The 113,523-nt window shown below is 63.2% G+C and carries 103 protein-coding genes, 1 tRNA gene, 1 pseudogene and 1 riboswitch (2 of these 106 cut by a window edge); of the genes and pseudogenes, 59 read left to right on the forward strand and 46 right to left on the reverse strand.

Annotation, left to right across the window (positions count from 1 at the left end; genetic code table 11):
• From nusA to NKK52_RS28805, 9 genes are all read left to right on the forward strand, one after another.
• Positions 1 to 265, forward strand: the final stretch of a protein-coding gene (gene nusA / locus NKK52_RS28765) for a transcription termination factor NusA (protein WP_023669555.1). It extends 1,331 nt beyond the left edge of the window; the window shows 265 of its 1,596 coding nt (coding positions 1,332-1,596); its start codon lies beyond the left edge, outside the window; the stop codon is at positions 263 to 265.
• 38 nt (positions 266 to 303) lie between these two features.
• Positions 304 to 954: an RNA-binding protein gene (locus NKK52_RS28770; protein WP_023669556.1), complete on the forward strand. Its 651-nt coding sequence runs from the start codon at positions 304 to 306 to the stop codon at positions 952 to 954.
• Positions 951 to 3,515 (forward strand): translation initiation factor IF-2, encoded by a 2,565-nt coding sequence (gene infB, locus NKK52_RS28775; RefSeq protein WP_023669557.1) that lies wholly within the window; start codon positions 951 to 953, stop codon positions 3,513 to 3,515. Before NKK52_RS28770 ends, infB begins: the two co-directional genes overlap by 4 nt.
• 161 nt (positions 3,516 to 3,676) lie before the next feature.
• Positions 3,677 to 4,096, forward strand: coding sequence for a 30S ribosome-binding factor RbfA (gene rbfA, locus NKK52_RS28780; RefSeq protein WP_023669558.1), 420 nt, complete (start codon positions 3,677 to 3,679; stop codon positions 4,094 to 4,096).
• Positions 4,096 to 5,067 (forward strand): tRNA pseudouridine(55) synthase TruB, encoded by a 972-nt coding sequence (gene truB / locus NKK52_RS28785; RefSeq protein WP_023682007.1) that lies wholly within the window; start codon positions 4,096 to 4,098, stop codon positions 5,065 to 5,067. Before rbfA ends, truB begins: the two co-directional genes overlap by 1 nt.
• A gap of 44 nt (positions 5,068 to 5,111) precedes the next feature.
• Positions 5,112 to 6,206: a magnesium/cobalt transporter CorA gene (corA, locus tag NKK52_RS28790; protein ID WP_023682006.1), complete on the forward strand. Its 1,095-nt coding sequence runs from the start codon at positions 5,112 to 5,114 to the stop codon at positions 6,204 to 6,206.
• Between the two features lie 95 nt (positions 6,207 to 6,301).
• Positions 6,302 to 6,676, forward strand: coding sequence for a 30S ribosomal protein S15 (gene rpsO, locus NKK52_RS28795; RefSeq protein WP_280790898.1), 375 nt, complete (start codon positions 6,302 to 6,304; stop codon positions 6,674 to 6,676).
• 278 nt (positions 6,677 to 6,954) lie between these two features.
• Positions 6,955 to 9,102 carry a polyribonucleotide nucleotidyltransferase gene (pnp, locus tag NKK52_RS28800; RefSeq protein ID WP_023682005.1) on the forward strand — a complete coding sequence of 716 codons (2,148 nt, stop codon included), beginning with the start codon at positions 6,955 to 6,957 and terminating at the stop codon, positions 9,100 to 9,102.
• Between the two features lie 85 nt (positions 9,103 to 9,187).
• Complete coding sequence (locus tag NKK52_RS28805; RefSeq protein WP_023715304.1) at positions 9,188 to 10,201, forward strand: class I SAM-dependent methyltransferase; 1,014 nt, start codon at positions 9,188 to 9,190, stop codon at positions 10,199 to 10,201.
• A 16-nt stretch (positions 10,202 to 10,217) separates the two neighbouring features.
• Here the strand turns inward: NKK52_RS28805 and NKK52_RS28810 are convergent, their stop codons facing one another.
• From NKK52_RS28810 to fabA, 4 genes are all read right to left on the reverse strand, one after another.
• Positions 10,218 to 11,771 carry a putative bifunctional diguanylate cyclase/phosphodiesterase gene (locus NKK52_RS28810; protein ID WP_023669563.1) on the reverse strand — a complete coding sequence of 518 codons (1,554 nt, stop codon included), beginning with the start codon at positions 11,769 to 11,771 and terminating at the stop codon, positions 10,218 to 10,220.
• A gap of 183 nt (positions 11,772 to 11,954) precedes the next feature.
• Entirely contained in the window at positions 11,955 to 12,767 is an 813-nt protein-coding gene (gene fabI, locus NKK52_RS28815) for an enoyl-ACP reductase FabI (protein ID WP_023669564.1), read from the reverse strand.
• A gap of 33 nt (positions 12,768 to 12,800) precedes the next feature.
• Positions 12,801 to 14,021 carry a beta-ketoacyl-ACP synthase I gene (fabB, locus tag NKK52_RS28820; RefSeq protein ID WP_023682004.1) on the reverse strand — a complete coding sequence of 407 codons (1,221 nt, stop codon included), beginning with the start codon at positions 14,019 to 14,021 and terminating at the stop codon, positions 12,801 to 12,803.
• A gap of 122 nt (positions 14,022 to 14,143) precedes the next feature.
• The gene (gene fabA / locus NKK52_RS28825) at positions 14,144 to 14,659 is read right to left on the reverse strand and encodes a 3-hydroxyacyl-[acyl-carrier-protein] dehydratase FabA (protein WP_023669566.1); all 516 of its coding nucleotides are present in this window, start codon (positions 14,657 to 14,659) and stop codon (positions 14,144 to 14,146) included.
• Between the two features lie 343 nt (positions 14,660 to 15,002).
• On the opposite strand from fabA, the gene irrA reads away from it, so the two are divergent.
• Positions 15,003 to 15,434 carry an iron response transcriptional regulator IrrA gene (irrA, locus tag NKK52_RS28830; RefSeq protein WP_031193300.1) on the forward strand — a complete coding sequence of 144 codons (432 nt, stop codon included), beginning with the start codon at positions 15,003 to 15,005 and terminating at the stop codon, positions 15,432 to 15,434.
• Positions 15,435 to 15,444: 10 nt separating this feature from the next.
• Positions 15,445 to 15,804, forward strand: coding sequence for a DUF4260 domain-containing protein (locus NKK52_RS28835; protein ID WP_023682003.1), 360 nt, complete (start codon positions 15,445 to 15,447; stop codon positions 15,802 to 15,804).
• A 13-nt stretch (positions 15,805 to 15,817) separates the two neighbouring features.
• Here the strand turns inward: NKK52_RS28835 and NKK52_RS28840 are convergent, their stop codons facing one another.
• The gene (locus NKK52_RS28840) at positions 15,818 to 16,375 is read right to left on the reverse strand and encodes an SH3 domain-containing protein (protein ID WP_023669569.1); all 558 of its coding nucleotides are present in this window, start codon (positions 16,373 to 16,375) and stop codon (positions 15,818 to 15,820) included.
• Positions 16,376 to 16,532: 157 nt separating this feature from the next.
• On the opposite strand from NKK52_RS28840, the gene NKK52_RS28845 reads away from it, so the two are divergent.
• On the forward strand, positions 16,533 to 17,534 hold the full coding sequence (locus NKK52_RS28845; RefSeq protein WP_023682002.1) for a 2-hydroxyacid dehydrogenase: 1,002 nt from the start codon (positions 16,533 to 16,535) through the stop codon (positions 17,532 to 17,534).
• Between the two features lie 12 nt (positions 17,535 to 17,546).
• Here NKK52_RS28845 and NKK52_RS28850 read toward each other — a convergent pair whose 3' ends face one another.
• The 7 genes from NKK52_RS28850 to dnaA form a co-directional block, all read right to left on the reverse strand.
• Positions 17,547 to 17,960, reverse strand: a complete 414-nt coding sequence (locus NKK52_RS28850; protein ID WP_023682001.1) for an aconitase X swivel domain-containing protein — start codon at positions 17,958 to 17,960, stop codon at positions 17,547 to 17,549.
• Entirely contained in the window at positions 17,957 to 19,210 is a 1,254-nt protein-coding gene (locus NKK52_RS28855) for an aconitase X (RefSeq protein ID WP_023682000.1), read from the reverse strand. Before NKK52_RS28855 ends, NKK52_RS28850 begins: the two co-directional genes overlap by 4 nt.
• Positions 19,207 to 19,695, reverse strand: a complete 489-nt coding sequence (locus NKK52_RS28860) for a GNAT family N-acetyltransferase (protein WP_023681999.1) — start codon at positions 19,693 to 19,695, stop codon at positions 19,207 to 19,209. Before NKK52_RS28860 ends, NKK52_RS28855 begins: the two co-directional genes overlap by 4 nt.
• Before the next feature lie 4 nt (positions 19,696 to 19,699).
• Positions 19,700 to 20,455, reverse strand: a complete 756-nt coding sequence (locus NKK52_RS28865) for a molybdopterin-synthase adenylyltransferase MoeB (protein ID WP_023681998.1) — start codon at positions 20,453 to 20,455, stop codon at positions 19,700 to 19,702.
• A gap of 31 nt (positions 20,456 to 20,486) precedes the next feature.
• Positions 20,487 to 21,632, reverse strand: coding sequence for a DNA replication/repair protein RecF (gene recF / locus NKK52_RS28870; RefSeq protein WP_023681997.1), 1,146 nt, complete (start codon positions 21,630 to 21,632; stop codon positions 20,487 to 20,489).
• A 62-nt stretch (positions 21,633 to 21,694) separates the two neighbouring features.
• On the reverse strand, positions 21,695 to 22,813 hold the full coding sequence (gene dnaN, locus NKK52_RS28875) for a DNA polymerase III subunit beta (protein ID WP_023669575.1): 1,119 nt from the start codon (positions 22,811 to 22,813) through the stop codon (positions 21,695 to 21,697).
• Positions 22,814 to 23,090: 277 nt separating this feature from the next.
• Positions 23,091 to 24,566, reverse strand: coding sequence for a chromosomal replication initiator protein DnaA (gene dnaA, locus NKK52_RS28880; protein WP_023681996.1), 1,476 nt, complete (start codon positions 24,564 to 24,566; stop codon positions 23,091 to 23,093).
• Between the two features lie 677 nt (positions 24,567 to 25,243).
• Between dnaA and NKK52_RS28885 the strand changes: the two genes are divergently transcribed.
• Positions 25,244 to 25,459, forward strand: coding sequence for a hypothetical protein (locus NKK52_RS28885; protein ID WP_155923752.1), 216 nt, complete (start codon positions 25,244 to 25,246; stop codon positions 25,457 to 25,459).
• Between the two features lie 26 nt (positions 25,460 to 25,485).
• Here the strand turns inward: NKK52_RS28885 and rpsT are convergent, their stop codons facing one another.
• The 4 genes from rpsT to NKK52_RS28905 form a co-directional block, all read right to left on the reverse strand.
• Positions 25,486 to 25,752 carry a 30S ribosomal protein S20 gene (gene rpsT, locus NKK52_RS28890; protein ID WP_023681995.1) on the reverse strand — a complete coding sequence of 89 codons (267 nt, stop codon included), beginning with the start codon at positions 25,750 to 25,752 and terminating at the stop codon, positions 25,486 to 25,488.
• 159 nt (positions 25,753 to 25,911) lie between these two features.
• A complete protein-coding gene (locus NKK52_RS28895) occupies positions 25,912 to 26,685 on the reverse strand; it encodes an enoyl-CoA hydratase (RefSeq protein WP_023681994.1) in 774 nt (257 codons plus the stop codon).
• A gap of 40 nt (positions 26,686 to 26,725) precedes the next feature.
• The gene (gene mutM, locus NKK52_RS28900; RefSeq protein WP_023681993.1) at positions 26,726 to 27,616 is read right to left on the reverse strand and encodes a bifunctional DNA-formamidopyrimidine glycosylase/DNA-(apurinic or apyrimidinic site) lyase; all 891 of its coding nucleotides are present in this window, start codon (positions 27,614 to 27,616) and stop codon (positions 26,726 to 26,728) included.
• Positions 27,609 to 28,847: a phosphopentomutase gene (locus NKK52_RS28905; protein ID WP_023681992.1), complete on the reverse strand. Its 1,239-nt coding sequence runs from the start codon at positions 28,845 to 28,847 to the stop codon at positions 27,609 to 27,611. Before NKK52_RS28905 ends, mutM begins: the two co-directional genes overlap by 8 nt.
• A gap of 175 nt (positions 28,848 to 29,022) precedes the next feature.
• On the opposite strand from NKK52_RS28905, the gene NKK52_RS28910 reads away from it, so the two are divergent.
• Positions 29,023 to 29,976 (forward strand): PhnD/SsuA/transferrin family substrate-binding protein, encoded by a 954-nt coding sequence (locus tag NKK52_RS28910; RefSeq protein ID WP_023681991.1) that lies wholly within the window; start codon positions 29,023 to 29,025, stop codon positions 29,974 to 29,976.
• 28 nt (positions 29,977 to 30,004) lie between these two features.
• On the opposite strand, the gene NKK52_RS28915 is transcribed toward NKK52_RS28910, so the two are convergent.
• From NKK52_RS28915 to NKK52_RS28925, 3 genes are all read right to left on the reverse strand, one after another.
• Positions 30,005 to 30,640 carry a TadE/TadG family type IV pilus assembly protein gene (locus NKK52_RS28915; protein ID WP_023681990.1) on the reverse strand — a complete coding sequence of 212 codons (636 nt, stop codon included), beginning with the start codon at positions 30,638 to 30,640 and terminating at the stop codon, positions 30,005 to 30,007.
• Positions 30,641 to 30,670: 30 nt separating this feature from the next.
• A complete protein-coding gene (locus NKK52_RS28920) occupies positions 30,671 to 31,288 on the reverse strand; it encodes a TadE/TadG family type IV pilus assembly protein (RefSeq protein WP_050587055.1) in 618 nt (205 codons plus the stop codon).
• A 153-nt stretch (positions 31,289 to 31,441) separates the two neighbouring features.
• On the reverse strand, positions 31,442 to 31,864 hold the full coding sequence (locus NKK52_RS28925; protein ID WP_023681988.1) for a pilus assembly protein N-terminal domain-containing protein: 423 nt from the start codon (positions 31,862 to 31,864) through the stop codon (positions 31,442 to 31,444).
• A gap of 347 nt (positions 31,865 to 32,211) precedes the next feature.
• Between NKK52_RS28925 and NKK52_RS28930 the strand changes: the two genes are divergently transcribed.
• From NKK52_RS28930 to NKK52_RS28970, 9 genes are all read left to right on the forward strand, one after another.
• Positions 32,212 to 32,382, forward strand: coding sequence for a Flp family type IVb pilin (locus NKK52_RS28930; protein ID WP_023681987.1), 171 nt, complete (start codon positions 32,212 to 32,214; stop codon positions 32,380 to 32,382).
• Positions 32,383 to 32,531: 149 nt separating this feature from the next.
• A complete protein-coding gene (locus tag NKK52_RS28935) occupies positions 32,532 to 33,050 on the forward strand; it encodes an A24 family peptidase (RefSeq protein ID WP_023681986.1) in 519 nt (172 codons plus the stop codon).
• 205 nt (positions 33,051 to 33,255) lie between these two features.
• Positions 33,256 to 34,068 (forward strand): Flp pilus assembly protein CpaB, encoded by an 813-nt coding sequence (gene cpaB / locus NKK52_RS28940; RefSeq protein WP_023681985.1) that lies wholly within the window; start codon positions 33,256 to 33,258, stop codon positions 34,066 to 34,068.
• Positions 34,065 to 35,597 carry a type II and III secretion system protein family protein gene (locus tag NKK52_RS28945; protein WP_023681984.1) on the forward strand — a complete coding sequence of 511 codons (1,533 nt, stop codon included), beginning with the start codon at positions 34,065 to 34,067 and terminating at the stop codon, positions 35,595 to 35,597. The genes cpaB and NKK52_RS28945 overlap by 4 nt, the downstream gene beginning before the upstream one ends.
• A gap of 14 nt (positions 35,598 to 35,611) precedes the next feature.
• On the forward strand, positions 35,612 to 36,349 hold the full coding sequence (locus tag NKK52_RS28950; protein WP_023681983.1) for a CpaD family pilus assembly protein: 738 nt from the start codon (positions 35,612 to 35,614) through the stop codon (positions 36,347 to 36,349).
• 54 nt (positions 36,350 to 36,403) lie between these two features.
• Entirely contained in the window at positions 36,404 to 37,687 is a 1,284-nt protein-coding gene (locus NKK52_RS28955) for a CpaE/TadZ family protein (protein WP_023681982.1), read from the forward strand.
• A gap of 29 nt (positions 37,688 to 37,716) precedes the next feature.
• Positions 37,717 to 39,222, forward strand: coding sequence for a TadA family conjugal transfer-associated ATPase (locus NKK52_RS28960; RefSeq protein ID WP_023681981.1), 1,506 nt, complete (start codon positions 37,717 to 37,719; stop codon positions 39,220 to 39,222).
• A gap of 28 nt (positions 39,223 to 39,250) precedes the next feature.
• A complete protein-coding gene (locus tag NKK52_RS28965; RefSeq protein ID WP_023681980.1) occupies positions 39,251 to 40,264 on the forward strand; it encodes a type II secretion system F family protein in 1,014 nt (337 codons plus the stop codon).
• A gap of 39 nt (positions 40,265 to 40,303) precedes the next feature.
• A complete protein-coding gene (locus NKK52_RS28970; protein ID WP_023681979.1) occupies positions 40,304 to 41,320 on the forward strand; it encodes a type II secretion system F family protein in 1,017 nt (338 codons plus the stop codon).
• 113 nt (positions 41,321 to 41,433) lie between these two features.
• On the opposite strand, the gene NKK52_RS28975 is transcribed toward NKK52_RS28970, so the two are convergent.
• Entirely contained in the window at positions 41,434 to 42,255 is an 822-nt protein-coding gene (locus NKK52_RS28975; RefSeq protein WP_023681978.1) for a tetratricopeptide repeat protein, read from the reverse strand.
• Between the two features lie 237 nt (positions 42,256 to 42,492).
• On the opposite strand from NKK52_RS28975, the gene NKK52_RS28980 reads away from it, so the two are divergent.
• The 3 genes from NKK52_RS28980 to NKK52_RS28990 all read left to right on the forward strand — a co-directional run bounded on the left by NKK52_RS28980 (position 42,493) and on the right by NKK52_RS28990 (position 45,164).
• Positions 42,493 to 43,854, forward strand: coding sequence for a leucyl aminopeptidase family protein (locus tag NKK52_RS28980; RefSeq protein WP_023681977.1), 1,362 nt, complete (start codon positions 42,493 to 42,495; stop codon positions 43,852 to 43,854).
• A gap of 69 nt (positions 43,855 to 43,923) precedes the next feature.
• Positions 43,924 to 44,274, forward strand: coding sequence for a MarR family winged helix-turn-helix transcriptional regulator (locus NKK52_RS28985; protein WP_023669596.1), 351 nt, complete (start codon positions 43,924 to 43,926; stop codon positions 44,272 to 44,274).
• 29 nt (positions 44,275 to 44,303) lie between these two features.
• A complete protein-coding gene (locus NKK52_RS28990; RefSeq protein WP_023681976.1) occupies positions 44,304 to 45,164 on the forward strand; it encodes a C40 family peptidase in 861 nt (286 codons plus the stop codon).
• A gap of 141 nt (positions 45,165 to 45,305) precedes the next feature.
• On the opposite strand, the gene NKK52_RS28995 is transcribed toward NKK52_RS28990, so the two are convergent.
• On the reverse strand, positions 45,306 to 45,500 hold the full coding sequence (locus tag NKK52_RS28995) for a hypothetical protein (protein ID WP_245260071.1): 195 nt from the start codon (positions 45,498 to 45,500) through the stop codon (positions 45,306 to 45,308).
• Here NKK52_RS28995 and NKK52_RS29000 point away from each other — a divergent pair.
• A complete protein-coding gene (locus tag NKK52_RS29000; protein WP_245263045.1) occupies positions 45,408 to 47,912 on the forward strand; it encodes a ligase-associated DNA damage response DEXH box helicase in 2,505 nt (834 codons plus the stop codon). The genes NKK52_RS28995 and NKK52_RS29000 overlap by 93 nt on opposite strands.
• Complete coding sequence (gene pdeM, locus NKK52_RS29005; RefSeq protein WP_023681974.1) at positions 47,909 to 48,625, forward strand: ligase-associated DNA damage response endonuclease PdeM; 717 nt, start codon at positions 47,909 to 47,911, stop codon at positions 48,623 to 48,625. The genes NKK52_RS29000 and pdeM overlap by 4 nt, the downstream gene beginning before the upstream one ends.
• A 4-nt stretch (positions 48,626 to 48,629) precedes the next feature.
• Here the strand turns inward: pdeM and NKK52_RS29010 are convergent, their stop codons facing one another.
• On the reverse strand, positions 48,630 to 49,601 hold the full coding sequence (locus NKK52_RS29010; protein WP_023681973.1) for a quinone oxidoreductase family protein: 972 nt from the start codon (positions 49,599 to 49,601) through the stop codon (positions 48,630 to 48,632).
• A gap of 94 nt (positions 49,602 to 49,695) precedes the next feature.
• Here NKK52_RS29010 and NKK52_RS29015 point away from each other — a divergent pair, with 94 nt between their 5' ends.
• Entirely contained in the window at positions 49,696 to 50,574 is an 879-nt protein-coding gene (locus NKK52_RS29015; protein WP_023681972.1) for a LysR substrate-binding domain-containing protein, read from the forward strand.
• Between the two features lie 12 nt (positions 50,575 to 50,586).
• Here the strand turns inward: NKK52_RS29015 and NKK52_RS29020 are convergent, their stop codons facing one another.
• Genes NKK52_RS29020 through NKK52_RS29035 form a run of 4 tightly spaced genes read right to left on the reverse strand, consistent with a single transcriptional unit; the run spans position 50,587 to position 55,510 of the window.
• Positions 50,587 to 51,522 (reverse strand): dimethyl sulfoxide reductase anchor subunit family protein, encoded by a 936-nt coding sequence (locus NKK52_RS29020; RefSeq protein WP_023681971.1) that lies wholly within the window; start codon positions 51,520 to 51,522, stop codon positions 50,587 to 50,589.
• A 3-nt stretch (positions 51,523 to 51,525) separates the two neighbouring features.
• Positions 51,526 to 52,254 carry a 4Fe-4S dicluster domain-containing protein gene (locus NKK52_RS29025; RefSeq protein WP_023681970.1) on the reverse strand — a complete coding sequence of 243 codons (729 nt, stop codon included), beginning with the start codon at positions 52,252 to 52,254 and terminating at the stop codon, positions 51,526 to 51,528.
• Positions 52,251 to 55,181, reverse strand: coding sequence for a molybdopterin oxidoreductase family protein (locus NKK52_RS29030; protein WP_023681969.1), 2,931 nt, complete (start codon positions 55,179 to 55,181; stop codon positions 52,251 to 52,253). The genes NKK52_RS29025 and NKK52_RS29030 overlap by 4 nt, the downstream gene beginning before the upstream one ends.
• Positions 55,178 to 55,510 carry a hypothetical protein gene (locus NKK52_RS29035; protein WP_198031477.1) on the reverse strand — a complete coding sequence of 111 codons (333 nt, stop codon included), beginning with the start codon at positions 55,508 to 55,510 and terminating at the stop codon, positions 55,178 to 55,180. Before NKK52_RS29035 ends, NKK52_RS29030 begins: the two co-directional genes overlap by 4 nt.
• On the opposite strand from NKK52_RS29035, the gene NKK52_RS29040 reads away from it, so the two are divergent.
• A complete protein-coding gene (locus NKK52_RS29040; RefSeq protein WP_023681968.1) occupies positions 55,460 to 56,368 on the forward strand; it encodes a LysR substrate-binding domain-containing protein in 909 nt (302 codons plus the stop codon). The two genes, NKK52_RS29035 and NKK52_RS29040, sit on opposite strands and share 51 nt — an antisense overlap.
• Here the strand turns inward: NKK52_RS29040 and NKK52_RS29045 are convergent.
• The 4 genes from NKK52_RS29045 to NKK52_RS29060 all read right to left on the reverse strand — a co-directional run bounded on the left by NKK52_RS29045 (position 56,361) and on the right by NKK52_RS29060 (position 63,712).
• Complete coding sequence (locus tag NKK52_RS29045; protein ID WP_023681967.1) at positions 56,361 to 57,617, reverse strand: Hsp70 family protein; 1,257 nt, start codon at positions 57,615 to 57,617, stop codon at positions 56,361 to 56,363. The genes NKK52_RS29040 and NKK52_RS29045 overlap by 8 nt on opposite strands.
• Positions 57,618 to 57,793: 176 nt before the next feature.
• The gene (locus NKK52_RS29050) at positions 57,794 to 58,585 is read right to left on the reverse strand and encodes a TIGR02186 family protein (protein WP_023681966.1); all 792 of its coding nucleotides are present in this window, start codon (positions 58,583 to 58,585) and stop codon (positions 57,794 to 57,796) included.
• Positions 58,585 to 59,508, reverse strand: coding sequence for a sulfite exporter TauE/SafE family protein (locus tag NKK52_RS29055; RefSeq protein WP_023669608.1), 924 nt, complete (start codon positions 59,506 to 59,508; stop codon positions 58,585 to 58,587). Before NKK52_RS29055 ends, NKK52_RS29050 begins: the two co-directional genes overlap by 1 nt.
• A 193-nt stretch (positions 59,509 to 59,701) precedes the next feature.
• Positions 59,702 to 63,712, reverse strand: a complete 4,011-nt coding sequence (locus NKK52_RS29060; RefSeq protein WP_023681965.1) for a peptidoglycan-binding protein — start codon at positions 63,710 to 63,712, stop codon at positions 59,702 to 59,704.
• 479 nt (positions 63,713 to 64,191) lie between these two features.
• On the opposite strand from NKK52_RS29060, the gene NKK52_RS29065 reads away from it, so the two are divergent.
• From NKK52_RS29065 to NKK52_RS29095, 8 genes and pseudogenes are all read left to right on the forward strand, one after another.
• Positions 64,192 to 64,650: a MerR family transcriptional regulator gene (locus NKK52_RS29065; protein ID WP_023681964.1), complete on the forward strand. Its 459-nt coding sequence runs from the start codon at positions 64,192 to 64,194 to the stop codon at positions 64,648 to 64,650.
• A gap of 274 nt (positions 64,651 to 64,924) precedes the next feature.
• Complete coding sequence (locus NKK52_RS29070) at positions 64,925 to 66,733, forward strand: acyl-CoA dehydrogenase (RefSeq protein ID WP_023681963.1); 1,809 nt, start codon at positions 64,925 to 64,927, stop codon at positions 66,731 to 66,733.
• A 232-nt stretch (positions 66,734 to 66,965) separates the two neighbouring features.
• Entirely contained in the window at positions 66,966 to 68,135 is a 1,170-nt protein-coding gene (locus tag NKK52_RS29075; RefSeq protein ID WP_023681961.1) for an acyl-CoA dehydrogenase family protein, read from the forward strand.
• Positions 68,136 to 68,166: 31 nt separating this feature from the next.
• The gene (locus NKK52_RS29080) at positions 68,167 to 69,375 is read left to right on the forward strand and encodes an acetyl-CoA C-acetyltransferase (RefSeq protein ID WP_023669613.1); all 1,209 of its coding nucleotides are present in this window, start codon (positions 68,167 to 68,169) and stop codon (positions 69,373 to 69,375) included.
• Positions 69,376 to 69,398: 23 nt separating this feature from the next.
• Positions 69,399 to 71,618: a 3-hydroxyacyl-CoA dehydrogenase NAD-binding domain-containing protein gene (locus NKK52_RS29085; RefSeq protein WP_023681960.1), complete on the forward strand. Its 2,220-nt coding sequence runs from the start codon at positions 69,399 to 69,401 to the stop codon at positions 71,616 to 71,618.
• Positions 71,619 to 71,629: 11 nt separating this feature from the next.
• Positions 71,630 to 71,790, forward strand: a pseudogene (locus NKK52_RS32275) (thioesterase family protein); the annotation flags it as partial.
• A gap of 304 nt (positions 71,791 to 72,094) precedes the next feature.
• The gene (locus tag NKK52_RS29090; protein WP_023681959.1) at positions 72,095 to 72,745 is read left to right on the forward strand and encodes a S24 family peptidase; all 651 of its coding nucleotides are present in this window, start codon (positions 72,095 to 72,097) and stop codon (positions 72,743 to 72,745) included.
• 8 nt (positions 72,746 to 72,753) lie between these two features.
• Positions 72,754 to 73,626 carry a thermonuclease family protein gene (locus NKK52_RS29095; RefSeq protein WP_023681958.1) on the forward strand — a complete coding sequence of 291 codons (873 nt, stop codon included), beginning with the start codon at positions 72,754 to 72,756 and terminating at the stop codon, positions 73,624 to 73,626.
• Here NKK52_RS29095 and NKK52_RS29100 read toward each other — a convergent pair.
• Positions 73,589 to 75,238: a lysine--tRNA ligase gene (locus tag NKK52_RS29100; RefSeq protein ID WP_023681957.1), complete on the reverse strand. Its 1,650-nt coding sequence runs from the start codon at positions 75,236 to 75,238 to the stop codon at positions 73,589 to 73,591. The genes NKK52_RS29095 and NKK52_RS29100 overlap by 38 nt on opposite strands.
• 156 nt (positions 75,239 to 75,394) lie before the next feature.
• Between NKK52_RS29100 and NKK52_RS29105 the strand changes: the two genes are divergently transcribed.
• Positions 75,395 to 75,808 carry a tellurite resistance TerB family protein gene (locus NKK52_RS29105; RefSeq protein ID WP_023681956.1) on the forward strand — a complete coding sequence of 138 codons (414 nt, stop codon included), beginning with the start codon at positions 75,395 to 75,397 and terminating at the stop codon, positions 75,806 to 75,808.
• 59 nt (positions 75,809 to 75,867) lie between these two features.
• Here the strand turns inward: NKK52_RS29105 and NKK52_RS29110 are convergent, their stop codons facing one another.
• Positions 75,868 to 76,683: an ABC transporter substrate-binding protein gene (locus tag NKK52_RS29110; RefSeq protein ID WP_050586840.1), complete on the reverse strand. Its 816-nt coding sequence runs from the start codon at positions 76,681 to 76,683 to the stop codon at positions 75,868 to 75,870.
• Positions 76,684 to 76,979: 296 nt separating this feature from the next.
• Between NKK52_RS29110 and NKK52_RS29115 the strand changes: the two genes are divergently transcribed.
• Together NKK52_RS29115 and NKK52_RS29120 are read left to right on the forward strand one after the other, a co-directional pair.
• Positions 76,980 to 77,711, forward strand: a complete 732-nt coding sequence (locus NKK52_RS29115) for a helix-turn-helix transcriptional regulator (protein WP_023669621.1) — start codon at positions 76,980 to 76,982, stop codon at positions 77,709 to 77,711.
• A 275-nt stretch (positions 77,712 to 77,986) separates the two neighbouring features.
• A complete protein-coding gene (locus tag NKK52_RS29120; protein WP_023681954.1) occupies positions 77,987 to 78,625 on the forward strand; it encodes an acyl-homoserine-lactone synthase in 639 nt (212 codons plus the stop codon).
• Positions 78,626 to 78,826: 201 nt separating this feature from the next.
• On the opposite strand, the gene ppk2 is transcribed toward NKK52_RS29120, so the two are convergent.
• Positions 78,827 to 79,732, reverse strand: coding sequence for a polyphosphate kinase 2 (gene ppk2, locus NKK52_RS29125; RefSeq protein WP_023681953.1), 906 nt, complete (start codon positions 79,730 to 79,732; stop codon positions 78,827 to 78,829).
• A gap of 102 nt (positions 79,733 to 79,834) precedes the next feature.
• On the opposite strand from ppk2, the gene NKK52_RS29130 reads away from it, so the two are divergent.
• The 3 genes from NKK52_RS29130 (at position 79,835) to NKK52_RS29140 (ending at position 83,041) form a co-directional block, all read left to right on the forward strand.
• The gene (locus NKK52_RS29130) at positions 79,835 to 81,100 is read left to right on the forward strand and encodes an ATP-binding protein (RefSeq protein WP_023681952.1); all 1,266 of its coding nucleotides are present in this window, start codon (positions 79,835 to 79,837) and stop codon (positions 81,098 to 81,100) included.
• Positions 81,101 to 81,215: 115 nt separating this feature from the next.
• Positions 81,216 to 81,938, forward strand: a complete 723-nt coding sequence (gene phoU / locus NKK52_RS29135) for a phosphate signaling complex protein PhoU (RefSeq protein WP_023681951.1) — start codon at positions 81,216 to 81,218, stop codon at positions 81,936 to 81,938.
• Between the two features lie 95 nt (positions 81,939 to 82,033).
• A complete protein-coding gene (locus NKK52_RS29140) occupies positions 82,034 to 83,041 on the forward strand; it encodes a magnesium and cobalt transport protein CorA (RefSeq protein WP_023669626.1) in 1,008 nt (335 codons plus the stop codon).
• Positions 83,042 to 83,166: 125 nt separating this feature from the next.
• On the opposite strand, the gene NKK52_RS29145 is transcribed toward NKK52_RS29140, so the two are convergent.
• Complete coding sequence (locus NKK52_RS29145) at positions 83,167 to 83,685, reverse strand: GcrA family cell cycle regulator (RefSeq protein WP_023669627.1); 519 nt, start codon at positions 83,683 to 83,685, stop codon at positions 83,167 to 83,169.
• Positions 83,686 to 84,043: 358 nt separating this feature from the next.
• Between NKK52_RS29145 and NKK52_RS29150 the strand changes: the two genes are divergently transcribed.
• The 3 genes from NKK52_RS29150 (at position 84,044) to NKK52_RS29160 (ending at position 87,313) form a co-directional block, all read left to right on the forward strand.
• A complete protein-coding gene (locus NKK52_RS29150) occupies positions 84,044 to 85,243 on the forward strand; it encodes an aspartate aminotransferase family protein (RefSeq protein ID WP_023681950.1) in 1,200 nt (399 codons plus the stop codon).
• 18 nt (positions 85,244 to 85,261) lie between these two features.
• Positions 85,262 to 86,173, forward strand: a complete 912-nt coding sequence (argF, locus tag NKK52_RS29155) for an ornithine carbamoyltransferase (protein WP_023681949.1) — start codon at positions 85,262 to 85,264, stop codon at positions 86,171 to 86,173.
• 108 nt (positions 86,174 to 86,281) lie between these two features.
• On the forward strand, positions 86,282 to 87,313 hold the full coding sequence (locus tag NKK52_RS29160) for an Hsp33 family molecular chaperone (protein ID WP_031195623.1): 1,032 nt from the start codon (positions 86,282 to 86,284) through the stop codon (positions 87,311 to 87,313).
• Between the two features lie 186 nt (positions 87,314 to 87,499).
• Here the strand turns inward: NKK52_RS29160 and apaG are convergent, their stop codons facing one another.
• Positions 87,500 to 87,892, reverse strand: a complete 393-nt coding sequence (gene apaG, locus NKK52_RS29165) for a Co2+/Mg2+ efflux facilitator ApaG/CorD (RefSeq protein ID WP_023681948.1) — start codon at positions 87,890 to 87,892, stop codon at positions 87,500 to 87,502.
• 220 nt (positions 87,893 to 88,112) lie between these two features.
• On the opposite strand from apaG, the gene NKK52_RS29170 reads away from it, so the two are divergent.
• Positions 88,113 to 89,264, forward strand: a complete 1,152-nt coding sequence (locus NKK52_RS29170; RefSeq protein ID WP_023681947.1) for a ceramide glucosyltransferase — start codon at positions 88,113 to 88,115, stop codon at positions 89,262 to 89,264.
• An 11-nt stretch (positions 89,265 to 89,275) separates the two neighbouring features.
• On the opposite strand, the gene NKK52_RS29175 is transcribed toward NKK52_RS29170, so the two are convergent.
• Positions 89,276 to 90,466, reverse strand: a complete 1,191-nt coding sequence (locus NKK52_RS29175) for an O-succinylhomoserine sulfhydrylase (protein ID WP_023669633.1) — start codon at positions 90,464 to 90,466, stop codon at positions 89,276 to 89,278.
• Positions 90,467 to 90,523: 57 nt separating this feature from the next.
• Positions 90,524 to 90,601, reverse strand: a riboswitch (SAM riboswitch).
• A 140-nt stretch (positions 90,602 to 90,741) separates the two neighbouring features.
• Between NKK52_RS29175 and NKK52_RS29180 the strand changes: the two genes are divergently transcribed.
• Both NKK52_RS29180 and NKK52_RS29185 read left to right on the forward strand, forming a co-directional pair.
• The gene (locus NKK52_RS29180; protein ID WP_023681946.1) at positions 90,742 to 91,836 is read left to right on the forward strand and encodes a 2'-deoxycytidine 5'-triphosphate deaminase; all 1,095 of its coding nucleotides are present in this window, start codon (positions 90,742 to 90,744) and stop codon (positions 91,834 to 91,836) included.
• A 100-nt stretch (positions 91,837 to 91,936) separates the two neighbouring features.
• Positions 91,937 to 92,707, forward strand: a complete 771-nt coding sequence (locus NKK52_RS29185) for an ABC transporter substrate-binding protein (RefSeq protein ID WP_023681945.1) — start codon at positions 91,937 to 91,939, stop codon at positions 92,705 to 92,707.
• A 46-nt stretch (positions 92,708 to 92,753) separates the two neighbouring features.
• On the opposite strand, the gene araD1 is transcribed toward NKK52_RS29185, so the two are convergent.
• From araD1 to chvE, 4 genes are all read right to left on the reverse strand, one after another.
• Positions 92,754 to 93,749 carry an AraD1 family protein gene (gene araD1, locus NKK52_RS29190; protein ID WP_023669636.1) on the reverse strand — a complete coding sequence of 332 codons (996 nt, stop codon included), beginning with the start codon at positions 93,747 to 93,749 and terminating at the stop codon, positions 92,754 to 92,756.
• A gap of 203 nt (positions 93,750 to 93,952) precedes the next feature.
• Complete coding sequence (mmsB, locus tag NKK52_RS29195) at positions 93,953 to 95,239, reverse strand: multiple monosaccharide ABC transporter permease (protein ID WP_023669637.1); 1,287 nt, start codon at positions 95,237 to 95,239, stop codon at positions 93,953 to 93,955.
• Entirely contained in the window at positions 95,236 to 96,768 is a 1,533-nt protein-coding gene (gene mmsA, locus NKK52_RS29200) for a multiple monosaccharide ABC transporter ATP-binding protein (RefSeq protein ID WP_031203726.1), read from the reverse strand. The genes mmsB and mmsA overlap by 4 nt, the downstream gene beginning before the upstream one ends.
• Positions 96,769 to 96,920: 152 nt before the next feature.
• The gene (gene chvE, locus NKK52_RS29205; RefSeq protein WP_023681943.1) at positions 96,921 to 97,991 is read right to left on the reverse strand and encodes a multiple monosaccharide ABC transporter substrate-binding protein; all 1,071 of its coding nucleotides are present in this window, start codon (positions 97,989 to 97,991) and stop codon (positions 96,921 to 96,923) included.
• A gap of 288 nt (positions 97,992 to 98,279) precedes the next feature.
• Between chvE and NKK52_RS29210 the strand changes: the two genes are divergently transcribed.
• Complete coding sequence (locus NKK52_RS29210; RefSeq protein WP_023681942.1) at positions 98,280 to 99,287, forward strand: LysR family transcriptional regulator; 1,008 nt, start codon at positions 98,280 to 98,282, stop codon at positions 99,285 to 99,287.
• Between the two features lie 4 nt (positions 99,288 to 99,291).
• Here the strand turns inward: NKK52_RS29210 and NKK52_RS29215 are convergent.
• Positions 99,292 to 99,365: transfer RNA gene (locus tag NKK52_RS29215), tRNA-Gly, on the reverse strand.
• Between the two features lie 180 nt (positions 99,366 to 99,545).
• Between NKK52_RS29215 and NKK52_RS29220 the strand changes: the two genes are divergently transcribed.
• On the forward strand, positions 99,546 to 99,809 hold the full coding sequence (locus NKK52_RS29220; protein ID WP_023681941.1) for a DUF6460 domain-containing protein: 264 nt from the start codon (positions 99,546 to 99,548) through the stop codon (positions 99,807 to 99,809).
• A gap of 67 nt (positions 99,810 to 99,876) precedes the next feature.
• Here the strand turns inward: NKK52_RS29220 and NKK52_RS29225 are convergent, their stop codons facing one another.
• Positions 99,877 to 100,779 carry a histone deacetylase family protein gene (locus NKK52_RS29225; RefSeq protein ID WP_023681940.1) on the reverse strand — a complete coding sequence of 301 codons (903 nt, stop codon included), beginning with the start codon at positions 100,777 to 100,779 and terminating at the stop codon, positions 99,877 to 99,879.
• A gap of 217 nt (positions 100,780 to 100,996) precedes the next feature.
• Here NKK52_RS29225 and NKK52_RS29230 point away from each other — a divergent pair, with 217 nt between their 5' ends.
• Entirely contained in the window at positions 100,997 to 102,334 is a 1,338-nt protein-coding gene (locus NKK52_RS29230) for an MATE family efflux transporter (protein WP_023681939.1), read from the forward strand.
• Here NKK52_RS29230 and NKK52_RS29235 read toward each other — a convergent pair.
• Together NKK52_RS29235 and NKK52_RS29240 are read right to left on the reverse strand one after the other, a co-directional pair.
• Complete coding sequence (locus tag NKK52_RS29235) at positions 102,331 to 103,407, reverse strand: quinone-dependent dihydroorotate dehydrogenase (protein ID WP_023681938.1); 1,077 nt, start codon at positions 103,405 to 103,407, stop codon at positions 102,331 to 102,333. The genes NKK52_RS29230 and NKK52_RS29235 overlap by 4 nt on opposite strands.
• Positions 103,404 to 103,754, reverse strand: a complete 351-nt coding sequence (locus NKK52_RS29240; RefSeq protein WP_023681937.1) for a DUF952 domain-containing protein — start codon at positions 103,752 to 103,754, stop codon at positions 103,404 to 103,406. Before NKK52_RS29240 ends, NKK52_RS29235 begins: the two co-directional genes overlap by 4 nt.
• A gap of 105 nt (positions 103,755 to 103,859) precedes the next feature.
• Between NKK52_RS29240 and NKK52_RS29245 the strand changes: the two genes are divergently transcribed.
• A complete protein-coding gene (locus tag NKK52_RS29245) occupies positions 103,860 to 104,288 on the forward strand; it encodes a hypothetical protein (RefSeq protein WP_023681936.1) in 429 nt (142 codons plus the stop codon).
• A 118-nt stretch (positions 104,289 to 104,406) separates the two neighbouring features.
• Positions 104,407 to 105,066, forward strand: a complete 660-nt coding sequence (locus tag NKK52_RS29250) for a response regulator transcription factor (RefSeq protein WP_023681935.1) — start codon at positions 104,407 to 104,409, stop codon at positions 105,064 to 105,066.
• Between the two features lie 104 nt (positions 105,067 to 105,170).
• Here NKK52_RS29250 and NKK52_RS29255 read toward each other — a convergent pair whose 3' ends face one another.
• The gene (locus NKK52_RS29255) at positions 105,171 to 108,674 is read right to left on the reverse strand and encodes a PAS domain-containing hybrid sensor histidine kinase/response regulator (RefSeq protein WP_023681934.1); all 3,504 of its coding nucleotides are present in this window, start codon (positions 108,672 to 108,674) and stop codon (positions 105,171 to 105,173) included.
• Positions 108,675 to 108,925: 251 nt separating this feature from the next.
• Here NKK52_RS29255 and mscL point away from each other — a divergent pair, with 251 nt between their 5' ends.
• Both mscL and NKK52_RS29265 read left to right on the forward strand, forming a co-directional pair.
• Entirely contained in the window at positions 108,926 to 109,345 is a 420-nt protein-coding gene (mscL, locus tag NKK52_RS29260) for a large conductance mechanosensitive channel protein MscL (protein ID WP_023681933.1), read from the forward strand.
• A gap of 158 nt (positions 109,346 to 109,503) precedes the next feature.
• Entirely contained in the window at positions 109,504 to 110,670 is a 1,167-nt protein-coding gene (locus tag NKK52_RS29265) for a pyridoxal phosphate-dependent aminotransferase (protein ID WP_023681932.1), read from the forward strand.
• An 18-nt stretch (positions 110,671 to 110,688) separates the two neighbouring features.
• Here the strand turns inward: NKK52_RS29265 and hemA are convergent, their stop codons facing one another.
• Positions 110,689 to 111,966: a 5-aminolevulinate synthase gene (gene hemA, locus NKK52_RS29270; RefSeq protein ID WP_023681931.1), complete on the reverse strand. Its 1,278-nt coding sequence runs from the start codon at positions 111,964 to 111,966 to the stop codon at positions 110,689 to 110,691.
• A 279-nt stretch (positions 111,967 to 112,245) separates the two neighbouring features.
• Here hemA and galE point away from each other — a divergent pair, with 279 nt between their 5' ends.
• Together galE and NKK52_RS29280 are read left to right on the forward strand one after the other, a co-directional pair.
• Entirely contained in the window at positions 112,246 to 113,241 is a 996-nt protein-coding gene (gene galE, locus NKK52_RS29275) for a UDP-glucose 4-epimerase GalE (RefSeq protein ID WP_023669652.1), read from the forward strand.
• Positions 113,242 to 113,338: 97 nt separating this feature from the next.
• Positions 113,339 to 113,523 carry the beginning of a D-amino acid dehydrogenase gene (locus NKK52_RS29280; protein WP_023681930.1) on the forward strand. The gene runs 1,066 nt beyond the window's last position, so 185 of the gene's 1,251 nt are visible here — the first part of the coding sequence; it begins with the start codon at positions 113,339 to 113,341; its stop codon lies off the right edge, out of view.

A 113,523-nucleotide genomic window follows, 5' to 3' on the forward strand; every position in this document is an offset into this window, starting at 1 on the left:
CACCACCGCCATGATGGTGACGCTCGGCGAGGATGGCGTGAAGACGATCGAGGATTTCGCCGGCTATGCCGCCGACGACCTGACCGGCTGGAAGGAACGCAAGGACGGCGAGACCAAGGTATTCCCGGGTGTGCTCGCCAATCACGGCGTGTCGCGCGCCGACGCCGAGCAGATGGTTCTGGCAGCCCGCCTCAAGGCCGGCTGGATCACCGAAGACGAGCTTGCAGCCGAACAGGTCCCGGCTGACGAAGCCGTTGGTGCGTGAGGTGAAACCGCATCGCACACAACCCGCCCCAGGACGAGATGAACGATCGCACCTGCATCGTCACGCGCAAGCAAGCCGAGCCGGATGAGCTGATCCGTTTCGTCGTCGGCCCGGATTCGGCCGTCGTTCCTGACCTGAAGAGAAATCTGCCCGGCCGTGGTTGTTGGGTGAGCGCCGACCGCCTACATATCGACAAGGCGGCGGCGAAGAACCTGTTTGCCCGCGCCTTCAAGGCGCAGGTCGTCGTGCCGCCCGATCTCGGCGGCATGGTCGACGGACTGCTTGCACGATCCGCTTTGGGTATGCTTGGCCTTGCCCGCAAGGCTGGCTCGATCGCACTCGGCGCAACCAAGGTCGAGAGCGCGGTGCGCTCGGGGTTGGCGCTTTTCGTGCTCCACGCGACCGAGGCATCCGACGATGGCGTGCGCAAGATCAGTCAGGCGCGGCGGGCAACTGTCCACCTCGGCGGGCCTGCAGTCCTTGCCTACAAACTTTTCTCCGAGGCCGAGTTGAGCTTGGCATTGGGGGGTACAAATGTGATACATGCTGCCGTTCTCGCGGGAGACGCGGGCAAGGCGGTTGAGAGGCGCATGGTTGCGCTCGACCGATATCGGGGCGGAACCCCCGACGATCTGGCAATGCTTGCGGCCGTTGCTGACGAAGATGATGCTGCAGAGGATATGGAATGAGCGATACGAAATCGGGCGACGACAAGACGTTGAGTGTTACACCGAAGAAGACCTTGACGCTGAAGCGCCCCGGTACCGAGCAGAGCGTCGTGCGCCAGAATTTCTCGCATGGCCGCACCAAGCAGGTCCAGGTCGAGATCAAGAAGCGCAAATTCTCCATGCCCGGCGACAAGCCGGAGCCGGTGGCTGCACCCGTATTTACGCCCAAGCCCGCGGTTGTGGCAGCCCCCGTCGTGCAGGAAGCGCCCAAGGCGCCGCCTCCGCCGCCGCCGGCCGAACGCGGCGGCATGGTGCTGAACGAACTGTCGCGCAATGAAATGGAAGCGCGCCGCAGGGCGCTCGAAGGCTCCAAGGTTCGCGACGTCGAGGACCGCCAACGCGCCATCGAAGAGGCCAAGCGCCGCAACGAGGATGAGGAACGCCGCAAGCGCGAGCGCGAGGAATCCGCGCGCCGTCAGGCCGAGGAAGAAGCCCGCCTGCAGACCGAGGCCGAGTCCCGCCGCCGCGCCGAGGAAGAAGCGCGCCGCCGCGCGCCGCAGGCTGCCGAGCTTGTGGCATCGGACGACGAGGAAGAGGTCAAGCCGAAGCGCACCGCCGCCGGCGCCCCGGTACGCCGTCCGGTTACGCCCGAAGTGGCGCGCCCGGCCAAGCCGACCAAGGCCGAGGAAGACCGTCGTCGCGGCAAGCTGACCCTCAACACGGCGCTTTCCGACGAGGACGCGCGCGCCCGCTCGCTGTCGTCGATGCGTCGCCGCCAGGAAAAATTCAAGCGCGCGATGCATAATGAGCCGCGCGAGAAGGTTATGCGCGAAGTGATCCTGCCTGAAACCATCACCATCCAGGAACTGGCGCAGCGCATGTCCGAGCGCGCTGTCGATGTGGTCAAGTACTTCATGAAGCAGGGCCAGATCCTGAAGCCGGGCGACATCATCGACGCCGACACGGCCGAGCTGGTCGCCACCGAATTCGGCCACACGGTCCGCCGCGTCGCCGAGTCCGACATCGAGGAAGGCCTGTTCAACATTGCCGACAATGCCGAGGACCTGGTGTCGCGGCCGCCTGTCGTGACCATCATGGGCCATGTCGACCACGGCAAGACCTCGCTGCTCGACGCCATCCGCAATGCCAATGTCGTCTCCGGCGAAGCCGGCGGCATCACCCAGCATATCGGCGCCTACCAGGTCGAGAAGAACGGTCAGAAGATCACCTTCATCGACACGCCCGGTCACGCCGCCTTCACGGCGATGCGCGCCCGCGGCGCTCAGGCGACCGACATCGCCATCCTGGTGGTGGCGGCCGACGACAGCGTCATGCCGCAGACCATCGAATCGATCAGCCATGCCAAGGCGGCCGGCGTTCCGATCATCGTGGCGATCAACAAGATCGACAAGCATGATGCCGATCCGCAGAAGGTGCGGTCGGAACTGCTGCGCCATGAGGTGTTCGTTGAATCGATGGGCGGTGAAGTGCTGGACGTCGAAGTGTCGGCGACCAAGGGCACCAACCTCGACAAGCTGTTGGAAGCGATCCTGCTGCAGGCCGAAATCCTCGACCTCAAGGCCAATCCGGACCGTACCGCCGAGGGCGTCGTCATTGAAGCCCAGCTCGACAAGGGCCGTGGTCCCGTCGCCACCGTGCTGGTGCAGACCGGCACTTTGATGCCGGGAGACATCCTCGTCGCCGGCAATGAATGGGGCCGGGTGCGCGCTCTGGTCAACGACCGTGGCGAGCAGATCAAGGAGGCGCCGCCGGCTATGCCGGTCGAGGTGCTCGGCCTGCAGGGCACGCCGCAAGCCGGCGACCGCTTCGCTGTCGTCAACAACGAGGCCCGCGCCCGCGAGATCACCGAATATCGCCAGCGTCTGGCGCGCGAGAAGGCAGTGGCTCGCCATGCCGGCCAGCGCGGCTCGCTCGAACAGATGATGTCGCAGCTGCAGACGAGCGGGTTGAAGGAATTCCCGCTGGTCATCAAGGGCGACGTGCAGGGTTCGATCGAGGCGATCAACGCCGCTCTCGACAAGCTTGGCACCGACGAGGTGCGTGCGCGCATCGTTCATGCCGGCGCCGGCGCCATCACCGAAAGCGACGTGTCGCTGGCGGAGACCTCGGGGGCCGCGATCATCGGCTTCAACGTCCGTGCCAACGTGCAGGCACGTGCGGCCGCGGCGGCCGCGGGCATCGAAATCCGCTACTACTCGATCATCTACAACCTCGTCGACGATGTGAAGGCAGCACTTTCCGGCTTGCTGTCGCCGGAACGCCGCGAGACCTTCATCGGCAATGCCGAGATCCTCGAGATCTTCGACATCACCAAGGTCGGCAAGATCGCCGGCTGCCGTGTCACCGAAGGCAAGGTCGAGCGTGGAGCGGGCGTGCGCCTGATCCGCGACAACGTCGTCATCCATGAAGGCACGCTGAAGACCCTCAAGCGCTTCAAGGACGAAGTCGCGGAAGTTCCGGGCGGCCAGGAGTGCGGCATGGCCTTCCAGAACTACGAGGACATGCGCGTTGGCGACATCATCGAGTGCTTCCGCGTCGAGATGGTGACCCGGACGCTCTGAGTTCGTATACTGTCGATACGACCGGGCGGTGGTCGAAAGACCGCCGCCCTAACTTTAATGCCTGTCGCCCAAAAGTGCGGGATAAACGACATGCATAGAAACAAGTATGAGACATGCGGCACGGTCCCATCCCGCGCCTCACGCTTTCCGGATTGAGAAAAATGCCCCGTCCAACCGCCTCCAGCCCATCCCAGCGCATGCTTCGCGTCGCCGAACAGGTGCGCCATGCGCTGTCGGAAACCTTGCAGCGCGGCGAGATTATCGACCCGCTGATCGAGAACACCGTGGTTTCGGTCTCGGAAGTGCGCATGTCGACTGATCTGAGGGTCGCAACGGCCTTCGTTTCGCCGCTCGGCGCCAAGGACACGGGTGCGGTCATCGACGCGCTCAACAAGCATGCGAAGTTCGTCCGTGGCCGCGTCTCCGGCGCGCTCCGCCAGATGAAGTTCATGCCGGAGTTCCGCTTCAAGCTCGATACGTCCTTCGACAATTTCGCCAGGATCAACGATTTGCTGAAATCGCCCGAAGTCGCGCGAGACTTGGGTGCCGATGGCGAAGACAACGACAAGGACGAGAAATAGTGGGGCGCCGCGGCAAGAAGAAGGGACGGCCGATCTCCGGCTGGGTGGTGCTGGACAAGCCGGTTGGCATGGGTTCGACCGAAGCCGTCTCCAAGATCAAATGGCTTTTCCAGGCAGAAAAGGCCGGCCATGCCGGCACGCTCGACCCGCTGGCCTCTGGCATGCTGCCGATCGCGCTCGGCGAGGCAACCAAGACCGTGCCTTATGTGCAGGACGGCGCCAAAATCTACCGGTTCACCGTCGCCTGGGGCGAGGAGCGTTCGACCGACGATCTCGAAGGCCCGGTGACGCAAAGTTCCGACCGCCGTCCGGCGGAAGAAGATGTCAGGGCGCTGCTGCCGAACTACACCGGCGTCATCATGCAGACACCGCCGCAATTCTCGGCCATCAAGATATCAGGCGAACGCGCCTACGATCTCGCCCGTGGGGGCGAGACAGTCGACATCCCCGCGCGCGAGATCGAGATCGGCCGTCTGGACATCGTCGAGCACGCTGCCGACCACACTTTGTTCGAGGTCGAATGCGGCAAGGGCACCTATGTGCGCTCGCTGGCCCGCGACATGGGCCGCGACCTCGGCTGCTTCGGTCATATCGCCGAATTGCGCCGGGTCGAGGTCGAGCCGTTCACCCAGGAGGATTTCGTCACCCTCGCCGAACTGGAAGTCGCCCGTTTCGGCGAACAGCGCGAAGCTGACAAAGAGGGCGACGCCGATGTTGCCGATGCGCCGATTGACTTCGGCGCCATCGATGCGCTGCTTGTCGACACGGCCGCCGCGCTCGACTGCCTGCCCCAGATCGCCATCAGCGACGAAGCGGCGACCAAGATCCGCCTTGGCAATCCCGTCATCATCCGCGGCCGCGACGCGCCCGTGGAAGCCGAGGAAGCCTGCGCCACCGCGCGCGGCAAGCTTGTCGCCATCGGCGCCATCGAGCAAGGCATGTTCAAGCCGAAGCGGGTCTTTGTCGGCTGACCACTCTCGTCTAGTCTTACGTCGACGTCACATCCGAGGGGCACATGGCAAAGGCTGAGGCGGTGAAGAAGCGGGCGCCGGTGACAACGCGCCGGCCGCCGGTTGGCGCCTCGCCCGGCACGCTGATCGCCGATCCGGCGGCGCGACGGTCCGAGCTGCGGCTGACGCTGATTTCGCCTGAAAAATTCAAGACCATCAACGATGCCAGCATCGACGATCTCAACACCCATTGCGACAACTGGCCGGTCGTCTGGTTGGACTGCACCGGTCTCGCCAACATCCAGCTGATCGAGGAGATCGGCCGGATCTTCAACCTGCATCCACTGGCTCTGGAAGATGTCGTCAACACCGGCCAGCGGCCGAAGGTCGACTTCTTCGAGGACCACGCCTTCGTCGTCATGCGCATGATCGACGACGTCAAGGTGCATCGCTATGAGCAGATCGCGGTGTTCTTCGGCAAGAAATTCGTCGTCACCTTCCAGGAGCGCGAAGGCGATCCGTTCGACCCCGTACGCAAGCGCATCGCGGCAGCGTTGCCCAACCGCTTGCGGATGCGCGGCGCCGACTATCTGGCCTATGCGCTCATCGACTCCATCGTCGACAGCTATTTCCCGCCGATTGAGGCCGCTAGCGAGGAGGTCGATGGCATCGAGGACGAGATGCTCAACACGCCTCACAAGCATCAGATGCGCCAGCTGCACGAATTGCGGCGCGACGCCAATGTGCTCAAGGGCGTGCTGTGGCCGATGCGCGACGCGCTGGCGACGCTGATCCGCAACGACGTGCCCTATGTGAAGCCGGAGACGAAAATCTTCTTCAACGACACGCTCGACCACGCATTGCGGCTGATCGAGCTGGTCGAGAACCAGCGTGATATGCTGACCGGCTTGATCGAAATGCATTTGTCGCTGAGCCAGGCACGCACCAACGATGTGATCTCTTATCTCACCATCGTCTCGGTGATTTTCATGCCGCTAACCTTCCTGGTCGGTATCTGGGGGATGAATTTCGATCCCGAGAGCTCGCCGTGGAACATGCCGGAACTGAAAGCCTACTATGGCTACCCGGCTTCGCTGCTGTTCATGCTGGCCGTTGCTGTCGGGCTGATCGTCTTCTTCAAAAGCAAGAAGTGGCTGTAAGGTTTCGGTGTCAGGGGAATCCTGGATTCCCGAGCAAAGGGCTGCGACAAGCCGGCTTTATGAATGGGCTGGTGTTTTCCGGGGAATTGCCCTATATGCGCCGCAGCATCGCGCCATGTCGCTTTGCTTGCACCGGCCCCTGCTGGACGACATCCCGGCTGAGGGCGACCCGTTTCCTCAAACAGATAAGGAAAAACACGATGTCGATTACTGCCGAGCGCAAACAGGAATTGATGGGTGAATTCGCAACCGCCAAGGGCGATACCGGGTCTCCGGAAGTCCAGGTGGCCATCCTTTCCGAGCGCATCAAGAACCTGACCGACCACTTCAAGGACCACAAGAAGGATAACCATTCCCGCCGTGGTCTGCTCGCTCTCGTCTCCCAGCGCCGCAGCCTGCTTGATTATCTCAAGCGCAAGGATGACGCGCGCTATCAGACGTTGATCGAGAAGCTCGGTCTGCGCCGTTGACGAATTGACCGGCGGGCTTTCGAAGGAGAGCCCGCCGGTCGCGCATTCTGCCAGTCGCATCGATTGGCTAGACCCGGTTTCGAGCGCGCAGAGGCCACTCGAAACCGCCCATGGACGGTCATGGGGCAGGATTGCAGGACGCTCGTGCGCTAACCAGTGCCGAAATCTACCCGAGCTTCCCGTTGTCTTGCCCGTGGCTGCCCGAGAAAGGAAGCCAGGGAAAGGGCATCCGCGCACCGTGAAACGGCGCGGCCCTTTCCGCTTATTAAGGACAAGATATGTTCAACTACCACAAAGTGGAAATCGAATGGGGCGGCCGTCCGCTCATCCTGGAAACCGGCAAGATCGCACGTCAGGCTGACGGCGCGGTGCTTGCGACCTACGGCGAAACCAAGGTTCTCGCCACCGTCGTTTCGATGAAGGAGCCGAAGCCAGGCCTCGATTTCTTCCCGCTGACCGTCAACTACCAGGAAAAGACCTACGCCGCCGGCAAGATCCCCGGCGGCTACTTCAAGCGCGAGGGACGTCCGAGCGAAAAGGAAACGCTGGTTTCCCGCCTGATCGACCGCCCGATCCGCCCGCTCTTCGCCGACGGCTACAAGAACGACACCCAGATCGTCGTCACCGTCGTCCAGCATGACCTCGAGAACGATCCCGATATCCTGTCGATCGTCGCCACCTCGGCCGCTTTGACGCTGTCGGGCGTTCCCTTTATGGGCCCGATCGGCGGCGCCCGAGTCGGCTACATCAACGGCGAATACGTGCTCAACCCGCATGTCGATGAGATGCAGGAATCCAGGCTCGACCTCATTGTCGCCGGCACCGCCGACGCCGTGCTGATGGTCGAGTCCGAAGCCAAGGAACTCGGCGAAGAGCTGATGCTCGGCGCCGTCATGTTCGGCCACAGGGGCTTCCAGCCGGTGATCGACGCCATTATCAAGCTGGCCGAAGTTGCCGCCAAGGAGCCGCGCGATTTCACGGCGCCGGACTACTCCGCGCTTGAAGCCGAAATGCTGAAGATCGTCGGCGACGAGCTCAGCAATGCCTACAAGAACGTCGACAAGCAGAAGCGCTACGCTGCCGTCGACGCCGTCAAGGCGAAGGTCAAGGCTGCGTTTGCCCCGGCTGAAGGCGAAGACGCCAAGTACACCTCCGAGCAGATCGGTTCGGTGTTCAAGGAACTCCAGGCCAAGGTCGTGCGCTGGAACATCCTCGACACCGGTTCGCGCATCGATGGCCGTGACCTCAAGACTGTCCGCAAGATCGTCTCGGAAGTCGGCGTCCTGCCGCGCACGCACGGTTCGGCGCTGTTCACCCGCGGCGAGACCCAGGCGCTGGTCGTTGCCACGCTGGGCACCGGCGAGGACGAGCAGTATGTCGATTCGCTGACCGGTATGTACAAGGAGAAGTTCCTCCTTCACTACAACTTCCCTCCCTACTCCGTCGGCGAGACCGGCCGCATGGGTTCGCCGGGCCGCCGCGAAATCGGCCACGGCAAGCTCGCCTGGCGCGCCATCCGTCCGATGCTGCCGAGCGCGGACCAGTTCCCCTACACGCTGCGCGTCGTCTCGGAGATCACCGAGTCCAACGGTTCGTCGTCGATGGCCACCGTCTGCGGCACATCGCTGGCGCTGATGGATGCCGGCGTTCCGCTGGCCAAGCCGGTTGCTGGTATCGCGATGGGCCTGATCAAGGAAGGCGAGCGCTTCGCGGTTCTGTCCGACATCCTGGGTGACGAAGATCACCTCGGCGACATGGACTTCAAGGTTGCCGGTACCGAAGGCGGCATCACCTCGCTGCAGATGGACATCAAGATCGAGGGCATCACCGAGGAGATCATGAAGATCGCGCTGGACCAGGCCAAGGACGGCCGCCAGCATATCCTCAGCGAGATGGCGCATGCTCTGACCGGCGCCCGCCCCGAACTCGGTGAGTTCGCACCGCGCATCGAGGTTATGCACATCCCGACCGACAAGATCCGCGACGTGATCGGCTCCGGCGGCAAGGTTATCCGTGAGATCGTCGAGAAGACCGGCGCAAAGATCAACATCGAGGACGACGGCACGGTCAAGATCGCTTCGTCGAACGCCAAGGAGATCGAGGCGGCCAAGAAGTGGATCCATACCATCGTCGCCGAGCCGGAAGTCGGCGAAATCTACGAAGGCACGGTCGTCAAGACCGCCGACTTCGGCGCTTTCGTCAACTTCTTCGGTCCGCGTGACGGCCTCGTCCACATCTCGCAGCTTGCCAACGACCGGGTCGCCAAGACCTCGGACGTCGTCAAGGAAGGCGACAAGGTCTGGGTCAAGCTGATGGGCTTCGACGAGCGCGGCAAGGTCCGCCTGTCGATGAAGGTCGTCGACCAGGCCACCGGCAAGGAAATCGCCCGCGACAAGAAGGCCGAAGGCGAAGAAAACGCCGCCTGAGTGGTCTGACAATAGAGTTGAACGGGCGCGGCTTATGTCGCGCCCGTTTTCGTTCAATACCCGTCTACGACATGAGAATCGAAGAATGGCCGCTGAGCCGCTGAAGACACTGTTCCATCCCTTCGAGGCCGAGGGGCTCCCTCTGCCGCAAAAGGGCGAGCGTGTGTTGTTCCTGGGTGCGGAGCCCGGCTTCCGCTTGCCGGAAGGCTTCGAGGCAGAGCTCCATCTTGCACAGGGTTTCCGGCCGCATCTCCGAGCGCTGGAGCGTGCCGGTCACAAGGTAACGCCCCGCTCGGAAGGCGATGCATTCGATGCAGCGCTCGTGCTTGCCGGCCGCCATCGTGGGCTAAACGAGATGCGTATTGCCGAGGCGATCGAACGCGTCACGCCGGGCGGTCTGATCATTGTCGCCGGCGGTAAGGACGAAGGCATCGCCAGCCTGCGCAAGCGCATCGACGAGCTTGTCCCCATCGAAGGGCATCTGCCGAAATATCACGGCATCGCCTTCTGGCTTCGCCGTCCGGTCGATCTGGCGCCTGCGGAAAAACTGCGCGTCGCCAATCCTGCCTTGGTCGTAGAGGACCGCTTCCGCACTGCGCCGGGCATGTTCTCCTTCGACCGGATCGACGCCGGCTCGAAACTTCTGGTCGACAACCTGCCCAAAGACCTGCGCGGCAACATTGCTGATTTCTGCGCCGGCTGGGGTTATGTCGCCGCCGAGGTCGCGGCACGTTCATCCGGTATAACGGGGCTCGACCTTTACGAAGCGGATTTCGACGCGCTTGAGGCGGCCAAGGGCAATATCGGCCAGACAGGCTTCGAGCCCGGCTTCTTTTGGACCGATCTGCTGAGCGAGCCGGTCGAGCGGCGCTATGATGCCATCGTCATGAACCCGCCCTTCCATCGCAGCCGGGCGGCCGAGCCGGAAATCGGCGCCGGCATGATCCAGGCGGCGGGCAAGGCGCTGAAGCCGGGCGGGCGGCTGTTCATGGTGGCGAACCGTCAGCTGCCTTACGAACCGGTTCTGAAGGCCGTCTTCTCCAGCCATGCCGAGCTCGCCCGCGACGGCATGTTCAAGGTTTTCTCCGCGCGCCGATAGGACGGTGCCGGTCGCCTCAATGCATGCTGACGATGCGCGCCGGCTCGTGGACGGGAATGGTCGGTCTGATATCGCCAGGCTTGATCTTGAGCGGCGCCGGCCTGCCGAACAGATAGCCCTGCACCATCTCGCAACCAGCTGCTCGCAAAAGCGTCGCCTGGTTCTCGGTCTCGACGCCTTCGGCGATGATGCCGACGCCGAGCGCCCGCGACAGGCCGACGATGGTAGAGACGACGGCGCCCGAATTCGAATCGGTGTCGATGCGGCTGACGAAGGAGCGGTCGATCTTCAGCTTGCCGAAGGCGAAGTCGATCAGGTAGCTGAGATTGGAATAGCCGGTGCCGAAATCGTCGACGGCCACCGAAATGCCCATGTCGGCAAGCTGCTGCAGGATGGTGGCGGCGCGGTCGCGGTCCTGCATCATCGCCGTCTCGGTCACTTCGAGCTCCAGCCGCGACGGCTTGATGCCGGTGCTGGCCATCGTATCGCGCACGATGCCGACGAAATCCTTGGTCATGAACTGGACCGGCGAGATGTTGACGGCAACGAAGCAGTCCTCGGGCAAATGACGGGCATCGCTGCAGGCCTTGTTCAGCACCCAATTGCCGATCGGGTGGATCATGCCGGTCTCTTCGGCGATCGGAATGAATTCCATCGGCGGGATCATGCCGCGTTCCGGGTGCTTCCAGCGGATCAGCGCCTCGTAGCCGACGATACGGCCGGTCGGCAGGTCGAGCTGCGGCTGGTAGTGGAGGTCGAAATCGCCACGGACGAAGGCGATGTGCAGTTCGGATTCGATCCAGTGGCGGTAGTCGGCGACCTGGCCCATGTCGGAATGGAAGACCGACCAGTTGCCCACGCCGCCGGCGCGGGCATTCTGCAGCGCCAGGTTGGAGCGGCGCAGGATGAGGACCGGATCGACGCCATCCTTTGGCATCGCCACGATGCCGACCGACAGGCCGACCGACTGCAGGTGGGAATCGAGCTGGTACGGCTTCAGCATCTCCTCGATCATGGTTTCGACGGTGCTTTCCATGGACCTTTGGAGTTGGTGTTCCCAGACAAGGATAGCGAACTCGCCGGCGCCGATGCGCCCCATCACCGCGCCTTCGGGCATGCAGGCCTTCAACCGCTTGGTGAAGCCGCGGATCAGTTCGTCGCCATGGCTGTAGCCGATGGCGTCGTTGATCTGCTTGAAGCGGTCGATGTCGATGTCGATGAGGAACACCGGCTCACCGGTCCTGATCGTCGCGGACGCCGCGTCGGCAATCCTGCCGACCATCGCCGGCCGCGCAAAAAGCCCGGTCAGCTTGTCAAAATGGGTTTCGTTGAAAACGTAGTCCACCGATTCATCGACGCCGGCGAAGAAGGACAAGGCAGCACCGGCGGCGGCCAGCGCGCATAGCGCCGACGCGATGCCGATCATGGTTTCCGCCTGCATGCCGGCAAAGCCGTCCCCGAAACCATGCCGGAGGCCCCAAAGCCCAAGGATGAAACTGCCAAGGCCCGAACTGGCGACGGTGAGCAGCCGGAACACAGGTGTTCGCTTCGGGTTGCTGACAGCAGGCATTGCTCAGTCCCTGTCGCATGATCCCGAAATCAACTCGACTTTCGGAAATATCAAGCGCAAATTCATAAAGGCTAAAGCATCCTTTGCGCCCAGCAAGAACGCGCAGAGCCCAAGCCCATAAGACTTCTAGCGGATATCTCCTTAAAATGAGTTTCCGCCGATGCATCTAATTTTACTGGTGAGTTAATCGCGTACGCTGTCGGTCTGCTTCAACTCATCCAGGGTTGGCATCGACACGATGTGATAGCCGGAATCCACATAATGGATTTCGCCGGTGACGCCTGACGAGAGGTCGGACAAAAGATAGAGCGCCGAGCCGCCGACCTCGTCGATGGTCACCGTGCGGCGCAGCGGCGAGTTGCGCTGCTGGTAGGAGTACATGTGGCGGGCGTCCGAGATTCCGGCGCCGGCCAAAGTACGCACCGGTCCCGCCGATATGCCGTTCACCCGGATGCCGCGCGGGCCATAATCGTTGGCGAGATAGCGCACGCTGGCTTCCAGCCCGGCCTTGGCGACGCCCATGACGTTGTAGTTCGGCATGACGCGGACAGAGCCGGCATAGGTCAGCGTGATCATCGCGCCGCCTTCGCTCATCAGCGGGGCGGCATGGCGGGCGACCTCGGTGAAGGAGTAGCAGGAGATGACCATGGTGCGGACGAAATTGTCGCGGCTGGTGTCGGCGTAGAGCCCTTTGAGCTCGTTCTTGTCGGAAAAGCCGATGGCGTGGACGACGAAGTCGAGCCCGCCCCATTCCTTCCCGAGCGTCTCGAAGGTGGCGGCGACCGATGCGCTGTCCTCGACGTCACAGGGCACCACCAGAGACGCGCCAAGCTTCTCGGCAAGCGGCTTGACGCGGCGCCCGAATGCGTCGCCCTGATAGGTGAAGGCAAGCTCCGCTCCGTGTTCGGACAATTTCCTGGCGATGCCCCAGGCGATCGAATGATCGTTGGCGACGCCCATGACAAGCCCGCGCTTGCCCTTCATCAGTCCGTCCATGGCCGGCAATCCCCCTACAAAAAAACGCTGGCCTTATGCGGAATAGCGCTGGAAAATCAGCGTTGCGTTGGTGCCACCGAAGCCGAACGAGTTGGACAAAACCGTGTCGATCCTGGCGTCGTCGATGCGCTTGCGCACGATCGGCATGCCCTCGAATTCGGGATCGAGGTTTTCGATATGGGCGCTCTCGCCGATGAAGCCGCCTTGCATCATCAGGATCGAGTAGATCGATTCCTGTACGCCGGCGGCACCAAGGGAATGGCCGGTCAGCGACTTGGTCGAGGTGATGAACGGCATCTTGTCGCCGAACACCTCTCGGATGGCGCCCATTTCCCGGGAATCGCCGACCGGCGTCGAGGTGCCGTGGGTGTTGATGTAGTCGACCGGCGCGGACACCGTCGCTAGAGCCTGGCGCATGCAGCGCACCGCGCCTTCGCCCGACGGCGCCACCATGTCGTAACCGTCCGACGTCGCGCCATAGCCGACGATCTCAGCGTAGATCTTGGCGCCGCGCGCCTTGGCGTGTTCGAGCTCCTCCAGGATGAGGACGCCCGCGCCGCCCGCGATGACGAAGCCATCGCGATTGGCGTCATACGCGCGGGAAGCTGTTGACGCCTTGTCGTTATACTTCGACGACATCGCCCCCATGGCATCGAACAGGTCCGACATCGTCCAGTCGAGGTCCTCATGGCCGCCGGCAAACATCACATCCTGCTTGCCCCACTGGATCAGTTCGTAGGCGTTGCCGATGCAATGCGCCGAGGTCGAGCAGGCCGACGAGATCGAATAGTTGACGCCGTGGATCTTGAACCAGGTGGCGAGCGTCGCCGACGCGGTCGACGACATCGCCTTCGGCACCGCGAACGGACCGATGCGCTTGGGGCTGTTGTTCTTGAGCGTGGTCTCGGCAGCCTCGACGATGGTGCGGGTCGAGGGGCCACCCGAGCCCATGACAATGCCGGTGCGCTCATTGGTGATGTCGCTTTCGCCAAGCCCGGCGTCGGCGATCGCCTGGTCCATCGCGACATGGTTCCAGGCCGCGCCCTGGCTCAGGAAGCGCATGGCGCGCCGGTCGATCATAGGGGTCGGGTCGAGCGTCGGCGCGCCCCAGACCTGGCAGCGGAAGCCGTGTTCGGCGAAGGAATCGGAGAAGCTGATGCCTGATTTGGCATCGTGGAGCGAGGATTGCACCTCGTTGGCGTTGTTGCCGATCGACGATACGATGCCGAGGCCTGTGACGACGACCCTTCTCATTCGCAACTCCTTCCAGCGGATGATCCCGAAACCCTAGTCGGTTTTCGCCGGCGATCATACGCAAAACCAAAATGCCGCAGCGTCGTTGCGCGTCCGGGAACGCCCTGCTGCAGTGGCGCCGGTCAGGCGGCCGATTGCTTGGACAGCCCCACTTTGAGGTCTGTCGCCGCGTATATGGGTTCGCCGTCGGCTTTAAGCCAGCCATCGGCGATGCCGAGAACCAGGCGTCCGCGCATGACGCGCTTGAAATCGATGCCGTATTCCACTTTCTTGACCGAAGGCGTCACCATCCCCTTGAACTTCACTTCGCCGGTCGACAGCGCCATTCCCTTGCCCGGCTCGCCGAGCCAGCCGAGGTAGAAACCCGTCAATTGCCACATGGCGTCGAGGCCCAGGCACCCCGGCATGATCGGATTGCCGATGAAATGGCAGGCGAAAAACCACAGGTCCGGCTTGATGTCGAATTCGGCGCGGATGAAGCCCTTGTCGTGGGCGCCGCCGGTCTCGCTGATCTCGGTGATGCGGTCGAACATCAGCATCGGCGGATAGGGCAGCTGGGCGTTGCCGGGCCCAAACAGCTCGCCGCGGGCGCAGGCAAGCAATTCCTCATAACCGTAGCTGGATTTCGAACCCGCCATATGTCTCGTCCCCATAATGTCCCGGGCGGTGGGGCGCCCTTGTCGTTGGTTTCCTAACACAATCCCTTTCGGTCCGGAAACCGGCGTTTGCGCTTAACCCGCCCGTCTGCCCGGGTCAATGCGCGCTCTCGCATCGGCCCGAAATCGATCTCGATTCCGGAAAGCACGATGCGACGCCAAAAAGCGATAGAGCGCACTTAGTGCGTCCAACTGGACGCACGTCGCTCTATTGATCGTATTCCGCCAACAGAATATATGTCGGGAGGTATCCAGTTTCGGTTGATGACGTTTTTTCGCCACTCTGGGCGTGTCTTGAGGCAGAACTGTGGGCTTGGACGGATAGATGGATCTGGGCGGCCGGAAGGAAAATGTCGCTGTGGACAAGCGGGTTCGCGAAGCCGGCCTTAGGCCGACACGCCAACGCATTGCGCTGGCCGATCTGCTGTTTGCCAAGGGCGACCGCCACCTTTCGGCCGAGGAACTGCATGAAGAGGCGGTCGCCGCCGGCGTGCCGGTCTCGCTCGCCACCGTCTACAACGCGCTTCACCAGTTCACCCAGGCCGGCCTGCTGCGCATCCTGGCGGTCGAGGGGTCCAAGACCTATTTCGACACCAACACCTCCGATCACCATCATTTTTACATCGAAGGCGAAAACAGGATCTTCGATATAGAAAGCGGTCCGGTGACCGTCTCCAACCTGCCGGAGCCACCCGCAGGCATGGAGATCGCCAATGTCGACATCGTGGTGAGGCTGCGCCCGAAGCGCAGCGTTTAAGCCCCAACCCGTGAAACCTGTCGATTTTGCAATCCGGCTCGAATGGGTTGCGGTCGCGGTCGTGGCTATACTCGCCTATGCCGCGTCAGGCGTTTCCTGGTGGCTGTTCGCCCTGCTTATTCTGGCGCCCGACCTGTCGATGCTGGGCTATCTCGCCGGGGCACGGATCGGCGCTGTCGCTTACAACGCGTTGCACATCCTGATCGTCCCGCTGTTGCTGGCCCTCGCCGGATATGTTCTGGCCAATTCGACGGCGACCGCGATTGGTCTGATCTGGATCATCCACATCGCCGTCGACCGCGCGCTCGGCTACGGTCTCAAACTGTCGACCGGTTTTCAGGACACCCATCTCGGCCGTATCGGCCGTTAGGCCTCCAGCAATCTCAATTCTTGACGTGCTCGCCGGGATAGGCGCCCCACACCTGCGACTGGGCGATCCAGCCGGTGTGGCCGTCGAAGGTCATTTCGCACCACTGGCCATCGCAGGTTTTGATCGTGCCCGTAACGCCCGGCTCGATGATGGCGATGACGCTGGCGTCCTTATCGGCATCGTCGAGCAGATTGATTCGGCCACCTTTGGTGCGTTGCCAAGGGGCGACGATCGCGGTCCGGCGGCCGGACAGCAGCGACTGGTTGATCCAACCCTCCGAGCCATCGGCATCGCGCACCCGCCGCCAGGTATCGAATTCCTGGATGATTTCCATCGGCAGGCCGGCCTTTGTGTACATCCAGTCGACGGAATAGTTGGCGCCGGGGCCAACGCGCGAGTTGACGCGAGCCGATTTCAGGCTGACGAAACGCGGCAGCGGCAGGCCGCTCGGCCCGAGCGTGACCGTCTGCACAGGTGCGGCGGCACCTTGCGCCGCGGCTTGCGGGGAATGCAGGAGAGCGCCGAGAAGCGCTGCGCTGAGGATCAGGCGAAGCGACGCGAAACCAGACACTTTCATTCCTTTCGGCGCGTGCCCTTTGGTCCGGGCGCCCCTTTTTCTTTGTCTTCGGCGGCACCGCTTGTTACAGGAGTGGCAGGCACCGCGACCGGTATTCAGTTTCGCCTGTCTTGGTTAAAGAGGTCTCAACGAGATCGGGTTCGAGGAAACAATGGCAGGCAAAAAACGGCCTCTCGTCGTCATCACGCGCAAGCTGCCCGATCCGGTCGAGACCCGCATGCGCGAACTCTTCGACGCCAGGCTGAATGTCGAGGACCGCCCGATGACGCAGCCGGAGCTGGTCGCGGCGATCAAGGAAGCCGATGTGCTGGTGCCGACCATCACCGACCAGATCGATGCGGCGCTGATTGCCCAGGCCGGCGACAATCTCAAGCTGATCGCCAATTTCGGAAATGGCGTCGACAAGATCGATGTGGCGGCGGCGGCCAGGAAAGGCATTACCGTCACCAACACGCCGAACGTGCTGACCGAGGATACGGCCGACATGACCATGGCGCTGATGCTGGCCGGGCCGCGGCGGCTGGCCGAAGGCGCCAATGTGCTCACCAGCGACAAGAAATGGGCCGGTTGGTCGCCGACCTGGATGCTCGGCCGGCGCATCTGGGGCAAGCGCCTCGGTATCGTCGGCATGGGCCGCATCGGCACTGCGGTTGCGAGGCGCGCCAAGGCTTTCGGCCTGTCGATCCACTACCATAACCGCCATCGCGTGCTGCCGGCGGTCGAGGAAGGGCTGGAGGCGACCTATTGGGAAAGCCTCGACCAGATGCTTGCCCGCATGGACATCATCTCGATCAACTGCCCGTCGACGCCGGCGACCTTTCATCTGCTTTCGGCGCGGCGCCTAGCTCTGCTTCAGCCCACCGCCTATGTGGTCAACACCGCGCGCGGCGACATCATCGACGAGGAAGCGCTGGTCAAGCTGATCCAGGACGGCAAGATCGCCGGCGCCGGCCTCGACGTCTACGAGCACGAACCGGCGCTGAACTCGAAACTGCTGAAGCTTGCCGCCAAGAACAAAGTCGTGCTTTTGCCGCATATGGGTTCTGCGACGATCGAGGGCCGCATCGACATGGGCGAGAAGGTGATCATCAACATCCGCGCCTTCTTCGACGGCCACCGGCCGCCGGACCGCGTGCTGCCGCTATGGACTTGAAGCGGGCCGCGTTCAGGATGCGGTTGTGAGGGCGCCATCCGCCGCGACACTCACACGCTTGCCGCGATAGGCCTCAAAAGCGTCGCGCCTGAGCCTGAGCGCTACCGGCGTCGGCCAGCCCATTTCCCTGGCCACAATCAAGCCAAGCAGCAGGATCGCGTCCGGCTCGTGCAGCACGAGTGCCGTCGGCGCATGGCCATTGTGGACGAGTTCCATCAGCACGGCTGACGCTGAGGACGAGCCGATCGTGCCGGGCAGGAACAGCACACGCCCGGAAATGGTCTCGCCATGCTGCGGGTGACGGACATCGGCGATGCGGCCGCTCTTCGGATCGACGCCGCCCCAGAAGCTGATCGGCGCCATCAGCACCAAGGCCAGCCCTTCGCCTCCGCTGCCCGGCACCAGGATTTCAGCGACGGCGCTCATGCGGCGATATCCGTAAACCTGGGCTTACCGGCAACCGCGCTTTCCACGCAGTCGGCCAGCGAGCCGTAAAGCACGGCGTAACCGGTATTGCCCGGCGCGTAGTGCGCGAATTTTCCCGAATTGGTCATCAGCACGCCGCCGGCCAGATTCGGCAGGATCGGCGTCACCACCACGCAGGTGTCGGCGACGATGATGACGCCGCTGGCTTCGAGCATCTTGCGCTTGCCGTTCTGCTCCAGCCTGGTGAGCACGTGGCGGCCGGTGCAGGCGTAAATCGGCACGCTGAGCCGCCGCCCGCCAATCAGCCGCTCAAGTGCATCGAATTCGGCCAAAGACAGATGCGGACTGCCGATCGCCACGGCATCGATGGCGGTCTGCGTGGCTGCGGTGGACAGGCCGGCGCGGGCCTTCATGGCCATCTCCGGCGTTACGCGGATCATCGTTTCCGGCCTGCCGCCCACCAGGATGGTCTCGGCGTCGGGCGCTTCTGGCGTTACCCCAGCGATATGGAACAGGCCGACGGCGCCCGACGATGCCGCCGCCGCGCCGAAGGCCTTCAGCGCATCCTCGCCGGGATGGCTGGATATGCCGGTGACGACGCCGACCGCGTTGCCGACCTCACGGCCGTAGAGGTTGCCCAGCACCGGCCAGGCGATCTCCGAACCAAGGAACGAGGCGGAGAGGCCGGACACATCGAACACCAGCCGTGCCTGCCGGTTCTCGGGGCGATGCAGGCCGTAATCCGGCGCGCGGCCCGATATGGCGCAGGCGATGTCGAGGAAGTCGCCATAGCGGTTGGTGCGTGCCCCCAGCACCGAATTGCAGAACACCACCGCGTTGGATTCACCCCAGGCGACATCGCTGCCAAGCGCTGGCCTGTGGCCGGCCTGATAGGGCGCGCAGGTCCAGCTCTGCTCGCAGCCCAGTTTGCGGTAGGCCTCCATCATTCGTCGCGCCATGCCGCGCGCCGGCTCTTCGAGGCGCACGCGCGAGCAGCCCATCAGGTCGAGCGCGCCGACATTGAGCGTCGAGCGCACCGCGACCCTGGCGCCGCCATCGACCAGCCTTTCGGCAAACAGCGTGCCGGAATCGCCGTGATAGAGCGCGCCGTCTATATGCGTCGAGGCGATCGGGATCAGTCGCGGCGCGCCGAGCAGCGCAGCGCTTTCGGCAACGATGCGCATCGCCATCGCCGCCCCGTCATGGCCGGAGGCGATTGTCTGCTCCTGTGCGCTGAGGGCGAGGCTCACGCGAACTCCTTGCGCATGGTGATCGAGGTCGGCCGGTCATAACCGTCATGCGCCGTGCGCGCGGTTTCGCGGAAGCCGAGACGCGCAAAGGTTGCGTGATTTGCCGTGAGCTCGACCCGCGTCTGCAGTTCGATGCCGGGTTTGTTGCGGTTGCGGGCAAGGTCCTCGACAGCCTGCATCAATCGTCTGCCGATGCCTTGGCCCTGAAGCCCGAGTTCGACGGCGAACTTGCCGATATAGAAATCATCGGGTCTCTCCAGCGCAAAAACGCAGCCTGCGATCTGGCCGCCCTGCAGAGCCACGAACACCGTTTCCCGCCCAGCCTTGTCCCTCAGGCTTTCGACGCACAGCAGATGCGCAGAGGAGGGCGGGTCGATGACGCCGTCCATCGGTGCAAAGGCGCGCATGATCAGGCTGAGCAGTTCGTCCCAGCGGTCGAAGCCGGGGGCGAACTGCGTGACCAAAACACTGGCAGGCTGATCCATGCGGTCAGCTTCTCTTGTAGCGGATCGTGTCGAAGCGCGCCGACAGCGCATCGTAGAGCAGCAGCCGGCCGACCAGTGGTTCGCCGATACCGGTGATCAGCTTGATGGCTTCCATTGCCTGCAAGGTGCCGATGACGCCGGTCAGCGCACCGACGACCCCGGCCACCGCGCAGGACGGCACCAGTCCTTCCGGCGGCGCTTCAGGAAAGAGGTCGCGATATCCAGGGTTCGGTCTGCCGTCGGCGCCGGTCCCGAACGGCATCAACACCGTCACCGAGCCGTCGAAGCGGCCGACGGCGGCATGCACGAGCGGCCGCTTTTCCGCCGCGCAGGCATCCGCCACCACATAGCGCGTCTCGAAATTGTCGGAGCCGTCGACGACCACGTCGTAGCGCGCGACGAGAACGGCAGCATTGTCGGCCGTCAGCCTGAAATCGTGCAATTCCACCGCGACATGGGGATTGATCCGGGCGATCGCTGCTTTGGCGCTCTCGGTCTTCGCCGTGCCGACCGTATGGGTGGCGTGGATCACTTGCCGCTGCAGATTGGACAGCGAGACAATATCGTCGTCGACGATTCCAAGCGTGCCGACGCCGGCGGCAGCGAGATATTCCAGCACCGGCGCGCCGAGGCCGCCGGCGCCGATCACCAGTACCCGCGCCCGCTTCAGCCTCTGCTGGCCGGCGCCGCCGATCTCGGGCAGCACGATGTGGCGGGCATAGCGTTCGAGCTCTTCGTCGGTGAGGGCGGCAGGGGTCATTGCCGGACCATATAGCGGAGCAAAAAGCTTGTCAGGTCTCTTCGGTTGGCCCAACCGTGCCGTGGTCGACGTTGAGGAACTGCGCGCGTCCCCTCAGGCTGGAAAACAGCGCGGCGTCGGTTCCGGTCATGAAGGCCTGGCAGCTCAGCTCTTCCAGGATCGAGAACAGCGCGGCGCGCCGGCCGGCATCGAGATGCGCGGCAATCTCGTCGAGCAACAGGATCGGCGTCATCCCCGACATCTCGCCGGTCAGCCTTGCGTGCGACAACACGATGCCGACCAGCAGCGCCTTCTGCTCTCCGGTCGAGCAGAGTTCGGCCGGCATCGCCTTGGGGCGGTGGCGCACCAGCAGATCCGAACGGTGCGGGCCATCGAACGTGCGTCCGGCGGCGCGGTCGCGCTCGCGGCCGTCGGCAAGGGCGGCGCGATAGCGTTCCTCGACATCCACGGCGGGTGCTGTGGCGACGTCGCTTTCAAGGTCGCCGGAGAGGCTGATGTCGGCCTGCGGAAACGGCCCGCTGGAAGGCAGCCTGTCGATCATGGCGGTAAGCAGGCGTACCAGTTCGGCGCGCGCAGCCGCGATCGCCACGCCGGTTTCGGCCATCTGCATCTCGATGGCGTCGAACCAGGCGCCGTCGCGCGAGCCTTCCGTAAGCAAGCGGTTACGTCCGCGCATCGCCTTCTCGTAATCGAGCGCACGCTGGCCGTGGCCGGGATCGACAGCCAAAACCAGCCGGTCGAGAAAGCGCCGCCGGTCGGCGGCAGGTCCGGGGAACAGGCCGTCCATGGCCGGCGTCAGCCAGACGACGCGCAGCCATTCCAGCATGGCGTCTGCCGACCGTGCCGGCGCGCCATTGATGCGCACCTTGCGACCGCCCTCGCCGGCCGCTTCACCCCCGGTGATGCCGGTGCCGATCTCGACCTGTCCCTCCGGCCCGTCGAGCCTTGCGTGGAGCGCAAAGCCGCCATCGCCGCCTTCGCGGGCCACGTCGACATAGGGCGCACGGCGCAGGCCGCGGCCCGGCGTCAGCAGGGAGATGGCTTCCAGAAGATTGGTCTTGCCGGCGCCATTGTCGCCGGAAAACACCACAGGGCCGGGGGAAAAGCCGATCGACAGCGCCGCATAGTTGCGGAAATTCGTAAGTGTTAGCTTCCTTATGTGACTTTGTTCCGGCAACCGCTATCCGCCTGTAGAAGTCGCCGCAATCAATTATGCTGCAGTGTGCCGCAGTGCGGCTGCTACACCCGCATCGGCATCAGCACGTAGAGCGCGGTCTCATCGGCCATGTCGTGGATCAGCGTCGGCGAACCGGCATCGGCCAGCATGAACTTGGCTTCCGTGCCGGTCAGTTGAGCAGCGACGTCGAGCAGATATTTGGCGTTGAAGCCGATCTCGATCGGGTCTGAGGAGTAATCAGCGGCCAGTTCCTCGGTGGCGCTGCCCGAATCCGGATTGTTGACGGCAAGCGTCACCTGGCCTTCGGTGATCGAAAGCTTCACCGCGCGGCCGCGCTCGGAGGAAATGGTCGAGACGCGATCGACGGCGGCGGCGAAGCTCTGGCGGTCGATGATCAGCTTCTTGTCGTTGCCGGTCGGAATGACGCGCTGGTAGTCCGGGAAAGTGCCGTCGATCAGCTTCGAGGTCAGAACCACGCTGCCGATGGTGAAGCGGATCTTGGTGTCGGACAATTCGGTGGTCACCGCGACATCGGGATCGTCGACCAGCTTCTGCAATTCGCTGACCGTCTTGCGCGGAATGATGATGCCCGGCATGCCTTCGGACCCGGCCGGAGCGTCGATCTCGGCGCGCGCCAGGCGGTGGCCGTCGGTCGCCACCGAACGCAGCTTCAGCTTGCCGCCAGTTTCATGCGTGTGCAGGTAGATGCCGTTGAGATAGTAGCGCGTCTCTTCGGTGGAGATGGCGAACTGGGTCTTTTCGATAAGGCCTCTCAGGGCGACGGAATCGAGCCGGAAGATGTGTGAGAAGGATCCCGCCGAAAGCTCCGGGAAATCGGACTGCGGCAGGCATTGCAGGCGAAAGCTCGAGCGGCCCGACGTTACCGTCATGGCGTTGCCGTCCTCGTCGGTCTTCAGCATCACTTCGGCGCCGTCGGCCAGCTTGCGCACGATGTCGTAGAGCAGGTGCGCCGGAACCGTCGTCGCCCCGCCGCGCTCGACCTTTGCCGGCGTCGCTTCGGTCACTTCGAGGTCGAGGTCGGTGGCTTTCATTTCAAGGCTGGCGCCCTCGGCGCTGAGCAGCACGTTCGACAGGATCGGTATGGTATTGCGCCGCTCGACCACGCGATGAACGTGGTTGAGCGACTTCAGGAGATTGGACCGTTCCAGGATAACACGCATGACGAAACAGGCTCGCTTGAATGAATGGACGGGTCACCAGTGGGCGGCGCCCCGCGAAAGGTCTGAACAGGCTCAGAATCTATGCAAACTGACAGGAAAAAGCCAGCAAACGCAAGTCCGGGCCACCGGTTCGCGCCGGTTAAGCGGGCTTTCTGGGGATAAAGCGGACGTTGGCCGGCAACCGATGCATGTCGCCGAAAACTGCGCAGCGGTTTTGGGACAACGACATGCATCAAAACAAGAAAATTTAAAGCGCGACGACCGTTTGCCGCGCCGATCAGGCTTGGTCGTTGATCAGCCTGCGCAACAGTTCCAGTTCCTGCGCCAGCGTGTTGTCGACGCCGGAAAGGTCCTCGATCTTGCGCACCGCATGCAGCACCGTGGTGTGGTCGCGCCCGCCGAACCGCCGGCCGATCTCCGGCAGCGAGCGCGGCGTCAATACCTTCGACAGGTACATGGCGACCTGCCTGGGCTTCACGATGGTGCGCGTGCGCCGGTTGGACAGCAACTCGGTCTTCGACACATTGTAGTGGCGCGCCACGATGCGCTGGATGTCCTCGATGCGCACCCGCTTCGGCTCGCCAGAGCGATAGATGTGCCCCAGGATCTCGTCGATGCGGTCGATGGTGATCGCCGGCTCGAACGACTGACGAAACAGCAGTTGGTTGAACGCGCCCTCCAGCTCACGACCGCTGCCGGTCACCGTGCGGGCGACATGGTTGAGGATCTCCTCCGAAATATTGAGCGATGCATCGTCAACCTTGGCGGTGGCAAGCCGAAGTTTGAGCATGCCTATGCGCATGGCGAAGTCCGGCGCCGACATTTCCAGCGCGACACCGCCATTGAGGCGCGAGCGCACCCGCGGTTCCAGCGATTCCAGTTCCGACGGCGGCCTGTCAGCGGCAACCACCACTTGCTTGGCGCTGTCGAGCAGCATGTTGATGAGATGGCAGAATTCGTGCTGGATCGACTTGCCCTGCAGGAACTGCATGTCGTCGATGATCAAGAGGTCGATGTCGCGCAGCTGTTCCTTCAGCGTCAGCGCATTGTTGTCGCGGATCGCGGTGGCGAAGCGCCACATGAAATATTCGGCCGTCAGATAGACGACGCGCGATTTCGGGTTCTGTTTCAGGGATTCGGCCGCAATCGCCTGCAAAAGGTGCGTCTTGCCGAGCCCGACGGTCGCATGAAGGAACAGCGGGTTGAAGCGCACCGCGCTCGACTGCGATTCCGCCACGGCTTTGGCTGCGGCGAAAGCCACCCGGTTCGACGGGCCTTCGATGAAGGAGCCGAACGTGTAGCGCGGGTCGAGCGGCGACCCCAGCACATTGTGCCGGAATTCGCTCTCGATCGGCGTGCCGGGACGAGGGGCGGGCGCCCGCTCCACCCTGCCGGGGCCGACCGTGCCGGCCGCCAATGCGGTCTGCGTATGCTTGGTCATCTTGCGCGCCGGCACGGCCTCGGGTTCGACGACGCCATTGCGGGCAGGACGGGTCGCGGTGCGCACGACCATCTCGATCTTGAGGATTTCGGGATCCTCGTGCTTCCACAGATCGGCGATGAGATCGAGATAATGGCCATTGATCCACGAGCGCAGGAAGGCCGTGGGCACCGAGATGCGTACAATGCCCCGGGAAGCCTCAGCCACCTTCATACGGCCGAACCAGCTCGAATAGACCTCGGTTCCCAGGCGCGCCTTCAACTGGGCCTTGACCCGGTCGAACTTCTGTTCCGCGTCGCTGGAAGCCGCCATATCGTGCGCTCCGACCAATGTTCCGGGAAATGGCAGGTCGCCCGTAAGCTCCCGCTCGATGCCGCTCTGCATGATTGTGCGTCCCTTTTCCTTTGTACCTTTTTTCCGCCGGGAGTGCGCCTCCTGCACCCATGTTTCCGGCGACCGTATCTTCGCTACAACACCACCGCCGCCGCCGGCGGATGACGTTGCCTCGTCAGAATGGGATGGGTCCCGGCTGCTTAAAGCCAGTCCGTCTGACATGTTCGGGCAAAGCGGTGCTACCCGGCGAAAACGCCGGTGCGCCATCAAGCTGCCATGTACAATTACGCCAGTCCCCTATCGTATCGAAAAGGCAAGCCATACCCGTTCGCGGAATTGATCCACGTCATGAATTCTGCCACTGTTAGCTGGCCGATTCAGGCTGGGTTAAGGGCTAATGGCCCGTCCCTTTCGATAGACCGACATTACCGAAATCGCTGTGGATAGGGCAAGGCCACCTCTAACGGATTTTTAAGGAATCTGGTTAGTGAACAACGGTTCGGGCTCCGTGCTGGAAGCGCATATTTTGACAAAGCCATTGGGATTCAAACCCTTTTGCCGCGAATATGAAAATGGCTGTGCGGTTTGAAATTTTCTGAAATAATTCGCTTGACACCAACTTGCTGCCTATCGCCCACAGGCGATGTGAACAAGCTGTGGATCACTTCCAGCAAGTCGTTGAAAAATATCAGCAATTTGTGACAGCCAAATTTATTGGCGTGGGCCGTTTCGGCGGATTGGAATATCAGTGGGAGTGTATGTGCCGGCAAAGCATTCCAGACTCTGGAATGCGGCTCGGGCGTGCTTTGCGGCCGTTCTTTTTAAGTGCTTGCCGGCAAACGAAAAAACCCGGCACGATTGGCCGGGTTTGAAAGAACGACAGTTCAGGAACGGTCAATCAGGCCGACAGCACCTTGAGGCGGTGAGCCAGACGCGACACCTTGCGCGATGCCGTATTCTTATGGATCACGCCCTTGGTCGCGGCGCGCATCAATTCCGGCTCTGCGGTCTTGAAGGCTTCCAGCGCGGCTGCCTTGTCGCCGGCAGCCAGTGCCTCTTCGACCTGGCGGACATATGTACGCACGCGCGAGCGGCGGTTCTTGTTGATCGCTGCGCGGCGGGCGATCTTGCGCGTTGCCTTTTTGGCCGAGGAGGTATTGGCCATGATGCCTCTCTTCTGATCTGGTGGGCGCATGCGGGATGCCGCAGGGCGCAAAAAACAAACGGGCAGCCAACGGCCGCCTCGGTTGGAGCGGCTTATAGTTCAGCTTTTCCGGCGCGTCAACGCCGCTTTGGCTTCTTTTTGGTCCTCGCCGCCGCCACTCTAGCGATTGGTGAAATTCGGCTTCCGCTTCTCGGCAAAGGCTGCCATCCCTTCCTTCTGGTCGTCGAGCGCAAACAGCGAGTGGAACAGCCGGCGTTCGAAGCGCAGTCCCTCCGCCAGCGTCGTCTCGTAGGCGCGGTTGACTGCCTCCTTGGCCATCATCACCGATGGCAGTGAAAACTCTGATATCCTGGCCGCGGCCTTCATCGCCTCCTCGATCAACTCGCCGGCCGGCACGACGCGCGAGGCCAGGCCGCTGCGCTCGGCTTCGGCGGCATCCATCATCCGACCGGTCAGGCACATGTCCATGGCCTTCGACTTGCCGACAAAGCGGGTCAGCCGTTGCGAGCCGCCCATGCCGGGAATGACGCCAAGCGTGATTTCGGGTTGGCCGAACTTGGCCGTGTCGGCGGCAATGATGAAATCGCACATCATCGCCAGTTCGCAGCCGCCGCCCAGCGCATAGCCCGCGACAGCGGCGATCATCGGCTTGCGCGCACGGGTAAACTCTTCCCAGCCGACGAAGAAATCCTGCACATAGGCCTCCGCGTAGGTGACGGCCTGCATTTCCTTGATGTCGGCGCCCGCCGCAAAAGCCTTCTCGGAACCGGTGATGACCATGGCGCCGATGCCGGGATCGGCGTCGAACCCCTTTGCCGCCGTCAGCAAATCCGCCAGCACCTGCGCGTTCAGCGCGTTGAGCGCCTTAGGCCGGTTCAACGTGATCAGGCCGACCTTGCCGCGCGTCTCGACGATGATGGTTTCATAGCTCATGGGCTGGCCTCCTGGTTGCGGCACTGAAGGACCGTCTAGCTTACCGCTGGCACGTCCGGCAATAAAAGGTCGAGCGGCCGCTTTGCACGATGCGCTCGATGTGGCCGCGACAGCCGGGCGTCGGACAGGGCTCGCCTTCGCGATCGTAGACCGCGAAGGAATGCTGGAAATAGCCCAGCGACCCGTCTGTGTGCACATAGTCGCGCAGCGAAGACCCGCCGGCGGCGATCGCATCGGCGATCACCGAACGGATTGCCTCGGCCAGTCGTTCGCTCTGTTCCTTGGCCTTCTTGCTGGTCCCGGCGATGGTGCCTGCCTCGCGCAATGGCGAAAGGCCGGCGCGCCACAGCGCTTCCGACACATAGATATTGCCGAGCCCGGCAATCAGCTTCTGGTCGAGCAGCGCCGCCTTCAACGGCGATCTGCGGCCCTTCAGCAGAGAGGCGAGCAGGGCGCCTTCCAGCGCATTGCCGGTCGGCTCGACGCCCAGTCCCGCGAGCATCGGATGCGCCTCGGCCAGGCCTTCCGCAAACAGCATGAAGCCGAACCGACGCGGGTCGTTGAAGACCACGCGAGACTGGACGCCGACAGGCGACACGACATGGAACACCACATGGTCGTGCTTGGCATTCCTCGAGCGCTCTTGATGGAACGTGCCGGGCGTCTCTTTCTCATCGGCGGTCTCGATGCGGAACGAGCCCGACATGCCGAGATGGCAGATCATCACCGGGCCATCGTCCAGGTGTATGGTGAGATATTTGGCGCGGCGGCCAAGCGCGATGACCGTCTTGCCGGTCAGCCGCTGCGCAAATTTCGCCGGAAACGGAAATCTGAGATCGGGCCGGCGCGCCTCGACGCGTACGATCCGCGCGCTTTCCAGAACCGGCTGCAGGCCGCGCCGGACGGTTTCGACCTCGGGCAGTTCAGGCATGGCCGCCTATCGCCGCATGGAAGGAAGCGCCGTGGCGGCCGCGCGCCAGCTTGAGGTGTTCGGCGACCGTCTCGCCGATATCGGCGAAGGTGGTCCTGAGCCCGATGTCGCCGCCCGTGAGACCCGGTGCGGTGCCGATGACCGGGACGCGTTCGCGCGTGTGGTCGGTGCCTCGCCATGTCGGATCGTTGCCATGGTCGGCGGTGAGGATGAGCAGATCGCCCGGCTTCAGCTTTGCCAGTGCCTCGGGCAGCCGGCGGTCGAAGGCTTCGAGCGCTGCAGCATAGCCGGCGACGTCGCGGCGATGGCCGAAATCGGTGTCGAAGTCGACGAAATTGGCGAACACCAGGTCGCCGTCGCCGGCATCGTCCATCGCACCCAGCGCCTTGTCGAACATTGCCATGTTGCCGGGCGCCTTGCGTACTTCCGAGATACCGCGATGGGCGAAGATGTCGCCGATCTTGCCGACCGCGATCACCCGGCTGCCGCGCCCGGTCAAGCGGTCGAGCAGCGTCGGCTCAGGCGGCGGCACGGCGTAGTCATGGCGGTTGTAGGTGCGCTCGAAGGTGGCCGATGTTTCGCCCAGGAAAGGCCGTGCGATCACCCGTCCGATCTTCAGCGGATCGACCAGCCGGCGTACCGTCTTGCAGAACTCGTAGAGCCGCTCCAGGCCGAAATGAACTTCGTGCGCTGCTATCTGCAGGACGGAATCGACCGAGGTGTAGCAGATCGGCTGGCCAGTGCGGATATGCTCCTCGCCGAAGCGCTCGATGATCTCCGTGCCGGGCGCATGGCAGTTGCCGAGAATGCCCGGCACCTTACCCTCGCGGATCATCGCTTCGGTCAGTTCGGCAGGGAAGGTGGGCACCTTATCGGGGAAATAGCCCCAGTCGAACCGCACGGGCAGCCCGGCGATTTCCCAGTGACCCGACGGCGTATCCTTGCCGCTCGAAATCTCCTGCGCGGCGCCGTGGAAAGCGGAGGCTGAAACAGCGGCTTTGCTGTCGAATTGGAAGCCGGTTGCGGTTTCTGCTGCGCGGCCGAGACCGAGCGAAACCATGGTGGGCACCTTCAGCGGTCCCTCGCGCAGGCCCTCGCGATCGGCGCGGGCTTCCGCGCAGGCCAGCGCGATATGTCCGAATGTGTTCGAGCCGGCGTCGCCATAGGGTTCGGCATCGGCGGCGCCGCCAATGCCGAAAGAATCGAGAACGAAGAGGAAAGCGCGTGCCATCGGTGCCGTCATTGCCAGTCTGGTTGACCAGACATAAGGTCCCGTCGCGGCATTGGCAAATCGTAAACCAGGCGGCAACGGCCTGACGCGATGGTCGCGAAGTCGGGCAGGCGCGCTGTACGCATCCTTGAGACATGCGATGCGCTTCAAGGAACGGCGTGCGGGGCATGGATCGATGAGACGGGCTGACCTGGGTTGGAGTGCACTGGCGACCACTGTAGCGCTGCTGGCCTCGCAGCTCGCCGCGCACGCCGACTGGCGCGACCAGATCGGCACGTTTCGGATCGGCATCGTTGCCGAGCCGGGCGCCGGCAACACGGTTCCGGGTCTGGCCATGCTGACTGACGCCTACGGCAGGGCGCTCGGCATGAAGGTGGAATTCGTCGTCGCGCATGACTATGCGGCGCTGATAGAGGCACAGGCCATTGGCCGGATTCAGTACGCGGTCTATTCGGCGACCGCCTACGCCACCGCCTCGGAGCGCTGCGGCTGCGTCGAACCTCTTGTGGCGCCGGTCGATGCCGACGGTGCCACGGGCATCCGCTCCGTGCTTTTGACGCGCGACGGCAGGCTTTCCGATCTCGCGGCCCTGGAAACGCACCGCATCGCCATGGCGCCTTCCGACAATGTCGGCGGTTCGCTTCTACCGCTCGCCGGGCTGGCGGCCGACGGCATCAAGATCAGCCAGGATGCGCCATTCCTCGCTCATGCCGGCTCGGCTGCCGCCGCAGAAGCGATGCTGGTCGATGGCCAGGCCGATGCCTTGTTCGGCTGGGAGCGGGCCACGGCGGAAAACCGGACGGCGATTGCTGGCGATCAGCCGGCTGATCCGGACGGCACGGCGGCGCGACTGGAGGCGGCGGGCATTCCAGAAGCCGCGCTCCAGATCATCTGGACCTCCGGCGTGCTCAGATACGGCCCTCACGCCGTCCGCAGCGATCTCGACCCCGAAGCCAAACGCCGACTGACCGTCTTCCTCACCAATCTCAGATCGCAGTCGCCGGAAGTCTACGATTTCGTGGAATCGAAACATTCGGGAGGGTTCACGCTCGCCGCTGCGAGTGACTATGCGATGGCCGATTCCATCGTGCGCCTGGTGTCGGGCAGCACCGACAGCGGCGCGCAATAAAGCCGGGGTCGGATGGGCCAGAGCTGCTTCAGCAATCGCTGCAGGGGATCGACGTGGTCCGGCGCGGCCTGAGATAGTAGGTTTCGCTCATCGTTATCTTGCCTTCGTTGAAGGCCGAGATAAATCCGAGCGGCTTTTCGGAGCCTTCCGACCAGGAGATGATCGGTTGGTATGCTAGAGTGGTTTTGACACGAATGAGGAAAGTCCCCGCAACATTGAGCGTCGCCGGAACGGTGGTGGAAGTTGTCGGGTTGGAGTCGCGGCCAGTCTTCCCATCCAGCACGCTCCAGGACCACGCCACCTTTGCTTGCGGTATCGGATTGTTCGGGTCGGTTCTGATGTCGATTGCCGTAATGGAGATATTGGCGACCGAGCGGTTGTAAGGCTGAAGGCTGGAGTTGCCGATCTTCATGATGTCGGTGAGATCTGCGTTGACCACCGACGTTTGCTGCGTGACGAGGTCGGCAACCATGGAGCTGATGCGGCTGACCTTCTTGCTGGCCTCGATGGCTTGCGAGGCCTCCATCGTAATGAAATACATGATCAGCAAGACAGGCACGATGAGGGCAAACTCGACGGCCGCTATGCCGCGCCGATCGGAAAAAAACCGCGCCGCTCTCTTCCAGCTAACCGACATCCCCGGATGTGCCCCCGCACGAAACATGCACTTTTCCTTTTGCTTACACGTGCAATTTCAGTTGTCAAATGGCTCGTTTTGCCACGTTGTCGTCGCGTAATGCAGAGTCTTGCCGCCATCCATATTCGACATGTATTGAGCCATGAAATCGGTCATGACCGGCCAAGGGTAAAAGACCCGCAGCATGTTCTTTGATTCTGCCGGACCTATTGTAGGGGTCCCGAAAGCCGGGTCCTTGCCTGTATCCGGATCCTTGCCCGTCAGCGTGATGGTCGAGCCGGAAATCGTGAAACCCGCACTGGCTGCCCCGGCAAAGGTCTTGAACGGGCGCAGATCCACCAGCAAACCGGGGCAACCCTTCGCGACAATGATCTCGAGTCTGGCGCAGACCAAGCCCTTCAGCTTCTCTTCCGTCACATCGGCTTGCCTCAACTGGCCAGTACGCAACTGACGGGCGATATCATCGGTGATGTTGGCCATCACCTCCTGTCCGGCAAATGAAACGCAGCTCTCGAGGATGGCGAAGACGAGAGCCGCAAACGGTAGCGCAAGCATCGCGAATTCTATCGCCGTGCTGCCGCGCCGATCACGAAGGAAACGACGGGCAAACGTCACGCGCCCTGCCTTGGCCTTGCAGATCTCGCGTTCTGAATCCTCGTCCAAAACGTCGCCCATATCCCGTTCCTGCGATCCTGATGCGGTACCGTCAGCACCACTATCAAGAACCCATTTAGCTCCGGTTTGAATGACCGTTAAATTCGACCAGGCGACATTAACCGGCCGCTAACCGACGCGGCTTTCCCGAGACAATCGAGCCAACTGAGGCGCTTACTGCCCAGCGCTCATCTCGGCTTCGGACGACTTTTCCGAGTCGCTCTTGTACGAGCTTTCGCAATAGGGCGTGCAGGACATGGTCTGTACCGAGGCGCGCCTGTAGATACGCACGGACGACGCGTCCTGGCGCACCACGGTCACCTGCTCGTCGACGATCGGGCTGCCATCGTGGTCGAGGACAACCAGATTGGTGACGCCGAACCCCTTGCCAGTCAGTACGATCGTCGATGCATCCTGGACGGAGGCGTCGGCAATCGCCGGATTGCCGACGACTATGGTGTCGGCGGGGCGTGTCAGTTTGACGATCTTGGCCTGATTCATCGTCACTTCGATGCCGGCTCCGGCCTTGGCCGGCAGCACAAAAGCCGGGACGGCGAGAAGCGCGACAAGCAGGAATGACGATTTCATGGCAGTCATCAAGGCGCTCCACAGCGGCAAAACTTGTTCAAAGAAACATGAAGGAGATTGGTGAACCAACGGTTAAACCCTTGACCGGCGCCGGGGTATTCGCACCAATCCTGCTGCCAGCTAATGTAACAATGCATCCTGCCGATAGCCGTGAAATTACAGCTCTTCACGGGCAGGCGAGCTACTGTCCAGCGTTTAGTTTACGGTTAACCACGCAAGCTGTTCGAAGCGGGAAAGGAATCGGTAAGGCTGTTTATTAAGCCGATTGAAAGAGCTTCTCCGTAGATTGGCAGCATCCGATCAACCACCACAGAAGTTGACGGAAGTGCTGTAACACGTGGAGTAGGAGCTCTCGAATGTCTAATCTCATCGCACGTTTCGCGAAGGACGAATCCGGCGCGACCGCTATCGAATACGGTCTGATCGCCGCTCTCATCGCGCTTGCCATCATTTTTGGCGCTGGTCAGCTCGGCAACGCCCTGAACAACAAGTTCATCGCCATCGCCGGTAAGGTGAGTGGTTCGTAATACCCTGGTTGCCTTAGAGATAGGGGCCGCCTGACTGGCGGCCCTTATTTCATCGCGTCGGGCGGTTTTGAGTAACCCAGTCTCATCGATCGTTAATCATATATGTCTAGGCTGAGGCTGGACACAGTTGGCAACAGGGTGTCGCGCCCATGCTCGAAGCGTTGATCTTCGTCATCTTTCCTTTTTGCATGCTCTTCGCCGCGATCTCCGACATGCTGTCGATGACGATCGCCAACCGCGTACCGGTGCTGCTGCTGGCGGTGTTTGCGCTGGTTGCGCCGCTGACGGCCATGGACTGGGCAACCTATGGCTGGCATTTCGCCGCCGGCGCCCTAGTGCTGGCCGTGACGTTCGGTCTGTTTGCACTCGGCGGCATGGGTGGCGGCGACGCCAAGCTGCTCGCCGGCACCGCCGTCTGGATGGGGTTCAACATTCACGTTGTCGAGTATCTCGTGATATCGACGTTCATCGGCGGACTGCTGACGCTCGCCATCCTTCTCTACCGGAAATCGCCGCTGGCGATTTACACCAGCCACAATGTATTCCTGCGCCATTTCGCCGACGACACGACTGGCGTTCCCTACGGCATTGCACTCGGCATTGGCGGGCTGCTGACCTATCCGGATTCACCCCTGATGGTTTGGGCACTGGCAAAGCTGGCGAACTGAAGCAGCAAGCAACCTTTGCCGCTCCGACATCGGTCTGAAAAGAGGCCGCTGGTCGCCCTTTCTGTCGTCGGAGCACGGGTCCGTCCAATTTATGTAAACCTTAAATTAATCACGATCGTAAGCATTGCATTAACCTTGTTTTGACGATTGCCGCTGCAAAGTCCGGCCTGGCTAGGTGGTTGCCTAAAGGCGAGGGTTCGGACAGATGCCAGCATCCCGACTGATTATTCTGGGCGTGGCGGTGGCTGCGGCGGGTGGTGCAGGTTATGTTGCCAAGAATATGGTGGCGGTCCCGCCCCAGCAGGTCGTCGCCGATGCCCCGCAGGCGCCGGCCATTGCCTTGCAGGATGTGCTCGTGCTTTCCGGCGACGTGCCGATGGGCAGCCCACTTGAGAACAATCTCAGCTGGGAGTCCTGGCCGTCCGATGGCATCAATGCGAATTTCATCACCCGTGCCGCCGAACCCGAAGCGCGGGAGAAACTGAAGGGCTCCGTCGCCCGCATGGCGATGTACACCGGTGAGCCGCTGCGGCGCTCCAAGCTGATCGGCGAGGGGCAAAGCTTCATGTCTTCGATCCTGCCCACCGGCATGCGTGCCGTCGCCACCGCGATCTCGGCTGACACGTCGGCAGGCGGGTTCATCCTGCCCAACGATTTTGTCGACGTCATCATGACCCGCAGATCCGACACCGGCAACGGCGGCAGCGGATTCACCACCGAGACCATCCTCAAGAACATCCGCGTCCTGGCGATCGATCAGACCATCCAGGAGGACGAGGAAGGCAAGAAGACCAGGGTCGGACAGACGGCGACGCTGGAGCTGACGCCGCAGCAGGCCGAGATCATAACCGTCGCCCAGCAGATGGCCGATCGCCTGACGCTGGCGCTGCGCTCGATCACCGACAACAAGGAAAAGGGTACCGATGAAGCCGACTACCTCGTTTCCGGCAGTGGGCGGCGCGGAACGGTGCGGTTGATCAAATCGGGCGAAGTTTCCGAAGTAGGGGCAAGGAAATGAGGTTAGTCGCTAAACTGCCGGTCACCATGGCTGCAGCCGTCGGCCTGCTTTTCCTCGGAGCCCATGCAAGTGGCCTCGGCGACGCCAAGGCCGCCGGAAAGAGCGTCGGGGTCACGGCCTCGACCGCCACGCAACGTGTCAAGCTCGGCCTCAACAAATCGGTCGTCATCGATCTGCCGAGCGACGCCTACGACATCCTTGTCGCCAATCCCGCGGTCGCCGATGCGGTGACCCGCACCGCAAGGCGCATCTATCTGTTCGGCAAGTCGGTGGGCGAAACCAACATCTTCGTCTTCGGTCCCAATGGCGAGCAGATTGCCAGCCTGGATCTGGCCGTCGAACGCGACGTCGCCGGATTGGAAGACTACCTCAAGCGCTTCCTTCCGAATGCCGAGATCAAGGTCGAATTGCTGAACGACAACGTCGTCCTGACCGGGACGGTGGATACGCCGCTCGATGCCAAGCGCGCCGTCGATCTGGCAACCATCTTCGTGTCCGGAGGTGAAGCGACGACGGGCCAGTATTCGCAGACCGCGGCCGGCGGCAATGCCAATGGCGGCGTCGACATCAACAACCCGGATGCCGAACGCCGGGTCTCGAAGATCGTCAACCTGCTACAGATCATCGGCGACGACCAGGTGACGCTGAAGGTGACCGTGGCCGAAGTCAGCCGCTCGGTGATGAAGCAGCTCGGCGTCAACATGGTTGGCAGCGGCAGCATGGACGGCATCGCTTACGGTGCGCTGAGTTCGCCCAACTACGGTTTGGGAAAGCCGCTTTCGCAGAATTCAGGCTTTAACTTGGGCGGCAGTGGCCTCAAAGCCTACATCAATGCCATGGAGCAAAGCGGCGTCATGAAGACGCTTGCAGAACCGACCCTCACCGCGGTTTCGGGCGAGAAGGCAACGTTCAGGGTCGGCGGCGAATTCAATCTCATCACGGCACGTACGAACAACGTTTCGACCGACAACCAGACCGGCCAGGTCACCTACACCAACGAAAAGCTGGAATACGGCATAGGCCTCGAGTTCCAGCCCGTTGTGCTGTCGGCGGGTCGGATCAGCCTCAAGGTCAGAACATCGGTTTCGGAGCCGACCTCGGAAGGTGCTACCACCCTGGAAGGCGGCGGCAGCTTGCCCGGCCTGACGCTTCTGTCGATCCGCAAGAGACTTGCCGACACCACCGTCGAATTGCCGTCGGGCGGTTCGATGATGATTGCCGGCCTCGTTCGCGACGACGTCCGCCAGGCTGTATCGGGCTTGCCCGGCCTGACCAAGATCCCGGTGCTCGGCACGCTATTCCGCAGCCGCGATTTCGTCCGCAATGAAACTGAACTGGTCATCATCATCACGCCTTATCTGGCTCGGCCGGTGGCGCGCAACGACCTGGCTAAGCCGGACGACAATTTCAATGCCGCCGGCGATGGTCCGGCCATGTTCCTTGGCCGCGTCAACCGCGTCTACGGCACCATGCAGACCGACAAGCCCAACGGCCGCTACCACGGCGTTGTCGGCTTCATCTACAAGTAAGCGGGGAAGCGGACATGTCTCAGTCAGCATCAAAGGTACTGGCGATTGCCGCAACGGCATGGTCTGGCCGTGGCCGGATCCGCCGATCGGCAATGCCGATCCTGGCGGTCGCGATCGCCGCCTCGCTTGCCGGTTGCGCTAAGCGCGACAGCATCACGGTTGGGGCGATTCCCGATGATTATCGCACCACGCATCCGATCGTAATTGCTGAGAAGAACCAGAAGCTCGACCTCCCGGTCGGCGCCGGCGATCGCGGCATGACCGGCTCGCAGCGCGACACGCTTCTGGGCTTCCTCGACGGTTACGACAAGAGCGCTGCCCCGGCGCTGACGATCGCAACCCCGATCGGCTCGGCTAATGAGGTCGCGGCGACTGCCGCGGCGCGCGATTTCGCAAGGCTGGCGGTTGCCAGCGGCATCAAGCTAAACCGGATCGTGGTGACCTCCTACCAGTCGGTTTCCCCGGAAGCGTCGGCGCCTATCCGCGTTTCCTATATTTCGGTGAGAGCCCAGACCGACAAATGCGGGCGCTGGCCCGAAGACATCCTCGAAACCTCCGAAAACAAGCACTACGCCGATTACGGCTGCTCGTCTCAAAACAACCTCGCCGCGCAACTCGCCAATCCGACCGATCTGCTCGGGCCAAGAAAGTCGTCCGACATCGACGCCGAGAACCGCGGCGCGGTGATCGACGTCTACCGCGGCAGAGGTATTTCGGACGAGTTCCTCGGCAATTCGGAAGTGACGTACTAGGAGCGCCGGTCCCGCGTAGAGACCGGAAGAGAAGTCACGGAAAAGAGCATGACAATGAGCAATCTTGCCTACGATACGCCCGTAGACGGCGGCGACAGCTCGCAATTGGATATTGCCGCGATGCAGGCGCTGCGGCCGGTTCCGCGTATTTCCATCCAGGCATTTTGCGAGACGGAAGGTGTCGCGCATCCGGTGGAGCGGGCCGGCGAGGATCGCCGCATGGCCAAGGCGCATCTGAAAGTGCATATGGGCGGCATCGCCACGGCGATCGAATTCTACCAATCCGCGCCGACGCCGAACCTCATCCTTCTGGAGTCGCGCAGCGAACCGAAGCAGTTGCTGGAGCAGCTTGCCCAGCTTTCAGAATATTGCGATCCCTCCTCTAAAGTCGTGGTGATCGGCCACTACAACGATGTCGGTCTTTACCGCGAACTCATCCGCTTCGGTATTTCCGAATACGTCATCGCGCCCGTGTCGATGGCCGATATTGTCTCGGTGGTTTCGTCGATCTTCGTCGATCCGGAAGCCGAGCCGATCGGCCGCTCGATCGCCTTCGTCGGCGCCAAGGGTGGCGTCGGCTCCTCGACCATCGCCCACAATGTGGCGTGGGCGATGTCATCGCTGTTCAAGTCGGAAGTGGTCGTCGCCGATCTCGACCTGGCTTTCGGGACGGCCAACATAAACTTCGACCAGGACCCTGCGCAAGGCATCGCCGAGGCCGTGTTTTCGCCCGAACGCGTCGACGAGGTTTATCTCGACCGTCTGCTTGCCCAGTGCGCCGAACATCTGTCGCTGCTCGCCGCGCCCTCCACCCTCGAACGTGTCTATGATTTCGATCCCGATGCCTTCACGCAACTCATCGATACCGCCCAGCGCAGCGTGCCGCTGCTGGTGCTCGACGTCCCCCATATCTGGACGGGCTGGACCAAGAACACACTGATCAAGGCCGACGAGATCGTCATCACTGCGACGCCGGAATTGGCCAATCTGCGCAACACCAAGAATCTGGTCGATATGCTGACGCGGCTTCGCCCGAACGATCCGCCGCCGAAACTGATCATCAATCAGGCCGGCGTGCCGAAACGGCCCGAGATTTCCGCTTCCGACTTCGCCGAGCCGCTCAGCCTCACGCCGATGTCGGTCATCGCCTTCGACCCGTTGTTGTTTGGAAATGCCGCGAACAACGGCCGCATGCTGGGCGAGATGGATCCCAAGAGCCCGGTCGTCGGCATGATCAACGAAATCGCGCACGTGCTGACCGGTCGCAGCGAAATCAAGGCCAGGAAGAAGGCAGGCCTTGGCGGCCTCCTCGGCAAGCTCTCGCGTAACAAGAAATGACGCTTCTCAAGCGAAATTGGTAGTCGATCATGTTTGGAAAAAGAGGCTCCGACGACGGCGGCCGGTTCACCCCGGAGTTCCGTCAGCCAGCGTCAGCGGCGCCGGCTGCTGCAACGCCTGCGGAGATGGCGGTACTTGCCCGACCCCCGGCAGCGCCGCCGCCGGGAGCGCTGGCAACGCCGCCAACTCGCCGTGCCGTTGAGGCGCCGTCGATGGCGCCGGAGCCGCCAAAAAAGATCCAGCGCGAAAAAAGCGAAACCTACTACGACACCAAGAGCCAGGTCTTCTCCGCGCTCATCGACACCATTGACCTGTCGCAACTTGCGAAACTCGATCCCGAGAGCGCGCGCGAGGAAATCCGCGATATCGTCAACGACATCATCGCCATCAAAAATTTCGCAATGTCGATCGCCGAGCAGGAAGAGTTGCTCGACGACATCTGCAACGATGTGCTAGGCTACGGGCCGCTGGAACCGCTGCTCGCCCGCGACGATATCGCCGACATCATGGTCAACGGCTCCAAGAACGTCTACATCGAAGTCAACGGCAAGGTCGAACAGACCGGCATCCGCTTCCGCGACAATCAGCAGCTGCTCAACATCTGCCAGCGCATCGTCAGCCAGGTTGGCCGCCGCGTCGACGAATCGAGCCCGATCTGTGACGCCCGTCTTCCTGACGGGTCTCGCGTCAACGTGATCGCGCCGCCGCTCTCCATCGACGGCACCGCGCTCACCATCCGCAAGTTCAAGAAGGACAAGCTGACGCTCGATCAGCTGGTCAAGTTCGGCGCCATCTCGCCGCAGGGCGCCGAGATACTCAAGATTATCGGCCGCGTCCGCTGCAACATCGTCATCTCCGGCGGTACCGGCTCCGGCAAGACGACGCTGCTCAACTGCTTGACCAACTATATCGACCGCGAGGAACGCGTCATCACCTGCGAGGACTCGGCCGAACTGCAACTGCAGCAGCCGCACGTGGTACGTCTCGAAACCCGCCCGCCCAATCTCGAGGGCGAAGGCGAGGTGACCATGCGCGACCTGGTCAAGAACTGCTTGCGCATGCGGCCCGAACGCATCATCGTCGGCGAAGTGCGCGGACCGGAGGTTTTCGACCTGCTGCAGGCGATGAACACCGGCCATGACGGGTCGATGGGAACGATCCACTCCAACAGCCCGCGCGAATGCCTGAACCGTATCGAATCGATGATCGCCATGGGCGGCTATTCGCTGCCGCAGAAGACCGTGCGTGAAATCGTCGTCGGCTCCGTCGATGTCATCATCCAGGCAGCACGCCTTCGCGACGGCTCGCGCCGCATCACCCACATCACCGAGGTGATCGGCATGGAAGGTGACGTCATCATCACGCAGGACATCGTGCTCTACAACATCAAGGGCGAGGACTCGAACGGAAGGCTGCTTGGCGAGCATGTGTCGACCGGCATCGGCCGTCCGCATTTCTGGGATCGCGCCCGCTACTATGGCGAGGAACAGCGCCTCGCCAATGCTCTGGAATCGATGGAGAAACGCGCTGACTAACGCATATCCAGGCGTGGGGACTGAGGTAATGTTCGGAATTGATACCACCGTACTGGCGTTCATCGTGCTCGCCGGCTTCAGCGCCGGTGCGGTCGCCTATGCCTTCCTGTTCACCAAGATGAGCAACGACAAGCAGGCCGGCAAGCGGCTCGAGACGATCAAGGCCGCCGAGACCGATCGTTCGGTCGTGAAGGCTTCGCGCGACCGTGTCGCGGAGGCGGTCAAGCGGCGTAAATCTGTCCAGGACACGCTGAAACAGCTCGACGAAAAGCAGAAAACCAAGGAACTCGCCGTCAAGAAGCCGCCGTTGAAGGCCCAGATTCGTCAGGCCGGCATGCAGGTCTCGATCGAGCGTTTCTATATCTACTCCGTCATTTGCGGCATCGCGCTGACGGTGCTCGCCTATCTCGCCGGCGCGCCGCTACTTGTCCTGCCGGGTACGCTTCTGGCCGGCGCGCTCGGCCTGCCGCGCTGGTTCGTCTCGTTTCGCCGCGCGCGCCGGGTAAAGGCGTTCCTCAACGAATTTCCCAACTCCCTCGACATCATCGTGCGCGCCGTCAAATCCGGCCTGCCGCTCAATGACGCCATTCGCCTGATCGCCAATGAATCGCCGGAGCCGGTCAAGACCGAGTTCCGCCGGATCGTCGATTCGCAGCAGGTTGGCATGTCCATCCCCGACGCCACCTTGCGCATGGCTGAGACCATGCCGTGCAGCGAGGCAAGTTTCTTCGGAATCGTTATCCAGATCCAGTCACAGGCCGGCGGTAATCTCTCCGAGGCGCTAGGCAACCTTTCGCGCGTGCTTCGCGATCGCAAGAAAATGAAGGCCAAGGTCCAGGCGCTGTCCATGGAAGCGAAGGCGTCGGCCGTCATCATCGGCGCGCTGCCTATTGTCGTCGCCCTTCTCGTCTATCTGTCGAGCCCGAACTACATCATGCCGCTGTTCACCACCAGCACCGGCAATCTGATCCTTGGCTGTTCCGGCGTGTGGATGTCGATCGGCATTCTGGTGATGCGCAAGATGATGAACTTTGAAGTTTAGGCCCACCTTGGAAAGCTCGAACGAAAAGACTGAAAACGGATGACCGACCAAGTCATAAAATCGCTGACCGATCCTGCCTTCCTGATCGCATTGCTGGTCGGCGTTGCGGTGTTCGCGACCGTCTTCACGTTGCTGCCGGCGCTTGGCGGCAATCAGCTCAAGGCGCGCATGAAATCGGTGGCGCTGGAGCGTGACGAATTGCGCGCCAAGCAGCGCTCGCGGCTTGCCAACGAAGCCGATCGCCGCCGCAAGGGGCTGCGCGAAGAGCAGTCGATCGGCATGCGCAACATCGTCGACAGGCTCGACCTGCGGCGTGCGTTGGCCGATGAAGGCACGTTGCAGAAGCTCAAGGTGGCGGGCTTTCGTGGCCAAAACCCGCTGACGCGCTTCCTGTTTTTCCGCCTGATCCTGCCGTTTGTGGGTTTCGCGCTGGCAGCGATCTATCTGTTCGTGCTCGGCGGACTGCCTGACCGGCCGGCCTTCGCGAAACTGTTCGTCTGCATTCTCGTCGCCTACGCCGGCTTCTACGCGCCGATCCTTTACGTCAACAATCGTGCCGCCAAGCGCAAGCAGTCGATCCAGGCGGCGTGGCCGGATGCGCTCGACCTGATGCTGATCTGCGTCGAGTCGGGCATGTCGGTCGAGGCTGCCTTGCGCAAGGTCTCCGAGGAGATCGGTTCGCAATCGGTGGCGCTGGCGGAGGAATTCGTGCTGACCAATGCCGAACTCTCTTATCTGCAGGAACGCAAGCAGGCTTATGAAAACCTGTCGGCTCGTACCGGCCTGGAATCGGTGAAGTCAGTGTCCCAGGCACTGGTCCAGGCGGAACGCTACGGCACACCCGTGGCGCACGCATTGCGCGTGCTGGCCGCGGAAAGCCGCGACATGCGCATGAATGCAGCCGAGAAGAAGGCCGCCGCCCTGCCGCCGAAGCTTACCGTGCCGATGATCCTGTTCTTCCTGCCGGTTTTGTTCGCCATCATTCTGGGCCCAGCCGGCATTCAGGTCAGCCAGCGCGGCATCTTCGGCGACCAGCACAATTCCTCAAGCCAGTAGGCCTCGTTGCAGCCATACAAAGAGCCGCACTGCCAATGCAGTGCGGCTCTTGGCTTTCAGCGTTGATGCGTGGACGGATTTTGCGCTGTGCGGAGCCGGCGCCCATGCGGCGCTCAGTTGGTCGCCGCCTTTGCCTTGTCCTGATCCTTGAGCTGGCTCCAGGCGTTCTGCTGGGCAAGCATCTGGCGAAGATAGGCTACATTGGCTTGCGCCTGTTCCGGCGAAAGCTCCTGCGAGGCGATCTTCTCGGCCTCGTCGAAGCGGCCCTGCAGTCCCACGACCAGCGCAAGGTTCTGGCGCACCCGGCTGTCGGCATTCGGTTGCTGGGCTGCCGAGCGCATATAGGTCTCGGCGGTGCGCAGATCGCCTTCCAGCACATAGGACATGCCGAGATTGGAAAGGATCGAGGGTTCGTTCGGCTTGAGGTCCAGCGCCTTGCGGTAGTTCTGGCGCGCTTCATCCTTCTGGCCAAGCTGGTCGAGAATGGCGGCCTCGGCCGACATCAGCCGCCAGTCCGGATATTCCGGCGTCTGCGCCCGGCGCACGGCGTCGAGCGCCGGCTCGAACTGGCCGTTGGCGGCCAGCGCCTTGCCGTAGGCGGCAAGCACGTCGCGATCCTTGGGGTAGGCGATCGCCAGCTTGCGCATCACGGCAAGCGACTGGTCGGCATCGCCGTCCATCTGGAGCGCCGCCGCAAAATTTGTCGCCAGCCGCTTGTCGTTGGGGTTCTTTGCGTAGGATTCGCCGAGCCGCCCGGTTGCCCCGTGCAACTCGCTGGCCGACATGGTTTCCAGCGGTTTGCCGCTGGTGCGCCCGATCGAGCCGGTCGTGAGCTTGCTGGTTCCGCACCCGGCAACACCGGCCGCCAGCGCCATCAGCAGTGCCGTGGTGACCAACCGTTTGCCCGTGACGTTCATCCTGCGGTTGGTGGGCATCGGCACGGGGCTCTCCATTCCTGCGCGTGGCCATTCACGTGGCCATCTTCATCCCCGCAGAAATATTCTGTTAACCCTAACGGACAGTTAAAAAGCGAGCCGTCGGATCGGTGAACGGCCCGCCGGAAGCCTTTGGCCTGGCAGTCCCATGCCGGCCCCTGTGCATAGATGTTGAAATCATCCGACGTCCCTGTCACTTGACTGAGGACGACCTGCAAGCCTCCCGGAGACCATCGAATGCCCGTCGAACTCATCGAGACACTAAACACTGCCCTGCCGGTCCATCTGGTCGCGAGCGATGGACTGGAGGCCTTGGGGCTTTCGCCTTCCATGACCGCATGGGCGGCCGCCAACGGCTTTTCCGGCGAAGCCGGTAGGACGCTCGCCGTCCCCGGCGACAACGGGTCCCTTGCCGGCGCCTTGTTCGGCGTCGGTGATGGCGAGGGCGCGCTGGCCGTCGGCATGCTGGCGAGAGCCTTGCCGGAAGGCGACTGGCATTTTGCCGCCGCTCAAGCCGAGCCGGAACTCGCGGCCATAGCCTTGGTGCTCGGCGGTTACGTCTTCACTCGCTACGGAAAGAAATCAGGCAAGACGCTGCGTTTTGCGCTGCCGCTCGGCGTAGATGCAGGACGCGTCCGGCGCATCGCCGACGGCGTCTTCCTGGCGCGCGACCTCGTCAACACGCCGACCAGCGACATGGGACCGGACGAGTTGGAGAAGGCCGTGCGGATCCTGGCGGCCACTCACAAGGCCGAGGTGTCGGTGATCAAGGGGGATGATCTCCTGAAGCAGAATTTCCCGATGATCCATGCGGTCGGCCGGGCCTCGGTCGGAGCGCCGCGACTGATCGACATGGTTTGGGGACCGGAAGGCGCGCCGAAGGTGACGCTGGTCGGCAAGGGTGTCTGTTTCGACACTGGCGGCCTCGACATCAAACCGTCGTCGGGCATGCTCTTGATGAAGAAGGATATGGGCGGCGCCGCCAATGTGCTGGGCCTGGCCTCGATGATCATGGCTGCCGGGCTGAAGATCCGGCTGCGCGTCCTGATCCCAGCGGTCGAGAATTCGATTGCCGGCAACGCTTTCCGGCCTGGAGATGTACTGACCAGCCGCAAGGGCATTACCGTCGAGATCGGCAACACCGACGCCGAAGGGCGGCTGGTGCTGGCCGATGCGCTGGCGCTGGCCGATGACGAGGAGCCGGAACTGCTGATCGACATGGCGACGCTGACCGGGGCAGCGCGTGTCGCGCTCGGTCCCGATCTGCCGCCTTTCTACACTGGCGACGAAGCGCTGGCGTCCGAACTGGCTGCGGCCTCGGTGGCCGTCGAGGATCCGTTGTGGCGCATGCCGTTGTGGCGGCCCTATGACGCCAGGCTGGCGTCGAAGATCGCCGACATCAACAACGTCACCACGGACGGTTTCGCCGGCTCGGTCACCGCGGCGCTGTTCCTCAAGCGCTTTGTCGAACGGACAACGGGCTGGGCGCATTTCGACATCTTCGCCTGGAACCCGTCCGATCGCCCCTATGGACCCGCCGGCGGCGAGGCGCAAGGCATCCGTGCACTGGAGCGGGTCATTTCGAGGCGCTATGCCTAGGGTCGTGAGCAAAGCACACTGCCTCTAAACTGAAACGGAACCGAAACAATTTGCCGTCATGCTCGCGCGATGTCGATTTCGATGCGTCCGAGCCAGGCGATGCGACTATGGCAGCAGGTGATGCTGTCGCAGGTGCGCGCCGGCGCGCCAGATCTCACCATGCGCCAGACGGCGATCCTGTTCACGATCTATCTCGACCCGCCGCCGCACACGGTGCGCGGCCTGGCAGCCCGCCTCAATGTCACCAAGCCGGTCATCACCCGCGCCCTCGACACTATGGGTGCGCTGAAACTGGTGTCACGCCATCGCGACGAGCTCGACAAGCGCAATGTGCTGATCCGGCGCACGGTCGAAGGCGCGCTCTTTGTCGAGCGCTTCGGGGATGGTATCGTTGCCAGGGCTCATGAACTGCCCATCTGATCAATCCATGAATTAGAACGAGTACCGATTTGACTGCCAGGGATGCCCGCCTCCACGCCTTCCGTTCCGACCTCGCCGATGCAAGGCTGAAAGGGGAGGTTTCGGCCGATCGCTTCGTCACCGGCCGTCGGGCTCGGATCACGGCCTCCGTGGCTGACGTGCGCAAGGCACCGCGCCCGGATGCCGGCGTCAACACGCAGGTACTGTTCGGCGACGATGTGCTTGTCTTCGAGGAAGCCGAAGGCTGGGCCTGGGTCCAGGCCGAACGCGACGGCTATGTCGGCTACGTCGGCGCCACCATGCTGGGCGCACGCGAGCATGCGCCAACCCACATCGTCACGGCGCCGCGCACTTTTCTCTATCCAGGCCCGGATCTGCGCTTTCCGATCAGCGGGCAATTGTCGATGGGCTCGACGGTGACGGTGAGGGGCGCTGCCGAAACGCGCGGCACGCACTATGCGCTGTTGCCTTCCGGCGAGGCGCTGATCGCCGGCCATGTGCGCCCGGTCAGCGATATCGCCGCCGACTATGTCTCGGTCGCCGAGATGTTTATCGGCACGCCCTATCTCTGGGGCGGCACCTCCGGCTTCGGCATCGACTGTTCTGGCCTCGTGCAACTGGCCATGCGCATGGCCGGCCGCAATGTGCTTCGAGATTCCGACATGCAGGCGGCAGGCCTGGGCGAGCCGCTCGATCCGGGATCCGATTATGCCGGGCTAAAACGCGGTGACCTCGTGTTCTGGAAGGGGCATGTCGCCGTTATGACCGACGCCGAGACCATGATCCACGCCAACGGCCACACCATGCTGGTCTCGCGCGAAGGGCTGAAGGATGCGGTTGATCGGATTGGGTATCTCTATGGCGGGCCGACTGGGTTTCGGCGGCCTTAGCGCCTCTTCCTTCGCCCCGTTCACGGGGAGAAGGTGCCCGAAGGGCGGATGAGGGGCGGCGCCAGCGATTGAAAGCTCGCGCTGTCCCTCACGTGCCTGCCGGCATCCTCTCCCCGTACGGGGTGAGGGCAACTCACCCGATCACCTTTTGTTCCGATTTTCCTTGGCGATCGCGCGCCGTCGCGCTACCTCTTTCGCGTGACCGAGCAGCCGCGCCTTGCCAAACAAAATGCCGCCGTCCTTCTGCCCGAGCCATTCATCAGATGGTTTGGCGAAAAAGGCTGGTCGCCGCGCGCTCACCAGATCGAGCTGCTGGCGAAGGCTCAAGCCGGGCAATCGGTGCTCTTGATCGCACCGACCGGCGCCGGCAAGACACTGGCCGGCTTCTTGCCATCGTTGACCGAACTGGCCAACCGCCCCAGACGCAAAGCCGGTATGGCACGGCGCGGCATCCATACGCTCTACATCTCGCCGCTGAAGGCGCTGGCCGTCGACATCGAGCGCAACCTCGGCAAGCCGGTGGAGGAGATCGGCCTGCCCGTCACCATCGAGACGCGCACCGGCGACACGCCTTCCCACAAGCGGCAGCGCCAGAAGCTGGCGCCGCCCGATATCCTGCTCACCACGCCCGAGCAATTGGCGCTGCTGATTGCGGCCGGCGATGCCGGGCGCTTCTTCGAGGATCTGCGCTATGTCGTGCTCGACGAGTTGCATTCGCTGGTGACATCGAAACGCGGCCATCTGCTGGCGCTCGGGCTGGCGCGGCTGCGCAGCATCGTGCCCGGCCTGCAGACGATCGGTCTGTCGGCAACGGTGGCCGAGCCCGACGAGTTGCGGCGCTGGCTGGTGAGCCAGAATCCGCCCAAAGGCCTGGCAAGTCCCGATATGTCTGAGCTCATCGTCGTAACCGGCGGCGCGAAGCCCGAAATCTCGATCCTCGATTCGGAAGAGCGCGTGCCATGGGCCGGCCATTCGGCGCGCTATGCGACGCCGGAAATCTACCGCGAGATCAAGCGCCACAAGACCACCCTGCTGTTCGTCAACACCCGCAGCCAGGCCGAGCTGCTGTTTCAGGAATTGTGGCGGGTCAACGAGGATACCTTGCCGATCGCGCTGCATCACGGCTCGCTCGATGTCACCCAGCGCCGCCGCGTCGAGAAGGCGATGGGAGACAATGCCTTACGTGCCATCGTTGCCACCTCGACGCTCGATCTCGGCATCGATTGGGGCGACGTCGATCTGGTCGTGCATGTCGGGGCGCCCAAGGGCGCCAGCCGGCTGGCGCAGCGCATCGGCCGTGCCAACCACCGCATGGACGAGCCGTCGAAGGCGATCCTCATCCCGGCCAATCGTTTCGAGGTGCTGGAGTGCCGGGCAGCGCTGGACGCCAACTATCTGGGCGCCCAGGATACGCCGCCGCTGGTCAATGGCGGGCTCGATGTGCTGGCCCAGCATGTGCTGGGCTGCGCCTGCGGAGCGCCGTTTCGCGCCGACGATCTCTACGAGGAAGTGCTGACAGCAGCGCCCTATGCCAGCCTCGACCGGCCGACATTCGACCGCGTCATCGATTTCGTCGCCACCGGCGGCTACGCACTGAAGAACTACGAGCGCTACGCCCGCATCCGCCTCAACAAGGACGGCATGTGGCGGGTCTCCAATCCCCGCGTCGCGCAGCAATATCGGCTGAACGTCGGCACCATCATCGAGGTGCCGGCGCTCAATGTGCGTTACGTCAAGGCCGGCAGCAAAGGCTCGGCTTCGCACGGCGGCCGGGCTCTGGGCAAGATCGAGGAGGCCTTCCTCGAAACGCTGACGCATGGCGACACCTTCATGTTTGCCGGCAAAGTGCTGCGCTTCGAAGGCATCCGCGAGAACGAATGCTTCGTCTCGAATGCGCCGGGAAGCGACGCCAAGGTTCCTTATTATGGCGGCGGCAAATTTCCGCTTTCGACTTACCTCGCCGAGCAGGTGCGCGCCATGCTGGACGACCCGCAGCGCTGGAAGAAGCTGCCCGAGCAGGTATCGGACTGGCTGCGGTTCCAGGCCGACAAATCGGTATTGCCCAAACGCGACGACCTCTTGATCGAGACCTTTCCGCGCGGCAACCGTCACTATCTCGTCGCTTATCCTTTCGAGGGCAGGCTGGCGCACCAGACGCTCGGCATGCTGCTCACCCGCCGGCTGGACAGGGCCGGCGCCAGGCCGCTTGGCTTCGTCGCCACCGACTACGCATTGGCCATCTGGTCGCTGGGCGATATGGGCGCGATGTTCAAATCGCGGAAACCTTCGCTTGGCGCTCTGTTCGACCAGGACATGCTGGGCGACGACCTCGAGGCTTGGCTGGCCGACAGCTGGCTGCTCAAGCGCACCTTCCGCAACTGCGCGCTGATTTCAGGCCTGATCGAGAAGCGCCACCCCGGCCAGGAGAAAAGCGGCCGTCAGGTCACCGTCTCGACCGATCTGATCTATGACGTGCTGCGCAGCCATGAGCCCGACCACATCCTGCTGCAGGCGACGCGCGCCGACGCGGCGACCGGTCTGCTCGATGTCAGCAGACTTGCCGACATGCTCTCGCGTATCCAGGGTCGAATCGTGCATAAGGCACTCGAACAGATATCGCCGCTGGCCGTGCCGATCATGCTCGAAATCGGCAAGATGCCGGTGAATGGCGAGGCCGACGAAACGCTGCTGATGGATGCCGCGACTTTGGTCGAGGAAGCCATGGGTCCTGGGATGGTTGAGGAATGAATTTTTCGCTGGCGCGGGCATCGCTGATCGCCGAGGCCGACTTTGTCGGCATCGCGGGCGAGCGCGCGGTCTGTGATTCGCGCGGCGTGCTCTATTTCCCCGATCTGAGGCTGCTCGCGGTCTCTGACCTGCATCTGGAAAAAGGCTCGTCCTTCGCCAGGCGCGGCGCGCTGATCCCGCCCTATGACACCGGCGCCACTCTGCTGCGGCTGCAAGCGGTGATCGCCGACTACCAGCCGGCCATCGTCATCAGCCTGGGCGACTCCTTCCACGACGGCGGCGGTGCCGAGCGCATGCATGCGAGTTTTCGCGAGCTGCTGGAAGCGCTGATGGCCGGCCGCGACTGGTTCTGGGTCGCCGGCAACCATGACCCGGAAGCGCCGGCGGATTTGCCCGGCGAGACGGTGCGCGAACTCGCCATCGGCTCGCTGCTGTTCCGCCACGAGCCGTCGAAGGTAAGAACCGAGGGCGAAGTTGCCGGCCATCTTCACCCTTGCGCCCGCATCGTCCAGCAGGGCCGCTCGGTTCGGCGGCGCTGCTTTGCCGGCGATGGCGGCCGCATGATCATGCCGGCCTTCGGCGCCTATACCGGTTCGCTCAACGTGCTCGACCGCGCCTATGCCGGGCTGTTCCGCCGCGAGACGTTGATAGCCTATATGATGGGCGCCGCGCGCATCTTCGCCATTTCCGGTTCGATGCTGCGGCCGGGCTAAGTTTCTACGGTATAAGCACGGTTGCGCCTGTCGTCTGCCGTGCTTCGAGCCGGCGATGCGCCTCCGCCACTTCGGCAAGCGGCATGCTTGTGTGCACCGGGATTTTCACTGCGTCGCTGAGGACGACGCTGAACAGATCCTCGCTCATGGCGACAACGTCCTCACGCCTGGCGAGATGATGGAACAGCAACTGCCAGGTGGCGAACAGCGAACCCTTTTGCATCAAAAGCATGATGTCGAAGGGCGGGATCGACCCCGACGCTGTGCCGTAGCTGACGAAGGTGCCGAACGGCCGCAGGCAGTCGAGCGAGGCCGGGAAGGTCGCGTTGCCGACGCCGTCATAGACGACGTGGCAGCCTTCGCCGTTGGTGACCTCTTTCACCCGTGCGGCGAAATTCTCTTTGCAGTATTCGATGACATGGTCGCAGCCATTGGCGCGCGCAAGTTCGGCCTTTTCGGGTGAACCGACCGTGCCGATGACGGTCGCGCCGAGATGCTTTGCCCATTGCGTCAGGATGAGTCCGACGCCGCCCGCCGCGGCATGCACCAGGATGGTATGGCCCGCCTCGACGCGAAACGTGCGACGCAGCAGATATTGCGCCGTCAGCCCCTTCAGCATCATGGCCGCGCCCGTCTCGAAATCGATGGAGTCGGGCAGATGCACGACGAAATGCGCCGGCACGATGCGTTCTTCGGCATAGGCGCCGAGGGTCTCGACATAGGCCACTCGGTCGCCAGGCGCGAAGCCGCTGACGCCTTCACCGACGGCGACGATTTCGCCGGCGCCTTCATTGCCGAGAATGAATGGCAGAGCGGGCGGCGCGTATTCGCCGGTGCGAAAATAGATGTCGACGAAATTGAGACCGACCGCCCGGTTGCGCACGCGCACCTCGCCCGGTCCGGGCTGGCCGATGTCGACATCTTCGTAGGCGAGCACATCTGGCCCGCCATGGCGGTGAACACGGATCGCTTTCATGGTTTTCTCCCCTGCGCTGTTCCCTTGAGTGTGAGATAGCGCGTGGCGGGATATCATTGTAGACTGATACCGGTGACATCAGAGTTCAAACAAAATGATATCTGAACAGATCGGCCTCGACCTTCTCCGCACCTATGTCGCGGTCTGCCGGCAGGGTAGCCTGAGCAGGGTCGCCGCGCAGACCGGTAAGACCCAATCGGCGCTGAGCATGCAGATGCGCCGGCTGGAGGGCCTGCTCCAACGGCACTTGTTCCAGCGCACCGGCCGCGGTGTCGTACCGACTGCGGAGGGAGAGCTCTTTCTGGGATACGCCACCCGCATCCTGGCTCTCGGCGATGAAGCGGTGGCGCGTCTGCAGCAGACCGGCATAGGCGGCGGCGTGCGAATCGGTCTCGCCGAGGAGGTCACGACGGCAGCGCTTTCGGCCGCGCTCGGGCGGCTGCATCGCACCTATCCCGACATCAGCCTTGGCGCGATGGTCGAGCACAGCGTCTCGCTCGGACGGCTATGGAGCGAGGACGCGCTGGATGTCATGATTGCCCCGACATCCGTCGTAACAGCCGATGCCCTGAGGACATGGAATGTCGAACTGCAGTGGGTCTGTGCCCAGGACTATGTGCTGGATCATGACCGGCCGCTCGATCTCGTCGCCTTTGGCGCAACCTGCCCTTGGCGCAGGCGTATGATAGAGGCGCTGGTTGCCGCCGGCCGGCAGCACAGGATCGCCTTGTCCTGCCAGAGCGTCACCGGCCTTCAGGCGGCGATCGAGAACGGACTGGGCGTTGGACTGCTTCCGCCCGAATCGGTGCGCACCGCTTCGATGCGGGTGCTGAAGACGTCAGCCGGTCTGCCCGAGCCGCTCACGGTCCAATACGGCCTTTACGCGCACGACCGCAGGACAGCTGTTGTCGATGCCGCGATCGAAATCCTCCTTAAGGATTTGCCCGTCGCGCCAGAAGCGCGAGCCGCCTGACGGCGGGACGCTCTACCGGCCGTAATAGAGGGTGACGGTGTGCTTCGCCTCGGCGAAGAACAGCCAGCGCTCGACCAGCATGCCGGCAAACTGGACGATTGCCGCAAGCACCGACAGCGCCGCTGCGAACGGCCAGGGCAAAGCGAACAGAACAGCAAGCAGCAGGGCAGGCAAGGCGAAAGCCAGCACCTGCGTGATACGACGCAGCCTGGCGCCGTGCTTGCGCGCGATGCGAAAGCCCATTTCCTTGAGCAGGTAGTTCTCTTCGGTGTGCGGCCATTCCAGTGAGCGCACTGTACCCCCGGCGAGCCCCGTTGCCGTGTTGGCGGTGCTCGCAATCTCCAGCGCGTCATTGTATCGCCACGTCGCCAGCTTCCAGCCCCAGCCGAGCAAGGTCAGCAGCAGGGCGGCTACCGCAACGGCGGTCGGGCTGATGGCGAAAGCCTGCAGCAGCGCGTTCAACAGCACGCTGCCGGTCATCGCCGAAAAGATGAGATAGCCCGGCAGCGTATACGGGCTATGCCACTGCGCGATCGGCTTCAGCGAGGCATAGATCATGCCGGTGGTGCAGACGGTGACGATTGCGCCGATAGTTGCGAGAAACCCGGCGATGGCCATCCAGCCTCCGGTGCGGCCAAAAAACACCCAGCCGATGCCGAACAGCCCGGCGGGAATGAAGGTCGCGACCGAGGCCACGCCTTCGCGCGACAGCCAGGAACTGCGCCATTGCGAGAAGGCGCGCCATGCACGTTCGGGGCGGCCGAGATGGCCGGTCGAGGACAATAGGCCGGCGGCGATCAGCCCGAGCGACAGCCCCATGCCGATAAGGCCGAGCCAGAAATGGGCCGGGATAAAACCCAGTCCGCCAAGCACGCCGAGCAGCGCCAGCAGTCCGTAGCCCGCTCCTGTAGCAGTGGTGAAGAAAACGACGGAAAAGGCTGGATGCATTGGTCAGTTCGAAAGCATGCGGTCGATCCAGCCAAGAAAACCGCCTTCGACCGTGACTGGCTCGAGCCTTGGCGCCGGCACCGATGCGGCGCGCTGGGCGCGCGGCGGCAGATATTTGTTGGTCGGCTTGTAACCCATCTCCGGCATCAGGTCGACGCCGCCACGCTCCGCCACCAGTTGCGATACCGCCGAGGTGGGATCGCCGAGGTCGCCGAAATGCCGGGCGCTGGTCGGGCAGGCGGCAACGCAGGCCGGCACGCGGTCTTCCTCGGCCAGATTGTCGTTGTAGATACGGTCGACGCACAGCGTGCATTTCTTCATCACGCCGACGTCGGTATCGAATTCGCGCGCGCCATAGGGGCAGGCCCAACTGCACAGTTTGCAGCCGATGCATTTGCTTTCGTCGATCAGCACGATGCCGTCCGACGCCCGCTTGTAGGACGCGCCGGTCGGGCAGACAGTGACGCAGGCAGGCGTCTCGCAATGCAGGCAGGAGCGCGGAAAGTTGACCGTGCGCCCGCCCGCCTCGGTCGTGTGCTCGTAGCTGTGCACGCGGTTGAACCAGACGCCGTCGACACGGCCGCCATAGGGGTCGATGTCGGTCAGTGGCGCCATGTGGCCGCCGGTGTTCCACTCCTTGCAGGCGGTGACGCAGGCCTGGCAGCCGACGCAGGTGTCGAGGTCGATGACTAGGCCAAGCTTCTTGTCTGTATGGGCGGGAAGGCAGGTCATTCCACGGCTTCCCTATGGACGCGGAACTCGGCGCCGAAGCGAAGGATGTCGGGCGAAGGCTCGACATTTGGCGGCTGGCTGAAACGCTCGAATTGCGGTTCGGTGAAGCCGGCTTCCTCATCAGAGCATTTGACAATGCGTACCCTGAGGTCGAACCACGCCGCCTGGCCGGTCACCAGATCGGAATTCGAATAGCGTTTACCGTTCGCATCGGCCGAGGTCTGGTCGCCGATGATGTGGTTGAGCAGGAAGCCGCGATTGCTCTCGGCGGCGTTGTCCTTCAGCCCCCAGGCGCCGCGCCTTTTGCCGATGGCGTTCCATGTCCAGACCGTATCCGCATTGACCCCGTCGACCAGCTTGATCTGTCCCTTCACCCGGCCGTTGATGCTTTCGATCCACACCCAGTCGTCGTCGGCCAGGTCGAGAACTGCCGCGGTCTGGTGGTGCACGAACAGGCGGTTCTGGCTGGTGATTTGCCGCAGCCACGCATTCTGCGAGCCCCAGGAATGATACATGTGCATAGGCCGCTGCGTCAGCGCATGCAGCGGGTATTTCTGCGGATCGACCGCGGCCTCTTCGAACGGGGTAAACCAGAACGGCAGCGGATCCATATAGGTCTCGATGCGCTGGCGTTCGCTCTCGGGCGGCTGGACGCGACCATGACCGCGCGCGGCGAGGCGAAAGCGCTGCATCGGTTCGCAATAGAGCTGGAACACGATTGGCTCGGCCTTGGGGATGAACCCCATCTGCTCTGCAAAGTCGAGATAGGAGCGGTTGGCCATCTTGTAATAGCGCTGGTCCTCAGCAAAATCCTGGTGCCAGAAGCCGCCATTGCCGATGTAGCGCTGCAACTGGTCGGGATTGACTTCGCCCTTGCCGACGGAAGTGCCGTCCTTGCCGCGCCAGCCGGCCAGCGGGCCGATGCCCGGCGTGCGTTCGTGATTGACGATGTAGTCGGCATAGTCGGCATATCTGGCCGAGCCATCGTCCTCGACGAAGCCGGGCAGGCCAAGCCGAGCGCCAAGTTCGATCAGCACCGATTGGAACGGCCTGACATCTCGGTCCGGTTCGACCACCGGATGGCGGATCGCGTCGCCCGGCCCGTCGGCATGGCTGATCGGCCGGTCGAGCAGGCTGATGCAGTCGTGACGTTCGAGATAGGTGGTGTCGGGCAGCACCAGATCGGCGAACGGCACCGTCTCGGAATAATAGGCGTCGGAATAGATGATGAAGGGGATCTTGTAGTTACCCGCTTCGTCATGGTCGGTGAGCATGGCAATGGTCTCGACGGTGTTCATCGAGGAATTCCAAGCCATGTTCGACATGTACATCATCAGCGTGTCGATCGGGTACGGGTCACCGGCCCACGCATTTCGGATGACCGTATGCATCAGCCCATGCGCGGCGAGCGGCGCATCCCAGGAATAAGCCTTGTCGATGCGCAAAGGCGTGCCGGCCTCGTCGACCAGGAGATCGTCCGGCCCGCAGACGAAGCCGAGCGGCATGCCGTCCAGCGGCGTCATCGCCTTGACCACCTTGCCGGCCGGCTTCGGTCCCGGCGGCGCCGAGCGCGGGTAGGGCGGCTTGAAACGGAAGCCGCCGGGCACGTCCACCGTGCCGAGCAGCACCTGCAGCAGGTGGATGGCGCGGCAGGAGTGAAAGCCGTTGGAGTGGGCCGAGATGCCGCGCATGGCATGCATCGACACCGGCCGTCCCTTGATCGTCTCGTGCCGCCGTCCGGCCCAGTCGGTCCACGCAACCGGCAGTTCGATCGTCTGTTCGAAGGCGACGTGGGCGAGTTCGGCAGCGATCCGCCGGATGGTGTCGGCCGGAATGCCGCATCGTGCCGCGACCGCATGGGGTGCGTAGCTGTCGTCCATGTAGCGGTCGGCGATAAGCTGGAACACCGGCACGCAGCGGCGGCCGGCGAACGTGAAGCTGCCGGTCAGCGCCGGCTTCGCATCCGCATCGGCTGCGTTGACGGTTGTCTTCGCCACTCTGTCCCACGCGAGAAGATTGTTGTCGCTGTCGCGCAGGAACAGCCCGTCGTCCGCCGCACCCGGCTCCTGGATGACCAGCACATGGGCGTTGGTGTAGCGGAGCAGATAATCGAGATCGACGCGGCCCGCCTTGAGCAGTTCGTGGATGAGGGCGAAGACGAAGAGGCCGTCGGTGCCGGGCCGGATCCCGATCCAGTCGTCGGCAATCGCGTTGTAGCCCGTGCGGCACGGGTTGATCGACACCACCTTGGCGCCGCGCGCCTTGAGTTTACCCAAGCCGATCTTGATCGGGTTGGAATCATGGTCCTCGGCGACGCCGAACAGCATGAAGTATTTCGTATTGTCCCAGTCCGGCTCGCCGAACTCCCAGAACGAGCCGCCGATCGTGTAGAGCCCGCCGGCCGCCATGTTGACCGAGCAGAAGCCGCCATGGGCGGCGAAGTTCGGCGTGCCGAACTGGCTCGCCCACCAGCCGGTCAGCGACTGCGACTGGTCGCGCCCGGTGAAGAAGGCGAGCTTTTTCGGATCGGTTCGGCGGATATTCGATAGCCGCTCGGTCGCAATCGAAAACGCTTCCTCCCACTCGATCTCGCGGAATTCACCCGAGCCCCGCAGGCCGCTGCGCAACAGCGGCTTCTTCAGCCGCGCCGGGCTGTAATGCTGCATGATGCCGGAGCTGCCCTTGCCGCAGATTACGCCGCGGTTGACCGGATGGTCCTTGTTGCCGTTGATGTAGCGCACCTTGCCGTCCTTGATGTGGACGTCGATGCCGCAGCGGCAGGCGCACATATAGCAGGTGGTCTTGGCGATGCTGTCGGAAACGGTTGGCGAGGTGTCGACACCGTCGCCTTCATCAGGCGCGCGTGTATTGGGAAGCGGCCGTTGCGACGGTGCGGAATTGGCCCCGCGCGGCGCAGCTGGGTTCATGATGCCGGCGTGCTTTTGCTACCTGCGAATTTGGCCCGCGTCTTCGGTCCGGGGCCACGCATATAGTGTTCTTCAGGATGATAGCGGTCGCCGGCCAGCCGCCGCCTGAGGCCACGGGTCCAATGCGCAAACAGGGATCTGAACCGCCCGATCATTTTGTTGGCTGCGATTTGTTGGCGAATTTTTTCTAACTTCGGCAGAAAAAGTAGAATAAAGCTATCGATCCGTCTAATCAGTTGTTCTTGTAAATTCGATCGGAATTGGTTCTTAATGCACACATGACGCTGGACCAGTTGCGCATTTTCGTTGCCGTTGCCGAACGCGGCCATATGACCAAGGCGGCGGAGCTTTTGGGCATCTCCCAGTCGGCGGCGTCGGCCGCCATCCGCGCGCTCGAAGAGCAGCATGGCGTTCATCTGTTCAACCGTGTCGGCCGCAACATCGAGCTGGCTCAGACCGGCCACCGTTTCCTGCCCGAGGCCAAGGCGGTGCTGGAACGCGCCGCCGCCGCCCGAAATGTGCTGGAGCATGTCTCGCAGACGGTCGCCGGCAGTCTGTCCATCGCCGCCAGCCTGACCATCGCCAGCTACTGGCTGCCGCGCAGGCTGGCCTCTTTCCACGAGGCCTACCCGGCGGTGCGCTTAAGCGTCAGCATCGGCAACACCAGGCAGGTCGAGGCCAATGTGCTCGACGGCACCGCCGATCTCGGTCTGGTCGAGGGGCGCACCGAGTCAGACATCCTCCGCCGCACCAAGGTCGACGTCGACAGGTTGATGCTGGTCGTCGCCGCCTCGCATCCCGAAATCGCCGAGATCGCGCCGGGCCGCCCGGATATCAGAGGGCTGCGCTGGATCATCCGTGAGGGTGGTTCCGGCACGCGCGAGGTGCTGGAGGACCTGGCCCGCCGCGAGGGGATATCGCTTGGCGACCTGCAGATATTTCTGGTGCTGCCGAGCAACGAGGCGGTTCGCCAGGCGATCGAGGCCGGCGCCGGCGCCACCATCATCTCGGACCTCGTCGTCGGACGCGCCGTCGCCGAGGGCAGTCTCCGGTCGGTGCCGCTCGAACTGCCGAAGCGCGACTTCGCCATGATCACCCATCGTGACCGCCAGGCAAGCCTCGCCCAGATGGCGCTCAAGGCGCATCTCGGCGCTGAGGGCGGGAACCGAATCGTGAACTCTAGCTAAACTTCCGCTGCGCATCCAGCGCCAGGCCAAGGCCGACCGAACCGAACATGTCGCCCTCGATAACGGCGGCTTGCGGCACCAGCGACAGGATTTCACGCCGTGCCAGCGGGATCGCGGTCGAACCGCCGGTGAGGAATACGGCGGTGATCGCAGAGGCCGTTATGCCGGCATCGGCAATCGTCTGCCGCACCGTAGCGGACACCCGCTCGATGTCGGCGGCGATGGTCTCTTCCAGGCCGGTCCGCGAGATCTCGGCGGCGAAATGCGCGCCAGGCAGCGCCACCGTTACATCGGCCGAAGCCTGATCCGTCAGCGCGATCTTGGCTCGTTCGACCAGGCCGGCCAGCGCATGGCCGTAACGGTGCTCGACAATATGGATGAAGCGGTCGACAAGGTCGGCGCGGACGGCCTCGAAGCGGATTTGCCTCAGATGCGTCATCGCCTTGGCAGTATAGACGAGGTTGATGCGCTGCCACGTCGCGAGATCAATGAAATAGCTCGCCGGCAGGTTGCGCTTGCCGTCTTTTGTGGGCGAGAGATAGCCGAGCTTGGGCATGACATGGGCGATGCTGAGCAGCCGGTCGAAATCGGTGCCGCCAATATGAATGCCTCGGTTGGCGAGGATGTCGTCCTTGCGGTCGCGTGAGCGGGCGCGTTGCGGCGAAACGCGCACGATCGAGAAGTCGGACGTGCCGCCGCCCATGTCGACGATCAACGCCAGTTCCTCGCGCTTCACGTCCTGCTCATAGTCGAGTGCTGCCGCAATCGGTTCGAACTGGAAGGCGATGTGCTTGAAGCCTTGCGCGCGCGCCGCTTTTTCAAGCTCGCTTTGCGCCTTGGCATCGGCTTCCACATCGTCGTCGACAAATTGCACCGGCCGGCCGAGCACAACGTTCTCCACCGGAGCGCCGGCATCTTCCTCAAGCCGCTTCTTCAAATGGCCGACGAACATGCCGACAATGTCGATGAAACCGATCTGCCGGGCCTTGATCCGCGTCTTCTCATGCGCCAGCGAACTGCCGAGCACGCTCTTCAGCGACCGCATCAGCCGGCCTTCGATGGCATCGGTGTAGTCGGCAATGGCGCGGCGGCCGAAATAGGTGTGACCGTCCTCGAAGTTGAAGAAAACCGCGCTTGGCAATGTCGGCTGTTCACCTTCCAGCGCCACCAGCCGTGCCTGGCCGTTGCGGATCACGCCCACCGTAGAATTGGACGTGCCGAAATCGATGCCGCCAAATGCCTGGTGCATTGCAGCCTCCTGTCATTGGGTCGTCGCTGTGGCAGGCGTCCGCAAGACGCGCGCCGTCCAGAGGCCTGACCGCTCTGCCGAATGATTGTGCGTGTTACCCGAGGGTTGGGAGGCGGCGGTCTATCGCAAGACTGAGAAAAGGGGAACCCCTTTTCCCCGGAAATGGGTCCTGCGCGTCAATCCCTGCGGAAAATCAGCCTGCCCAGCCAGCCGGTGATCATGGCCAGCGACACGGAGAAGACGCCGTAGAGAAACGAGTAATCATGCGCGACGCGGAAGATCGACTGTTCGAAGCCCGATTTGCGGATTTCGAGCTGGGCCGAGCTTTCCTTGAGGAACAGACCGCTCTTGAACAGGAACGCGCGGGCTTTATGGGTTCCAACCGGGACGTTGGGCGCCAGCCGCACCGTGGCGCGAAACAGGTTCTGCGACAAGAACTGCACGCCGCCGACATTCTCGCTATAGAGGCCGGTCGCCGCCTTGCGCTCGCGCAGCGCCACGGTGAATTCCTCGATCGTCGCCGGACTGTCGGTTACCTCGGCCGGCTGCATGTAAAGGTTGGAGGCGCCGAGCGACAGCTGCTTGTAGCTGTTGGGTTCGGTGATGTCCTGCAGCGGCCGCGTCGTGGCGACGGAGTAGGAGACCGGCACGTTCTCGAAGGTCTCGGATTCCAGGTTGACCCAGACGCCGAGCACCCGGTCCTTGCGGCGCACCACAACCGGCCGCGGCGGCCCTTCGAGCACGACGATGACGTCATAGCGCCCCTGCCGCGCGACCAGCGGGTCGGGGTTTTCCAGCGAACCGAAAATGGTCAGGTCGGCGCCGGAAAAGCCGGCGGTGATCGACACCGCGTCGGTGGAGAGACCGATCTGGATGCCTTCCGGCAAGGGGTTCGGCGATTGCGCTGCGGCCGGCAGAGCGACGGCGATAAGCAAAGCGGCGGCCGAAAAAATCCCCCACCGCAGCATCAGTTCAGGCCCGCGGCGGTCAGCGAATAGAGGTTTGGCGGCGTGACGAAGAGATCGATGGCAAGCCGGATGGCAACCGCCAGCACCAGCAGCGCCAGCAGTGCCCTGAGCTGTTCGCCGCGCAGCTTCTGTCCTGCCTTGGCGCCATATTGCGCGCCGGCAACGCCGCCCGCCATCAGCAGGAAGGCAAGCATGACGTCGACCGTCTGGTTGGTGGTGGCGTGGACAAGCGTGGTGTAGGCCGAGGTGAAAATGATCTGGAACAGCGAGGTGCCGATGACGACGTTGGTCGGCACCTTCAAGAGATAGATCAGCGCCGGCACCATGATGAAGCCGCCGCCGACACCCATGATCGACGACAGGAAGCCGATGCCGGCGCCGAGCCCCAGCACCGGAATGACGCTGACGAACAGCTTCGAGGCCCTGAAGCGCATCTTCAGCGGCAGCCGGTGGATCCAGTTGTGCTGGCCGGATTTCTTCAAGACCGGCGCCGCACCGCTGCGCGTGGCGCGCAGCGCATTGACGCTCTCGACCAGCATCAGCCCGCCGACGGTGCCGAGCAGCACGACGTAGAGCAGCGAAATGAACAAATCGAGTTGGCCGAGCCGGCGCAGGAAGGCAAAGACAAAGATACCACCGGTCGAGCCGACGATGCCGCCGGCCAGCAGCACCCCGCCGAGCTTGAAGTCGAGCGTGCCGCGCTTCATGTGCGACAGCGCGCCGGAGAAGGAGGAGGCGATAACCTGGTTGGCGCCAGTGGCAACGGCGATTGCCGGCGGGATGTTGTAGAAGATCAAGAGCGGCGTGATCAGAAAGCCGCCACCGACCCCGAACATGCCCGACAGGAAACCCACCGCCGCGCCCATTGCCAGCAGCACGAAGACGTTGACGGAAATTTCCGCGATCGGGAGATAGATGCCCACCCGTCAGTCTCGATCAGTTTGCCTGTCGGCGATTGCAGCCATTCCAGGGCATTGTCGCACCGAAAAGCCAATTCTTTCTTGCACCGCCGGGGCAGTGGGATCAAACCCCGCCGCCCTACCGAAACAAAAAACATCTCAAGCAGTTAACAGGCAAATGTATGGCAAGGGCGTCGCGTTAGCGACGCATCTGCCGTTATTTGTGCGCCAGCAGCGCCTTCACCAGCTTTTCGTCGATTTCGCCGGTCGCCTGCATCTTGTTGTCGGTCTGGAAAGCCATGATTGCGGTCTTGGTCTTGCCGCCCATCACGCCATCGGCGCCGCCGGCATCGTAGCCGTTCTTGTTGAGGATGAGCTGGATGTTCTTGACCGCCTTCTTCATGTCGACGCTGGCGGTGGTCTGCGGCGTGCCTTCCTGCCAGGATTCAGGAATGTCGGCCGAGTTGGACGCCGGGTCGAGCGGCTTCGGCTTCCACAGTTCCGTGGCGGCGCGCGCCCGCTCCAGCTGTTCGGGGCGCAGCGCAGTGGCGACTTCGTCGCGCTTTGCAGCCGCATCCTTGTCGCCGGTCTTGGCGACGAGCGCGAACCATTTGTAGGATTCCTCCAAGCTCTGCTTCATGCCGACGCCCTTTGCCGCCAGGATGCCGAGATTGAACTGGCTGTCCTTGACGCCGACATCGGCCGCCGCCTGAAACCAGTGCGCGGCCGATTCATTGTCGGTCACGCCGTCGGCGGCCATGGCAAACAGAACGGCCAGATTGTGCATGGCGCTGGCATTACCCTGCGCGGCGGCGAGCTGGTAGAAGGTCTTTGCCTTCTTGACGTCGCGCGTGACGCCGATGCCCTTCTCGTAGAAATTGCCGATGCGGTATTCCGCCGGTGCGAAGCCGAGCTCGGCCGACTTTTCGTACCATTTGGCCGCTGCCGCCATGTCTTCCTTGACGCCGCGCGATTCAGCATAGCGCGAACCGAGCTCGAACAGCGCCTTGGCGTCACCGCCGGCAGCCGCGTCGCGCAAGGCTTGCGGGCCGGCATCGGCCGGAACGTCTATCTTGGCCACGACAGGTGCTACCGCGGCATCAGCCGGCGGAACGGCGCCGGTAGTATCCGAGGCCGTCGTATCCGAGGCCGAGGGCGCCATGACGGCGGCCGCAGGCTGCGCGTCGGCAGCCGCCGGTTCCGCAGTGGCGGTGGTCGGCAGCATTGCATTTGGCGTGGGGGCCGGATCGGCCAAAGCCATCGGCGCTGGCGCGGGCTCCACCGCCGGCACTTCGGGCCCAGCGACCGAGGCCGCATTCATTGGCGCATCATTGCCAGCTGCCGGTTCCGTGGGCTCCGCCTGCCTGACGATCCGGGCCGGCACGTCCTGAACGGCCACCTGCTGTTCTGCCTTGGGTTGGCTGGCAGCGTTGACCGAGGCAGTCTCGACCGGCTGCGAGGCGACGATCGGCGCTGTATCGTTGCTTGCGACCTCGACCGGGTCGGCGAAGAAGGCCTTGCCCAACTGGAGGCCGGCAAGCGCCAGCATGATCGCGACCGCTCCCATCAGGATCGGCTTGCGCCGCGCCTTGAGCAGGTCGCCGATACGAAGCGCCTTGACCGGGCCCTTCATGGTGGACTGGCGTTTCAGCGCGTCGGCCTCGGCGGCCGCGGCCTGCGCCGCGCGCCTGGCCGCGGCAATGAAGTCGGATTTCGACGCATCGCCGGGGTTTTGGCGCACCGGCGGGCCGCGCTCGTCGCGCACGCGCTTCATGATGGCGTTGAGGTCGGGCGCGCCGGAGCCCGGCTCCAACGGCCGGTTGGCGAGCTTCGGATCGAGCGGCTCGTCGAGATCGACGCTCGGCATGTCGACATTAGGCCCCGAGCCGGCAAGCGGCGGCATGTCAGCCGGCTTCTTGCCCCTGAAGGCGCGCGCCAATCCACCGAACAGCGACGTCTTGGCCGTGGCTTCGCCTTTCTCGGCAATCCTGTCGGAACCGAGCGCTGCCTGGGCAGCGGCCGCGGCAGCCTCGGCTGGCGAGCGCCGCACGGGTTCGCTGCCCATGACCGGGTCGCTACGCGTACCCAGGTCGCTACGCGTACCCGGGTCGGCGCGCATATCCGGCTCGCTGCGCATGATGGCGGCGGCGCGGCCGTCGAGATCGGCCATGTCTCCGGTCAGCGGCAGCGGCTGGTCGATATCCATCGATGGCGCGTCCTGCACCGAAATCTTGGAGGCGCGTGCAGCGCGGGCCCGCCGCGCCGGCTCGGCCTGGGCATCCAGAAGCTCGCTCACCGCCTCGGCCGGTTCGCTGGTCTCCAGCGAGCCCAGACGATCGACGATCTTGAGCAACGTGTCGTGGATAGCCTCGAATGTCCGTGAATTGCGCTCGTCCGAACGGCGCGTCAGCGCTTCCAGCGTCTTCAGATCCTGAGCAAGGCCGGTAACGGCCGCGGTGTTGGCGTTGGAATCTGCTAGCGAGCGCACGGCGCTCTCGGCCGCTTCCCGTGCCGCGCCCATGATGGATTCGCGGGTTCCGGCCAGCGACTTCTCGATTTCGTTGAGGCGCGGGCTGATGTCCTCGAATTCCGGCAGCGGCGTGCCGGGCTTCGACAGATGCGCCGATAGGCCGGAGACCTGCGCCTCGAGGCTGCGGATCAGTGCCGGATCGATGCCGGCGACCTGCGCGGCCGACGATTCCAGCCTGCTTGAAATGTCTTCGAGCCGGCTTTCCAGGCCACGGATCGCCGCCTCGTTGGCAGGATCGGGAATGCGCGTCTCCATGCGTTGGGCGAGCGCGGTGAAGCGTGCGTCGATGGCGTCCATGATGCCGGCGCTGTCAGCCTGCGGCTGGCGCTGGTCCAGCCGGTCGGCAACCTCGTCCAGCCGCCGCTCGAGATCGCGAAACAGCATGTTGCCCTGTTCGATGGCGTCGCCCTGCCGGCGTTCCATCATGCCCGACAGTACGTCGAAGCGCTGTTCCAGACCCTGGAAGATATAGTCGGCGTCGGGCATCGCCGGGGCGCGGTCGATCTTGTCGGCGATCATCGCGATCTGCTTGCCGAGGCGCTCCATCGCCTGTTCCGGCAGATTGGCGCGGCCGGCAAGCTCGTCGACCCTGTTCGACAGCGTGCTGAGACGGTCGAGAACCTCGCCGCTCGGACGAACCTGCACGACTTCCTCGATCTGCTGCGCCAGCGAGGCGATCCGCTTCTCGATGCGCTCGAACGGTTCGGGGTCGAAGGAATTGGCCTGTGCGGCGACGGTGGAGGCGACGATGGCGCGCGAAATCTCATCGAGCCGTTCGTCGATCAGGCCAAGCGTGTCGCCGCCGCGGTTGCTCTGCTGGCTGACGAAATGATCGACGGCGCCGGCAAGCGTGCGCACCTTTTCTTCCATCGAGCGCAGCGACAGCGATTCCGGCAGATTGTGGACCGCATTGCTGATCTGTTCGAGCCGGTCGGTCAGGGCCGAAAATCCGGGGCCGTCGGCGCGGTTGCGCTGGTCGGCGTCGACACGGTCCTCGAACGCGCTCCAGCGGCGGTCGAAATCGTCCCAGCGGCGGTCGACCTTCAGCACGCTTTCCTCGCGCGCCAATGTGTCGAGCGCCGTCTTTACCTGCTCGAGCTCGAGCCGCAGCATGTTGACGCTTCGGTCGTCGCTCTTCTCGGCCAGCGTCTGGATGGCGCCGGACAGCCGCTCGAATTCGACGCCGAGTTCGGCGCTGCCCTTGCCGGGCAAGCCGCCTGCCTGACCACCCGATTGGTTGCTCGCCTGGAAGGCCCGTTCGATGTCCTTGCGCAACGCGGCGAATTCGCGCTGCAGGCCGGCCGTCATCTGATGGCGCAGTTCCTCGCGCAGGCCACGCAATTCGCCGGCGATCTTGCCGACCACGGCGACGCTGTCTTCCTGGCCGCGCACGCGGTCGATGTCGCGCGCGATCGCCTGATAGTTCTGGTCGAAGGCGGCCGTCACAGGGCTTTTCGGCCGCGGCGCGGGCTGCGGGTCCTCGTACCAGCGCGGCGGCGGGGCGTAGGGCTGGGCACTTGCGTAGCGCGGCTCCGGAGCGGGCCGGCGCGGATCGAAGCGCTCGGCGGCGTCCTCGCGCTTGCGCTCCAGCCGCTGCTCCAGCGTTTCCAGCGAGCGGTTCAATTCGTCAAGCGTGGTGTTCGGCCTGCGCGGCCTGCCGGCGTTGAGTGTATCGAGATAGGACCGCTTGCTGTTCATCGATGCGTCCGTTTTTCAGAATGGCCGGCTTGCTGCCAGTTTCCCAAGTCCTTGTCGGGAACGAAGGCGGCCGCGCGGCACTGCTGCGGCGGAAGACGAGCTTCCCGGGCCAGGCCCGCTCTCCGAAAAACCGTGAAAAATTCGCTACAGGATAAACACGGGTGACCGACATCCGCACATTTCACCCATCGTGGTAAACAAGGTGTTAACCAAGCTTAAGAAGTTACGGCATTGCTGAAATACAGGCGGTGCCCGTTCGGACCCGGCGCCGGGGGTGCGGCATAAGGTTTCGCAATCCCAGAACGCCCTTGCGTCATGCGACGGCTATCGTTATAGAATTGACGTAAACGTAAGAGGGGCGCCGTTCGTGCCTTTTGCGATGAATTAGTTGAAACCACGACTGGAAGCATGCCCCCGCTTCCACTCAGGCGTTGCAAGGTCCGAGACCGCGATGCCACGACAGGGGAAAGCCAGTGACTATGAAACTTGTTTCGCCCGGCGAAGCCGCGGCCAACACCAACAATATGTCTGCCGAAGCCAGTGAGGAGTTCGTGCGCATCGGCGAGATGGCCAAGAAATACGGCGTGACGCTGCGCACGCTGCGTTTCTATGAAGACAAGGGCCTGCTCAATCCGAAACGCGATGGGGCAACGCGCCTCTACACGCGCCGCGACAAGGCGCGGCTGAAGCTGATCCTGCTCGGCCGCAAGGTCGGGTTCTCGCTGCGCGACGTCAAGCAGATGATGGATCTCTACGATCCCACGGGATCCAACACCAAGCAATTGCGGCTGGCTCTCGACAAGTCGGAGAAGCAGCTAGCCCGCCTGCAGAAGCAGCGCGCGCTGATCGACGACGCCATCAACGAGCTGAGCGGCTCGATGTCGGCCGTGCGCCAGATGCTGTCCGAGCGTTCGGCCCCGGCCAGCGCCGCCAGCTGATTTTGCTCCGCAGCTCCCGGCGAAAGCTTTGAACTTAAGAGCCGCGCGGCCGCCCGCGCGGCTCTTTTTGTTTGACCCCCCTCGCTTTGCACAAAGCCATGCACCGCTCGTGCCGATAGGCTGGCATAGGTAAATTTTGTCCCGGCGACAAAATTGACGTTTACGCAAACGTCAATTTTTGCTATCCCGCTTTCAACATTGGCCCGCATGCCGCCCCAACCTCATGTTTCGGGGCTCGATCTCGCGGCCAAGACCCGCATGGTGGAGGAAACACATGCCGATCTACAGGGCGCCGGTCCAGGACACGCTGTTCGTGCTCAACGAGGTGCTGGGTTATCAGCGCTACTCCAACCTTCCCGGATTTGCCGACGCGACGCCCGACGTTGTCGAGGCGATCCTCGCCGAAGGCGCCAAGCTCGCCGAAAACGTTATGCATCCTCTGAACCGCGTCGGTGACATGGAAGGCTGCGTGCGCCATGAGGACGGCTCGGTGACGACGCCGAAGGGCTTCAAGGAAGCCTACGACCAGTATCGCGAAGGCGGCTGGATGGGACTGGCGGCGCCCGTCGAGTTCGGCGGCCAGGGGCTGCCCTATGCCGTGCACACCGCGGTTGCCGAATACATGGTTTCGGCCAACATGGCGCTGATGATGTATCCCGGCCTGACGCAAGGCGCTATCGCTGCGATCATCACACACGGCACCGACGAGCAGAAGGCGACATGGCTGCCGAAGCTGGTCGAGGGGTCCTGGACCGGTACCATGAACCTGACCGAGCCGCATTGCGGTACCGATCTCGGTCTGCTGCGCACCAAGGCGGTGCCGAACGGCAACGGCACCTACAAGATCTCAGGCCAGAAGATCTTCATCTCGGCCGGCGAGCACGACATGTCGGAAAACATCGTCCATCTCGTGTTGGCCCGCATCGAAGGTGCGCCGGCAGGCGTGAAGGGGATCTCGCTGTTCATCGTGCCAAAGCTGAAGCTCGATGCCTCGGGCAATCCGGGCGAGAAGAACACGCTCTCCTGCGGGTCGATCGAGGAGAAGATGGGCATCCACGGCAATTCGACTTGCGTCATGAATTATGACGAGGCCGAAGGCACGCTGCTCGGTGAGGCCAATGGCGGCCTGAAGGCGATGTTCACGATGATGAACGAAGCCCGCCTCGGCGTCGGCCTGCAGGGCCTGTCGCTGTCCGAGATCGCCTACCAGAACGCGGTCTCCTACGCCAAGGACCGGCTGCAGGGCCGCTCGCTGTCGGGCGCCAAGGCGCCGGACAGACAAGCCGATCCGATCATCGTCCATCCCGACATCCGCCGCTCGCTGATGACCATGAAGGCCTTCAACGAGGCCGGCCGCGCGCTGGCGCTGTGGACGGCGATCAAGTCCGACATCGCCCACCGCTCCGCCGACGACAAGGATCGCCAGGCGGCCGACGACTATACAGGCCTGCTGACGCCGGTGATCAAGGGCGTGCTCACCGACAAGGGCTTCGACCATGCCGTCATGGCGCAGCAGGTGTTCGGCGGCCACGGCTATATCGAAGAACACGGCATGAGCCAATTCGTGCGCGATGCCCGCATCGCCATGATCTATGAAGGCGCCAACGGCATCCAGGCGCTCGACCTTGTCGGCCGCAAGCTTGGCCTGAATGGCGGCCGCGCAGTGCAGGCTTTCTTCAAGGACGTCGGCGAGTTCTGCGAGGAGAACCGTGCCGACGAGAAGCTGGCGCCGTTCACCAAGGCGTTGAAGAAGGGCCTCAACGATCTGCAGGCGGCGACGATGTGGCTGGTGCAGAACGGCATGGCCAAGCCCGACAATGCCGGCGCCGCATCCACCGACTACATGCATCTCTTTGGCCTTGTGGCGCTCGGCTACATGTGGGCGCAGATGGCCAAGGCCGCGCTCGGCAAGACCGGCGCCAATGGCTCCCAATCTGTCCACGAAAATGGGGCTTTCTACGACAACAAGGTGGTGACGGCGCGCTTCTTCATGGAGCGGATCATGCCCGAGACATCGGCACATCTCGCCCGCATTTCCAGTGGTGCGGACACGCTAATGGCGCTGCCTGCGGAAGCGTTCTAGAAATGGCTGGCGTCCCCCTCCCCCTTGAGGGGAGGGTGGCCCGAAGGGCCGGGAGGGGTCCTTGCGTGCAGTGCGCCGGCTGGTTGGCGCTTTGGTAGGAGATGATCGCAATGCCCCAAACCCGCGTCAATTCCGAAGATAAGGTCGAGCACGTCATCGGCGACCCCACCCGACCGCTTCGCGGCCACCCTCCCCTCGAGGGGGAGGGGGACGTTGGCGCGGGAGAAACGGCATGACAAATCCAGCCGAAGTGCTCTCCTTGCCGAAGCCCGCCTGGGCGGCGGACGAAGTCGGCATGCTCTACGACATGGCGCATCGCTTCATGTCGGAAGAGATCGCGCCGCGCTACGACGAGTTCGAGAAGAACGAGATGGTCGACCGCGAGAGCTGGCGCAAGGCAGGTTCCGCCGGCCTGCTCTGCGCCTCGATGCCGGAGGAATATGGCGGCTCCGGCGGCACCTTCGCGCATGAGAGCGCCATCATCGAGGCGATCGGCCATGTCGGCGTCGACGGTTTCGGCATCGGCCTGCACAATGCGATCGTTGCCCCTTACATCCTTCATTACGGCTCCGAGGAGCAGAAGAAGAAATGGCTGCCGAAGCTGGCAACCGGCGAACTGATCGGCGCCATCGCCATGACCGAGCCGGGCGCCGGCTCCGACCTGCAAGGCGTCAAGACGCGCGCCGAGAAGGACGGCAACCAGTACAAGATCAACGGCTCGAAAACCTTCATCACCAATGGCCAACTGGCCAATTTCATCATCGTCGTCACCAAGACCGATCCGGCCAAAGGCGCCAAGGGCACCTCGCTGATCGTCGTCGAGGCCGACGAGGCCGAAGGCTTCGAACGCGGCCGCAACCTCGACAAGATCGGCCTGAAGGCCAACGACACGTCGGAGCTGTTCTTCAATGATCTGCGCGTGCCGACCTCGAACCTGCTTGGCCACGAAGAGGGACAGGGCTTCATCCAGCTGATGCAGCAATTGCCGCAGGAGCGCCTGCAGATCGGCACCGGCGCGATCGCCATGATCGAGCGCGCGCTTGCTCTGACCATCGACTACGTCAAGGACCGCAAGGCCTTCGGCAAAGCGATCATCGAGTTCCAGAACACCCAGTTCAAGCTCGCCGAACTGAAGACCGAGGCCACCATCGGCCGCGTCTTCTACAATGATTGCGTCACCCGCCACATCAATGGCGGGCTGGATCCGGTGACGGCGTCGATGGCGAAATACTGGCTCTCGGACCTGCAGGGAAAAGTCGTCGACGAATGCCTTCAATTGCATGGCGGCTATGGCTACATGAATGAATATCCGATCGCCCGCATGTTCCGCGACGCCCGCGTCCAGCGCATCTACGGCGGCACCAACGAGATCATGAAATTGCTGATCGGCCGCTCTCTCTGAGAGCGACGTCGGCAAAGCAAGGAGCAAGCAAATGGCTGAAGCTTATGTCTATGACGCCGTGCGCACACCGCGCGGCAAGGGCAAGAAGGATGGCTCGCTGCACGAGGTGCCGGCGGTGCGGCTTGCGGCCAGGACGCTTGAAGCGTTGCGCGACCGCAACGGCCTCGACACTGCAAACGTCGACGACATCATCTTCGGCTGCGTCGATCCGGTCGGCGAAGCCGGCTCCGTCATTCCGCGTGCCGCCGCCTTCGAGGCCGGCTACGATAACAAGGCGCCGGGCATGCAGATCTCGCGCTTCTGCGCCTCAGGCCTCGACGCCATCAATTTCGGCGCCGCCAAGATCGCTCAAGGCGCCGACGAGATCGTCATTGCAGGCGGCGTGGAATCGATGTCGCGCGTCGGCATGGGCGCCTCGGGCGGCGCGTGGTTCATGGACCCGTCCGTCGGCCTGCCCGGCTGGTTCGTGCCGCAAGGCATTTCGGCCGACCTGATCGCCACCAAATACGGTTTTTCGCGCGACGACGTCGATGCCTATGCGGTCGAGAGCCAGAAGCGTGCGGGCAAGGCCTGGGCCGATGGCCGTTTCAAGAACTCCGTCATACCGATCAAGGACCAGAACGGCCTCACCATCCTCGATCATGACGAGCATATGCGGCCGTCGACCGACATGCAGTCGCTGGCCTCGCTCAACCCGTCCTTCGTCATGCCTGGCGAAATGGGCGGCTTCGACGCGGTCGCCGTGCAGAAGCATCCGGAAGTCGAAGAGGTCAACCACGTCCACCATGCCGGCAACTCGTCCGGCATCGTCGATGGTGCGGCCGCCGTACTGCTCGGCTCGAAGAAGGCCGGCAAGACGATGGGCCTGAAGCCACGCGCCCGCATCCGCGCCTTTGCCAACATCGGCTCCGAGCCGGTGCTGATGCTTACCGGTCCGGTCGACGTCACCGAGAAGCTTCTGAAGCGCGCCAAGATGAAGCTGTCGGATATCGACCTGTTCGAGCTCAACGAGGCCTTCGCCTCAGTGGTGCTGCGCTACATGCAGGCATTCGAAATCCCGCACGACAAGATCAACGTCAATGGCGGCGCCATCGCCATGGGCCATCCGCTCGGCGCCACCGGCGCGATGATCCTGGGCACGGTGCTGGACGAGCTCGAGCGCCGCGATTTGAACACCGCTCTGGTGACGCTCTGCATCGGCGCCGGCATGGGCACCGCAACGATTATCGAACGCGTCTGATTTTCGGCCGGAAGGAGAGAGACATGACTTATACAAACTTCACGGTCGACACCGACGCAGACGGCATCGCGCTGGTCACCTGGAACATGCCGGACCGCTCGATGAACGTCTTCACCGAAGAGGTGATGAACGAGCTCGAGAAGATCATCGACCATGTGGTGGCCGACGCCGCCATCAAGGGCGCGGTGATCACCTCGGGAAAGGACAGCTTCTCCGGCGGCGCCGACCTGACCATGCTGCAGAAGATGCTGGCCGTATTTGCCAAGGAGAAGACCAAGGACCCGGAGAAGGCGGCACAGCTTTTGTTCGACAATGCCGGCCGCATGGGTGGCTTGTGGCGCAAGCTCGAAACGTCGGGCAAGCCTTGGGTCTCGGCGATCAACGGCACCTGCATGGGTGGCGCGTTCGAGCTGTCGCTGGCCTGTCATGGCCGCGTTGCCGCTGACTCCGAAAAGGTCAAGATGGCCTTGCCGGAAGTCAAGGTCGGCATCTTCCCCGGCGCCGGTGGCACCCAACGCGTGCCGCGCCTGACCGACCAGCAGCAGGCGTTGCAGATGCTGACCACCGGCCAGACGCTGTCGCCGCAGAAAGCCAAGGCGATGGGGCTGATCCACGAGATCGCCGAACCCGGCAAGCTGATCGAGACCGCCAAGGCGATGATCAGGAACGGCCTGAAAGCCGTCCAGCCCTGGGACGAGAAGGGCTTCAAGCTGCCTGGCGGCCAAATCTATACGCCGGCCGGCTTCAATCTGTGGCCGCCGGCCATCGCCATCCTGCGCCGCGAGACCTACGGCAATTATCCGGCCGCCGCGGCGATCCTGAAATGCGTCTATGAAGGCCTGCTGGTGCCGTTCGACACCGGTCTGCGGATCGAACAGCGCTATTTCACCGAAATCATGCAGTCGAAGGAAGCAGCAGCGATGATCCGCTCGCTGTTCGTCTCGCTGCAGGAGCTCAACAAGGGCGCCCGCCGCCCGGCCGGCGTGCCGGAGACCAAGTTCAAGAAGATCGGTATTCTCGGCGCCGGCTTCATGGGCGCCGGCATCGCCTTTGTCACCGCCAAGGCTGGCATCCCGGTCGTCCTGCTCGACCGCGACATGGCGTCGGCCGAAAAGGGCAAGACGCATTCCGACAGCCTGATCTCCGATCAGGTCAAGAAGGGCCGCGTCAAGCCCGAGGAGAAGGACAGACTTCTGTCGCTGATCACGCCGTCGGCCGACTATGCCGATCTCGCCGGCTGCGATCTGGTGGTCGAGGCGGTGTTCGAGGATTCGGCCGTCAAGAAGGCTGCCACCGAGCAGGCCGAAGCCGTGCTGAAATCGTCGGCGATCTTCGCCTCCAACACCTCGACCATCCCGATCACCGCACTGGCCAAGAATTCGGCGCGGCCGAAGAATTTCGTCGGCATCCACTTCTTCTCGCCGGTCGACAAGATGATGCTGGTCGAGATCATTTTGGGCAAGAAGACCGGCGACAAGGCGCTGGCCACCGCGATCGATTTCGTGCGCGCCATCAAGAAGACGCCGATCGTCGTCAACGACACGCGCGGCTTCTACGTCAACCGCTGCGTGCTGCGCTACATGTCGGAAGCCTACAAGATGCTGATCGAAGGCGTTCCGGCGCCGATGATCGAGAACGCCGCCAAGGCCGCCGGCATGCCGGTCGGCCCCCTGGCCCTGACCGACGAGACGGCGATCGACCTTGCCCAGAAGATCATGAAGCAGACCATCAGGGACCTCGGCGACAAGGCCGTCGACCCCAGGCAGATGGCGTTGATCAACACGCTGGTCGACACCCATGGCCGCTTCGGCCGCAAAAACGGCAAGGGTTTTTACGACTATCCCGCCAAGCCCGCCAGGAAGAAGCTGTGGCCGGGCCTGAAGGATCTCTATCCGCAGCTGGAGGCCGAGAAGGTCGATTATGAGGAACTGCAGCAGCGCCTGCTGGTCACCATTGCGCTGGAAGCGGCCCGGGTGATGGAGGAAGGCATCGTCACCGATCCGCGCGAGGCCGATCTCGGGTCGATCCTCGCCTTTGGTTTCGCGCCATTCACCGGCGGCGCGCTGTCCTATATTGACGGCATCGGCGCCAGGGAGTTCGTCAGAATAGCCAAAGGCCTGCAGAAGAAATACGGCGCCGAGTTCAAGGCGCCAAAGCTGCTGCTCGACCTGGCCGAGAAGGGCGAGACCTTCTACCAGCGCTTCGATCCCTATGCGAAAGGCGAGGTGAAGAAGGCCGCTTGAGCTAGCGCCCCATGTACGTCTGGGGGCGCCTTGCGCGCATGATGGCCACGGCAAGGCGCCGTGGCCTTATGCGGTCGGTAGCGAAAGCCGACTGGCTTTTCGCTGCCTGCCGACCGAGATCGACTTCAACCTCCATCTCAACAACGCCCGCTACATGATGCTCGCCGACCTCGCGCATGACCCCGAAAATCGGAATCGATTTTCGGGGTCATGCGCCAAATCAAAATGCTACAGCGTCCTTGGCGCGTCCAACAGTACGCTTGCCCGCTCCGTTCAACCGCGACCGCCGACCTAGGCCGAGCGGGGTTTCATGAGCTCCGACCAGGGATTGCGCAGCCTTGCCAAGGCAGTTTGAGGCATCCATGACGACTTCGCCGCACACCGCTTTTTAGGGGATCGGGCCGCGCGCCGGTGGACAATCGGATGACCGCGCGTTAGAAGGAAAAGGTATTTTTTCCTGTTTTGAGGAGAGCGAATTGCTCTCGCATGACCGAGTTTGGGCAGCCATCGACGCTCTCGCTGAGCGCTATTCGTTGTCGGCCTCCGGCCTGGCCCGGCGAGCCGGTCTGGACTCCACCGCTTTCAACAAATCGAAGCGGCTGTCCTCGGATGGACGGCCGCGCTGGCCGTCGACCGAATCGCTGGCGAAGATCATCGAGGCGACCGGCGCCTCGCTCGACGAATTCACCGGGCTGGTCGAAGGCCGTGCCAAGGCCGCTTCGGGCTCGGTAGCCGCGCAGCGTTCGGCGGTGCCGCTGCTCGGCTTTGCCCAGGCCGGCGCCGGCGGCTTCTTCGATGATGCCGGCTATCCCTCAGGCCAGGGCTGGGACCTTGTCGAGCTTCCGGCACGGGCGACCGAAACCTCTTATGCGTTGAAGGTGCAGGGCGATTCCATGCTGCCGCTGTACCGCAATGGCGATGTGCTGATCGTCGAGCCGGGCGCCGCTACCCGCAAGGGCGACCGCGTCGTCGTCAAGACCAATGCCGGCGAAGTCATGGCCAAGGTGCTCGACCGCCAGACGACGAAATCGATCGTGCTGATTTCGCTCAACCCCGACCACCCGGACCGCGACATCGCGATGCGCGATGTCGAATGGGTGGCGCGGATCGTCTGGGCAAGCCAGTAGGTCTCGCGGTGCGTCTGCTTCAAATCCTCATAGCCCTCCTGGCGATCCCGGTGATGGTCGCCATTGTCGTCGCCGGCGGTCGCGCGCTGCATCGCGAAAGCACCGCCATCACCGTCGACCAGATCGACCCGGACACCGAGGCCGTGCCCGAGGAGCCGGCGACGTCGGCGATCCCCGAGGTCCGGCCCGTCAAGCCTCCGATGCACTCGCCTCAGGTGCATTCGAGGGCGATCGATCCCGAGGCCATCGCTCCGCCGCCGCTGCCGGTAGAAGAACTTGAACGGGTTGAGCCACGCGCGCCGCTGAGCGACCTGGCGCTGGCCGGGCCGCCCAAGCCGCGTGGGCGCAGAGCGGTCGACGACTGGGGAGGAACAAAACTGTTCCAGCCGGTCGCGGCCGCCGCCGGCCTGATCGAAGCCAATGGTTATTCCGTGACGGTCTCCGGCATCGACATCGTCAGGCAAGACGAGACCTGCACCGAGGGCGGCAAGTCCTGGGCTTGCGGTATCAGGGCGCGCACCGCGTTCCGGTCTTTCCTGCGCGGCCGGGCCGTTGCCTGCAAGGTGCCGCCGGAGGCCGACCGTGCGCTGATCGCCGCCGAATGCCGCATCGGCAAGCTGGATGTCGGCCAGTGGCTGGTCGAAAACGGCTGGGCGCGCGCCACGGCAGCCGGCCCCTATGTCGAAGCGGGCGACAAGGCGCGCGCCGCCAAGAAGGGCGTCTTCGGCGCCGCGCCCGATCTTGGCGGCCTGCCACCGGCGCCAACGCCTGTTGTGGCACCGACGGCGTCGCAACCGATCCTCGATGCCCCGGCGATAGACACGCCGCCGGCCGGGACGGAAATTACGCCGCCAGCTGACCAGCCAGCGCCCGCTCAATGAGCGCGCGGGTTTCGGCGATGCCGTAGAGGGCTGCGAACGAACCGAAGCGCGGTCCGCGTTCCTGGCCGATCAGCACCTGGTAGATCATCTGGAAGAAAGCGCCCGAGACACCAGGGCCGCCGTCCGGGCTCTTCTTCGAATGGTCCTGATAGCGTTCGATCTTGCGCGCCACGTTGAGCGAAGCGTTCTGGATCGCTTCGCCGTCGGCGCCGGCCGGCAGGCCAGCAAGCGCGTTGCCAAGCGCTTCCAGCGCCACGCGTTCGACATCGTCGGCCGGCCGGAAGGTCTTCGTCGGCTTCACGAAATCGTCGAAGTAGCGGATGGCGAAACCGACCAGCTGGTCGAGTTCGGGATGCGTCGCTGGCGTCACGCCAGATGCATGGCGCGAGATGAAGCCCCACAGCACATCCTTGTTTTGCGCGTTGGAGGCGCTGACCAGGTTGAGCAGCAGCGAGAACGGCACCGGCATGTCGATGGAAGGCGGCTTGCCGTCATGCATGTGCCAGACCGGATTGCCCAGCCGCTCCTTCCAGTCCTGGCGCGGATAGGCGTTGAGGAAGGTGTAGTACTCGTCGACGGCGCGTGGGATGACGTCGAAATAGAGCTTTTTCGCCTGCCTTGGCCGCTGATACATATAGAGGCCGAGGCTTTCGGTCGGCGCGTAGCGCAGCCATTCGTCGATGGTCAGCCCGTTGCCCTTCGACTTCGAGATCTTCTGGCCGTTCTCGTCCAGGAACAGTTCGTAGACGAAATGCTCGGGCGCGCGCCCGCCGAGAATGTTGCAGATGCGGTCGTAGATCACCGCGTTCGTCTGGTGGTCCTTGCCGAACATTTCGAAATCGACGTCGAGCGCTGCCCAGCGCATGCCGAAATCCGGCTTCCACTGCAGCTTGACCTTCCCGCCGGTCACCGAAAGTGTGGTCTCGGTGCCCTCATCGTCGAAGGTGATGGTGCCGGCCTTGGCGTCGACATGCTTCATCGGCACGTAGAGCACGCGCCCGCTCTTCGGCGAGATCGGCAGGAACGGGCTGTAGGTTGCCTGCCGCTCCGGCCCCAGCGTCGGCAGCATCACCGCCATGATCTGCTCGTAGCGCTCGGCGGCGCACACCAGCATCGCATCGAAGCGGCCGGCCTTGTAGTACTGCGTGGCGCTGGCGAATTCGTAGTCGAAGCCGAACGTGTCGAGGAAGCGGCACAGCATCGCGTTGTTGTGGTCGGCAAAGCTCGCATAGTCGCCGCCGAACGGATTGGGCACCGCCGACAGCGGCATATGCAGATAGGGCTCGAGCGCTGCGCGATCCGGCACATTGTCGGGGATTTTGCGCATGCCGTCCATATCGTCGGAGAAGCAGAGCAGCTTGGTCTTGACCTTGTTCCCGGTCAGCACGTGAAAGGCATGGCGCACCATCGAGGTGCGCGCGACCTCGCCGAACGTGCCGATATGCGGCAGGCCCGACGGGCCGTAGCCGGTCTCGAACAGGACGATCTCCGGGAAGTCGCCGCCCTTGTAGCGCTCGATGATCTTTTTGGCTTCCTCGAACGGCCAGGCCTTGCTTTCGGCGGCTGCCGCAAGCATTTCGGGGTTGAGATCGGCGATGTTTGATCCCGTCATGTCAAAGTTCCAGTCATGGCCGGCTTTCGCGGCTGGTAAGATTTTTCAACCGGGTCTCTAGGCGCGACAGGGCGGAGCGTCAACGATATCAGGCGTTTTCGTTGCGACGGCGCCGTGGCGTCCCTACCTTCGACCCTCACTATCAAGGAGTTTTGAATGCCGTTGCCGTCCACCCATGAAGCCCTGATCTACCTGATGGTCATCACCTCGGCTTCCGATCGCGACATGACCGATATCGAACTGGCGCGCATCGGCGACGTCGTCCGCAGCTGGCCGGTGTTCGAGGATTTCAAGCAGGACAGGCTGATCGCCATTGCGCAGGACTGCCAGAAGATGCTGCATGAAAAGGATGGGTTGGAAGGCGTGCTCGAGCGTGTCGCCGAGATTTTGCCCGAACGGCTGCACGACACCGCCTATGCCGCGGCCTTCAAGGTTGCCGCCGTCGATCTCGAAATGCGCATGGAGGAATTGCGGGTGCTGCAGTTGATCCGGCGTGAGCTCGATCTCGACACGCTGACCGCCGCAGCCATCGCGCGCGGGGCGAAGGCCCGCCTGCGCACGCTGACCTGATCCAGCCCCTAAAGGAAGCTGACCGGGACCGGATCAGAAAAAGCTGACCGGGAACCGGATCAGAAGAAACTGACCGGGAAATAGCGCAGGTAGAATTCGGCGAAGGTGCCTTTCACCGATATCTCCTGCAGCGCGTAGTCCATGGCTGCGGCCAGCGCTGGGTCGCTGGCCCGGGTGGCAATGGTCATGCCGGACCCCAGATATTCCGGCGCCAGGTAGGGTCCACCGGCGAAGCGGCAGCAACCGGCGGCGTCCGTGCCGCCCAGCCAGAAGGAAAAGCGCATGCCGTCGCCGAAGGCGGCATCGATCTTGGCGCTCTTCAAGTCGCTGTAGAGGTCTTCCGGCCGTTGAAAGCGGATGATCTGCACGGTGCCGAAATAATCGCGCAGCATCTTTTCATGCGCCGAGCCGGCCAGCACGCCGACCCGCTTCGAGCGCAATTTGTCGAGGATCGGCTCGGCGAAGGCCTTGGTCTTCGGCATGATGAAGCGCGCCGGAAACTGTAGATAGGAGCGCGAAAAGCTGTACTTCGCCCGCGTCTCCGGCGTTGCGGCGATGCCGGCGATGATCGCCTCGCCTTCGCCCTTCTGCAACGCGTCGTCGAGTTCGGCCCAGGGCAGCGCCTGGATCTGGCATTTGTCGGCGATGTCGAGTTCGGCGCAAATCGCCCGCGCCAGGTCGATGTGGAAGCCGGACAGTCGGCCCGTGCCGTCGAGAAAATTGAAGGGCGGGAAATCGGTTGTGGTGAGGAACCTGAGCCTCGGCAGCGCCGCAAGGTCCGGCTTCGGCAGCCGCTCCTTGGCATCCCAAAGCACCGGCACCTGCGGTTCCGCTGCCCGCACAGCGCCGGCAAACGGCTGCACTCCGATCAGCATCGACAGCAAGGCGATGGTTATCCAGCGTGATGTCACAAAAAACTCCGCCCGTCTTGGCCGTTGGCTTGTGATACGAAAACGGCGCAGGCACAATTGTTTTTGATTTCAAAGGGCAAATTTCGGGTTATGCTTTGGCGAGGTTGCAAATAGCCGCACAGAGTCGGCCCGGGGTTGGCGGTCGCTGGCGTTAGAAAAGCTAAGGATGTGGCTTTGCAATCCGGGGTTGATGGCTAAGTGCGGGGCAGGCACGTAGCATCGGTCTCAAGAGCGGTAGGCAACATGGGGTAGATGTTGCGATGGGTTATTTTGACCGGACACTTGAATATATTGACCGGGTGCAGCGTGCCGACACGTCGGCTGCGGTGTGCGAGCAGCTACTTAGTGTCACCTCGAATTTCGGATTGACGGCCCTGATAGCCGCAACGGTGCCGCAGCCCGGTACACCAAGCAGCCAGACGAAGGACCATGTGCTGCTCTGCGATTGGCCTAGCGAATGGCTGGAGCGTTACTTATCGCGCAACTACGTCGACCACGATCCGGTCGTCAGCCATTTGAAGCAGTTTCGGGCGCCATTCCAATGGCGCGATGCCGTTCAAAGCATGCCCGCCGACAAGAGCAGCGCCGAGGTAATGCGCGACGCCCGCCAGTTCAAGCTGCGTGACGGCCTCGCCTTCCCGCTGATCACGCTCGAAGGCCAGATCGCGCTGGTCTCGCTGGGCGGTGAGGCGGTCGAACTGTCCGAAGCCGAATTCGCAATGGTCTCGCTGGCCTCCACCTATGCCATCGGCCGCGCCATGCAGCTTCAAACGACGGCCGGCAAATCTATCGATCACATTGAATTGACGCCGCGCGAGCGCGAATGCCTGCAATGGGCGGCGGTCGGAAAATCCGAGTGGGAGATTTCGCAGATCCTCGGCATCTCGGAGCATACCTCTGAGAAACACCTTCTCAACGCCAAGAGCAAACTAGGCGCCGCCAACCGTGTGCAGGCAGTCGCCGAAGCAGTCAGGCACGGCTATATCAGCTAGGCCGGTTCTGGCGGCCCGAAATTTATGGCCGCATTGTTGGCGTCATATCTTCAGAAAAGACCGGCCCCTGTCGTCCTCTTGAGACGGCTAATGCTTTCTTAACGCCAAAAGCAGACTCGGCGCCGCCAACAGGGTGCACGCCATCGCGGAGGCGTTTAGGCGCAGCTATATTAGCCATGTCGGCTGTGGCAGCCTGGAAATCCTTGCCAACACCTTCGCGCAATTTTTTCGGGAAAGCCCGGCCGTATCTTCCTCTTAAGCCCAGGAGACGGCTAATGCTATTTTCCCTTACCACTCAACAACTGATGGAACGTCCCGACCTATGGGAGGCCGTCCATCGCCTGCGTTACAAGGTCTTCGTCGATGAGATGCGGTGGACCGATCTCGATCGCCCGGACGGCCTCGAAATCGATCAATTCGACCATGATGAGGCCGAACACCACCTTGTCATACGCAATGGCGAGCTTGCAGGCTATCATCGGATGCTGCCGACCACACGGCCGCATCTCCTTAGCGATGTGATGCCGGAACTCTGCGAGGGAAAGCGCCCTTCGGGACCGAATGTCTGGGAGCTAACCCGTTACGCGGTGGCGCCAGGCTTTCGCGATGGTAAGCGCGGCGTGTCTACGGTCGGCACCGAACTGATCGCCGGCTTCGTCGAATGGGGCCTTGCTCGCAATGTCGATCAGGTCATTATCGAGGTCGAGCCGGTGTGGGTGCTGCGGACGCTGCAGTTGCACTTCCTGGCGACGCCGCTCGGTTACCAGCGCACCTATGGCAACCAGCAGGTCGTCGCCACACTGCTGACCTTCAACGAGCATACGCTGGATGTCGTGCGTTCGCGCCGCAACCATCACGCCCCGGTGTTGGCCAGGGGCACCCCCCACATGCTCGGCATGCGGCAGGCGTCGTGAGACTGTCTTCACCCGACGCGCTTTAATGCATGTCGCTCAAAGTGGCCCCGGTTTTGAGAGAACGACATGCATGAAACAAAGACCTAAAGCGCGTCGCGTGAATCCGTTCAAATGCGATGCGCTTTAGACAATGGCCACAGAGCCCACCTCCGTGTGGGGGTGGGCTCTGTAATTTCAGCCTCTGCCTATCGAGGCCAGTCTCTACTTCTCGAGAAACGACGGCCCTTCGCCGACGATCTTTTTGTCTTCCTTGCCGATGGCGTCGAGATCGCGCCCATCATAGGGCAGTGACAACAGGATGCGCCGCATGACGGCCAGCCGCGAGCGTCGCTTGTCATTGGCCCGCACGATGATCCAGGGCGCGAACTGTTTGTGCGTGCGCTCGACCATCTGGTCGCGCGCCTTGGTGTAGTCGTCCCATTTGGTGATGCCGGCAATATCGATCGGCGAGAACTTCCAGTTCTTCAGCGGCGACCAGCGGCGGTCGTGAAACCGTTCGAGCTGGGTCTCGCGGCCGATGTTGAGCCAGAATTTGAAGAAATAGATGCCCTCATTGGAGATCATCCGCTCGAAATGCGGCGTCTCGTCGAGGAATTTTGCATGCTGTTCCGGTGTGCAGAAGCCCATCACCGGCTCGACGCCGCCGCGGTTGTACCAGGAACGGTCGAAGGTGACGAATTCGCCCGATGTCGGGAAATGGGCGACGTAGCGCTGGTAGTACCATTGCCCGACTTCGGTCGGGGTCGGCTTGGTCAGCGCCACGTTGCGCGCGGTTCGAGGATTGAGATACTGGCGCAGCACCGAGATGGTGCCGCCCTTGCCGGCGGCATCGCGCCCCTCGAACAGCGACATCAGTCTGCTGCCGGTCGCCTGCAGCCAAGCCTGCGCCTTGACCAGTTCGATCTGCAGCCGCTCCAGCGTCTCGTCATACTCCTCGGTCTTCATTTTCTTGTCGTAGGGGTAGTCGCCTGCCGTCAGTTTGTGGTCCTCGATCCAGCCGGGAAGCTCAGGGTTTTCGATGTCGAACTCCCGCTCCTTGCCGTCCACCTTGATCTTCAGCGGCCCCTTTGCCGGCTCTGCGGCGGGACTTTCCTTGGCTTTTTTCATCGAGACGAACCTTTCCATCTTGCGGACTCATGCTATGGGGGGCCTCAAACCCGGTCCAGCGGAAGTTTCGGCGAGACCGGCGCAGAAGCACGGAAAGCACGAATGGCTGACACCGGCGCAGAGCGGACAACCACGGGGCAGGCCGTCGCCGGCCGGCTGTGGAACAGCCGACGGCTGCTTGCCGCCGGTGCGATCGCCATCATGGCCGTTTATGGGTTTGCCGGTATCTCCGCCTATGTCGTCCTGGCTGCGTTGACGGTGCTGCTGGCCGCCGCGCTTCTGCCAACCGGTGGCGCCAGCCGGTCTGCTGAGACCATTACCACGGTCGAGGCGAGCGGGCTGCAGCGGCTTTCCGGCGAATATCTTGCGGCTGCCGTTGCCGATCCGCTGATCATCTTCGACCGCACCGCCACCATCGTCCACGCCAATGCCGCCGCCTTTGCCGCCTTTGTCGGTATCGCGCCTGGCCTGTCGCTGTCGCTAAAATTCCGCGCGCCGGAAATGCAGGCCTTGCTGGACGGCGTGCTGTCGGGAACCGTCGCCTCCGATGCCGTCGACTACACCGAGAAGCTGCCGGTGGAACGGGCCTACCGGGTCAGCGCGTCCTCGGTCGGCCACGCCACCGATCTCTATGTGCTGGTATTCAAGGACCAGAGCGAGACGCGCCGCATCGACCGCATGCGCGCTGACTTCATAGCCAATGCCAGCCACGAGTTGCGCACCCCGCTTGCTTCAATCTCGGGCTTCATCGAGACGTTGCGCGGCCCGGCCCGCAACGATCCGGCGGCGCGCGAGCAGTTCCTGCAGATCATGCAGAACCAGACCGGCCGCATGGCGCGCCTCATCGACGATCTCCTGTCGCTGTCGAGGCTTGAAATGAAGCCTTACCTGAGGCCGGGAACCGAGGTCGATCTGCGCCAGACCATCGACAGCGTCATCGATTCACTAGGCCCGCTCGCCAGCGAGAACGGCGTCGTCATCGAACGCGACTACGCCGAGGGGCCGCTCGACGTGCCCGGAGACCGCGACGAGCTGTTCCAGGTGTTCGAGAATCTCTTGGAAAACGCCTGCAAATACGGCCAGCCTGGCGGACGCGTCACGGTGTCGATCGCGCGGGGCGAGGCCGGCCCGGAACCGGGCATCGATGTAACCATCAGGGACTACGGCCCGGGCATCCCGGAAGAGCACATACCGCGCATTACCGAGCGCTTCTATCGCGTCGACGTGGAGAGCAGCCGCACGCAGAAAGGCACCGGTCTTGGCCTGTCCATCGTCAAGCATATTCTGACGCGCCACAACGCCCGGCTTTCGATCAAGTCGGAGGTTGGCAAGGGCGCGGCGTTCACGGTCCATTTGCCGGCAGGCTGAGGCGGTACTATCTGCTAACTGCCTGTTTCTTCTTTCTGTCATCCGGCTAGCGTATCAGAACAGGGGTCGAGGAAACGACTCAAAAGGCCAAAGATTTAAGGAAGGCATTTCGCCCATGCAGTCCGTACACATTGTCAGCGCCTATGACGAAGAGCTGAAATACCTGGCGAAGCGCATCGCTGCGATGGGCGGCCATGCCGAGCGCATGGTCGAGCAGGCGATCCAGGCGCTGGTCAATGCCGATCCCGGCCTCGCCCAGAAGGTCATTCGTGACGACATCGTGCTTGACGATGGCCAGCGCGAAATCGACGACAAAGCCATCGTCATCATCGCCAAGCGCCAGCCCATGGCGACGGATCTGCGCGAGATCGTCGGCGCCATCCGCATTTCGGCCGACCTCGAACGGGTCGGTGACCTCGCCAAGAACGTCGCCAAGCGTGTGGTCAGCGTCATTGACGGCCGCCAGCCGACCAGCCTGTTTCGCGGCCTCGAGGCGCTTGCCGAACTCGCTTTGACCCAGCTCAAGGAAGTGCTCGACGTCTATGCCTCGCGCTCGGTCGAGAAAATAGGCTTCGTTCGCGACCGCGACGACCAGATCGACGCCATGTACACCTCGCTGTTTCGCGAGCTTTTGACCTACATGATGGAAGATCCGCGCAACATCACGCCGTGCACGCATCTGCTGTTTTGCGCCAAGAACATCGAGCGCATCGGCGACCACGCCACCAACATTGCCGAGACGATCTACTACATCGTCACCGGCGAGCAGTTGCCGGCCGAGCGTCCAAAGGGCGACAAGACCGACAAGATTGCCCTTCCGGCGCTGCCGGTGAAGTGATCGCGCACCCCTCGAACGCTTAATCATATTGCGCTAAACTACCCCGATGTTAGCGTCTCGGTTCCTGGCCAAGGCCAGGCGCTCAGGAGGCTGCGATGGAATATGTCCGAGAGTTCAAGCCGGCGCCGGCATCGTCCGGCATCATCGCGTCGAGCGTCTACACCGCCGGCAAGCGCATCGCCGACATTCCGATCGAGGAAGCCGGTGAATGGGCCAAGAAGTCGGGCCATGTCGTCTGGATCGGGCTGCTCGAACCCGACCGCGAGCTTCTGCTGCGCGTCAAGGCGCAATTCCATTTGCATGAGCTGGCGATTGAAGACGCCGAACATCCGCACCAGCGGCCGAAGATCGAGCAATATGGCGATGCGCTGTTCATCGTTGCCCGCACTGCACAGCTGATCGACGGACGCGTCACCTTCGGCGAGACGCATCTGTTCGTCGGCTCGGGCTATATCGTCAGCGTCAGGCATGGTCCCTCGACCTCATACGCCGCCGTGCGCCAGCACTGGGAAAGCTGTCCGCACTCACTGGCCAAGGGCGAGGATTTCGTCCTCTACGCCATCCTCGACTTCATCGTCGACAACTACATGCCGGTGCTAGAGCAGATCGAGGACGAGGTCGAGGCGATCGAGGACAGGGTGCTGCTGAAGCCGATGACCGGTCCCGACATCGAGCGGCTCTATATGCTGCGCCGCGATCTGTTGCGCCTGCGCAATGCGGCGCTGCCGCTGGTCGAGGTCTGCCGCCGGCTGACCAGCGCCGACCTGCCGCAGATCCATACCGCCATGCATCCGCTGTTTCGCGATGTCACCGATCATATCCGCACCGTGCAGGAAAAGATCGACAGCCTGCGCGAGGTTCTGGCCTTCGCTTTCGAAGCCAGCCTGCTGGTCGGCCAGAGCCAGGAAACCGCGAACACCAAGAAGCTGGCCTCATGGGCCGCGATCCTGGCGGTGCCGACGGCGCTCGCCGGCATTTACGGCATGAATTTCGACGACATGCCGGAGCTGAAGATGCAATACGGCTATCCCGTCGTATTGGTCTCGATCGCGCTGATCTGCTCGTTTTTGTATTGGCGATTTCGGAAGAGTGGGTGGCTGTGATGGTAGGCAGTAGGCAGTAGGCAGTAGGCAGTAGGCAGTAGGCAGTAGGCAGTAGGCAGAATAAGGTAGCGCCTCACGAGCGCTACCCCATTCCCTACTGCCCAGTCCCCAATCCCTATTCCTAACTACCGGCTTCTGCGCCGCTCTGAAGCCGGCTGGAACGCCACCCTTGCGTGGTACTTGCAGTAAGGTCCGGTTTCGGCCGCCTCGTTGCCGCAGAAGTTGAAGTCTTCCGACAGCGGGTCGCCATTCGGCCATTTGCAGGTGCGCTCGGTGAGATCGGTGAGCTGCAGATGCCGCGAGATCGGCACGACGACGTTTTCGACCGGGCGGATGTAGTGGCGCGCCACTGGCTCGGCGTCGAACTGCGCCTGCAGCGCGTTCGCCCCGATCGACGTCGTGACATGGCGCTGCGTGGTTGCGGCGCGAGGCACCGATTTCTGGATCGAAGATCCCTGCGTTGTCTTCTTCTGACGCGCCGGCGTCGCGGTCGAGCGTCCGCGGCCCGACAGCTTCAGCCGGTGCACCTTGCCGATGACCGCGTTGCGGCTGACCCCGCCGAGTTGTGCGGCGATCTGGCTTGCGCTCAAGCCCTCCGACCACAGTTTCCTGAGAAGTTCGACCCGCTCGTCAGTCCAGTTCATGAGACCGCGCTCCTGCTAAGTGTGCGGCAGCCGGAATCCATTCCCGACCCGGCAATCTTTGCCGGGGCAGACACCACATATATTAGGTGATTAGGTCCGCCGCACGAAATCTAGTTATTTCCGGACTACAATTACCTCATGTGTTGACTCGGTGACAAGAGTCCCAGGTGCAACACGAATCGGTTTTTTAGGTTTTCCCCAACTTGCCCGGTCGCTTATGAGCCGGCGTCTCGTCGGGAGCTTGCCGCGCGCCTCTGCGCGACGTTTTCGTTGACTTCATGGCCGAAAAACACGATAAGCCGCAAAGGCCGCCGCTTTGGCGGCTTTTTTGATTTTTCCGGTACCGGAGACGCATATAATGAGCGGTTCGGCGCTTTACGAGACCTTTGCCCGCGCCCCTTTGGCCTTCGACCATGGCGAAGGCACCTGGCTGGTTACCGACAAGGGCGAGCGATATCTCGATTTCGCTGGCGGCATCGCGGTCAATTCGTTGGGCCACAGCCATCCGCATCTGGTCTCGGCGCTGACCGAACAGGCGGCCAAGCTCTGGCACGTCTCCAATCTCTACGAGATCCCGGGGCAGGCCCGGCTCGGCGAGCGGCTGGCTGACGCCACCTTCGCCGACAAGGTGTTCTTCACCAATTCCGGCGCCGAGGCGCTCGAATGCGCGATCAAGACGGCGCGGCGCTACCAGTTCGTCAAGGGCCATCCCGAGCGCTTCCGGGTCATTACCTTCGAAGGCGCCTTCCACGGCCGCACGCTGGCGACCATCGCCGCCGGCGGCCAGTACAAATATCTCGAAGGCTTCGGCCCCAAGGTCGAAGGCTTCGACCAGGTCGGCTTCGACGACATCGACGCCGCCGAGAAGGCGATCACACCAGAGACCGCCGCGATCCTGATCGAACCGGTACAGGGCGAGGGCGGCATCCGCCCGGTGCCGACGCAATCCTTGAAGCGGCTGCGGCAGCTCTGCGACCAGCATGGCCTGCTGCTGATCTTCGATGAGGTCCAGTGCGGTATCGGTCGCACCGGAAAGCTGTTCGCGCATGAATGGACCGGCGTGACGCCCGACATCATGGCGATTGCCAAGGGCATTGGCGGCGGCTTCCCGATGGGCGCGTGCCTCGCCACCGACGACGCTGTCGTCGGCATGACGGCAGGCGTGCATGGCACCACTTTCGGCGGCAATCCGCTGGCCATGGCGGTCGGCAACGCTGTGCTCGACGTCGTGCTGGAAGACGGCTTCCTCGAAGACGTCCAGCGCAAGGCATTGCTGATGAAGCAGGGCCTGGCGGCGGTCGCCGACGAATTTCCCGATGTCATCGAAGGCATCAGGGGCAGCGGCCTGATGCTTGGCCTGAAATGCGCCATGCCCAACACCAAGGTCAACATGGCGCTGCGCGACCAGCATCTGCTGGCGGTGCCGGCAGGCGACAACGTCATTCGTCTGCTGCCGCCGCTGACCGTCACCGACGCCGAGATCGGCGAAGCGCTCGATCGCATCCGCGCCGGCGCCAAGGGCCTGACCGACGCCATCGCCGCGGCCGCCGCGAAGTAATCCCGAGAACCATTCCCGATGAGCCTTCGCCATTTCACCGATCTTTCCGCCGTTTCCGAAGGCGATCTGCGCCTGATGCTGGACGATGCGGTGGTGCGCAAGGCGCGCCTCAAGGCCGGCGAACGGACCAAACCGCTCGAAGGCAAGGTGCTGGCCATGATCTTCGACAAGCCGTCGACGCGCACGCGCGTGTCCTTCGACGTCGGCATGCGACAGCTCGGCGGCGAGACCATCATGCTGACCGGCACCGAAATGCAGCTCGGCCGCTCCGAGACCATTGCCGACACCGCCAAGGTGCTGTCGCGCTATGTCGACGCCATCATGATCCGCACCACGTCGCATGAGCGGCTGCTCGAGCTGACCGAGAATGCCACGATTCCGGTCATCAACGGGCTGACCGACGACACCCATCCCTGTCAGCTGATGGCCGACATCATGACCTTCGAGGAGCATCGCGGTCCGGTTGCCGGCAAGACCATCGCCTGGACCGGCGACGGCAACAACGTGCTGCATTCGCTGCTCGAGGCCTCGGCGCGGTTCCGCTTCAACCTGAACGTCGCAGTGCCGGAAGGCAGCGAGCCGGCGCAGAAGCACATCGACTGGTCGAAGACCAATGGCGGCAAGCTGCACTTCACCCGCTCGCCCGAAGAGGCCGTCGACCAGGCCGACTGCATCGTCACCGACTGCTGGGTGTCGATGGGCCAGGAACACCGCGCCCGCGGCCACAATGTCTTCTCGCCCTATCAGGTCAATGCGGCGCTGATGGCCAGGGCCAAGCCCGACGCCCTGTTCATGCACTGCCTGCCGGCGCACCGCGGCGAGGAAGTGACCGACGAGGTCATCGACGGTCCGCATTCGGTGGTCTTCGACGAAGCCGAGAACCGGCTTCACGCCCAGAAGGCGGTTTTGGCCTGGTGTCTGGGCGCTTGATCTCCAGGCGCTTGATCTCCAAGCGCTTGATCCGGGGCGGCGTGATGCCTATTTGCGCCCCATCACGCAAATCAAGCGCGTTTGGACGCATGCACCCCCCCGGGCCGCATGGCCGCGCCCTGGAGCTTTGTCATGTTGGAAACGCATCAAGTGACTGAACATCACCCCAAACTCGGCGAGTTCGGCTATGCCGGCGACGATCATGTCGTGCCCTTCGAGGTAGGCCCGCTCGACGTGCGCGGCCGCACCGTGCAGCTCGGGCCGATGCTCGACGCCATCCTCAACCGTCATGACTATCCCGAGCCGGTCGCCCGCCTGCTGGCGGAAGCCTGTGTGCTGACGGTGCTGCTCGGCACTTCGCTCAAATTTGAAGGCAAGTTCATCCTGCAGACCCGCACCGACGGGCCTGTCGACATGCTGGTCGCGGATTTCTCCACGCCCTCGGCATTGCGCGCCTATGCGCGCTTCGATGCCGACCGGCTGGAGGCCCTGGTGGCCGCAGGCCAGACCTCGCAGCAGACGCTGCTGGGCAGCGGCGTTTTGGCGCTGACCATCGACCAAGGCGCGCACACGCAGCGCTATCAGGGCATCGTCCAGCTCGACGGCGAGACGCTGGAAGACGCCGCGCGCACCTATTTCCGCCAGTCGGAGCAGATCCCGACCGACCTCCGGCTGTCGGTGGCCAAGCTGCTGACGCCCGGCCCCGGCGGTGCGCGCGAGCAGTGGCGCGCCGGCGGTATCCTGGCGCAGTTCCTGCCGCAGTCACCCGAGCGCATGCGCGTGCCGGACATTTCGGGCGGCGACGGCGATCCGCGTGACGTGACGCAGGAGCCGGCCGACAATTCGTGGCGCGAGCTGGTGGCGCTGCTCGGCACCATCGAGCCGACCGAGCTGATCGACCCGACCATCGGCGCCGAGCGGCTGCTCTACAGGCTGTTCCACGAACATGGCGTGCGCGTCTTCGGCGGCGTGCCGGTCGCCGACCAATGTTCATGCTCAAGGGACAAGATACGCGGCATCCTCGAGGGGTTTTCCGCGCAGGAGATCAAGGACAGCACCGAAGATGGCGGCATCCACGTCGCCTGCGAGTTCTGCTCGAAGCAGTACGACTTCGACCCGGCGGAGTTTGCAACTCAGTAGCATCTCTTCCTTCTCCCCGTTCACGGGGAGAAGGTGCCCGAAGGGCGGATGAGGGGCAGCGCGAACTTTGGTGAATGGCCGCGCATAGCCTACGTCATGTGCGTGGAAGATAACCTCATGAGTCCGGCGGCGCCCCTCGTTGCACTGCCGGGCATTTCTCCCCGTATAGAGATGGGGAGAAAACCCCTAATTCACCGTCCGCCGCGTCCCCGGCAGATCCAGCGAAAACGCGGGAATAGCGACGTCGAACGTCTCGCCCTTTTTGTTGCGCATGGTGTAGTGGCCGACCATGAAGCCGGAGGGCGTCGAGAGCGGGCAGCCTGACGTGTATTGATAGCTGTCGCCGGGATTGAGCTCAGGCTGGTCGCCGACCACGCCGGCGCCGCGCACTTCCTCGATCCGGCCGCTGCCGTCGGTGATGTGCCAGTAACGCGACATAAGCTGCACGAAATCGTCCGACTGGTTGTCGATCGTCACCTGGTAGCCCCAGACATAACGGTTCTCCGCCGGGTCCGAGCGGTCCTCCAGGTAGAACGGTCTGACCTGCACTTCGATGTTGCGCGTGACGGCGCGATACATGGGCTGCTCCGGTTGCGCGGCAAGGAACATTTGTCGCGCTATGCGGTTTGATACGCGCACAACGGCATGTCCTGCCAGCCTCAAAGCGGAGGTGCCGACAAACAATGTCATTTAAGTGACACATGACAGTGTTGGTGTGCGCAAACCTTGCCGGCGACTCAAGGCCCATCTGTCGACTGACAAAGCAGCCGCGAGCGGCTTTTTGGAGTGACCAGATCTCATGGAACTAGCTCTCACAGCCGCCTTCGCTTCCTCCGCTTTGCTTCTTTCCAATCTCGCCAGCATCCTGCTTGCTTCGTCGAAACTGCAAGCGCGTCGCCTTATCCCTCCGCCGTCCGACGAGCAGCCACCGGTCTCGATCGTCGTACCGTCGCGCGGCGTGGAGCCGTTCACACAAGAGACGCTGCAGCGAGCCTTCTCGCTCGACTGGCCGCGCTACGAACTGATCTTCTGCGTCGCTCACGCCGACGATCCCGTCGTCAAACTGATAAACAGGGCGATCGTCCTGTTTCCCAACGTGCCGGCCCGGCTGCTGATCGGCGACGACCGCGTCAGCAGCAACCCGAAGCTCAACAACTGCGTCAAGGGCTGGGAAGCGGCGCGCTATCATTGGGTTATTCTGGCGGATTCCAACGTGCTGATGCCTAGGGATTACGTCCAGCACCTGATGGCGGCCTGGCGGACCAATACCGGGCTTATCTGCTCGACGCCGATCGGCTCGCGGCCGGATGGCTTCTGGGCCGAGGTCGAATGCGCGTTTCTCAACACGCTGCAGGCGCGCTGGCAATATGCCGGCGAGGCGCTCGGTCTCGGCTTTGCCCAAGGCAAGAGCATGCTGTGGAACAAGCCGATGCTCGATACCAGTGGCGGTATCCGTGCGCTGGCCGCCGAGATCGCCGAGGATGCTGCTGCAACCAAGCTGGTCAACGGACTGGGCCTGCGCGTCAATCTCGTTGCCTCGCCTTTCGAGCAACCACTGGGGCAGCGCCGACTTCCCGACATCTGGTCGCGCCAGGCGCGCTGGGCGCGGTTGCGCCGCGTCACTTTCCCGCTGTTTTTCGCACCCGAGATCCTGACCGGCGTCGCCGTGCCGTTGGCGTTGGCGCTGGTGGCGGCCGCAAGTGCCGGCATCAGCCTGCCGGCCACGGTGTTGGCCGTGCTGACGGCGGCCTACATTCCCGAATGCGCGCTGGCCGCGGCCAAGGGCTGGCACCTGTCGCTGCGCATGGTCCCGGCGATGATGGTGCGCGACATGATGCTTCCCGCCATTTGGGCGCGCGGCTGGCTGAGCGGCGCCGTCGACTGGCGCGGCAACATCATGACCATCGGCACCAAGACGGCCGAACTGGAAGAGGTTTCGTCGGGAGCGTGACGCCTCGCGGCCTATCCGGCTGCCTTCAGCGCCTGCGCAACGTCCTCCAGCAGATCGTCCGTATCCTCAAGACCGACCGACAGCCTGAGCGTTCCCGGCCCGATGCCAAGCTCGGCGCGAGCTTCGTCGCTGAGGTTCTTGTGCGTGGTGGTCGCCGGATGGGTGATCAGGCTCTTGGCGTCGCCGAGATTGTTGGAGATCAGCACGATGTCGAGCGCGTTCTGCAAGGCGAAGGCCGCCTGCTTGCCGCCCTTGACGTCGAGGCAGATCAGCGTCGATCCGCCCGTCATCTGCTTCTTGACGATGTCGGCCTGCGGGTGGTCGGCGCGGCCGGGATAGATGACGCGGGCGATTTCCGGCCGTCCTGCCAGGAAATCCGCGATCTTGGCCGCGCTTTCCGTCTGCTGGCGCACCCGAACCGGCAGCGTCTCCAGGCCCTTGAGCAGCGTCCAGGCGTTGAACGGCGACAGGCTCGGGCCGGTGTGGCGGAAATAGTCGTGCAAATTCTCGTCGATCCATTTCTTGTCCGACAGGATGATGCCGCCGAGACAGCGTCCCTGGCCGTCAATGTGCTTGGTCGCGGAGTAGACGACGATATGGGCGCCGAGCTGCAAGGGCTTCTGCTGCAAGGGCGTGGCAAAGACATTGTCGACGATCAGCCTGGCGCCGATTGAGGTGGCGAGCGCCGCCACCGCTGCGATGTCGACCACTTCCAGCGTCGGATTGGTCGGGCTTTCCAGGAAGAACAGTTTCGTGTTCGGCCGCACCGCCTTTTCCCAGTTGGCGATGTCGGTGCCGTCGACCAGCGTTGCCTCGATGCCGTATTTCGGCGCCAGCGTCTCCACCACCCAGCGGCAGGAGCCGAACAGCGCGCGCGCCGCAACGATATGGTCGCCGGCCTTGGCGCTGCACAGGAGCGCTGCCGTCACCGCCGCCATGCCGGACGCCGTGGCGCGCGCATCTTCGGCACCCTCCAGCGCGCACATGCGCTTTTCGAACATGTCGACGGTAGGGTTGGCATAGCGCGAATAGATGAAGCCCGGCTCCTCGCCCTTGAAACGGGCTTCCGCGGCCTGCGCCGTTTCATAGACATAGCCCTGGGTGAGATACATCGCTTCCGACGTCTCGCCGAACTGTGAACGCAGTGTTCCCCCGTGCACGAGTGCGGTCTGAGGCTTCCAGTTACGCTTCTTGGTGCTCATCGCTTTTGTTCCAGACACAAAAAAACCGGCCGCGAAAGTCGCAACCGGTCCATATGGCCTTGCGGCCCGACGGTCCTTTAGCGACTTGTTTAACGTGGCTGCAAGCCGACCGGCCAAATCACCACGGGATAACGACCCTTTAGACCTCACCTGCGCTTGCGTCAATTGCCGGCTTCATTAAGAGGTTTGTACCAGGCAGGTTCCGCAATAATATCCAGCGGTTTTGCGGCAAGAACCTGCCACAAAGAGACCGACCTTGGAGCGGAGCCAGCCTTTTGCGGCAGACAGGCATTCTTCCCGATCAGGACATTTCCGCGCTGTTTCAGTCCGGCGCGCTGGAGTCGCCGCGCGCGCTCGATGTCGACCAGGTGCAGCCGGCGAGCCTCGATCTGAGGCTCGGCAACAAGGCTTTTCGCGTGCGCGCCTCCTTCCTGCCGGGTCCCGATCATCTGGTGGCCGACAAGCTTCACCGGCTGAAATTGCATGAGTTCAGTCTCGCCGAGGGCGCGGTGCTGGAAACCGGCTGCGTCTACATCGTGCCGCTGCTCGAAAGCCTGGCGCTGCCCGCAAACGTGTCGGCCTCGGCCAACCCGAAGAGCTCGACCGGCCGGCTCGACATCTTCACCCGGGTGATGACCGATCGCGGCCATGAGTTCGACAAGATCGCCCCCGGCTATCACGGGCCGCTTTATCTCGAAGTCAGTCCACGCACCTTCCCGATCGTCGTACGCGCCGGATCGAGGCTGTCGCAGATCCGCTTTCGCACTGGCAACGCGTTGTTGTCGGAGGCAGAACTGAACGAATTGCACCGCGCCGAGATGCTGGTGGCGACCGAGCCGCCCAACATTTCCGGCGGCGGCATTGCGCTGTCGATCGATCTTGACGGCGACCAGAACGGCCTGGTCGGCTATCGCGGCAAGCATCACACCGGCTTGGTCGATGTCGACAAGCGCGCCGCCCAGGATGCCGTCGATTTCTGGGAGCCGCTCTATAAGAGCGGCGCCGGCGAACTGGTGCTCGACCCGGACGAGTTCTACATCCTGGTCAGCCGCGAAGCCGTGCACGTGCCGCCGCTCTACGCCGCCGAGATGACGCCCTTCGATCCGCTGGTTGGCGAATTCCGTGTTCACTATGCCGGCTTCTTCGATCCGGGCTTCGGCCATTCGGCCTCAGGCGGCACCGGCAGCCGGGCGGTGCTCGAAGTGCGCAGCCACGAAGTGCCGTTCATCCTCGACCACGGCCAGATCGTCGGCCGGCTGGTCTACGAACACATGCTGAAGCGGCCGCAGGCGCTTTACGGCACCGATCTCGGCTCGAATTACCAGGCGCAAGGCCTCAAGCTCTCCAAGCATTTCCGCCCCGCCGGCTGAACCTTCGATCACCGTCAGGCAAAATACTTGCCTGCGCTGCCTCACCATGCTTGGCTGCCTTTCGGTGGCCGGCAAGAGAACGGCGGGCAAGGGGAACCAAATGCAGATTTCAAGATGGATCATATCGGCAGCGAGCGCTGCCATGCTGGTGATATCGGCCGGCTCGCTGGCTGAGGCGCAGGAGAAATTGAAGATCGGCACCGAGGGCGCCTATCCGCCCTTCAACACCATCACCGCGGACGGCAAGATCGAGGGCTTCGACATCGACATTGCCAATGCGCTGTGTGCGCAGATGAAGGTCGAGTGCGAGATCGTCACCCAGGACTGGGACGGCATCATCCCGGCGCTGCAGGCGAAAAAGTTCGACGCCATCATCGCCTCGATGAGCATCACCGAGGAGCGCAAGAAACAGGTCGCCTTCACCAACAAATACTACACGACGCCGCTGGCGCTGGTGGCGCCGAAGGACAGCGACCTCACTTCCACCGAACCGGCAGCCCTTGCCGGCAAGACGGTGGGCGCGCAGGCCTCGACCACCCAGGCCGACTATGCGCAGGACGCCTATGGCAAGGCCGGCGCCGAGGCGAAACTCTACCCCACCCAGGAAGAGGCGATCACCGACCTGCAGAACGGCCGTCTCGACGCCGTCATCTCCGACAAGTTCGTGCTGATGGACTGGCTGAAGAAGGCGAGCGAAGGCTGCTGCAAGCTTGTCGGCGACGTCAAGGGCACCGAGACGCAAGCCGGCATCGCTGTCCGCCTGGAAGACACGGCGCTGCGCGACAAGCTGAATGCGGCGATAGACGCCATCGTCGCCGACGGCACTTACAAGAAGATCCAGGCCAAGTATTTCGATTTCGATATTTATTGACGGTGGGCGCTGCCAATCTCCCCCCTCAAGGAGGGAGATTACGCTCTCAAAGCGCCTTCACCGCCACCTTCACCGGCTGCTCAATCTCCAGCGGGTTGCGCAGCGGCAGGCCGAAATCCCCGGCCTCGATCTCGAACACGTCGCCAGCCTGAGTCTTGATGCCGTCGGCAAAGGACAGCGTCGCCGTGCCGAACATGTGCACATGCACGTCGCCCGGCTGGCGGAAGGCCGAATATTTGAAGTGGTGATGTTCGAGATTGGCGATTGTGTGCGACATGTTCGCTTCGCCCGACAGGAACGGCTTTTCCCAGAGCAAATTGCTGTCGCGATAGATTCGCGATGAGCCCCTGACGTCGGCCGGCAGGTCGCCGATCAGGATTTCCGGCCCGAACGAGGCGTTGCGCAGTTTGGAATGTGCCAGGAACAGATAGTTCACCCGCTCGGTAACGTGATCGGAAAACTCGTTCGACAGCGTGAAGCCGACGCGGAACGGCGCGCCGTCGTCGCCGATGACATAGATGCCGGCGATTTCCGGCTCCTCGCCGGCGTCCTGCGCAAAGGCCGGCGACATCAGTGCGGCGCCCGGCGCCACCGCCATGGTGCCGTTGCCCTTGTAGAACCATTCCGGCTGCACGCCGGTCTGGCCCTTGGCCGGCTTGCCGCCTTCGAGCCCCATGCGGAACATCTTCATGGAATCGGTAAGCTGCTCCTCGCCGCCATCGCTGAGCTTCTTGTGCATGGAATCGCGCGTCGCCGCCGAGCCGAGATGGGTCAGGCCGGTGCCGGTCAGATGCAGATGCGCGGGATCGGGATGGTTGATCGGGGACACCAGCCGGCCCTTCTTGTAGACGGCGTCGAGGTCTATCGCTTCACCGAACCCCTTGCGCTCGATCAGCGCGGCGAGGCCCGTTCCGGTGCGCGCGGCTTCCATGGCCAGCGAATAGACGCTGCGGGCGCCGTTGATGATCCTGGTCTTGCCGCCGCCATTGCGGGCGACGACGCGGATGGTCTCGGCGTCGTCGAGGATCTGGGAGATCAGCATGATTAAATCCTCTCTCATGTGCTTGGCCTTGGATGCCTCTTGGCAAACCTTGACCTGCGCGGCTCGGACCACGCCGCGCCACGGGTTGAACTCTTCGTCCGGATTGCGCTCGCGAGCTCGATCCTTCAGGGGGACTTCTTATGCCGACAACTTGCCGGCTGCGCCGCGATCGTATGCCTCCTGCTTGCCTCGCCTGAAGCTTGTCAGGCCTTGTTCTTGTTGTAGACGTCGAAGATCACGGCGCCGAGCAGCACCAGGCCTTTGACCACCTGCTGCCAGTCGACATTGACGCCCATGATCGACATGCCGTTGTTCATCACGCCCATGATGAAGCCGCCGACGACCGCCCCGATGACCTGGCCGACGCCGCCCATCGCCGAGGCGCCGCCGATGAACACTGCGGCGATGACATCGAGCTCCGAGCCGAGACCCGCCGCCGGCACCGCCTGGCCGAGACGAGCCGCGATGATCAGGCCGCCAAGCGCCGACAGCACGCCCATATTGATGAACACCATCAGCGTCAGCCGCTCGGTGTTGATGCCCGACAGCTGCGCCGCCTTGGGATTGCCGCCCATGGCGTAGATGCGCCTCCCGATGGTCATGCGCTTGGTGACGAAGACGAACAGCGTGATCAGCACGCCCATGACCAGCAACACCACGGGCAGGCCGCGGTAGCTGGCAAACTCATAGACCAGGAACAGCGCCAGCGCGCTGGCGACCAGCGTCTTGACGACGAACAGGGTGAAGGGCTCGGCCTCATAACCATGGCGTTCTCGTTTGCGCCGGGTGCGGACCCCGAAATAGGCATAGGCGAGCACGGCGATCAGCCCCAGCACGACAGTCGTCATGTGCAGGGTCACGCCGCTGCCCATGATGGTCTTGCCGGCTGCGTTCACGACCGGCGGGACGAGCGTCAGTGGGCCGATCACATCCGGGATGAAGCCGGAGCTGAGCATCTTGAAGTCGTCGGGAAGCGGACCCACCGACGAGCCGCCGCCAAGCAAGGCCTGGCAAATGCCGCGGAAGATCAGCATGCCGGCCAGCGTGACAATGAAGCTCGGTATCCGGTGATAGGCGATCCAATACCCTTGCGCGGCGCCGATCAGGCCACCCGCGACCAGGCAGACGATCGAAACCACCAGCGGATTGCTCAGCGGTCCGAGCTGCCAGATAACCATCATGTTTGCCGCCAGCGCGCCGATGAAACCGGCGACCGATCCGACGCTGAGGTCGATATAGCCCGATACGATCACCAGCAGCATGCCGAGCGCCATCACGATGATGAAGGAGTTCTGCTGCACCAGATTGCTGAGATTGACCGGCTTGAACAACGTCCCCGACGTGGTGAACTGGAAGAACAGCATAATGACGATCAGGGCTATGATCAGTCCGTATTCGCGTAAATTCGTCGCCAGCGCCGAGACGGCGATGCGCGGGCGCTGTTCGTCAGCGACGTTGCCCTGCGGGGCGGGGGCGCTTTCGGTGCTCATGCTGCTTTTCCTTCTCCCCGGACGATGGCGCGCATTATCTTTTCCTGGCTTGCTTCCGCCGCGGGCATTTCGCCCACCATGCGCCCTTCGTTCATGACGTAGATGCGGTCGGTAATCCCTAGCAATTCCGGCATTTCCGACGAGATGACCACGATCGCCTTACCCTCCGAGGCAAGGCGCGCGATGATCGTGTAGATTTCATACTTGGCGCCGACATCGATGCCGCGTGTCGGCTCGTCGAGGATCAGCACGTCAGGGTCGGCAAACAACCATTTCGACAGCACCACCTTCTGCTGGTTGCCGCCGGAAAGATTGCCGGTCATCTGATAGACGCTGGACGCACGGATATTGGTCTTCTTGCGATAGTCGTTGGCGACCGCAAGTTCGCGCATGTCGTCGATCACGCTGTGGCGCGACACGCCGTCGAGATTGGCCAGCGTAATGTTATGCTTGATATGGTCGATGAGGTTGAGGCCGTAGGTCTTGCGGTCCTCGGTGACATAGGCGATGCCGTGTTGGACCGCCTTGCTTACCGAGGAGACATCGACCGGCTTGCCCTTGAGCAGCACTTCGCCGGTGATGCGGCGGCCATAGGAGCGGCCGAACAGGCTCATGGCGAATTCGGTGCGGCCGGCGCCCATCAGCCCGGCGATGCCGACCACCTCGCCCTTGCGCACATTGAGGTCGATGCCCTTGATCACCTGCCGCTCGGCATGGAGCGGGTGATAGACCGACCAGTTTTTCACCTCGAACACGACTTCGCCGATCTTGGGCTCGCGCGGCGGATAGCGGTCGTCGAGCGAACGGCCGACCATCGAGGTGATGATGCGGTCTTCGGAGATATCCTTCTTGGCCAGCGTCTCGATGGTGCGCCCGTCACGGATGACGGTTACCTTGTCGGCGACCCGGTTTATCTCGTTGAGCTTGTGCGAGATCAGGATCGAGGTCATGCCTTGGCGCTTGAATTCGAGCAGAAGATCGAGCAGCGCCTGGCTGTCTTTCTCGCTGAGCGACGCGGTCGGCTCGTCGAGGATCAAAAGCTTGACGTCCTTGCTCAGCGCCTTGGCGATCTCGACCAGCTGCTGCTTGCCGACGCCGATATTGGTGATCAGTGTCTTGGGGTCCTCCTTGAGGCCCACCTTCTTCAACAGGGCAGCGGTGCGCGCCTCGTTGGCATCCCAGTCGATGACGCCGTATCGGGCGTTTTCGTTGCCGAGGAAGATATTTTCGGTGATCGACAGCATCGGCACCAGCGCTAGCTCCTGGTGGATGATGACGATGCCCTTGTGTTCGCTGTCATGGATACCTTTGAACTGGCATTCCTGACCCTGAAAAATGATCTGGCCGTCATAGGTGCCGGCGGGATAGACGCCCGACAGGACCTTCATCAGCGTCGACTTGCCGGCGCCGTTCTCGCCAACCACGGCGTGGATCTCGCCTTCTTCGACGCTGAGGTTGACGTTCGACAGCGCCTTCACGCCGGGGAACGTCTTGGTGATGTCGCGCATCTCCAAAATCGTCGTCATCAGGGCAAGCTCCTCCTGTTGCATGTCGCTCCAAAGTGCTTGCGGTTTGAGACAACGACATGCACGCAAACTAAGTCCGGTAGAAACAATACCGGGGTCGCTTGTGAACGGACAGGGGTCCTGCGTCGGGCAGGACCCCTGTCTTTATAAACGGATTACTTCAGTTCGTCGGCCTTGATGTAGCCGGAGTCGACGACCAGTGCCTGATAGTTCGACTTGTCGACCTCATGCGGCGTCAAAAGGATCGAGGGGACGACCTTGACGTCGTTGTTGTAGGTCTTTTCATCGAGGCCGTCCGGCTTGCCGCCCGAGAGCACCTTGTCGACGAGTTCGACGGTGGCCTTTGCCAGTTCGCGGGTGTCCTTGAACACGGTCGAGTATTGCTCGCCCGTGATGATCAGCTTGACCGAAGCAGTCTCGGCGTCCTGGCCGGTCACGATCGGCCACGGCTGGGCGTCGGTGCCGTAACCCACGGCGCGCAGCGAAGCGGTGATGCCGCGCGACAGGCCGTCATAGGGCGAAAGAACGCCATCGACGCGGCTGCCGTCCGAGTAGTTGGCCGACAGCAGGTTGTCCATGCGCGCCTGGGCGGTGGCGGCGAGCCAGCGCAGCGTGCCGACCTTGTCCATGCCGGTCTGGCCGGACTTGATCTTGATCGAGCCGTCATCGATCAGCGGCTGCAGCACCGAGATTGCGCCGTTGTAGAAGAAGAAGGCGTTGTTGTCGTCCGGCGAGCCGCCGAACAGTTCGACGTTCCACGGCTTGGTGTTCGGGAAGCGCTCCTTGAGGCCCTTGACCAGCGAGTTCGCCTGGATCACGCCGACGCCGAAATTGTCGAAGGTGGTGTAGTAATCGACATTGGCGGTCTTCTTGATCAGGCGGTCATAGGCGACGACGACGACGCCGGCGTCAGCGGCCTTCTGCAGCGCGTCCGACAGGGTCGTGCCGTCGATCGAAGCGATGATCAGCGCCTTCGGGCCCTTGGTGATTTCGTTTTCCAGCTGGCTGAGCTGGTTGGGGATGTCGTCCTGCGCGTACTGCAGGTCGACCGTGTAGCCGAGAGCTTCGAGCTGGGACTTGACGGCATCGCCGTCATTGATCCAGCGCTGCGAGGTCTTGGTCGGCATCAGCACGCCGACAAGACCCTTGTCGGCTGCATGCGCCGAGTAGGTCATGGCAGCGATGCCAAGGGCCGCGACGGCGGCCAGTGTCTTGATGATTTTCACGTAAAACTCTCCCTGGTTGATGGACGCGACACCTCGGGGCTTCGCGGGCCGCGCAGTCGGGCGGATGCGCCAAAGCGCCGCCGCCGTCATAATCGATCTCCGGTATCCTCCCAATCGGCCCTCAGATTTAAATCGATACGATTTTGCTCGTCATCGACCGTCAAGTCTTGAGGACGCGCGAAAGTGTGACCCTTTGCCATAACTGTCAAATGCGATCTTCGGTGGTTGCTATACCAAAACCGGTATATGACCAGGCCGGTTGGAACAGTGGCGGATGCGGGAAAAGGCATGGCGGCTTTACGAGGTCCTCAGGGAATTTCAAGCGGTTACGATGAATTGCCGGGCGATGGCGAGACACTTCTGCGCAGTGGCTTGAGCCTGCGTCACATGCGCATGATCGCAGCACTCGACGATCACGGTCGGGTGAGCGCGGCGGCCCAGGTGATGAACATCTCGCAGCCGGCGGCCTCGCGCATGATTTCCGAGATGGAAGCGGTGCTCGAGGTGAAGCTCTGCGAAAGGCTGCCGCGCGGCATCACACTCACCCCTTACGGCAAGGCGCTGGCCCGGCGCGCGCGCTCGATCCTGCTCGAAATGCGCGAGGCCGACCGCGAAATATCGGAGCTCAAGGCCGGCAAGGGCGGCTCGGTGTTCCTTGGCGCGGTGACGGCGCCGGCGATCGAACTGGCGGTCCCGGCGATCCGCGAGATACGCCGCCTTTATCCGCGCATCGAGATTACCATGCAGGTCGAGACGTCGAATGTGCTGGCGCGCGAACTGATCGCCACGCGCCATGATTTCATCATCGCCCGTGTCCCCGAAGACCTCAATCCGCGCCTGTTCGAATCGCGCGTCATCGGCGTCGAGAAGGCCTGCCTGATCGTGCGCCGAGGCCACCCGCTGAGCAACGGCCATCCTCTAAACAATGGGAAGGCGGTGAGGCTGGAGGACACCGCCGCCTTTGACTGGGTGTTCCAGTCGGGCGGGTCGCCGCTGCGCCAGGCGATGGAGAGCAATTTCCTGAACCGCAACATCGCCCTGCCGGACCGCATCCTCAACACCTCGTCGCTGCTGCTCACACTGGTCATGGTGGCGCAGTCCGACGCCATCGCCCCGGTGTCGATCCAGGTGGCAAAATTCATCCAGAACCCCGACGGTCTCGCCGGCGCCATCGATGTCGTCCAGACCGAGTTCGACATCGAGGTCCGCCCCTACAGCCTGATCACGGTGAAGAACCGCGTGCTGTCGCCGGCAGCCAAGATGCTGCACGATTTTATCTTGCGGGAAGTGGGATAGGAACTGGAGCGGGTAGAGGGAATCGAACCCTCGCGTTCAGCTTGGGAAGCTGACAAGCTACCATTACATCATACCCGCGTCGGCCTCTCGATATCATGATGGGCGTGCTTCGGGCAATCGCCCTTGGACAGCTGTTCGGAAACGGCTGTTGGAAACCCGACCGATTGCGCCGTCCGCCCGCCTTGATGCGGGCGCAGCAAGTGCGTATTCGTGGGTTTGTACCCCGAATCCGGGCACACCAATCTGGAGGCAGGCCCCTTGTCCACAGTGACGCGCTTTCTCGGTGACTCGCCCGTCAGGGTGATCGTCAAGCTGCTGGTCGTTTCGTTCCTGGTCGGCCTGGTCATGAATGCGTTCGGCTGGACGCCGATGGACGTCTTCTACCGCATCCAGGGTTTCTTCATCGATCTTTGGAACCTCGGCTTCAACGCGGTCTATCGCTTCTTGGGCTATATCCTGCTCGGCGCCGCGATCGTCGTGCCGGTGTTCATCCTGCTCAGGGTCGCGAACTACCGCAAGTGAAGCGGAGCATGATCCCGAAAAGTGGCAACCGGTTTTCGGAAAAGATCATGCTCAAACCAAAGGCCACTTAGGCAAAGTCCGACGCCACCTCGAACAGGATGGCGTGGCGCGCGGCGAGCGCTGCGACATCGGTCGAATAGCCGCCGCCGATGACACCGCAGACCGGGATGCCCAGCGCGCGGAAATGACCGATCACCATGGCGTCGCGGGCACGTACGCCGTCATCGCTGAGCGACAGCCGGCCGAGCCGGTCCTCGGCATGCACGTCGACACCGGCATTGTAGAAGACGATGTCCCAGTGCGCCTTGGCCGAGAGCTCCGGCAGGAGGACACCCAGCCGTTCGAGATAGGCGCCATCGCCGGTGCCGTCCGGCAGGGCAACGTCGAGATCGGAGGCAATCTTGCGCACCGGATAATTGCGCTCGCCATGCATGGAAAAGGTGAACGCGCGTGGCTCTCCTTTCAGGATGTCCGCGGTGCCGTCGCCCTGATGCACATCGAGATCGACGATCAGGATGTTTTTCACCGCGTCTTCGGCTAGCAGCACCAGCGAAGCGACGGCAACATCGTTGAAGGTGCAGAAGCCCGCGCCTTGCGCGCGCCGCGCATGGTGGCTGCCGCCGGCGCTGTTGCAGGCAATGCCATTGATAAGCGCCAGTCGCGCCGCCAGCACCGTGCCGCCGGCGGCGAGTTGCGCCCTGAGCGAAACGCGCGGTCCCACGGGAAAGCCGATCTCGCGCTCGATCTTTTCAGGCACTGAACACGTGATGACCTGGTCGACATAATCAGCCGCATGGGCGAGCTTCAGCCAGGAGGCCGGCGCCGGCTCGGGCATCGACAGCGCCCCGGCATGGATCAGACCCCTGATATGCAAGGCCTGCATCAGCAGCGGATATTTGCTCATCGGAAAGCGATGATTGACGGCGAAGCCGGCATCGTAGTCGGGATGATGGACGATCTGCAGGGGCATGGCTAAAGCAATTCCAGGAAAAGTGTGCAGCGGTTTTCCCGGGAGAAGCGCGTAGCGCCTCCCTTTGGGAATTGCTTAAAACCAGTACTGGGATCCGGCGGGCTCGCGCCAGAAGAACATTTCGGTTGGCCGTCACGGCAAGAGTGATTGCGCGGTGGCGGGAAAATGGGGCACATCGGCTGTTCGATCAAGCCGCAACCAGCAAGGCAGCAATCCCCTGGACACGGGTGCAACCCCAGCCGACGCGAGACCCTTCGCCGTCACCAACCGTTCGGTGCTCGCCATCGCCGTGCCGATGACGCTCGCCTATCTGACGACGCCGCTGCTCGGCATCGTCGACACGGCGGTGGTCGGGCAGTTCGGCGATGCCGCCCTGCTCGGCGGCCTGGCGGCCGGGGCCCTGGTCTTCGACGTCGTCTTCAGCACCTTCAATTTCCTGCGCTCCGGCACCACCGGCCTCGTCGCCCAGGCGTTTGGGCGCGGCGACGAAACCGAGGAGCAGGCGGTGTTCTGGCGCGCCGTGCTGATCGCGGTCGCCGCCGGCATCGTGCTTGTCGTCCTTGCGCCGCTGATCGCCATCGCCGGCCAGAAATTCATCGGCGGCGAAGCGCGCGTCGGCGAGGCGATGGGCGTCTATATCCACATCAGAATGCTCGCCGCCCCCTTCACGCTGATCAACTACGCCATCCTCGGCTATGTCCTTGGACGCGGCGAGGGCGGGCTTGGGCTGATGCTGCAGGCGGTGCTCAACGGCATCAACATCGTGCTTTGCATCCTGCTCGGCCTGAAGCTTGGCTGGGGCGTCGCCGGCGTGGCCTGGGCGACCGTCACCGGCGAATGTCTGGCCATGCTGCTGGGTCTCGCCATCGTTGTCTGGCGCTTCCGGGCCGCACCCCGCCTGCCGCGGCATCGCCTGCTCGACATGCCCGCTTTCCTGCGCATGCTGTCGCTCAACCGCGATATCATGATCCGCTCGTTCTCGCTGCTCGCCGCTTTCGCGCTGTTCACCCGCCAGGGCGCGCAGTTCGGCACGCTGACGCTGGCCGCCAATGCCGTGCTGATGAACTTCTTCCTCGTCGCCGGCTATTTTCTCGACGGTTTCGCCACCGCGGCCGAACAGTTGGCGGGACGCGCGATCGGCGCACGTGCCGAGACGGCGTTCCGCCGGGCGGTACGTCTGACCTTATTCTGGGGGTTCGGCCTCGCCGGAACCGCGACGCTGATCTTCTGGCTCGGCGGCGCCGGCCTGATTTCGTTGATCACCACGTCGCCGGACGTTCGTGCTGTTGCCGACATCTATCTGCCGTGGGCGGCACTGACACCGCTGAGCGGCGTGCTGGCCTTCCAGATGGACGGCGTCTTCATCGGCGCCACGTGGTCGCGCGACATGCGCAACATGATGCTGGTGTCGTTCCTGGCCTTCAGCGCCGCATTGTTCAGCTTGGCGCCGTCTCTCGGCAATCGCGGCCTGTGGGCGGCGCTGCACGTTTTCCTGCTGGTGCGCGGCTTCAGCCTGCTGGCCATCCTGCGGCTCAGGCTGCGCACGGCTTTTTAGAGCGCCTTGGCAGCCCACTGATCGAGCCGGCTGTCGCGCAGTTCGCGCAATGATTTCAGCCGCTCCTTGTCGGCAAAGCGCACCATCCCGGCAAGGATGCGGCCCGGCAGTGCCGGCCCGGCATAGATCATGCCGGTGTAAAGCTGGACGAGATCGGCGCCGGCGCGGATCTTTTCCAGCGCGGCATCAGTGGAATCGACGCCGCCGACCCCGATGATGGCGCGATCCGGCCCGAGCAGCCGACGCATCTTGGCGAGCACGATGGTCGAGCGCTCGAACAGCGGTTTTCCCGAGAGACCGCCGGTCTCGCCGGCGCCGCTTGGGCTCCGCAATCCGGATCGCGAGAGCGTCGTGTTGGAGACGATGACGCCGTCGATCTGCTTCTCGCTGACTTCGGCGGCGATGTCTTCAAGCTCGGCCTCAACCAGATCGGGCGCAATCTTGAGGAAGAGGGGCGGCTGCGCCGAAGCTGCTGCACGCACCGACATGACCCGAGACAACAGTTCGCCGAGCTGTTCGCGCGCCTGCATGGTGCGCAGGCCGGGCGTGTTGGGCGACGAGATGTTGACGGTGAGATAGCTGGCGTATTTCGCAAAACGGGAAACGCCCAACTCATAGTCACGGACACGATCGGCGCTGTCCTTGTTGGCGCCGATGTTGACGCCGACAATGCCGCCGCGTCCCTGGCGCGCGGCAAGGCGTTTTTCCGCCGCCTCGTGGCCCTCATTGTTGAAGCCCAGGCGGTTGATCACCGCATCATCCTCAGTCAGCCGGAAAATGCGCGGCTTCGGATTGCCGGCCTGCGGCAGCGGCGTCACGGTGCCGACTTCGGCAAAGCCGAAGCCGAGGCCAAGCAGCGCGTCGGGCACCTCGGCGTTCTTGTCGTAGCCTGCGGCCATGCCGAGCGGATTGGGGAAGGCGATGCCACAGAGGCTGAGCTTCAACCTGTCGTCGCGCACCGTCCGCGCGCCGACCGGCAGACCGCATCGCAGCGCCGCGATCGACATGCCATGCGCCGTTTCCGGATCGAAGGTGAACAGCAGTTTCTGGGCGATGCGATCGAACACGATCATTCGGCCTCCAGCGCCGGGAATTGATGGGCGCCGTCGGCCCCGAGCGGCAGTGGCCGCACCCACAGCACGGCGCTCATATCGAGCACGCCATAGAGATGCGGGAACAGCGCGCCGCCGCGCGAGACCTCGTAATTCAGCGCGTCACCGAGCAGCGCCCCGTCGATGGCGATCAGCAGCAAATCCATCTGGCCGGCGAAATGCTTCGCCGCCGTCTCCTTGGCCTGATCAGCGGTGGAGAAATGGATGAAGCCGTCGGCGATATCGATCGGAGCGCCGGTGAAACGGCCGTTTTTCTCGGCCTCGCGCCAAAGCGCTTCGGGCGCGATCTTGTAGATAATCTGAGACATGGTTGCGCTATAATCCGAACCGATCATGCGGGGAAGGGCAACTCGTCCGCATTTACGGCGCAAAGCTGTGATAGGTTGCGCATACTGGCTCGTGGAGGATGGAACATGCGTCTGCAGCACATACTGATCCCCGCCGCACTGGTCTCGCTGGTTGCGGCATCGGCCTGGTCCGAACAGACCGACCGCTACCGGCTGGAAAAATCCGCCAACGGTTATGTCCGCATGGATACCCAGACCGGCGCCATGTCGATCTGCGAGGAGCGCTCCGGCCAGCTCGTCTGCAAGATGGCCGCCGACGAACGCGCCGCCTTCCAGGACGAAGTCGACCGTTTGCAGGCCTCGATGAAAGCAATGGACGAACGCGTCGCCAAGCTCGAGAACTCGCTGTCCGCCCGCCTCGAATCGAAGCTGCCGAGCGAGGAGGATTTCGACAAGACGATGAGCTATATGGAGCGCATGCTGCGCGGCTTCATGGGCATCGTCAAGGAAATGGACAAGGATGACGGCGCCAATCTCAATTCGCAAAAGACCTGAACTGCCCGGCGGGGAATGCCCCGTCCGGCCATTGCCGCATGAAGACAAAGCGCTTCGCCGCATAATCGTCCGGTCCCCGTAAAAGCCGATAATCAATAAGGGATTTGGGGAGGAACATTTGCCGTCGGGTTACACCTTCGTCATCGCCGACGACCATCCGCTTTTCCGCGGCGCGCTGAAAGAGGCGCTTGCCGGCGTCGGCGATGTCGCCGCCATTCACGAGGCCGGCGATTTCGAAAGCGCCAAGGCCCTGGTCGTGGCCAATGAGGATGTCGACCTGGTGCTGCTCGACCTGTCGATGCCGGGCGCCAGCGGCCTGTCCGGTCTGATCGCGTTGCGCGGCATCCACCCGGCGGTGCCGCTGGTGGTGGTATCGGCCCACGACGACCCGGTGACCATCCGGCGCGCGCTCGATCTCGGCGCATCCGGCTTCATCTCCAAATCGGCCAGCATGGAGGAAATCCGCAGCGCTGTGCAATCGGTGCTGGTAGGCGATATCGCAGCCCCCGTCGGCATCGACCTCGGCGTCGAGCGCGACCCGGAAATATCCGACCTGATCAAGCGGCTGCAGGCGCTGACACCGCAGCAGACGCGTGTCCTCGGCATGCTGGCCGAAGGCCTGCTCAACAAGCAGATCGCCTACGAGCTCAGCGTCTCCGAAGCGACGGTCAAGGCGCATGTTTCGGCCATCCTGCAGAAGCTCGGCGTCGACAGCCGCACCCAGGCGGTGATCCAGCTGTCCAAGATCGGCAGCGATCCGTTGCAGCCAGCAGGCTAAAGCGCATCGCGCTGAACGGATTCATGCGACCCGCTTTAGCTCTTGTTCGATGCATGTCGTGGTCCCAGAACCGGGGCACACTTCTGGGCGACATGCATTGAACCCTACTCGGCCGCCGATGCCAGCGGCCTGACCCTTGCCATCATGGAACGCAGCACGGCCGGCTTCAGCGGCTTGTTGATCACCGGCACGTCCAGGGCGGCGGCAGCGGCACGGACCTCGGTGGAGCGGTCGGCGGTGACCAGCACGGCCGGCAGGTCCGAACCATGGATGTCACGCAGGCGGGCGATGATGTCGAGGCCGCTTCTGCCATCGAGATGATAGTCGGCAAGCACGATGTCGGGACGATCGGCCCTGCCAAAATCCTCCGAACCCGAAAACGTGCCGATGCTGCAGCCCCAGCCCTCGAGCAGAAGCCGCATGCCGTCGAGGATGCGGGCGTCGTTGTCGATGCACATGACGCGCAGGCCGGCCAGCGAATTCGCGGTGCGGGCAGGCGCCTTCGGCTCGACCTCGCGCCGCGGCGCCTCAACCGCCGCAACCGGCAGGATAACGGAAAAGCGCGTACCCTTGCCCGGGTTGGAAAAGATCTGGATCTCGAGCCGCAGCACCCGCGCGATGCGGTCGACGATGGACAGGCCAAGGCCGAGACCTTCGGCCTCGCGCACGCCTTCGTCCAGCCGGGTGAACTCGTTGAAGACCGTGTTCAGCTTGTCGCCGGCAATGCCGATGCCAGTGTCGATCACCTGGATTTCGGCGAGTTCGCCGCGCCGTCGCACGCCGACCAGGATGCGGCCATGGGGGGTGTATTTGATGGCGTTGGAGACCAGATTCTGGATCAGCCGGCGCAGCAGGTTGCGGTCCGTCAACACGCTGAGCGACGAGGCTATGATCGTCAGATCGAGTTTCTTTTCGGCGGCGAGCGGCTGAAAATCATTGCCGATCTGGCGCAGCAGCCCGTCCAGGCGGAAGGCGCTGTCGTCCGGCTTCATTGCGCCGGCGTCGAGGCGCGAAATGTCGAGCACGGCGCCCAGGATCGTCTCGACCGATTCGAGCGAGGATTCGATGTTGACGGCAGCCTTGCCCGCCGGCCCCTTGCCGGCTTTTTCGATCAGCGACGAGCAGTAGAGACGGGCGGCGTTCAAAGGCTGCAGGATGTCGTGGCCGGCGGCGGCGAGGAAGCGCGTCTTGCCCAGATTAGCCTCCTCGGCCAGCATCTGCGCCTGCGCCAGCTCCTCATTGACCCGGGTCAACTCCTCGTTGACTCTAGTCAGTTCGATGGTGCGCGTCTTGACCCGCTGCTCCAGCGATTCATTGGCCCGCTTCAGCGCCAAATCCTGTTCGACGCGTCCTGATATGTCGGCATAGGTGGCGACGATTCCGCCGTCCGGCATCGGGTTTGAGCGCAGTTCGAGGATGCGGCCGCTGGTCTTCAACTCCATCTGCCACGGGCTGACGAAACTGGTCAGCCGGTTGAGCATCGCCACGCGCTGGTCGGCCGGAATATCGCCGCGCTCGGCGAGGTGGCGCAGGATGCGGTCGAGCGAGACGCCGACCTGGCCCATCTCGTCGGGCAGGTCGAACAGCGCGCGATATTGTCTGTTCCAGCAGATCAGACGAAAATCGCGGTCGAATACGGTGATGCCCTGCTCCATCTGGTCGAGCGCGATCTGCAGCAGGTCGCGATTGTGCTGCAGCGCTTCGGTGGCGTCGTCGAGCAGGCGAAAGGCGTCCTTGGACTCGCGGTCGTTGCGGCGAAACAGCAGCGACAGGATCAGCCGCGCCGAAGACGAGCCGACCGCGCTCGCCAGCAGCTGCTCGGAAAAGCGGATGACATCCATGCTGGCCTGCTCATTGCCGTGCAGCGAGACGCCATTGCTTTTCTCGAAGGATTGGAAGGAGCGCTCGGTGCGCTCGACGCCGAGGTAGCGCGAGATGGTGTCTTTCAGCACGTTGACGGTGATGGCGGTGCGGAAGCGGCGCAGGCTGGGCATCGGGCCGGATTCGCGCGGCACGAAGATCGACGCCTGGATCCGCTCCAGCGGCACTGACGCGCGCGACAGCGAGCCGAGCACGAAGAACAGCGTGTTGACCGACAGGCTCCAGAGCACGCCGTGGTTCAACGGTTCGGCGACGGTGCCGAACAGAGCCTGCGGCCGCAGCGCCTCGAAACCGAACAACCCCTGCACGACGATGTCCGCGTCGGCTGCCGAGAGCGACGGCAAAAGCAGCGTATAGCCCCAGACGAGGATGCCGGCGACCATGCCAAGGGCCGCGCCGCGGCCATTGGCGCCGCGCCAGATCAGCCCGCCGATCAGCGCCGGCGCGAATTGGGCGATTGCCGCGAACGACATCAGGCCGATCGACGACAGCCGCGCCGAGTTGGTGCTTTCGCGGTAGTAGAGGAAGGCGATGAACAACAGGATGAAGATGGCGCCGCGCCGCACGTTGAGGATCAGCGTCGACCAATCCTCATTCTCCGAGGTCGTGGTCTTGAGCAGGCGGCGCACGAACAGCGGGATGACGAGGTCGTTGGAGATCATGATTGACAGCGCCACGCTTTCGACGATCACCATGGCGGTCGCCGCCGACAGCCCACCGATGAAGGCGGCCATGGCGAGGAAGTCATGGCCGCCGAACAAGGGCAGCGCCAGCACATAGAGGTCACTGGTGGTTTTGGTGCCGACCAGCGCCAGGCCGGCGAAGGCGATCGGCAGCACGAACAGGTTTATCGCCACGAGATAGAGCGGGAACACCCAGGTCGCGGTGCGCAGTTCGGCCTCGCCGCGGTTCTCGACGATGGTGACGTAGAACTGGCGCGGCAGCATGATGATGGCAAAGCCGCTCAGGCAAGTCAGCACCAGCCAGGTGGCGAGCGAGGTGTTGTAGCCCATGGCTTGCCGCACCTGGCTGTTTTCGGCCAGCTTGTCGATCATGTCGCCCGGGCCACCGAAGATCAGGAAGGTGACCATCAGGCCGATCGCCAGGAAGGCGGCGAGCTTGACCACGGTTTCGACCGCCACCGCCAGCACCAGCCCGTCCTGGTGCTCGGTGGCGTCGGCATGGCGGGTGCCGAACAGCACCGCAAACAGCGCCAAGAGCATGGCCACCACCAGCGAGATGTCGCTGACGAAGGGATCGAAGGAGGGCGGCGATCCCGTATAATGCTCGACCATCAGGCCGACCGAACCGGAGATCGCCTTCAGTTGCAGTGCGATATAGGGCACCGCGCCGATGGTGGCGATCAGCGTGGCGATCGCCGAGACGGCAAAGCTCTTGCCGTAGCGCGCGCCGAGGAAGTCGGCGATCGAGGTGATCTTCTCGCTCTTGGCCAGCCGCACGATGCGATTGAGCAGCGGAAAGCCGAACACGAACACCAGCACCGGCCCGGTGTAGATGCCCAAAAATTCGAGGCCGCGTTCGGACGACAGGCCGACCGAGCCGAAGAAGGTCCAGGAGGTGCAGTAGATGGCGAGGCTGAGCGCATAGATGAAGGGCCGGGCGCGGCCGGGTCCCAACGCCGTTGAACGCCGGTCGCCGAGGCTGGCGATGACGAACAGCAGCGTTAAATAGGCGACCGCAATGATGACGATGAACCAGCCCTGCACGGCCCGAAAATCCTCCTCGGCCAGCTTTCACCCCGGCCTGCCCAGAGGCAATCACAGCTCTAAGGTCAAGTCCATCGCGGCTTTCGGCGCATGGTCGCGACGCTGCCCTGTCGAACCGTGAACCAAGGTAAGGAGAAAGCGGTGTTTTCCAGCTTTTGCTTCTGTTGCAACCGCAGGTTTTTGTTATGGTGCGCACGGGCCGACGCCGGAGGGACGGCGGCAGCGCGGTCCGTCATGACAAGGAGGGTCGAATGCTGAAAGAATTCCAGGAATTCATTTCCAAAGGAAATGTGATGGACCTTGCGGTCGGCGTCATCATCGGCGCGGCCTTCAGCAAGATCGTCGATTCTCTTGTCAACGACATCATCATGCCTTTCATCGGCGCACTTGGTGGCGTCGACTTTTCCAACTACTTCATAGGCCTCTCATCAACAGTGCATTCGACCAATCTTGCCGACGCGCGTAAGGAAGGCGCGGTGTTCGCCTACGGCAATTTTATCACCGTGGCGCTGAATTTCGTCATCCTGGCTTTCATCATCTTCCTGATGGTCAAGGCCGTGAACAACATGCGCAAGCGGCTCGAGCGGGAGAAGCCGGCCGCACCTGCGGCTCCGCCACCGGCCGACGTCGCTTTGCTCACCGAAATTCGCGATCTCCTCGCCAGGAAATAGATAAGGCCAGATTTCTGGACCAAAACCCCGGTCGTTCGCGGCCGGGGTTTTCTGTTGCCGCATCTGCTAAGAGCATCCGCCAATGCATGTCGCCCACAAGTGCGCAGCGGTTCTGGATAATGACATGCATCAAAGCAGACATCAAAACGGACCTGTTCATGACCCTGATCGATAGCTTGCGCGCCGAAGCGGTGGCCGCCCCCGAAAGCGGCATTGTCGCCGTCGTCAATTACGGCCGTTCGCGCGAGGGCATGATCCCGCTCTGGGCCGGTGAAGGCGATTTGCCGACGCCTGCCTTCATTTCGGAAGCCGCCGCCAAGGGGCTCGCCAATGGCGAGACATTCTATACCTGGCAGAAAGGCATTCCGGAGTTGAGGCAAGCGCTTTCTCGCTACTATGCCAGGCATTTCGGCAAGAGCTTCGCCGAAGAGGAATTCATCGCCACCGGTTCCGGCATGCATGCCATTCAGTTGGCATTAGCCGCGGTCGCCGGCAGCGGCGACGAGGTGGTCTATCTCTCCCCGGCCTGGCCGAATTTCGCCGCCGCCGCCGGTATTTCCGGCGCTACCCCGGTTGCGGTCACGCTCGACCAGTCGGGCAATGGCTGGTCCTGCGATGTCGACAAGATTGCGGCTGCGGTGACGCCGCGCACCAAGGCGCTGTTCGTCAACACGCCATCGAACCCCACCGGCTGGACGGCCGATAAGGAAACGCTGCAGGCGATCCTGAATCTCGCCCGCCAAAAGGGCCTGTGGATCATCGCCGACGAGATCTATTCGCTGTTCCACTACGGCCACGGCCGTGCGCCGTCCTTCCTCGACATTTCGACCGCGGAAGACCGCATCCTGTTCGTCAACTCCTTTTCCAAGAACTGGGCGATGACCGGCTGGCGCGTCGGCTGGATCAAGACCCATCCCGAGCTGCAGCAGGTGTTCGAGAACCTGATCCAGTATTCGACCTCAGGCGTCGCCCAGTTCATGCAGCGCGGCGCCGTCGCGGCGCTGGACCACGGTGATGCCTTCATCGTCGAGCAGGTGGAGCGCGCCAGGAAAGCGCGCGACCTGGTCTGCGATATTCTCGGCGCAACCGGCAAAGCGCGCTTCACCGTGCCGCAAGGCGCGTTCTATTTGTTTTTCACGGTCGACGGCATCACCGATCCGCACCGGGCTGCTTTCGACATCGTCGACAAGGCCAATGTCGGCCTGGCGCCGGGCACCGCCTTCGGCCCTGGCGGAGAGGCGTTTTTGCGCCTGTGCTTCCACCGCCGCCTCGACCAGCTCGAGGAAGCGGCACATCGCTTGGCGGGATGGATGAGGACGGTTTGAGATAAATGGGCGGCGGCTTCAGCCGCCCGACTTCGGCACCAGCAGCGGCACAATCCGGTCGCTCTTGGCGACAGTGGGCCGTCCGGCGGAGCCATAGGGAATGCCGAGCGCATCCCATGTCTCGACCAGCGCGTCCTGCAGTCCCGCAATCAGCGCATCGGTATGGAACGGCGTCGGCGTGATGCGCAGCCGCTCGGTGCCGCGCGGCACGGTCGGATAGTTGATCGGCTGGATGTAGATGCCGTGCACGCCGAGCAGACGGTCGCTGGCCATCTTGCAGAGTTCGGGGTCACCGACCAGCACCGGCACGATATGGGTCGGCGATTCCATCACCGGCAGGCCAGCTGCAGACAGAACCTCCTTGGTCCGCGACGCCTGGCGCTGTTGCGCATCGCGCTCGGCCTGCGAGCGCTTGAGGTGGCGGATGGACCTGGTGGCGGCGGCGGCGATGGCCGGCGGCAGCGCCGTGGTGAAGATGAAGCCCGGCGCATAGGAGCGCACCGCGTCGATGACGGCGCTGTTGCCGGCGATATAGCCGCCCAGCGTGCCGAACGCCTTGGCCAGCGTGCCTTCGATGATGTCGATGCGGTCGGCCAGCCCCTCGCGCTCGGTGATGCCGCCGCCGCGCGGTCCGTACATGCCGACGGCATGGACCTCGTCAATATAGGTCATGGCGTTGTAGCGTTCGGCGAGCTCGACGATCTGCTTGATCGGCGCGATGTCGCCATCCATCGAATAGACGCTCTCGAACACGATCAGCTTGGCGCGTTCGCGGCCCGCCACCTGCAGCAGGCTTTCGAGATGCGCGACGTCGTTGTGGCGGAAAATCTTCTTTTCGGCGCCCGAGCGCCGTACGCCTTCGATCATCGAGGCATGGTTCAACTCGTCCGAAATGATCAGGCAATTGGGCAAAAGCCGCGCAATGGTCGAGATCGAAGCCTCGTTGGAGACGAAGCCGGAGGTGAAGACCAGCGCCGCTTCCTTGTCGTGCAGGTCGGCCAGTTCCAGCTCGAGCTCGACGAGCGGGTTCGAGGTGCCGGAAATGTTGCGGGTGCCGCCGGCGCCCGAACCCATCTTGCCGGCTGCATTCTGGAACGCGGCAATGACATCGGGGTTCTGGCCCATGCCGAGATAGTCGTTGGAGCACCAGACGGTGATTTCCTCGGCGCGGCCGTTTGAACGCCAGATGGCGCGCGGAAACTTGCCGACAATGCGCTCGAGATCGGCGAAAACCCGGTAGCGCCGCTCGGCGTGGAGCTGGTCGATCGCTTCCTCGAAGAACCGCTGATAGTTCATGTCGCCTTCCCAGTTTTGCGCGGGATCATAATCGTTGGGCCATTCGTCGTCCACCGGGCCGTTTTGGTCAAAATGCCACGCCCCAAGCCTGTTCCTAACGATGCCAGATCGTGGCCTATTCCCTTGATGTGGATCAATTTTGTTTCCGTACGATGCCACAGGCCGGTGAGACTGTTACGGATTTAACATTCAGGCGTTTCTAATGGCCTTGCCGCAGGCTTTCCAGTAAGGCGGTGATTGAGACAGTTTCCGATAAATCATGAGTAAAAGAGGACGCGGATGACAGTTTTGGTAACGGGCGGCGCCGGCTATATCGGCAGCCACATGGTCTGGGAACTGCTGGATGCCGGCGAGAGCGTCGTCGTTCTCGACCGCCTTTCCACGGGCTTCGAATGGGCGGTAGCGCCGGAAGCCAAGCTTGTCGTCGGCGATGTCGCCGATAGGGAATTGGTCGGCCAGATCATCCGGGATAACAAGGTCGACGCGATCATCCACTTCGCCGGTTCCATCGTGGTGCCGGAATCGGTTGCCGATCCGCTCGCCTATTACGAGAACAACACCTCCAAGACCCGCACGCTGATCGAAACCGCCGTGCGCGAGGGCGTGCCGCATTTCATCTTCTCCTCGACCGCCGCCGTCTATGGCGGCGCCGGCCTGGAGCCGGTGCGTGAGGATGCCCGCCTGGCGCCGGAATCGCCCTACGGCCTGTCCAAGCTGATGAGCGAATGGATGCTGCGCGATGCAGCGCTTGCGCATCCCTTGCGCTACACGGCGCTGCGCTACTTCAACGTCGCCGGCGCCGATCCCAGGGGCCGGACGGGGCAGTCGACGCCTGGCGCCACGCATCTGATCAAGGTCGCCTGCGAGACCGCGCTCGGCAAACGCCCCTTCATGCAGGTGTTCGGCACCGATTATCCGACGCCGGACGGCACCTGCATGCGCGATTATATCCATGTCAGCGACCTGGCTGCGGCCCACCGGCTGGCGCTGCAGCGCCTGCGCGCCGGCGGCGGCAGCCTCGTCGCCAATTGCGGCTACAGCCACGGCTATTCGGTGCTCGAGGTCATCGACAGCGTGCGGCGCGCCTTCGGCCGGGATTTCGAGGTCAAGATGGGCGACCGGCGCCCCGGCGACGCCGCCGCCGTGGTTGCCAATTCGGACCTTGCACGCGCCGAACTCGGCTGGACCCCGCAACGCGACGACCTCGACCAGATCGTCGCCGATGCACTCGCCTGGGAGCGTATCCTCACCGGCAAGAACTCCGCGCGGGGCTGAGCCGGGCACTTCCGAGGGCTCGCAAGGCGCGCGGCGAAGCGCTATTGAAGCAATGGCGGTGCGGCGTGGAGGCGCTGTGCCGCGAAGAGGGGGTGGCATGAAGATAACGGTGCTTGGAGCCGGCGTTGTCGGTACCGCGGCCGCCTATTATCTGGCCGCCGACGGCCATGAGGTCACCGTGATCGAGCGCCATCCGGCGCCGGCGCGCGGCACCAGCCAGTCCAATGCCGGTCTGGTGTCGCCGGGCGACGCCACCGCCTGGGCCTCGCCGGCGGCGCTGAA

Origin of the sequence: Mesorhizobium sp. C277A, from assembly GCF_040324395.1 — a bacterium.
In the GTDB taxonomy this organism is placed as follows: Bacteria; Pseudomonadota; Alphaproteobacteria; order Rhizobiales; family Rhizobiaceae; genus Mesorhizobium.

Excerpts from the sequence above, each read along its gene's own strand:
- NKK52_RS28985 (WP_023669596.1), top strand. The coding sequence starts at position 43,924 with ATGTCGATTTCGATGCGTCCGAGCCAGGCGATGCGACTATGGCAGCAG.
- NKK52_RS28970 (WP_023681979.1), top strand. The coding sequence starts at position 40,304 with ATGACCGACCAAGTCATAAAATCGCTGACCGATCCTGCCTTCCTGATC.
- NKK52_RS29115 (WP_023669621.1), top strand. The coding sequence starts at position 76,980 with ATGGGTTATTTTGACCGGACACTTGAATATATTGACCGGGTGCAGCGT.
- corA (WP_023682006.1), top strand. The coding sequence starts at position 5,112 with ATGGCAAAGGCTGAGGCGGTGAAGAAGCGGGCGCCGGTGACAACGCGC.
- NKK52_RS28920 (WP_050587055.1), bottom strand. The coding sequence starts at position 31,288 with ATGGGCGACGTTTTGGACGAGGATTCAGAACGCGAGATCTGCAAGGCC.
- NKK52_RS29060 (WP_023681965.1), bottom strand. The coding sequence starts at position 63,712 with ATGAACAGCAAGCGGTCCTATCTCGATACACTCAACGCCGGCAGGCCG.
- apaG (WP_023681948.1), bottom strand. The coding sequence starts at position 87,892 with ATGTATCGCGCCGTCACGCGCAACATCGAAGTGCAGGTCAGACCGTTC.
- NKK52_RS29050 (WP_023681966.1), bottom strand. The coding sequence starts at position 58,585 with ATGCTGCGGTGGGGGATTTTTTCGGCCGCCGCTTTGCTTATCGCCGTC.
- NKK52_RS29045 (WP_023681967.1), bottom strand. The coding sequence starts at position 57,617 with ATGCACCAGGCATTTGGCGGCATCGATTTCGGCACGTCCAATTCTACG.
- NKK52_RS28960 (WP_023681981.1), top strand. The coding sequence starts at position 37,717 with ATGTTTGGAAAAAGAGGCTCCGACGACGGCGGCCGGTTCACCCCGGAG.
- NKK52_RS29075 (WP_023681961.1), top strand. The coding sequence starts at position 66,966 with ATGACAAATCCAGCCGAAGTGCTCTCCTTGCCGAAGCCCGCCTGGGCG.
- fabA (WP_023669566.1), bottom strand. The coding sequence starts at position 14,659 with ATGGCGGGTTCGAAATCCAGCTACGGTTATGAGGAATTGCTTGCCTGC.
- NKK52_RS28915 (WP_023681990.1), bottom strand. The coding sequence starts at position 30,640 with ATGTTTCGTGCGGGGGCACATCCGGGGATGTCGGTTAGCTGGAAGAGA.
- NKK52_RS29100 (WP_023681957.1), bottom strand. The coding sequence starts at position 75,238 with ATGACGGGATCAAACATCGCCGATCTCAACCCCGAAATGCTTGCGGCA.
- pnp (WP_023682005.1), top strand. The coding sequence starts at position 6,955 with ATGTTCAACTACCACAAAGTGGAAATCGAATGGGGCGGCCGTCCGCTC.
- NKK52_RS28930 (WP_023681987.1), top strand. The coding sequence starts at position 32,212 with ATGTCTAATCTCATCGCACGTTTCGCGAAGGACGAATCCGGCGCGACC.
- NKK52_RS28950 (WP_023681983.1), top strand. The coding sequence starts at position 35,612 with ATGTCTCAGTCAGCATCAAAGGTACTGGCGATTGCCGCAACGGCATGG.
- NKK52_RS28965 (WP_023681980.1), top strand. The coding sequence starts at position 39,251 with ATGTTCGGAATTGATACCACCGTACTGGCGTTCATCGTGCTCGCCGGC.
- NKK52_RS28895 (WP_023681994.1), bottom strand. The coding sequence starts at position 26,685 with ATGAGCTATGAAACCATCATCGTCGAGACGCGCGGCAAGGTCGGCCTG.
- NKK52_RS28955 (WP_023681982.1), top strand. The coding sequence starts at position 36,404 with ATGAGCAATCTTGCCTACGATACGCCCGTAGACGGCGGCGACAGCTCG.
- NKK52_RS28980 (WP_023681977.1), top strand. The coding sequence starts at position 42,493 with ATGCCCGTCGAACTCATCGAGACACTAAACACTGCCCTGCCGGTCCAT.
- mutM (WP_023681993.1), bottom strand. The coding sequence starts at position 27,616 with ATGCCTGAACTGCCCGAGGTCGAAACCGTCCGGCGCGGCCTGCAGCCG.
- NKK52_RS29170 (WP_023681947.1), top strand. The coding sequence starts at position 88,113 with ATGGAACTAGCTCTCACAGCCGCCTTCGCTTCCTCCGCTTTGCTTCTT.
- dnaN (WP_023669575.1), bottom strand. The coding sequence starts at position 22,813 with ATGCGTGTTATCCTGGAACGGTCCAATCTCCTGAAGTCGCTCAACCAC.
- NKK52_RS28810 (WP_023669563.1), bottom strand. The coding sequence starts at position 11,771 with ATGCCTGCTGTCAGCAACCCGAAGCGAACACCTGTGTTCCGGCTGCTC.
- fabB (WP_023682004.1), bottom strand. The coding sequence starts at position 14,021 with ATGAGAAGGGTCGTCGTCACAGGCCTCGGCATCGTATCGTCGATCGGC.
- NKK52_RS28850 (WP_023682001.1), bottom strand. The coding sequence starts at position 17,960 with ATGAGCGCCGTCGCTGAAATCCTGGTGCCGGGCAGCGGAGGCGAAGGG.
- NKK52_RS28805 (WP_023715304.1), top strand. The coding sequence starts at position 9,188 with ATGGCCGCTGAGCCGCTGAAGACACTGTTCCATCCCTTCGAGGCCGAG.
- araD1 (WP_023669636.1), bottom strand. The coding sequence starts at position 93,749 with ATGCTGATCTCCCAGATCCTCGACGACGCCGAGACCATCCGCGTCGTC.
- NKK52_RS29035 (WP_198031477.1), bottom strand. The coding sequence starts at position 55,510 with ATGGCCGCGTTCGGCAACGGCAACGAAAATGCGCAACTGGTCCAGCGT.
- mscL (WP_023681933.1), top strand. The coding sequence starts at position 108,926 with ATGCTGAAAGAATTCCAGGAATTCATTTCCAAAGGAAATGTGATGGAC.
- NKK52_RS29025 (WP_023681970.1), bottom strand. The coding sequence starts at position 52,254 with ATGACCTGCCTTCCCGCCCATACAGACAAGAAGCTTGGCCTAGTCATC.
- NKK52_RS29185 (WP_023681945.1), top strand. The coding sequence starts at position 91,937 with ATGCAGATTTCAAGATGGATCATATCGGCAGCGAGCGCTGCCATGCTG.
- NKK52_RS28935 (WP_023681986.1), top strand. The coding sequence starts at position 32,532 with ATGCTCGAAGCGTTGATCTTCGTCATCTTTCCTTTTTGCATGCTCTTC.
- NKK52_RS29085 (WP_023681960.1), top strand. The coding sequence starts at position 69,399 with ATGACTTATACAAACTTCACGGTCGACACCGACGCAGACGGCATCGCG.
- irrA (WP_031193300.1), top strand. The coding sequence starts at position 15,003 with ATGGATCTGGGCGGCCGGAAGGAAAATGTCGCTGTGGACAAGCGGGTT.
- NKK52_RS28975 (WP_023681978.1), bottom strand. The coding sequence starts at position 42,255 with ATGCCCACCAACCGCAGGATGAACGTCACGGGCAAACGGTTGGTCACC.
- NKK52_RS29245 (WP_023681936.1), top strand. The coding sequence starts at position 103,860 with ATGCGTCTGCAGCACATACTGATCCCCGCCGCACTGGTCTCGCTGGTT.
- NKK52_RS28905 (WP_023681992.1), bottom strand. The coding sequence starts at position 28,847 with ATGGCACGCGCTTTCCTCTTCGTTCTCGATTCTTTCGGCATTGGCGGC.
- NKK52_RS28910 (WP_023681991.1), top strand. The coding sequence starts at position 29,023 with ATGAGACGGGCTGACCTGGGTTGGAGTGCACTGGCGACCACTGTAGCG.
- NKK52_RS28860 (WP_023681999.1), bottom strand. The coding sequence starts at position 19,695 with ATGGATCAGCCTGCCAGTGTTTTGGTCACGCAGTTCGCCCCCGGCTTC.
- cpaB (WP_023681985.1), top strand. The coding sequence starts at position 33,256 with ATGCCAGCATCCCGACTGATTATTCTGGGCGTGGCGGTGGCTGCGGCG.
- NKK52_RS28770 (WP_023669556.1), top strand. The coding sequence starts at position 304 with ATGAACGATCGCACCTGCATCGTCACGCGCAAGCAAGCCGAGCCGGAT.
- NKK52_RS29110 (WP_050586840.1), bottom strand. The coding sequence starts at position 76,683 with ATGCTGATCGGAGTGCAGCCGTTTGCCGGCGCTGTGCGGGCAGCGGAA.
- NKK52_RS29265 (WP_023681932.1), top strand. The coding sequence starts at position 109,504 with ATGACCCTGATCGATAGCTTGCGCGCCGAAGCGGTGGCCGCCCCCGAA.
- rpsT (WP_023681995.1), bottom strand. The coding sequence starts at position 25,752 with ATGGCCAATACCTCCTCGGCCAAAAAGGCAACGCGCAAGATCGCCCGC.
- NKK52_RS28865 (WP_023681998.1), bottom strand. The coding sequence starts at position 20,455 with ATGACCCCTGCCGCCCTCACCGACGAAGAGCTCGAACGCTATGCCCGC.
- NKK52_RS29080 (WP_023669613.1), top strand. The coding sequence starts at position 68,167 with ATGGCTGAAGCTTATGTCTATGACGCCGTGCGCACACCGCGCGGCAAG.
- NKK52_RS29175 (WP_023669633.1), bottom strand. The coding sequence starts at position 90,466 with ATGAGCACCAAGAAGCGTAACTGGAAGCCTCAGACCGCACTCGTGCAC.
- NKK52_RS29145 (WP_023669627.1), bottom strand. The coding sequence starts at position 83,685 with ATGAACTGGACTGACGAGCGGGTCGAACTTCTCAGGAAACTGTGGTCG.
- NKK52_RS29240 (WP_023681937.1), bottom strand. The coding sequence starts at position 103,754 with ATGTCTCAGATTATCTACAAGATCGCGCCCGAAGCGCTTTGGCGCGAG.
- fabI (WP_023669564.1), bottom strand. The coding sequence starts at position 12,767 with ATGGACGGACTGATGAAGGGCAAGCGCGGGCTTGTCATGGGCGTCGCC.
- NKK52_RS29065 (WP_023681964.1), top strand. The coding sequence starts at position 64,192 with ATGAAACTTGTTTCGCCCGGCGAAGCCGCGGCCAACACCAACAATATG.
- ppk2 (WP_023681953.1), bottom strand. The coding sequence starts at position 79,732 with ATGAAAAAAGCCAAGGAAAGTCCCGCCGCAGAGCCGGCAAAGGGGCCG.
- phoU (WP_023681951.1), top strand. The coding sequence starts at position 81,216 with ATGCAGTCCGTACACATTGTCAGCGCCTATGACGAAGAGCTGAAATAC.
- rbfA (WP_023669558.1), top strand. The coding sequence starts at position 3,677 with ATGCCCCGTCCAACCGCCTCCAGCCCATCCCAGCGCATGCTTCGCGTC.
- NKK52_RS29130 (WP_023681952.1), top strand. The coding sequence starts at position 79,835 with ATGGCTGACACCGGCGCAGAGCGGACAACCACGGGGCAGGCCGTCGCC.
- NKK52_RS29030 (WP_023681969.1), bottom strand. The coding sequence starts at position 55,181 with ATGAACCCAGCTGCGCCGCGCGGGGCCAATTCCGCACCGTCGCAACGG.
- NKK52_RS29210 (WP_023681942.1), top strand. The coding sequence starts at position 98,280 with ATGGCGGCTTTACGAGGTCCTCAGGGAATTTCAAGCGGTTACGATGAA.
- NKK52_RS29150 (WP_023681950.1), top strand. The coding sequence starts at position 84,044 with ATGAGCGGTTCGGCGCTTTACGAGACCTTTGCCCGCGCCCCTTTGGCC.
- mmsB (WP_023669637.1), bottom strand. The coding sequence starts at position 95,239 with ATGAGCACCGAAAGCGCCCCCGCCCCGCAGGGCAACGTCGCTGACGAA.
- NKK52_RS29020 (WP_023681971.1), bottom strand. The coding sequence starts at position 51,522 with ATGCATCCAGCCTTTTCCGTCGTTTTCTTCACCACTGCTACAGGAGCG.
- argF (WP_023681949.1), top strand. The coding sequence starts at position 85,262 with ATGAGCCTTCGCCATTTCACCGATCTTTCCGCCGTTTCCGAAGGCGAT.
- NKK52_RS29070 (WP_023681963.1), top strand. The coding sequence starts at position 64,925 with ATGCCGATCTACAGGGCGCCGGTCCAGGACACGCTGTTCGTGCTCAAC.
- infB (WP_023669557.1), top strand. The coding sequence starts at position 951 with ATGAGCGATACGAAATCGGGCGACGACAAGACGTTGAGTGTTACACCG.
- dnaA (WP_023681996.1), bottom strand. The coding sequence starts at position 24,566 with ATGGCGGCTTCCAGCGACGCGGAACAGAAGTTCGACCGGGTCAAGGCC.
- NKK52_RS29160 (WP_031195623.1), top strand. The coding sequence starts at position 86,282 with ATGGCCGCGCCCTGGAGCTTTGTCATGTTGGAAACGCATCAAGTGACT.
- NKK52_RS29225 (WP_023681940.1), bottom strand. The coding sequence starts at position 100,779 with ATGCCCCTGCAGATCGTCCATCATCCCGACTACGATGCCGGCTTCGCC.
- NKK52_RS29120 (WP_023681954.1), top strand. The coding sequence starts at position 77,987 with ATGCTATTTTCCCTTACCACTCAACAACTGATGGAACGTCCCGACCTA.
- NKK52_RS28845 (WP_023682002.1), top strand. The coding sequence starts at position 16,533 with ATGGCAGGCAAAAAACGGCCTCTCGTCGTCATCACGCGCAAGCTGCCC.
- NKK52_RS29105 (WP_023681956.1), top strand. The coding sequence starts at position 75,395 with ATGCCGTTGCCGTCCACCCATGAAGCCCTGATCTACCTGATGGTCATC.
- hemA (WP_023681931.1), bottom strand. The coding sequence starts at position 111,966 with ATGAACTATCAGCGGTTCTTCGAGGAAGCGATCGACCAGCTCCACGCC.
- NKK52_RS29015 (WP_023681972.1), top strand. The coding sequence starts at position 49,696 with ATGATATCTGAACAGATCGGCCTCGACCTTCTCCGCACCTATGTCGCG.
- NKK52_RS29040 (WP_023681968.1), top strand. The coding sequence starts at position 55,460 with ATGACGCTGGACCAGTTGCGCATTTTCGTTGCCGTTGCCGAACGCGGC.
- NKK52_RS29140 (WP_023669626.1), top strand. The coding sequence starts at position 82,034 with ATGGAATATGTCCGAGAGTTCAAGCCGGCGCCGGCATCGTCCGGCATC.
- rpsO (WP_280790898.1), top strand. The coding sequence starts at position 6,302 with ATGCGCCGCAGCATCGCGCCATGTCGCTTTGCTTGCACCGGCCCCTGC.
- pdeM (WP_023681974.1), top strand. The coding sequence starts at position 47,909 with ATGAATTTTTCGCTGGCGCGGGCATCGCTGATCGCCGAGGCCGACTTT.
- galE (WP_023669652.1), top strand. The coding sequence starts at position 112,246 with ATGACAGTTTTGGTAACGGGCGGCGCCGGCTATATCGGCAGCCACATG.
- NKK52_RS29235 (WP_023681938.1), bottom strand. The coding sequence starts at position 103,407 with ATGATCGTGTTCGATCGCATCGCCCAGAAACTGCTGTTCACCTTCGAT.
- NKK52_RS28925 (WP_023681988.1), bottom strand. The coding sequence starts at position 31,864 with ATGACTGCCATGAAATCGTCATTCCTGCTTGTCGCGCTTCTCGCCGTC.
- NKK52_RS29010 (WP_023681973.1), bottom strand. The coding sequence starts at position 49,601 with ATGAAAGCGATCCGTGTTCACCGCCATGGCGGGCCAGATGTGCTCGCC.
- NKK52_RS28945 (WP_023681984.1), top strand. The coding sequence starts at position 34,065 with ATGAGGTTAGTCGCTAAACTGCCGGTCACCATGGCTGCAGCCGTCGGC.